Source organism: Streptomyces caelestis, assembly GCF_001279005.1.
GTDB lineage: Bacteria > Actinomycetota > Actinomycetes > Streptomycetales > Streptomycetaceae > Streptomyces > Streptomyces heliomycini.
Genome location: NZ_LGCN01000199.1, coordinates 1 through 111,234, shown reverse-complemented (window position 1 = coordinate 111,234; position 111,234 = coordinate 1). Strand labels below are relative to the sequence as shown.

General features: G+C 74.8%; 105 protein-coding genes and 3 pseudogenes (1 of these 108 only partly in view). 48 read left to right on the top strand and 60 right to left on the bottom strand.

Translation table 11 applies throughout. The features are described 5' to 3' along the window. Positions 1 to 445, top strand: the end of a protein-coding gene (locus ADK41_RS20565; RefSeq protein WP_030833308.1) for a hybrid non-ribosomal peptide synthetase/type I polyketide synthase. 11,378 nt of this gene lie to the left of the window's left edge; the window shows 445 of its 11,823 coding nt (coding positions 11,379-11,823); the start codon falls outside the window, past its left edge; the stop codon is at positions 443 to 445. Here the strand turns inward: ADK41_RS20565 and ADK41_RS20560 are convergent. Beyond that, positions 422 to 973, bottom strand: a complete 552-nt coding sequence (locus ADK41_RS20560; protein ID WP_030833307.1) for a tellurite resistance TerB family protein — start codon at positions 971 to 973, stop codon at positions 422 to 424. The two genes, ADK41_RS20565 and ADK41_RS20560, sit on opposite strands and share 24 nt — an antisense overlap. 178 nt (positions 974 to 1,151) lie before the next feature. Between ADK41_RS20560 and ADK41_RS20555 the strand changes: the two genes are divergently transcribed. Further along, a complete protein-coding gene (locus ADK41_RS20555) occupies positions 1,152 to 2,282 on the top strand; it encodes an acyltransferase family protein (protein WP_078662109.1) in 1,131 nt (376 codons plus the stop codon). Positions 2,283 to 2,362: 80 nt separating this feature from the next. Here the strand turns inward: ADK41_RS20555 and ADK41_RS20550 are convergent, their stop codons facing one another. From ADK41_RS20550 to ADK41_RS20540, 3 genes are all read right to left on the bottom strand, one after another. Beyond that, positions 2,363 to 2,614, bottom strand: a complete 252-nt coding sequence (locus ADK41_RS20550; protein WP_324604912.1) for a hypothetical protein — start codon at positions 2,612 to 2,614, stop codon at positions 2,363 to 2,365. A 135-nt stretch (positions 2,615 to 2,749) separates the two neighbouring features. After that, a complete protein-coding gene (locus ADK41_RS20545) occupies positions 2,750 to 3,982 on the bottom strand; it encodes a glycoside hydrolase family 16 protein (protein WP_030833301.1) in 1,233 nt (410 codons plus the stop codon). Positions 3,983 to 4,151: 169 nt separating this feature from the next. Next, positions 4,152 to 4,508: a hypothetical protein gene (locus ADK41_RS20540; protein WP_030833298.1), complete on the bottom strand. Its 357-nt coding sequence runs from the start codon at positions 4,506 to 4,508 to the stop codon at positions 4,152 to 4,154. Positions 4,509 to 4,965: 457 nt separating this feature from the next. Here ADK41_RS20540 and ADK41_RS20535 point away from each other — a divergent pair, with 457 nt between their 5' ends. Beyond that, positions 4,966 to 5,388, top strand: a complete 423-nt coding sequence (locus tag ADK41_RS20535; protein WP_030833295.1) for a DUF350 domain-containing protein — start codon at positions 4,966 to 4,968, stop codon at positions 5,386 to 5,388. A gap of 24 nt (positions 5,389 to 5,412) precedes the next feature. Here ADK41_RS20535 and ADK41_RS44305 read toward each other — a convergent pair. The 10 genes and pseudogenes from ADK41_RS44305 to ADK41_RS20485 form a co-directional block, all read right to left on the bottom strand. Further along, positions 5,413 to 6,009, bottom strand: a pseudogene (locus tag ADK41_RS44305) (hypothetical protein); the annotation flags it as partial. A gap of 343 nt (positions 6,010 to 6,352) precedes the next feature. Beyond that, the gene (locus ADK41_RS20530) at positions 6,353 to 6,868 is read right to left on the bottom strand and encodes a hypothetical protein (RefSeq protein ID WP_037805012.1); all 516 of its coding nucleotides are present in this window, start codon (positions 6,866 to 6,868) and stop codon (positions 6,353 to 6,355) included. A gap of 148 nt (positions 6,869 to 7,016) precedes the next feature. Then, on the bottom strand, positions 7,017 to 7,979 hold the full coding sequence (locus tag ADK41_RS20525; RefSeq protein ID WP_030833289.1) for a YihY/virulence factor BrkB family protein: 963 nt from the start codon (positions 7,977 to 7,979) through the stop codon (positions 7,017 to 7,019). Positions 7,980 to 8,383: 404 nt separating this feature from the next. Continuing rightward, positions 8,384 to 8,725, bottom strand: coding sequence for a DUF3140 domain-containing protein (locus ADK41_RS40965; RefSeq protein ID WP_030833286.1), 342 nt, complete (start codon positions 8,723 to 8,725; stop codon positions 8,384 to 8,386). A gap of 5 nt (positions 8,726 to 8,730) precedes the next feature. Then, positions 8,731 to 8,961 (bottom strand): DUF2945 domain-containing protein, encoded by a 231-nt coding sequence (locus tag ADK41_RS40960; protein WP_030833282.1) that lies wholly within the window; start codon positions 8,959 to 8,961, stop codon positions 8,731 to 8,733. A 133-nt stretch (positions 8,962 to 9,094) separates the two neighbouring features. Continuing rightward, entirely contained in the window at positions 9,095 to 11,326 is a 2,232-nt protein-coding gene (gene katG / locus ADK41_RS20510; protein ID WP_030833279.1) for a catalase/peroxidase HPI, read from the bottom strand. Positions 11,327 to 11,359: 33 nt separating this feature from the next. Continuing rightward, positions 11,360 to 11,797: a Fur family transcriptional regulator gene (locus ADK41_RS20505; RefSeq protein WP_030833275.1), complete on the bottom strand. Its 438-nt coding sequence runs from the start codon at positions 11,795 to 11,797 to the stop codon at positions 11,360 to 11,362. Positions 11,798 to 11,858: 61 nt separating this feature from the next. Then, complete coding sequence (locus ADK41_RS20500) at positions 11,859 to 12,452, bottom strand: DUF488 domain-containing protein (protein ID WP_051843464.1); 594 nt, start codon at positions 12,450 to 12,452, stop codon at positions 11,859 to 11,861. 486 nt (positions 12,453 to 12,938) lie between these two features. Beyond that, complete coding sequence (locus tag ADK41_RS20490; RefSeq protein WP_030833267.1) at positions 12,939 to 13,820, bottom strand: YegS/Rv2252/BmrU family lipid kinase; 882 nt, start codon at positions 13,818 to 13,820, stop codon at positions 12,939 to 12,941. Between the two features lie 59 nt (positions 13,821 to 13,879). Beyond that, positions 13,880 to 15,472 (bottom strand): FAD-binding oxidoreductase, encoded by a 1,593-nt coding sequence (locus ADK41_RS20485; RefSeq protein WP_030833264.1) that lies wholly within the window; start codon positions 15,470 to 15,472, stop codon positions 13,880 to 13,882. Between the two features lie 82 nt (positions 15,473 to 15,554). On the opposite strand from ADK41_RS20485, the gene ADK41_RS20480 reads away from it, so the two are divergent. Beyond that, positions 15,555 to 16,163: a TetR/AcrR family transcriptional regulator gene (locus ADK41_RS20480; protein WP_078662107.1), complete on the top strand. Its 609-nt coding sequence runs from the start codon at positions 15,555 to 15,557 to the stop codon at positions 16,161 to 16,163. Then, positions 16,160 to 17,785 (top strand): glycerol-3-phosphate dehydrogenase/oxidase, encoded by a 1,626-nt coding sequence (locus tag ADK41_RS20475; protein WP_051843463.1) that lies wholly within the window; start codon positions 16,160 to 16,162, stop codon positions 17,783 to 17,785. Before ADK41_RS20480 ends, ADK41_RS20475 begins: the two co-directional genes overlap by 4 nt. On the opposite strand, the gene ADK41_RS20470 is transcribed toward ADK41_RS20475, so the two are convergent. Both ADK41_RS20470 and ADK41_RS20465 read right to left on the bottom strand, forming a co-directional pair. Further along, a complete protein-coding gene (locus ADK41_RS20470; protein WP_030833255.1) occupies positions 17,749 to 19,800 on the bottom strand; it encodes a discoidin domain-containing protein in 2,052 nt (683 codons plus the stop codon). The two genes, ADK41_RS20475 and ADK41_RS20470, sit on opposite strands and share 37 nt — an antisense overlap. Positions 19,801 to 20,240: 440 nt before the next feature. After that, positions 20,241 to 20,591, bottom strand: a complete 351-nt coding sequence (locus tag ADK41_RS20465; protein ID WP_030833252.1) for a hypothetical protein — start codon at positions 20,589 to 20,591, stop codon at positions 20,241 to 20,243. A 131-nt stretch (positions 20,592 to 20,722) separates the two neighbouring features. Between ADK41_RS20465 and ADK41_RS20460 the strand changes: the two genes are divergently transcribed. The 3 genes from ADK41_RS20460 to ADK41_RS20450 all read left to right on the top strand — a co-directional run bounded on the left by ADK41_RS20460 (position 20,723) and on the right by ADK41_RS20450 (position 24,192). After that, entirely contained in the window at positions 20,723 to 21,556 is an 834-nt protein-coding gene (locus tag ADK41_RS20460) for a PP2C family protein-serine/threonine phosphatase (protein ID WP_030833250.1), read from the top strand. Between the two features lie 61 nt (positions 21,557 to 21,617). Then, positions 21,618 to 22,613 (top strand): MASE1 domain-containing protein, encoded by a 996-nt coding sequence (locus ADK41_RS20455; RefSeq protein WP_030833247.1) that lies wholly within the window; start codon positions 21,618 to 21,620, stop codon positions 22,611 to 22,613. A 160-nt stretch (positions 22,614 to 22,773) separates the two neighbouring features. Continuing rightward, positions 22,774 to 24,192 (top strand): hypothetical protein, encoded by a 1,419-nt coding sequence (locus ADK41_RS20450; protein ID WP_030833244.1) that lies wholly within the window; start codon positions 22,774 to 22,776, stop codon positions 24,190 to 24,192. A gap of 22 nt (positions 24,193 to 24,214) precedes the next feature. Here ADK41_RS20450 and ADK41_RS20445 read toward each other — a convergent pair whose 3' ends face one another. Further along, positions 24,215 to 25,063 (bottom strand): L,D-transpeptidase family protein, encoded by an 849-nt coding sequence (locus tag ADK41_RS20445; protein WP_030833241.1) that lies wholly within the window; start codon positions 25,061 to 25,063, stop codon positions 24,215 to 24,217. 984 nt (positions 25,064 to 26,047) lie between these two features. On the opposite strand from ADK41_RS20445, the gene ADK41_RS20435 reads away from it, so the two are divergent. Next, the gene (locus tag ADK41_RS20435) at positions 26,048 to 26,794 is read left to right on the top strand and encodes a hypothetical protein (protein WP_030833234.1); all 747 of its coding nucleotides are present in this window, start codon (positions 26,048 to 26,050) and stop codon (positions 26,792 to 26,794) included. Positions 26,795 to 27,434: 640 nt separating this feature from the next. Here the strand turns inward: ADK41_RS20435 and ADK41_RS20430 are convergent. The 4 genes from ADK41_RS20430 to ADK41_RS20415 form a co-directional block, all read right to left on the bottom strand. Next, complete coding sequence (locus ADK41_RS20430) at positions 27,435 to 28,232, bottom strand: hypothetical protein (protein WP_030833231.1); 798 nt, start codon at positions 28,230 to 28,232, stop codon at positions 27,435 to 27,437. Next, a complete protein-coding gene (locus ADK41_RS20425; RefSeq protein ID WP_030833227.1) occupies positions 28,229 to 29,494 on the bottom strand; it encodes a glycosyltransferase family 4 protein in 1,266 nt (421 codons plus the stop codon). The genes ADK41_RS20430 and ADK41_RS20425 overlap by 4 nt, the downstream gene beginning before the upstream one ends. A gap of 64 nt (positions 29,495 to 29,558) precedes the next feature. Next, complete coding sequence (locus ADK41_RS20420) at positions 29,559 to 29,969, bottom strand: hypothetical protein (RefSeq protein WP_030833224.1); 411 nt, start codon at positions 29,967 to 29,969, stop codon at positions 29,559 to 29,561. A 91-nt stretch (positions 29,970 to 30,060) separates the two neighbouring features. Beyond that, positions 30,061 to 30,576 (bottom strand): MarR family winged helix-turn-helix transcriptional regulator, encoded by a 516-nt coding sequence (locus tag ADK41_RS20415; protein WP_030833221.1) that lies wholly within the window; start codon positions 30,574 to 30,576, stop codon positions 30,061 to 30,063. Positions 30,577 to 30,809: 233 nt separating this feature from the next. Between ADK41_RS20415 and ADK41_RS20410 the strand changes: the two genes are divergently transcribed. Then, on the top strand, positions 30,810 to 31,307 hold the full coding sequence (locus tag ADK41_RS20410) for a hypothetical protein (RefSeq protein WP_030833218.1): 498 nt from the start codon (positions 30,810 to 30,812) through the stop codon (positions 31,305 to 31,307). Between the two features lie 55 nt (positions 31,308 to 31,362). Here ADK41_RS20410 and pgm read toward each other — a convergent pair whose 3' ends face one another. Together pgm and ADK41_RS20400 are read right to left on the bottom strand one after the other, a co-directional pair. Beyond that, positions 31,363 to 33,003 carry a phosphoglucomutase (alpha-D-glucose-1,6-bisphosphate-dependent) gene (gene pgm / locus ADK41_RS20405; protein WP_030833215.1) on the bottom strand — a complete coding sequence of 547 codons (1,641 nt, stop codon included), beginning with the start codon at positions 33,001 to 33,003 and terminating at the stop codon, positions 31,363 to 31,365. Between the two features lie 114 nt (positions 33,004 to 33,117). Continuing rightward, entirely contained in the window at positions 33,118 to 33,546 is a 429-nt protein-coding gene (locus tag ADK41_RS20400; protein WP_106979556.1) for a hypothetical protein, read from the bottom strand. Between the two features lie 948 nt (positions 33,547 to 34,494). Here ADK41_RS20400 and ADK41_RS42180 point away from each other — a divergent pair. From ADK41_RS42180 to ADK41_RS20370, 6 genes are all read left to right on the top strand, one after another. Then, a complete protein-coding gene (locus ADK41_RS42180) occupies positions 34,495 to 34,644 on the top strand; it encodes a hypothetical protein (RefSeq protein ID WP_167353478.1) in 150 nt (49 codons plus the stop codon). Positions 34,645 to 34,720: 76 nt separating this feature from the next. After that, entirely contained in the window at positions 34,721 to 35,137 is a 417-nt protein-coding gene (locus ADK41_RS20390; RefSeq protein ID WP_030833208.1) for an ATP-binding protein, read from the top strand. Between the two features lie 70 nt (positions 35,138 to 35,207). Continuing rightward, positions 35,208 to 35,888 carry an adenosylcobinamide amidohydrolase gene (locus ADK41_RS20385; RefSeq protein ID WP_030833205.1) on the top strand — a complete coding sequence of 227 codons (681 nt, stop codon included), beginning with the start codon at positions 35,208 to 35,210 and terminating at the stop codon, positions 35,886 to 35,888. A 240-nt stretch (positions 35,889 to 36,128) separates the two neighbouring features. Beyond that, positions 36,129 to 37,784: a PP2C family protein-serine/threonine phosphatase gene (locus ADK41_RS20380; protein ID WP_051843461.1), complete on the top strand. Its 1,656-nt coding sequence runs from the start codon at positions 36,129 to 36,131 to the stop codon at positions 37,782 to 37,784. Beyond that, complete coding sequence (locus tag ADK41_RS20375; protein WP_051843459.1) at positions 37,781 to 38,863, top strand: cobalamin B12-binding domain-containing protein; 1,083 nt, start codon at positions 37,781 to 37,783, stop codon at positions 38,861 to 38,863. Before ADK41_RS20380 ends, ADK41_RS20375 begins: the two co-directional genes overlap by 4 nt. Further along, positions 38,860 to 39,219: a hypothetical protein gene (locus ADK41_RS20370; protein WP_051843458.1), complete on the top strand. Its 360-nt coding sequence runs from the start codon at positions 38,860 to 38,862 to the stop codon at positions 39,217 to 39,219. The genes ADK41_RS20375 and ADK41_RS20370 overlap by 4 nt, the downstream gene beginning before the upstream one ends. Positions 39,220 to 39,258: 39 nt before the next feature. Here the strand turns inward: ADK41_RS20370 and ADK41_RS20365 are convergent, their stop codons facing one another. The 3 genes from ADK41_RS20365 to ADK41_RS20355 are packed head-to-tail and all read right to left on the bottom strand — an operon-like array spanning position 39,259 to position 42,793. After that, positions 39,259 to 40,824 carry an FAD-dependent oxidoreductase gene (locus ADK41_RS20365; protein ID WP_030833192.1) on the bottom strand — a complete coding sequence of 522 codons (1,566 nt, stop codon included), beginning with the start codon at positions 40,822 to 40,824 and terminating at the stop codon, positions 39,259 to 39,261. Then, entirely contained in the window at positions 40,821 to 41,552 is a 732-nt protein-coding gene (locus tag ADK41_RS20360; RefSeq protein WP_030833190.1) for a methyltransferase domain-containing protein, read from the bottom strand. The genes ADK41_RS20365 and ADK41_RS20360 overlap by 4 nt, the downstream gene beginning before the upstream one ends. Before the next feature lie 47 nt (positions 41,553 to 41,599). Next, the gene (locus ADK41_RS20355; RefSeq protein WP_030833187.1) at positions 41,600 to 42,793 is read right to left on the bottom strand and encodes a lycopene cyclase family protein; all 1,194 of its coding nucleotides are present in this window, start codon (positions 42,791 to 42,793) and stop codon (positions 41,600 to 41,602) included. A 243-nt stretch (positions 42,794 to 43,036) separates the two neighbouring features. On the opposite strand from ADK41_RS20355, the gene ADK41_RS20350 reads away from it, so the two are divergent. Genes ADK41_RS20350 through ADK41_RS20335 form a run of 4 tightly spaced genes read left to right on the top strand, consistent with a single transcriptional unit; the run spans position 43,037 to position 47,860 of the window. Next, positions 43,037 to 44,332 (top strand): polyprenyl synthetase family protein, encoded by a 1,296-nt coding sequence (locus tag ADK41_RS20350; protein ID WP_078662105.1) that lies wholly within the window; start codon positions 43,037 to 43,039, stop codon positions 44,330 to 44,332. Next, positions 44,329 to 45,858, top strand: coding sequence for a phytoene desaturase (locus tag ADK41_RS20345; RefSeq protein ID WP_030833181.1), 1,530 nt, complete (start codon positions 44,329 to 44,331; stop codon positions 45,856 to 45,858). The genes ADK41_RS20350 and ADK41_RS20345 overlap by 4 nt, the downstream gene beginning before the upstream one ends. Beyond that, the gene (locus ADK41_RS20340; protein ID WP_030833178.1) at positions 45,855 to 46,856 is read left to right on the top strand and encodes a phytoene/squalene synthase family protein; all 1,002 of its coding nucleotides are present in this window, start codon (positions 45,855 to 45,857) and stop codon (positions 46,854 to 46,856) included. The genes ADK41_RS20345 and ADK41_RS20340 overlap by 4 nt, the downstream gene beginning before the upstream one ends. Beyond that, complete coding sequence (locus ADK41_RS20335; RefSeq protein WP_030833175.1) at positions 46,853 to 47,860, top strand: DUF5914 domain-containing protein; 1,008 nt, start codon at positions 46,853 to 46,855, stop codon at positions 47,858 to 47,860. Before ADK41_RS20340 ends, ADK41_RS20335 begins: the two co-directional genes overlap by 4 nt. Before the next feature lie 19 nt (positions 47,861 to 47,879). Here ADK41_RS20335 and ADK41_RS20330 read toward each other — a convergent pair whose 3' ends face one another. The 7 genes from ADK41_RS20330 to ADK41_RS20300 form a co-directional block, all read right to left on the bottom strand. Then, positions 47,880 to 48,761, bottom strand: coding sequence for an SDR family oxidoreductase (locus ADK41_RS20330; protein WP_030833172.1), 882 nt, complete (start codon positions 48,759 to 48,761; stop codon positions 47,880 to 47,882). Further along, a complete protein-coding gene (locus tag ADK41_RS20325) occupies positions 48,758 to 49,231 on the bottom strand; it encodes a hypothetical protein (RefSeq protein WP_030833169.1) in 474 nt (157 codons plus the stop codon). The genes ADK41_RS20330 and ADK41_RS20325 overlap by 4 nt, the downstream gene beginning before the upstream one ends. Positions 49,232 to 49,276: 45 nt before the next feature. After that, positions 49,277 to 50,923: a phytoene desaturase family protein gene (locus tag ADK41_RS20320; protein WP_030833166.1), complete on the bottom strand. Its 1,647-nt coding sequence runs from the start codon at positions 50,921 to 50,923 to the stop codon at positions 49,277 to 49,279. Continuing rightward, positions 50,916 to 51,422: an SRPBCC family protein gene (locus ADK41_RS20315; protein WP_030833163.1), complete on the bottom strand. Its 507-nt coding sequence runs from the start codon at positions 51,420 to 51,422 to the stop codon at positions 50,916 to 50,918. The genes ADK41_RS20320 and ADK41_RS20315 overlap by 8 nt, the downstream gene beginning before the upstream one ends. A gap of 293 nt (positions 51,423 to 51,715) precedes the next feature. Beyond that, positions 51,716 to 52,591, bottom strand: coding sequence for an oxygenase MpaB family protein (locus tag ADK41_RS20310; RefSeq protein WP_030833161.1), 876 nt, complete (start codon positions 52,589 to 52,591; stop codon positions 51,716 to 51,718). 78 nt (positions 52,592 to 52,669) lie between these two features. Continuing rightward, entirely contained in the window at positions 52,670 to 52,936 is a 267-nt protein-coding gene (locus tag ADK41_RS20305) for a hypothetical protein (RefSeq protein WP_030833159.1), read from the bottom strand. A gap of 35 nt (positions 52,937 to 52,971) precedes the next feature. Further along, complete coding sequence (locus ADK41_RS20300) at positions 52,972 to 53,772, bottom strand: restriction endonuclease (protein ID WP_037805002.1); 801 nt, start codon at positions 53,770 to 53,772, stop codon at positions 52,972 to 52,974. 194 nt (positions 53,773 to 53,966) lie between these two features. On the opposite strand from ADK41_RS20300, the gene ADK41_RS20295 reads away from it, so the two are divergent. Beyond that, positions 53,967 to 54,632: a GAF and ANTAR domain-containing protein gene (locus ADK41_RS20295; RefSeq protein WP_051843472.1), complete on the top strand. Its 666-nt coding sequence runs from the start codon at positions 53,967 to 53,969 to the stop codon at positions 54,630 to 54,632. 15 nt (positions 54,633 to 54,647) lie between these two features. Here ADK41_RS20295 and ADK41_RS20290 read toward each other — a convergent pair whose 3' ends face one another. Then, positions 54,648 to 55,229 (bottom strand): AMIN-like domain-containing (lipo)protein, encoded by a 582-nt coding sequence (locus ADK41_RS20290; RefSeq protein WP_030833153.1) that lies wholly within the window; start codon positions 55,227 to 55,229, stop codon positions 54,648 to 54,650. Between the two features lie 153 nt (positions 55,230 to 55,382). Between ADK41_RS20290 and ADK41_RS20285 the strand changes: the two genes are divergently transcribed. Both ADK41_RS20285 and ADK41_RS20280 read left to right on the top strand, forming a co-directional pair. Further along, positions 55,383 to 57,974: a SpoIIE family protein phosphatase gene (locus ADK41_RS20285; RefSeq protein ID WP_030833150.1), complete on the top strand. Its 2,592-nt coding sequence runs from the start codon at positions 55,383 to 55,385 to the stop codon at positions 57,972 to 57,974. A gap of 202 nt (positions 57,975 to 58,176) precedes the next feature. Continuing rightward, a complete protein-coding gene (locus ADK41_RS20280; RefSeq protein WP_037804999.1) occupies positions 58,177 to 59,106 on the top strand; it encodes a DMT family transporter in 930 nt (309 codons plus the stop codon). A gap of 151 nt (positions 59,107 to 59,257) precedes the next feature. On the opposite strand, the gene ADK41_RS20275 is transcribed toward ADK41_RS20280, so the two are convergent. From ADK41_RS20275 to ADK41_RS20265, 3 genes are all read right to left on the bottom strand, one after another. Next, entirely contained in the window at positions 59,258 to 61,240 is a 1,983-nt protein-coding gene (locus ADK41_RS20275) for a DUF1996 domain-containing protein (protein WP_106979555.1), read from the bottom strand. Positions 61,241 to 61,519: 279 nt separating this feature from the next. Then, a complete protein-coding gene (locus ADK41_RS20270) occupies positions 61,520 to 62,194 on the bottom strand; it encodes a lytic polysaccharide monooxygenase auxiliary activity family 9 protein (RefSeq protein WP_030833141.1) in 675 nt (224 codons plus the stop codon). A gap of 191 nt (positions 62,195 to 62,385) precedes the next feature. Continuing rightward, positions 62,386 to 63,018, bottom strand: coding sequence for a GNAT family N-acetyltransferase (locus ADK41_RS20265; RefSeq protein WP_030833139.1), 633 nt, complete (start codon positions 63,016 to 63,018; stop codon positions 62,386 to 62,388). Positions 63,019 to 63,122: 104 nt separating this feature from the next. Here ADK41_RS20265 and ADK41_RS20260 point away from each other — a divergent pair, with 104 nt between their 5' ends. Further along, entirely contained in the window at positions 63,123 to 64,205 is a 1,083-nt protein-coding gene (locus ADK41_RS20260) for a YihY/virulence factor BrkB family protein (protein WP_030833137.1), read from the top strand. 24 nt (positions 64,206 to 64,229) lie between these two features. On the opposite strand, the pseudogene ADK41_RS43320 reads toward ADK41_RS20260, so the two are convergent. Next, positions 64,230 to 64,625 (bottom strand): annotated as a pseudogene (locus tag ADK41_RS43320) (flavodoxin family protein); the annotation flags it as partial. A gap of 170 nt (positions 64,626 to 64,795) precedes the next feature. On the opposite strand from ADK41_RS43320, the gene ADK41_RS20255 reads away from it, so the two are divergent. Both ADK41_RS20255 and ADK41_RS20250 read left to right on the top strand, forming a co-directional pair. Further along, the gene (locus ADK41_RS20255; RefSeq protein WP_030833135.1) at positions 64,796 to 65,437 is read left to right on the top strand and encodes a class I SAM-dependent methyltransferase; all 642 of its coding nucleotides are present in this window, start codon (positions 64,796 to 64,798) and stop codon (positions 65,435 to 65,437) included. Positions 65,438 to 65,534: 97 nt separating this feature from the next. Then, positions 65,535 to 65,984: an SRPBCC family protein gene (locus ADK41_RS20250; RefSeq protein ID WP_030833133.1), complete on the top strand. Its 450-nt coding sequence runs from the start codon at positions 65,535 to 65,537 to the stop codon at positions 65,982 to 65,984. Positions 65,985 to 66,084: 100 nt separating this feature from the next. On the opposite strand, the gene ADK41_RS20245 is transcribed toward ADK41_RS20250, so the two are convergent. From ADK41_RS20245 to ADK41_RS20225, 5 genes are all read right to left on the bottom strand, one after another. After that, positions 66,085 to 66,435, bottom strand: coding sequence for an ArsR/SmtB family transcription factor (locus tag ADK41_RS20245; RefSeq protein WP_030833130.1), 351 nt, complete (start codon positions 66,433 to 66,435; stop codon positions 66,085 to 66,087). Between the two features lie 148 nt (positions 66,436 to 66,583). Continuing rightward, positions 66,584 to 67,006, bottom strand: coding sequence for an ATP-binding protein (locus ADK41_RS20240; RefSeq protein WP_030833127.1), 423 nt, complete (start codon positions 67,004 to 67,006; stop codon positions 66,584 to 66,586). Positions 67,007 to 67,073: 67 nt separating this feature from the next. Further along, positions 67,074 to 68,810, bottom strand: coding sequence for a SulP family inorganic anion transporter (locus tag ADK41_RS20235; protein ID WP_030833125.1), 1,737 nt, complete (start codon positions 68,808 to 68,810; stop codon positions 67,074 to 67,076). A 108-nt stretch (positions 68,811 to 68,918) separates the two neighbouring features. After that, positions 68,919 to 69,515: an Rv1733c family protein gene (locus tag ADK41_RS20230; RefSeq protein WP_030833122.1), complete on the bottom strand. Its 597-nt coding sequence runs from the start codon at positions 69,513 to 69,515 to the stop codon at positions 68,919 to 68,921. A gap of 106 nt (positions 69,516 to 69,621) precedes the next feature. Next, positions 69,622 to 70,695 (bottom strand): zinc-binding dehydrogenase, encoded by a 1,074-nt coding sequence (locus tag ADK41_RS20225; RefSeq protein WP_030833119.1) that lies wholly within the window; start codon positions 70,693 to 70,695, stop codon positions 69,622 to 69,624. Positions 70,696 to 71,006: 311 nt separating this feature from the next. On the opposite strand from ADK41_RS20225, the gene ADK41_RS20220 reads away from it, so the two are divergent. The 4 genes from ADK41_RS20220 (at position 71,007) to ADK41_RS20200 (ending at position 75,072) form a co-directional block, all read left to right on the top strand. Further along, the gene (locus ADK41_RS20220) at positions 71,007 to 71,696 is read left to right on the top strand and encodes a nucleotidyltransferase family protein (RefSeq protein ID WP_030833116.1); all 690 of its coding nucleotides are present in this window, start codon (positions 71,007 to 71,009) and stop codon (positions 71,694 to 71,696) included. A gap of 21 nt (positions 71,697 to 71,717) precedes the next feature. Next, a complete protein-coding gene (locus ADK41_RS20215) occupies positions 71,718 to 72,005 on the top strand; it encodes a BON domain-containing protein (protein ID WP_030833113.1) in 288 nt (95 codons plus the stop codon). Continuing rightward, the gene (locus tag ADK41_RS20210) at positions 72,002 to 72,763 is read left to right on the top strand and encodes a metallophosphoesterase family protein (RefSeq protein ID WP_030833111.1); all 762 of its coding nucleotides are present in this window, start codon (positions 72,002 to 72,004) and stop codon (positions 72,761 to 72,763) included. The genes ADK41_RS20215 and ADK41_RS20210 overlap by 4 nt, the downstream gene beginning before the upstream one ends. A gap of 935 nt (positions 72,764 to 73,698) precedes the next feature. After that, entirely contained in the window at positions 73,699 to 75,072 is a 1,374-nt protein-coding gene (locus ADK41_RS20200; protein WP_030833106.1) for a trypsin-like serine protease, read from the top strand. Positions 75,073 to 75,258: 186 nt separating this feature from the next. Here the strand turns inward: ADK41_RS20200 and ADK41_RS20195 are convergent, their stop codons facing one another. Continuing rightward, the gene (locus ADK41_RS20195) at positions 75,259 to 76,512 is read right to left on the bottom strand and encodes a cytochrome P450 (protein ID WP_030833103.1); all 1,254 of its coding nucleotides are present in this window, start codon (positions 76,510 to 76,512) and stop codon (positions 75,259 to 75,261) included. Positions 76,513 to 76,684: 172 nt separating this feature from the next. Between ADK41_RS20195 and ADK41_RS20190 the strand changes: the two genes are divergently transcribed. From ADK41_RS20190 to rfaE2, 7 genes are all read left to right on the top strand, one after another. Further along, complete coding sequence (locus ADK41_RS20190; protein WP_030833100.1) at positions 76,685 to 77,185, top strand: hypothetical protein; 501 nt, start codon at positions 76,685 to 76,687, stop codon at positions 77,183 to 77,185. A gap of 308 nt (positions 77,186 to 77,493) precedes the next feature. After that, positions 77,494 to 78,456, top strand: coding sequence for an NAD-dependent epimerase/dehydratase family protein (locus ADK41_RS20185; RefSeq protein WP_030833097.1), 963 nt, complete (start codon positions 77,494 to 77,496; stop codon positions 78,454 to 78,456). A 77-nt stretch (positions 78,457 to 78,533) separates the two neighbouring features. After that, positions 78,534 to 80,201: a carbamoyltransferase family protein gene (locus tag ADK41_RS20180; RefSeq protein ID WP_030833094.1), complete on the top strand. Its 1,668-nt coding sequence runs from the start codon at positions 78,534 to 78,536 to the stop codon at positions 80,199 to 80,201. Then, positions 80,198 to 81,262, top strand: a complete 1,065-nt coding sequence (locus ADK41_RS20175) for a glycosyltransferase family 2 protein (protein ID WP_030833090.1) — start codon at positions 80,198 to 80,200, stop codon at positions 81,260 to 81,262. Before ADK41_RS20180 ends, ADK41_RS20175 begins: the two co-directional genes overlap by 4 nt. A 142-nt stretch (positions 81,263 to 81,404) precedes the next feature. Then, the gene (locus ADK41_RS20170) at positions 81,405 to 82,652 is read left to right on the top strand and encodes a glycosyltransferase (protein ID WP_030833088.1); all 1,248 of its coding nucleotides are present in this window, start codon (positions 81,405 to 81,407) and stop codon (positions 82,650 to 82,652) included. A 69-nt stretch (positions 82,653 to 82,721) separates the two neighbouring features. Beyond that, a complete protein-coding gene (locus ADK41_RS20165) occupies positions 82,722 to 83,348 on the top strand; it encodes a D-sedoheptulose-7-phosphate isomerase (protein ID WP_030833085.1) in 627 nt (208 codons plus the stop codon). Further along, a complete protein-coding gene (gene rfaE2, locus ADK41_RS20160; RefSeq protein ID WP_030833082.1) occupies positions 83,345 to 84,757 on the top strand; it encodes a D-glycero-beta-D-manno-heptose 1-phosphate adenylyltransferase in 1,413 nt (470 codons plus the stop codon). Before ADK41_RS20165 ends, rfaE2 begins: the two co-directional genes overlap by 4 nt. Positions 84,758 to 84,881: 124 nt before the next feature. Here rfaE2 and ADK41_RS20155 read toward each other — a convergent pair whose 3' ends face one another. The 4 genes and pseudogenes from ADK41_RS20155 to ADK41_RS20140 all read right to left on the bottom strand — a co-directional run bounded on the left by ADK41_RS20155 (position 84,882) and on the right by ADK41_RS20140 (position 88,005). Further along, positions 84,882 to 86,099 carry an MFS transporter gene (locus ADK41_RS20155; RefSeq protein ID WP_030833079.1) on the bottom strand — a complete coding sequence of 406 codons (1,218 nt, stop codon included), beginning with the start codon at positions 86,097 to 86,099 and terminating at the stop codon, positions 84,882 to 84,884. A gap of 371 nt (positions 86,100 to 86,470) precedes the next feature. Beyond that, positions 86,471 to 87,011: pseudogene (locus ADK41_RS39550) on the bottom strand (hemerythrin domain-containing protein); the annotation flags it as partial. 64 nt (positions 87,012 to 87,075) lie between these two features. Continuing rightward, entirely contained in the window at positions 87,076 to 87,609 is a 534-nt protein-coding gene (locus ADK41_RS20145) for a DoxX family protein (RefSeq protein WP_030833075.1), read from the bottom strand. A 72-nt stretch (positions 87,610 to 87,681) separates the two neighbouring features. Continuing rightward, positions 87,682 to 88,005, bottom strand: coding sequence for a hypothetical protein (locus tag ADK41_RS20140; protein WP_030833073.1), 324 nt, complete (start codon positions 88,003 to 88,005; stop codon positions 87,682 to 87,684). Positions 88,006 to 88,171: 166 nt separating this feature from the next. On the opposite strand from ADK41_RS20140, the gene ADK41_RS20135 reads away from it, so the two are divergent. Next, positions 88,172 to 89,059 carry a fructosamine kinase family protein gene (locus ADK41_RS20135; RefSeq protein ID WP_030833070.1) on the top strand — a complete coding sequence of 296 codons (888 nt, stop codon included), beginning with the start codon at positions 88,172 to 88,174 and terminating at the stop codon, positions 89,057 to 89,059. Here the strand turns inward: ADK41_RS20135 and ADK41_RS20130 are convergent. From ADK41_RS20130 to ADK41_RS20120, 3 genes are all read right to left on the bottom strand, one after another. Next, positions 89,056 to 90,714: a catalase gene (locus tag ADK41_RS20130; RefSeq protein WP_030833067.1), complete on the bottom strand. Its 1,659-nt coding sequence runs from the start codon at positions 90,712 to 90,714 to the stop codon at positions 89,056 to 89,058. The two genes, ADK41_RS20135 and ADK41_RS20130, sit on opposite strands and share 4 nt — an antisense overlap. Before the next feature lie 191 nt (positions 90,715 to 90,905). Then, positions 90,906 to 91,142: a hypothetical protein gene (locus ADK41_RS20125; protein ID WP_030833059.1), complete on the bottom strand. Its 237-nt coding sequence runs from the start codon at positions 91,140 to 91,142 to the stop codon at positions 90,906 to 90,908. A gap of 265 nt (positions 91,143 to 91,407) precedes the next feature. Continuing rightward, positions 91,408 to 92,898 carry a helix-turn-helix domain-containing protein gene (locus ADK41_RS20120; protein WP_030833058.1) on the bottom strand — a complete coding sequence of 497 codons (1,491 nt, stop codon included), beginning with the start codon at positions 92,896 to 92,898 and terminating at the stop codon, positions 91,408 to 91,410. Positions 92,899 to 93,044: 146 nt separating this feature from the next. On the opposite strand from ADK41_RS20120, the gene ADK41_RS20115 reads away from it, so the two are divergent. From ADK41_RS20115 to ADK41_RS20105, 3 genes are all read left to right on the top strand, one after another. Continuing rightward, entirely contained in the window at positions 93,045 to 93,665 is a 621-nt protein-coding gene (locus ADK41_RS20115) for an L-threonylcarbamoyladenylate synthase (RefSeq protein ID WP_030833055.1), read from the top strand. A gap of 26 nt (positions 93,666 to 93,691) precedes the next feature. Next, entirely contained in the window at positions 93,692 to 94,447 is a 756-nt protein-coding gene (locus ADK41_RS20110) for a dienelactone hydrolase family protein (RefSeq protein WP_030833051.1), read from the top strand. A gap of 88 nt (positions 94,448 to 94,535) precedes the next feature. Beyond that, complete coding sequence (locus ADK41_RS20105) at positions 94,536 to 96,041, top strand: metallophosphoesterase family protein (RefSeq protein ID WP_030833047.1); 1,506 nt, start codon at positions 94,536 to 94,538, stop codon at positions 96,039 to 96,041. Position 96,042: 1 nt separating this feature from the next. Here ADK41_RS20105 and ADK41_RS20100 read toward each other — a convergent pair whose 3' ends face one another. Further along, positions 96,043 to 97,008, bottom strand: a complete 966-nt coding sequence (locus ADK41_RS20100) for a TauD/TfdA dioxygenase family protein (RefSeq protein WP_030833044.1) — start codon at positions 97,006 to 97,008, stop codon at positions 96,043 to 96,045. A 112-nt stretch (positions 97,009 to 97,120) separates the two neighbouring features. Between ADK41_RS20100 and ADK41_RS20095 the strand changes: the two genes are divergently transcribed. Then, positions 97,121 to 97,951 (top strand): aldo/keto reductase, encoded by an 831-nt coding sequence (locus ADK41_RS20095; RefSeq protein ID WP_030833041.1) that lies wholly within the window; start codon positions 97,121 to 97,123, stop codon positions 97,949 to 97,951. Positions 97,952 to 98,190: 239 nt separating this feature from the next. Here the strand turns inward: ADK41_RS20095 and ADK41_RS20090 are convergent, their stop codons facing one another. From ADK41_RS20090 to ADK41_RS20075, 4 genes are all read right to left on the bottom strand, one after another. Further along, positions 98,191 to 100,512 (bottom strand): SpoIIE family protein phosphatase, encoded by a 2,322-nt coding sequence (locus ADK41_RS20090; protein WP_030833038.1) that lies wholly within the window; start codon positions 100,510 to 100,512, stop codon positions 98,191 to 98,193. Between the two features lie 60 nt (positions 100,513 to 100,572). Continuing rightward, positions 100,573 to 101,031, bottom strand: coding sequence for a peroxiredoxin (locus tag ADK41_RS20085; protein ID WP_030833035.1), 459 nt, complete (start codon positions 101,029 to 101,031; stop codon positions 100,573 to 100,575). Further along, positions 101,028 to 101,408, bottom strand: coding sequence for a DoxX family protein (locus ADK41_RS20080; protein WP_030833032.1), 381 nt, complete (start codon positions 101,406 to 101,408; stop codon positions 101,028 to 101,030). Before ADK41_RS20080 ends, ADK41_RS20085 begins: the two co-directional genes overlap by 4 nt. Before the next feature lie 80 nt (positions 101,409 to 101,488). Next, positions 101,489 to 101,983 carry a MarR family winged helix-turn-helix transcriptional regulator gene (locus ADK41_RS20075; protein ID WP_030833029.1) on the bottom strand — a complete coding sequence of 165 codons (495 nt, stop codon included), beginning with the start codon at positions 101,981 to 101,983 and terminating at the stop codon, positions 101,489 to 101,491. Between the two features lie 263 nt (positions 101,984 to 102,246). Here ADK41_RS20075 and ADK41_RS20070 point away from each other — a divergent pair, with 263 nt between their 5' ends. Next, positions 102,247 to 103,023, top strand: a complete 777-nt coding sequence (locus tag ADK41_RS20070) for an NPP1 family protein (protein ID WP_030833026.1) — start codon at positions 102,247 to 102,249, stop codon at positions 103,021 to 103,023. A 78-nt stretch (positions 103,024 to 103,101) separates the two neighbouring features. Further along, entirely contained in the window at positions 103,102 to 104,037 is a 936-nt protein-coding gene (gene hemC, locus ADK41_RS20065; RefSeq protein WP_030833022.1) for a hydroxymethylbilane synthase, read from the top strand. Positions 104,038 to 104,046: 9 nt separating this feature from the next. Here the strand turns inward: hemC and ADK41_RS20060 are convergent, their stop codons facing one another. Further along, positions 104,047 to 104,568 (bottom strand): hypothetical protein, encoded by a 522-nt coding sequence (locus ADK41_RS20060; protein WP_030833018.1) that lies wholly within the window; start codon positions 104,566 to 104,568, stop codon positions 104,047 to 104,049. 496 nt (positions 104,569 to 105,064) lie between these two features. On the opposite strand from ADK41_RS20060, the gene ADK41_RS20055 reads away from it, so the two are divergent. Beyond that, positions 105,065 to 105,856: an RNA polymerase sigma factor SigF gene (locus ADK41_RS20055; RefSeq protein ID WP_030833013.1), complete on the top strand. Its 792-nt coding sequence runs from the start codon at positions 105,065 to 105,067 to the stop codon at positions 105,854 to 105,856. 24 nt (positions 105,857 to 105,880) lie between these two features. Here ADK41_RS20055 and ADK41_RS20050 read toward each other — a convergent pair whose 3' ends face one another. Further along, a complete protein-coding gene (locus ADK41_RS20050) occupies positions 105,881 to 106,201 on the bottom strand; it encodes an ANTAR domain-containing protein (RefSeq protein ID WP_199821961.1) in 321 nt (106 codons plus the stop codon). A gap of 250 nt (positions 106,202 to 106,451) precedes the next feature. Between ADK41_RS20050 and ADK41_RS20045 the strand changes: the two genes are divergently transcribed. After that, complete coding sequence (locus ADK41_RS20045; protein WP_030833008.1) at positions 106,452 to 107,255, top strand: VOC family protein; 804 nt, start codon at positions 106,452 to 106,454, stop codon at positions 107,253 to 107,255. 20 nt (positions 107,256 to 107,275) lie between these two features. On the opposite strand, the gene glgX is transcribed toward ADK41_RS20045, so the two are convergent. Both glgX and ADK41_RS20035 read right to left on the bottom strand, forming a co-directional pair. Beyond that, positions 107,276 to 109,420, bottom strand: coding sequence for a glycogen debranching protein GlgX (glgX, locus tag ADK41_RS20040; protein WP_030833005.1), 2,145 nt, complete (start codon positions 109,418 to 109,420; stop codon positions 107,276 to 107,278). Beyond that, positions 109,417 to 109,929 carry a hypothetical protein gene (locus tag ADK41_RS20035; protein WP_030833002.1) on the bottom strand — a complete coding sequence of 171 codons (513 nt, stop codon included), beginning with the start codon at positions 109,927 to 109,929 and terminating at the stop codon, positions 109,417 to 109,419. The genes glgX and ADK41_RS20035 overlap by 4 nt, the downstream gene beginning before the upstream one ends. Positions 109,930 to 110,281: 352 nt before the next feature. Between ADK41_RS20035 and ADK41_RS20030 the strand changes: the two genes are divergently transcribed. Then, complete coding sequence (locus ADK41_RS20030; RefSeq protein ID WP_030832998.1) at positions 110,282 to 110,584, top strand: DUF5133 domain-containing protein; 303 nt, start codon at positions 110,282 to 110,284, stop codon at positions 110,582 to 110,584. Positions 110,585 to 110,657: 73 nt separating this feature from the next. Beyond that, on the top strand, positions 110,658 to 111,234 hold a 577-nt coding region (locus tag ADK41_RS20025), incomplete at its 3' end, for a maltotransferase domain-containing protein (protein ID WP_030832996.1).

Below are 111,234 nucleotides of genomic sequence, written 5' to 3'. Positions count from 1 at the left end.
GGTGCTCGACGTCGACCGGCTCCGGCCCGGCGCCGTCGTGGTCGACGACTCCTTCCCGCACTGCTTCGACACCGGACGGGCCCTCGCCCGTATGCGGGAACGGAGCGACGTCCTGATCCTGGGCGGCGGGCTGCTGCACGTCGGCCGCACCGACCGGGAGGTCGCCGCCGACCTCCCGGCCGCGGTGGCGGCCGGCCATCTCGCCCAGCCCTGGATCGAGGGAACCCTGGCCTCCTGCCGCACCGAGTCCCTGCTGCGCGCCTCGGACGACCGGCTGCCGCTGGTGCACGGCCTGGTGGACGCGGCGGTGGCGCGGGCCCACTGGGACGCCGTGGAGGAAGCCGGGGTCACGGCGGCGCCGCTGCACCTGCTCGGTCACCTCGTCGCCCCCGCACCGGGCGCGGGTCCCTGCGAGCCGACGTCAGACGCCGAACTCCGTCGGTGACAGGCCGAGGGCCGAGCAGGCGTCGCGCACGGCGTACTGCTCGGCCGGTTCGAAGCTGCCGTCGGCCCCGGCGACGACGAGGCCGGTCTGGACGACGGCCCGGGCCTCGACCGGCTTCTTCGCCGCCTTGGCGATGTCCTCCAGCGCCTTGGCCCTGCCCAGCTCGAAGTCGGCCGTGAGCCGGTCCACGTGCTCGTTGAACCGCTTGCGGAGCTGGTCCGCCGGGAAGTTCTGCAACACCTCGTTGGAGGCGATCAGTTCCTCCACGCGCTGCCGCTCGGCCGGGTCGACCCGGCCGTCGGCCGCGGCGACCAGCGCGCACATCGCCATGCTGGCGTCCCGGTAGGCGCCGCTCTTGAGCTCCGCCTTGGCCGACGCGAGCTGGGACTTGAACAGCCCCATCAGCTGGGCCTTGGAGCCGCCGCCCGAGGAGGAGCCGTGCCCGTGCCCCTGTCCGCCCCCCGTCCGTGCGCCCTGGGACTGCTGGAGAGCCCTGGCCTGTTCCTTGAGCCGGTCGAACATCGCCACTTGGTGCCACCTCTTCTGTCGCTGTCACGGTCCGTCCGGTCAAACGGACGCGGCCGCGACCATGTTCCCGGACGGTAAAAGAAAAGCAAAGCCGACGGTGCCGGGCGTGCGCGTCCGGGCCGGCGCGGCCGGACACCTCACAGGTTTGACCACCCTCGGAACGGGTGAGGCGGCTGGGATGTCCTCGCCCCACACCCCTGCCGCCACGTCCCGCCCCGGAGACACCGCCGCGTCCCGGCCGGGCCCCACGGCCGACGCGAGCGGCACCCGAGCGCCGCGGGCGCCCGCCGGACAGGACGTCACGCCGCGGCGGGCACCGCGGCGTGACGCGTTCTTCGACAACGCCAAGTACCTGGCGATCGTCCTGGTCGCGGTGGGGCACGCCTGGGAACCGCTGCGCGACGGCAGCCGGGCCGTCAGCGCGCTGTACATGCTCGTCTACGCGTTCCACATGCCCGCGTTCATCGTCGTCGCGGGCTACCATTCGCGCGGCTTCGACGGCAGTCCGGAGCGTGTCGGACGACTGATCACCGGCGTCGTCCTGCCGTACGTCGTGTTCGAGACGGCGTACACCTTCTTCACCCGGTGGACGGACGGCGTCCCCGACCGGCCGGTCACCCTTCTGGAGCCGTTGTACCTGACCTGGTTCCTGGCCGCGTTGTTCGTGTGGCGGCTCACCACGCCGCTCTGGAAGCTCGTACGGTGGCCGGTTCCCCTCGCGCTCGTCGTCGCCATGCTGGCGACGGTGTCCCCGTCGCTCGGCGAAGACCTCGACGTGCAGCGCGTGCTGCAGTTCCTGCCGTACTTCGTGCTCGGTCTCGTCCTGCGGCCCGAGCACTTCCACCTGGTGCGCCGCCGCCGGGTGCGGATCCTGGCCGTACCGGTGTTCGCGGGGGCGCTGGCCGTGGCGTACTGGGCGGTTCCGCGGGTCACGCCCGGCTGGCTCTACCACCGGGACAGCGCGCAGGAACTGTCCGCCCCGGCCTGGTACGGCCCCGTCGTGACCCTGGTCCTGTTCGGCTGCTCGCTGCTCCTCGTCGCCTGTTTCCTCGCCTGGGTGCCGGGGCGGCGGACCTGGTTCACGACGCTGGGCGCGGCCACGCTGTACGGCTACCTCCTGCACGGTTTCGTCGCACAGGTCAGCAAGTACTGGGGCTGGTACGACCCGGACTGGCTGTACCGCCCGCTCGGCGAGGTCACGGTCACCCTGGTGGCCGCCGCGGTGGTGACGGCGCTGTGCACCCCGCCGGTGCGACGGGTCTTCCGCTGGGCGGTGGAACCGAGGCTCCCCTGGGCGTTCAAGCGCTGACCCGGCCGGGCGGCGACCGGCCGCACCACACCCGCCGCCCCGGACCGGACCGGTCCGGGGCGGTCCGGGGCGGCGGGTGTTCACCTCGCGTCCGTGCCGGCCCGCCGTTCGCACCGGAGCGCGGCGCCCGTCGCGAGGGAGCCGCGGCCCTCCCGCACCGCCACGCCGACGAACGCCGCCGGCGCCCTGCCGCCGATCACGGCAGCCGCGAACACCGTGCAGGTCGGCAGCCTGAAGGGCGCCGTCCAGCGGAAGAAGGCCCGCCGGTCGGCGAGCGCGGCCGGCACGCAGTACACGCCCATGTCGAGCGCCGCCGTCGACGACGCCGTCACGAACGCCGGTGTGCGCTCGCCGCTCCCCCGCTCGCCGGGCGTGGCGAGGCCGGGCCCACCGCGCCGAGAACGGCGGCGAGCAGGCCGGGCGCCGCCACGGTCCGGCCCGGGGCCGAGCGGGGACGTCTCACGGGCTCAGCCCACCGTCCACTTCTGGTTGGCGGCGCCCGTGCAGGTCCAGATCTGCAGGCGGGTGGCGTTGGCGGAGTTGTTGCCGGTCACGTCCAGGCACTTGTCGGCCTGCGGGTTGACGATGTCACGCGCCCCGGTGACGACCCACTTCTGGGCGGCGGTTCCGTTGCAGTCCCACAGTTGCACGGGGGTGCCGTCGGCCGTGCCGCCCGAGGCGACGTCCAGGCACTTGCCGAGGGCGCGGATCGTGCCGTCGGAGCCCACGGTCCAGTTCTGCGCGGAGGTGCCGTTGCAGTCGTAGAGCTGTACGGCCGTGCCGTTGGCGGTGCCGGCCCCGGCGACGTCGACGCACTTGCCGGCCAGGCCCCGGATCGCGCCGCCGGCCGGGGAGTCACCGGTCGTCACCGACACGTGGTCCACGACGAGTTGCTGCGGGAAGGCGGTGGAGCCGTCCGGGTCGCCGGGCCAGTAGCCGCCCACCGCGAGGTTGAGGATCAGGAAGTACGGCTTGTTGAACACCCATTGCTTCCCGCCGAGGTCGGCGGGGGTGCGCCGCTGGTAGACGTTGCCGTCCACGGACCAGGTGATCGAGTCCGGCGCCCAGTCGACGGCGAAGGTGTGGAAGGCGTCCGCGAAGGCCTGGCCGCCCGGCAGGGTGTAGCCGGCGCCGATGCCGCCGGAGCCGGAGTAGCCGGGACCGTGGATCGTGCCGTGCACCGTGGAGGGCTCGAAGCCGACGTTCTCCATGATGTCGATCTCGCCCGAGTCCGGCCAGTCGACCGGCGTGCCCAGCATCCAGAACGCCGGCCACATGCCCTGTCCGCGCGGGACCTTCATCCGCGCCTCGACGTGCCCGTACTGCGCGGTGAACCTGCCGGAGGTGTTGAGCCGGGCCGAGGTGTACTGGCAGGCGCCGTACCAGCACTGGTAGTTGGCCGGGTTCTCCTTGCGGGCCGTGATCACCAGATGTCCCTGGCCGTCCAGGGCGGCGTTCCTGTTGCCGGACGTGTAGTACTGCCGCTCGTGGTTGTTGACGTTGTCGCCGGTCTCGGTCTGCCACTTCGAGGAGTCGACCGCCGCGCCGGCGGGCCCGTCGAAGGTGTCCGAGAACGTCACGGCCGCCGCGGCGGCGGCATCGGCCGGTTCCGCCGTCGCGGTCCCTGCCGCACCGGACGCGACCAGCGCGGCGGACACGGCGGCGATCAGCCGTCTGCGGAGTCTGCGCGGAGAGGACATGGCTCTCCCTTTCCGTACGGCGACCCGGATGCACGGGTGCGCCGACCGAGGTTGTGGGGGGGGTGAAGGTGCACCTACTTGATTCAAGGAGTGAGATAAGAGGGCGTCAAGCCCCTGGTACGGACCAGGATGCGGTGGTGCGGCACCCGGGCCGGTCCCGGGGACCCGTTCACGCCGTCGTGCCCCACGAGGTCCGGTGCGCGCAACCGGGGTCGTGCTCGGTCGCGCACGACGTCCACCAGCGTTCGCAGCACGCGGCCTCCACCTCGGCCTGCGCGAGCGCGGCGGCCGCCGCGTCGCGCCACGCCGCCCGGCGCCCCTCCCGTTCCCGCAGGACGGCGACGGCACGCCGTTCGTCGGCGATGACGGTCTCCCGCACGACACCGGTCACGGGAGCGAGCGAGGCGACCGTCATCGCGAGGGTGGTCCAGAGGGGGACGGCGCCCCAGGTGCGTACGGTGCAGAAGGAGAGCCAGAGGCCGACGACGACGTACAGGGCGATGAGAGTGCGGCTGCCCCTGCTCATGGCGGGTCCTCCTGCTCGATCCGTCCGACTGGCTTCTGATGCCCCGGATGCGCGCGGACATGACTCCTCGCCGGCGAACCGGGCACGTCCCTTCGCAAGCAGTCGAGTCGCCGCCCGATCGCGCCCTCATGCGCCACGCCGGCCGTGCGCAGGACGACCGTCGGGGAGCCGGGGGCGGCCGACTTCGTCCGCGGACCCACCGTGCGGCCCTGCCACTTCGACGCCGGGTTCCGCGGGAGCGAGCCGGCCGAGTGGGCGGTGCCGGGCGGGGACCGCCCGTGACGCCGCGAGCCGCCGGGCCGGGGCGACGGGGCCGCCCGCTTCGCCGTCCGCGCGGACGGCGTCGGCCGGAGGGCACGACAAGGCACCCCGCCGGGTGGCGGACGGGTGCGCTACATTTTGCTCGCCCTTGACCGCGATCATTCACGATCCCTCACGCTACGGAGCCGGCACCCCCATGAGCGACATCGTCAACGGACTCGGCCGGGCCACCGCCTACGGCGCACTCGGTCTGGGCCTGCTGGTCCTCGGCATCGTCCTGGTCGACGTGTTGACGCCCGGAAAGCTCGGCCGGCAGATCTGGCAGGAGCGCAACCGCAACGCCGCGGTGGTGCTGAGTTCCGCGCTGCTCGGCATCGGCGGGATCGTGTTCACGTCGATCTGGACCACGTACGAGGACTTCGGCAAGGGACTGGTGTCGACCGCGGCGTTCGGCGTGCTGGGTCTGGTGATGATGGCCGTGGCGTTCCTGGTGGTGGATCTCATCACTCCGGGACGGCTCGGTGCCACGCTGGTCGAGCCCGAACCCCACCCCGCGGTCTGGGTGACGGCGTCCTGCAACCTCGCGGTGTCCGCCGTCGTCTCGGCGTCCATAGCCTGACGCGGGCGCCTCCGCGCCGCCCGAGGCGATCGGCACGGTGAGCGCGACGCGCCGGCCGAAGGCGCCGGCCGCGAAGGCGTCCTCGCCGAAGCATGAGCGGCCGGCGCCCCCGGTGGCGTCCGCGCGGAGCACGCTGCCGTCGGACTGCCCGACGACGTCGATGACCCGGCTCACCTCCAGGCCCAGGGCCAGGCCATGAGCAGGCCGGTGCTGCCGGAGGAGCCGTAGAGGCCAAAGAGCGCGCTCTGTTCGTCGCCACGGGGTGTGCCTTCCCTGCCGAGCGCGTACGGGTCGAGGGAGATGACGGCCGCGCCCGAGCCCTTGAGGGGGCGGTCTGCGCGCCCGGCCCTTCGAGCACCACGACGGCGCGGGCCTCTGCCCGTGGACGTGCCGTTCCGCCGGCTTCCGGATCTCCGCACGCCGGCGACACCGTTCGGACCGCGTGGAGATGCGCGTGCCGTCCGGCTTCCGGAGAGGGGCGGGGAGCTCGGGGCCGGACGTGAAGGGCTCTGCGCCGGGTGCGACGCCGTCGTCCTCCGCACCGGGCTCCGCCGCGACCGGAACGAGGGTGCCGGCGGTGTCCGGCCGGGGGGGGAAGAGGGCGGCGACGGCCGAACTCACCGCCACCGTCCAGGCCCGGGAGCGGTGTCGGGGGAAGCGCGGCAGTGCCTCCGGGAGGACGGGAGCGCTCCGAGGCCGGAAATGTTTTCAGGTACATGACAACAACGCCGACGGGTCCGTGAGGGATCGGCTCTTTCGGGATCCTGCCGGAAGCCAAAAGCCGCGCACGATCCGTCATGACGCCGAAGTCATCGCCTCACCACACCACGTCCGGCCGGGACGTGGTGAGCGAAACGCTCGCGCGACGTGCGACCGCACTGCCGCCGCGCTCGGCAGCGGGGCACGCATCCGGTCACGGACGGCATCCCGGTGGCACGGCCGAACCGCGGCGCCGCCGCCCCGGTCAGGCCACGCGGGCGCGCTCCCGTACCGGGCGTACCGGCTCCGGCCGGGCGCGGACGGCCGGCTCGGGGCGTGCGGCGGACTGGGCGCGGGGGGCGGGGCGGACGCGGGAGGCGGGACGGACGCGGTACGTCGTGCGGTTGGGGTCCACCACCGGCTCGCCCAGGGTGATCCGCCCGGCCTCGTGCAACGCGTCGCACTCGGCGGTGGGCAGGGCGGCGTAACAGCCCCCCGTGCCGGTGGCCGAGTCGAGCGGGCGCCAGTAGCTGTACCTACGGCGGCCGTTGGCGTACTCAGTGACGTACGTGGGAGTGCGGGGGTCGGAGATGATGCGCAGCACGTCGGTGCGGGTGGTGTCGGCCGGGGTCCGCGGCCGGGAAGGGGCGGCCGGGGTGCGCGGCCGGGAGGGGACGGTCGGGAACTCGGTCGTTATCGGTCCACCACGACGGTGATCCGGTCGGCGGCGCGCGGTCGGCAGGGCGACGAGGGTGTTCGGGCGGTCGACGGTGGCGAGCATCAGCAGGACCTTTCCGGAGCCGGGATACGAGACCGTCTACCCAGCGCGGCGCCGGAGTTGATCTCCTTTTCCGATCATTGTGCAACCTCACACCGACAACGCGCAGGCGCCACGCCCATTTCCGGACAGACGTCTTCGCCCCGGCCGGTCAGGAGCCCGGTCCCGGATCCGGGAGGACCGCCGCGTCGACACCGGCGCGCGCCGCCTCGAGCTGGGCCGCGAAGGCGATGCCGAGGAAGAGGGCGACGGCGGTGAGGTAGGCCCACAGCAGCAGCGCGATGAAGGCGGTGAGCGGCCCGTACAGGGTGCCGAACGCCCCGCTGCCCTCGACGTACAGGGCGAGCAGCCACGTGGCCGCGACCCACAGCAGCAGATGCACGGCCGAGCCGAAGGCCAGCCAGGTGTAACCGGGCTGGGTGCGCCGGGGCGACCAGCGGAAGATCACCGCCGAGGCGACCCACGCCAGGGCCAGCCCCACCGGCAGCTCCAGCACGGTCCACCACCCCGCGCCGCCGGATCCCCCGGTCACCCGGACCACCGCGTCGCCCACCGCGTCGCCGGCGACGAGCACGACGAACCCGAGGACCAGCGGCAGGCCCGCGGTGAGCGCGAGGAGGACGGCCCTGCCGTACTTGCGGGGGAAGGGGCGGTCGCGTTCGATCCCGTAGATGCGGTTGGCGCCCCGCTCTATCTGGCCCATGGCGGAGGCGAGGTTCAGCAGGGCGAAGCCCAGGCCGAGCCAGAGCGCCAGCTCGCTCCCGAAGTCGTCCCGGGCGCTGCGCCGGGTCCCCCCGAAGGCGTCCTCGACGATGTCGGCGCTGGCGCCGGGCACGATCCGGCCGAGGGTGAGTTCGATGACCCGGCCCACGCTCTCGGTGTGCACGGAGGTCGCCAGACCGACCAGCGCCACGGTGAACGGCACCATGCCGAGGACGAACTGGAAGGCGAGCGCCCGCGCGTTGGAGAAGCCGTCCGCGTAGCGGAAGCGGGCGAAGGAGTCGGTCAGCAGCCGCAGGCCCCCGTAGTGCCGCAGGGCGGCGAACGCCTCGTCCCCGGAGAGTTCCTCTCCGATCATGTCCCGGGTCTGCGGGACGTGGACCACGGTTCCCATACGCGGACGCTCCTCGCATCGAGTGGCTCTGCTCCACTCTTTGATGGCCCGTTTCCCCCCGGCCACACCTCTTGCCCCCATGCGGTCGGCGGTGTGGTGCGGGCAGCGGGTGGGCCGGCTTCCGCGAGGACGGCGTCGTTCCACGATCCCACCCGGCCCCCGGGGTCCGCGAAGTGCCGGGCACGCCCGTCCGCCGGCGAGGAGACCGCGGCCGACGGGCTCGGCGCACAGGGCGTGCGTTCGCCGGGCCTCGTACGGGGCGCCCGCCGCTTCACACAGCCGGTGCGGTGCGGACGGCGCCGCGACGGCGCAGGGTGGTCGTGCTCACCGGCCGCCCCCGCCGGGGCGGATCCCGCGCGGTCGTACGGCCTCGGGGCGTGTCGGGCGAGCCGGGGGCGGTGGTCTCAGGACGCGTCGCCGAGCGGGTCGTGGCCCCAGTTCATGAGCGAGTGGCGCCAGCGCGTGTCGCGTACGTCGCCGGACGGACGCTGGGCGAGATGGCGGCGGATGTAGCCGACGACCTTGCGCATGTGCGCGTAGTCGTCGTCGGAGAGTCCCTTCCTGCCGGTGCGGAGGATGTCGACGATACGGCGGCCGGACGCGTGGCCGGTCGACTCGCCGCCCTCCCCGTGCTGCCCCGCGCTGCGGGACTCGTCGGTGGCCAGCCACTTCTCGAGGTCGGCCGGCTTCATGTTGACCAGCTCACGGAACTCGTCCCACGTCTCGTCCGCGCGTTCCGGTTCCACCGCGCTCACTTCTTCTTCCTGAGCGCGGAGGGCTTGTGGACCGCCGGCTTGCCCGACTTCTCGCTGCGCACCTCGTACTGCGGTTCCTCCTCGGAGGCGGCGACCGTGCGCCCGGCCGCCTCGGTGCGCTCGGTGATCTTCTTCTCGACCTCGCCCGTCGTCTCGCTGCCGTGGCTGCTCCAGGCGACCTCGTCGCCCTGGTGGAGATCTTCCCCGCGGTCGTTGCCCTTGCCCATCCCAGGCGCCTCCTTCACGCGGCGGTCGGCTTGGTTCCACCCTGGTGGCACGGCGGCCCGAGCGCATCTCGGGGACGGCGCACCTCCGGGCCGGCCCCGGAGGGGCCGGCCCGGAGCAGCGGGACGGCGGGGATCAGACGAGGTCGAACCGGTCGAGGTTCATGACCTTGTCCCACGCCTTGACGAAGTCCTTCACGAACTTCTCCTTGGCGTCGTCGCTCGCGTAGACCTCGGCGAGCGCGCGCAGCTCGGAGTTCGATCCGAACACGAGGTCGGCACGGGTGCCGGTCCACTTGACCTCGCCGGTGGCCGCGTCGCGGCCCTCGAACACGCTCTGGTCCTCGGACGTCGACTTCCACGTCGTGCCCAGGTCGAGCAGGTTGACGAAGAAGTCGTTGGTCAGGGTGCCGGGGGCCGTGGTGAACACGCCGTGCGCCGTCTGCTGGTGGTTCGCGCCCAGGACCCGCAGGCCGCCGACGAGGACGGTCATCTCGGGGGCGCTCAGGGTCAGCAGGTTGGCCTTGTCCAGGAGCAGGAACTCGGCCGGCAGGCGGTTGCCCTTGCCCAGGTAGTTGCGGAAGCCGTCGGCGGTCGGTTCGAGCGCGGAGAAGGACTCCGTGTCCGTCTGCTCCTGCGACGCGTCCACGCGGCCCGGAGTGAACGGGACCTCGATGTCGAAGCCGCCGTCCGCGGCGGCCTTCTCGACGCCCGCGGCGCCGGCCAGCACGATCAGGTCGGCGAGCGAGACCCGCTTGCCGCCGGTCTGCGCGGAGTTGAAGGACTCCTGGACGCCCTCCAGCGTGCGCAGCACCGTCGACAGCCGGTCGGGGTCGTTGGCCTCCCAGTTGCGCTGCGGCTCCAGGCGGACGCGCGCGCCGTCGGCGCCGCCGCGCTTGTCGCTGCCGCGGAAGGACGAGGCCGACGCCCACGCCGTCGACACCAGCTCGGACACCGACAGCCCCGAGGCGAGGACCTGCTCCTTGAGGGCGGCGACGTCCGCGGCGTCGATCAGGTCGTACGTGCGCTCCGGCAGCGGGTCCTGCCACAGCAGGGTCTCGGAGGGCACCTCCGGGCCGAGGTACAGCGACTTGGGGCCCATGTCGCGGTGGGTGAGCTTGAACCAGGCGCGGGCGAAGGCGTCCGCGAACTCGTCCGGGTTCTCCAGGAAGCGCCGCGAGATCGGACCGTAGACCGGGTCGAAGCGGAGCGCGAGGTCCGTGGTCAGCATCGTCGGCTGGTGGCTCTTCGACGGGTCGTGGGCGTCGGGCACGGTGCCGGCCCCGGCGCCGTCCTTCGGCCGCCACTGGTGGGCGCCTGCGGGGCTCTCGAACAGCTCCCACTCGTAGCCGAAGAGGATCTCGAAGAAGCTGTTGTCCCAGGTGGTCGGCGTGTTGGTCCAGGTCACCTCGAGGCCGCTGGTGATCGTGTCGGCGCCCTTGCCGGTGCCGAAGCTGTTCTTCCAGCCGAGGCCCTGCTCCTCGAAGCCGGCGGCCTCCGGGTCGGGGCCGACGTGGTCGGCCGGGCCCGCGCCGTGGGTCTTGCCGAAGGTGTGGCCGCCGGCGATCAGGGCGACGGTCTCCTCGTCGTTCATCGCCATCCGGCGGAACGTCTCGCGGATGTCGCGGGCGGAGGCGATCGGGTCCGGGTTGCCGCCCGGGCCTTCGGGGTTGACGTAGATGAGGCCCATCTGGACGGCGCCGAGCGGGTTCTCCAGCTCCCGGTCGCCGCTGTAGCGCTCGTCGCCGAGCCAGGTGGACTCGGGGCCCCAGTAGACGTCCTCCTCCGGCTCCCAGACGTCGGCGCGGCCGCCGGCGAAGCCGAAGGTCGTGAAGCCCATCGACTCCAGGGCGACGTTGCCGGAGAGGATCAGCAGGTCGGCCCAGGACAGGCTCTTGCCGTACTTCTTCTTGACCGGCCACAGCAGGCGGCGGGCCTTGTCGAGGTTGGCGTTGTCCGGCCAGCTGTTGAGCGGGGCGAAGCGCTGCTGGCCGGCCCCGGCTCCGCCGCGGCCGTCGCTGATGCGGTAGGTGCCCGCGCTGTGCCAGGCCATCCGGACGATGAGCGGGCCGTAGTGGCCGAAGTCGGCCGGCCACCAGTCCTGCGAGGTGGTCAGCACCTCGGCGATGTCCCGCTTCACCGCCGGGAGGTCGAGGGCGGAGAACGCCTCGGCGTAGTCGAAGTCCTCGCCGAGCGGGTTCGCCACGGCCGGGTTCTTGGCGAGGATCTTCAGGTTGAGGCGCTCGGGCCACCACCGGTGGTTCCCACCGCCCTGGGTGGGGTGCGGGGCGCGCCCGTGCGCGACCGGGCAGCCCCCCGTCTCCTCCGTCTTGGGTTCGGTGACGATGGCGTCGTGGTTCTCGGTCATGGAAGTCCTTCCGGGCGAAAAGGTTCGCGCAGTTCAGCTACTGCGGGAGGCGGAACAGCCGGGGCACAGGCCCCAGTAGACGACTTCGGCCCCGTCGATCGTGAAACCGCGGGCGTCGGACGCGGTCGGACAGGGAGCGTCACCGACCGCGCAGTCGGCGTCGGCGACGACACCGCAGGAACGGCACACCACGCGGTGGTGGTTGTCCCCGACCCTGCCCTCGTAACGGGCGGGGCCGCCGGCCGGCTCGATGCGGCGCACGAGCCCCGCCCCGGTGAGCGCGTTCAGCGTCTCGTACACCGCCTGCAGGGACACATGTCCCGTGCGCCGGCGCACTTCGGAGGCGAGCGCCCCGGCTCCGAGGTGGCCGCCCTGACGGACGGTGTCGAGGAGGGCGACGCGGGCGGCCGTCGCGCGCAGGCCCGCTCCGCGGAGCTCCTCGGCGGTGGTCGGCGGCCGGGATGCGGTCATGCGTCGAACCTATAGCCCGAGACACGAGTAATTCCAGGGAACGAACAGGTCCAGTCTTGGGTCACGTCCGGTAACGGCGGGTGGCTCCCGGGTTGCGTGCCGCCGTCCTCCCGCGCGACGCGGCTTCGGTGTCGTCGTAGACCAACAGCCCGTCGTCGCGCAGGCGTACGCCCGGTGTGGGGTGGTGCGGTGTGTGGCGTCCGTCGTGCATCAGGTGACGTACGGGGACGTCACGGGCCAGGACGGCGAAGTCGGCGATGAGCCTCCGGTGGCACCGCCACCACACGGATTCGGCGCACATCACCGCGGTGGGCTCACGGGCGGCCTGGTCCAGCAGGGTGTCCATCGCGGTGACGAACTCAGGGGTTCGGGTGTGGGCCGCGTAGCCGCGGAAGGAGGCGTTGCGCCAGACGGTGTCGGGCGAGTCGGGCGGCGGCTTGCGGAAGCCGCCCAGGTCCCGTTCCCAGCGGTAGGCGATGCCGGCCTCGGGGAGCCATGCGGCCAGCCGGGTCCGCGCCAGGTCGGGATCGCGGCGGCTGCCGGGGCCGGTCCGCACGTCCACGACGGCAAGGATCCCCGCGTCGTGCAGCAGCCGGGTCAGGGCGTCCCGGCCGACGGTGCCGTGGCCGAAGGTCGACAACGTGCGCGGGGTCATGGGGCGCCTCCTGGCGGCCGGGGCGGGCGGTGGGCTCCGGGCGGACGCGGCGCCGGCCCGGTTCCGGTGCCGGGCAGGCCTCGAACCCCGTCTCGCCGGACCTTTCGAGGACTCCGCGCACCGGGTGCGGGTTCATGCCGCGCACGGTCCGCGTGTGCGCGGGCCGGCGCGTGGAGGGGGCAGTCGCCCGGGACGACGGACGCGTCCTCGTGGCGCGGCTCGAAGCCGTACCGCTCCCGCACGCGGACCACCTCCTGCCCACCGCCGTCCGTCCTGAGCCGGACGCCCGCCTCGTGCGCCCCGCGGTGCGGCGCCTCGCGCACGGGTTCCCCGCCGGCGGCGCATTCCTCCACGGCCCGGGCGAGCAGCCGGCCGGCGGGTTCGCGGCGCCGGTCCGGGAGGCTGACGGCGGTCTGCGCGGCCGAGCGGCGATGGAGCCCGGCCGGACGGCCCGGCGCTACCGCGGCGCCGGGTTCCGAGCGGCGGTCAGTACAGGACGCACAGGGCTCCGGGCAGGACCCTGACCGTGACCGGCAGGACGGCGTCGACCTCCCCGTCGGCGCCGTAGGGGAGGTCCCGGTCGGCCTCGATGCGGATCTCCCCGCCCCGCAGGATCCGCACCTGGGGCCGGCGGACGTGGGTGCCGGCCCTGAGCTCGTTCATCAGGGCGAAGAACAGCCGCCGGGGCGCGTGACGGATCATGACGACGTCCAGCAGGCCGTCGTCCACGCGGGCGTCGGGGGCGATGACGCGGCCGGAGCCGTAGTGGCCGGAGTTGGCGGCCACCACCGTGTACCCGGTGTGCGGGTGCTCCTCGCCGTCGACGGTGACCCGGTAGCGTGCCGGCCGCCAGGCGGTGACGGCCCGCAGGCCGCCCGCGTAGTAGGAGGCGGAGCCCCTGAGCAGCCTGGACCGGTTGGCGTGGCGGTTGGCGAGCGCGTCCACCCCGGCGTACACGCTGCCGAGGACGACGGTGCGGTCGTGGACGGCCGAGGTGACCTCGATCGTGTCGACCCGCCGTGGCTCGGCGTGGAGCAGGATGCGGACCAGGGCCGCCGGGTCCCGGGGCAGTCCCAGCGCGCGGGCGAAGTCGTTGCCCCGGCCGGCCGGGACGAGGCCGAGGGTCGCGCCGGTTCCGCTGAGGGCGCCGCCGACACCGCCCGCGATGCCGTCCCCGCCGACGGCGAGGACGATCCGCCCCCGCCGTCCGGCCTCGCGGGCCAGTTCCCGCGCGTGGGCCAGGCTGCGGCTGTACTCGGTCCGCAGGTCGGCGCCCTCCTCGCGCAGGCGCCGGGCCAGGGCGAGCAGGGCCGCCGCTGCGGTGGCCGCGCCCGCGGTGGGGTTGACGACGGCGGTGAACTGTCGCATCGGGATTGCCTTTCGGGGCGGGCCGGCGAGGAGGGGGACGAACGGTCGGGGGTCACGGGTCAGTCGGCGGGCAGCAGGACGCCGGGGTTGAGCAGCCCCGCCGGATCCAGTCGGCGCTTCACGGCGCGCAGGGCGTCGACGCCGAGCGGACCCGCCTCCCGGACGTACCAGTCCCGGTGGTCGGCGCCCACCCCGTGGTGGTGGCTGATGGTGCCGCCGGCGGCGAGGATCGCCTCGCCGGCGGCGTGCTTGGCGCGCGTCCAGTGCGCCACGGGGTCCTCGCCCTGGGCGCAGACCACGGTGAAGTAGAGCGAGGCGCCGTTCTCGTAGACGTGCGAGATGTGGCACATGACCAGGGGCGGGGTGCCGGCTCCGGTGAGGTCGGCGGTGAGCGCGTCGCGCACGGAGGCGTACAGCCCGGGGACGCGGGACCAGAACGTCGCGGTCTCCAGCGTCTCCGCGAAGGCCCCGGCGTCGAGGAGCGCGTCGCGCAGATACGGGGCCGAGTAGCGTCCGCGCGCCCAGCGCCGGCCCGGCTCCTCGCCCAGGGGGGTGCCGCCGCACGCGCGCAGGACGGCCGCCGCGCGTTCCCTGCGGTACCCGGTGTCCTCCTCGGCGCCTTCATACCCAGCGATCGCCGTGCAGCCGGTGGTCCGTCGCGCGCCGGAGCCGATCGCGTCGGGGTTCGCCAGGCCGATGAGCGTCTCGGTCTCGTCGGACAGCCGCAGCACGGTGGGCCGCGGCCCGTCCTGGGCGAGCCGGCGCAGGGCGGTGGTCCCTTCCTCGAATGCGGGGAAGTGCCAGCCCTCGTAGAGACGGGTCCGCGGGACGGGCCGGACGCGTACGGTCACGGAGGTGATGACGCCGAACGCGCCCTCCGATCCGAGGACCAGCTGGCGCAGGTCGGGTCCGGCGGCCGAACGCGGGGCGCGGCCGGTGTCGAGGGTGCCCTCGGGGGTGGCGAGGGTGAGGGAGAGCACCATCTCGTCGAAGCGGCCGTATCCGGCGGACGCCTGGCCGCTGGAGCGGGTGGCGGCGAAGCCGCCGATGGTGGCCCACCCGTAGGACTGGGGGAAGTGGCCGAGGGTGAAGCCGTGTTCGGCGAGGAGCTCCTCGGCCCGCGGAGCGCGCAGGCCGGGTTGCAGGGTGGCGGTGCGGGAGACCGGGTCGAGGCCGAGCAGGCCGTCCATGCGTCGCAGGTCGAGGGCGACGAAGGGGCCGTGCCGTTCGGGGGCCAGGCCGCCGACGACGGAGGTGCCGCCGCCGAACGGCACCAGTGGCAGGCCGTGTTCGGCGCACACCCGCAGGACGGCGAGCACCTCGTCGTGACCGCCGGGCAGGAGTACGGCGGCCGGGACGGCGGCGAGGTCGCCCTCGCGGATGCGCAGCAGGTCGGGGGTGGACTTGCCGCGCGTGTGCCGGATACGGGTCTCGGCGTCGGTGCGCACGTGGGCCTCGCCGCCCAGGGCCGCGATCAGGGCGCGGCGTGCGGCCGGCGGCAGCGGGCTCTCCGGGACGGTCAGGTCCTCGATGGCCACGGGTCCGGCCTCGCGCGGCTTCACGCCGAGCAGATCGCGCAACAGCCCGATCACCGTGTCGGGCAGCGGCGTCGCCTCGGCCGGGTCCCCCCAGCCGCTCCACAGCATGTCCATGGCTGTCGTCCTCACCGGTCGGTCGGAATGAACGGGGCCGGGGTCGTCGCCTGACGGCCACCATGGCGTTACACTGTGACACATGACGCCTATTCGTCACAACGGTTCCGGCGGTTCGGACAACGACGCGGTGCTCGACGCGGTGCGGGACTGCGTCCTGGCCGTCGGGGTCCGCCGTACCACGCTCACCGACGTGGCCCGCCGCGCCGGGGTCTCCCGGATGACCCTGTACCGGCGGTGGCCCGACGTGCGGTCGCTGGTCGGCGACCTGATGACCCGGGAGTGGATCGCCGTGGCCACCAGAGCGCTCCCCGAGCACCGGCCGGGCGTGCCCGCGCGTGAGGTGATCACCGAAGGGCTGGTGGCGGCGGTCCGCGCCTTCGGCGCCCATCCGCTCTTCCGGAAGATCCTCGACGTGGACCCCGAACTGCTCCTCCCCTACGTGCTGGACCGCCGCGGGGCGAGCCAGGAGGCCCTGCTGGAACTGCTGGCCGGCTCCCTGCGCGAGGGGCAGGCCGACGGCTCGGTGCGCGCCGCCCATCCCGAACGGCAGGCGCGGTCGGTGCTGCTGATCGTGCAGTCCTTCACCCTGTCCCTGCGGACCATGACCGACGAGGACGACCCCGAGCTCGCCTCCGAGGCGTTCCTCGGCGAGCTGCGCGTCATCCTGGAGAGGACCCTCACGCCGTGAACTCCCCCGGTGGCCCCGCCTCCCCCTCGTCCCTGTCCGCCGGCCGGCGCGCGCGTGAACTGGCCGACTCCGTCGGCGGACCGGTCGTCGACGTGCTGGTCGTCGGTCTCGGCGCCACGGGCGCCGGGGCGGCCCTGGACGCCGCCGCCCGCGGGCTGGACGTGGTCGCCGTCGACGCCCACGACCTGGCCTTCGGCACGTCCCGGTTCAGCAGCAAGCTCATCCACGGCGGGCTGCGCTACCTCGCCTCCGGACGGCTCGACGTCGCCCACGAGAGCGCGGTCGAACGCGGGGTGCTGATGGAGCGCACCGCACCCCACCTCGTACGGGCCCAGCCGTTCGTGCTGCCCCTCACCCCGCTGGTCTCACGCGGTCGGGCCGCCCTGGCGCGTGCCGGGTTGCGGGCCGGCGACACGCTGCGCCTGGCCGCCCGCACGGCCCGGGCCACCCTGCCCCCGCCACGCCGGACCGGAGCGGTGGAGACCCTTCACCTCGCCCCGGCGCTGCGGCGCGACGGGCTGCGCGGCGGCCTGCTCTCCTGGGACGGCCGGCTCACCGACGACGCCCGTCTGGTGACCGCCCTCGCCCGTACGGCCGCGGGGCGCGGCGCACGGATCCTGACCCGGGTCCGGGCCCTGGAGCTGACCTCGACGGGCGCCCGTGTCCGTGACGAACTCACCGGCGAGGAGGGCGGGATCCGCGCCCGCGCGGTGATCAACGCGTCCGGGGTCTGGGCGGGCGGCCTCGTCGACGGCGTCCGGATACGGCCCTCCCGGGGCACCCACCTCGTCCTGCGTCCCGAGAGCCTCGGCCCGCTGACCGCGGGCCTGCACATCCCGATCCCCGGGGAGAACAACCGCTTCGTCCTCGTCCTGCCCCAGGACGACGGCCGGGTCTACGTCGGCCTCACCGACGAACCCGTGGACGGCGACGTCCCCGACGTCCCCCGGGCGCCCGAGACGGACATCGGCTTCCTCCTCGACGTCCTGTGCTCCGTCCTGCACACGCCGGTCCGCCGCGCCGACGTGGCCGGCGCCTTCGCCGGGCTGCGGCCGCTGCTGGACACCACGGGGGCGCACTCCGGTACGGCGCCGAGGACAGCCGACCTCTCCCGGCGGCACGCGGTGCTCACCTCCTCCGAGGGCGTCGTCACCGTCGTCGGCGGCAAGCTCACCACCTACCGGCGGATGGCCGAGGACGCCGTCGACACCGCCGTCCGCGTCCGGGGGCTGCCGGCCGGCCCGTCGCCCACCGCGTCCCTGCCCCTGGTGGGCGCGGCGCCGCCGCACGTCCTCGCCGAACTGCCCGCGCCCCGCCGTCTCGTCCGGCGGTACGGCACCGAGGCGCCGGCCGTGCACGCGCTCGGCGTGCGGGACCCCCGGCTGGGCGAGCCCGTGCTGCCCGGGTATCCGGTCACCGGCGCCGAGCTGCTCTGGGCCCTGCGCCACGAGGGAGCGCTCGACGACGAGGACGTGCTCGACCGCCGTACCCGCATCGGACTCGTCCCCGCCGACCGGGCCGCGGCGCTCGACGCGGTGCGCGGACTCGTCGACGGGGCCCTGTCACAGGGCGGTCGAGCCGTGCGTCAGCGGCCGTGGACGCCGACCTCGCGGAGCGAGTAGCCCCACTCGGTCCCCCGGTCCAGGAGCCGCACGCGGAGGTGGCGGGCCGGTGCGGGGGTGAACACGGCCGTGTCCAGGCCGCCGTCGCCGGAGGTGGTGGACCAGACGGTGCGCCAGTTCACGCCGTCGGTGGAGAGGTCGACGCGGTACGACGTCCCGTACGCGCGCTCCCAGTCCAGGATGACGCGCCCGACCTGGTGGGTGGCGCCGAGGTCGACGCGGAGCCACTGGTCGTCGCTCCAGTCGCTGGCCCAGCGGGTGCCCCGGTCGCCGTCCACGGCCCGGCCGGGCGCGTAGCTGGTGAACGGGTTCCACTCCGCCGAACTGGCCGTGGCCGGCGCGCCCTCGGCGAGGTTCGCCCCGGCCCGGTGCCGTTCGGAGGCGCCCCAGGTGTCGAGGTAGGACTCGGCGCCCCGGAAGAGGTCGTCCACCACGTGCCGCCCGCCGACGCGCCGGATGTCCTCGATCCAGTCGGGGACCAGGCCGTAGTGCGCGGCTCCGTCGGTGTTCAGGTCCCAGGTGCGTTCGCCGGTGGTCTGCCGGTCGAGCACGGAACCGCCGTCGACGCTGCGGAAGGGATAGGCGACGGCGTCGGGCGCGTCCGCGCCGCGCGGGGCCGGCCAGCCGCCGACGCCGTTCATGTCCGTGCCGTAGCCGTAGCCCACGCCGTGCTTCTCGCGCAGCGCCCCGGTGCGGTCCGCCTCGGCGACGAAGTCCCGCGAGCCGTGCATGTACTGGGCGACGAACCCGCCGAGACCGTAGACCCGCTCGGTCCAGTCCAGGTCCATCCAGCTGTGCGACGAGAGCACGCCGGGGTAGGACGCGGACTCGAAGATGTCGAGCACCCGGCCGGTGGCCTTGACGCTCATGTGGTCGATCTCGAGCATCATGTTGCGTTCCATCATGCCGCGCACGGCGTACTCGCCGAGCTCGGTGAGCCCGCGGACGTTGCACCGCGCGTCCTGGTCGTACGACGGGACCTCGACGCCCGCGGGGAGCTCCTTCTCGGCGCCGGGCGCGGAGGCGAGCCCGATCGGGTTGTCGGCCTGCGGACCGGTGCACTTCCCGGTCTGCCAGAAGGTGCCGGTGGACAGGAACTGCCCGACGTTGATCGCGGTGCCGAGCGCGCCCTCGTCGAAGCGCACCCCGCACAACGCGTTGTCGAACTTGTGGCACAGGAACATGCTGCGCACGCCGAGTGCGTACAGCTCGTCCAGTCCGGCGTCGATGTCGGCCCTGTCGCACTGCGCGACGTCCAGGACCTGCTTGCACCCGAACGGTTCGGAGGTCTCGACGCCGAGGACGACCGCGAGCTTGCCCTGCGCGACGACGTCGCGGGCCTGCGCGCTGTCGGTGACGATCCGGAACCAGCCCTTGCCCGGCCCGCCGTACATCCCGTCGACGTAGGCCTGCAGGTCGTACGTCAGCTTCGCCTGCAGCCGGATGGACGTCATCTCGTCGCAGCCGCGGTCCTTGAAGAAGTACACGGAGCAGATCACGCCGTTGGTGACGAGGTCGTTGACCAGCACCCGCTGTCCGCCGCGCCAGGCGCGTTCGATCCAGGCGTAGTAGTTCTGCTGGTGGGTCAGGGAGTCGTGCGCGGGCCAGTCCTCGAACGTGGGCCAGCCGACCGGATCGTGCCTGCCGTCACCGCCGCCCGTGATGAAGTCGAAGATCGCCAGCGAGCCGTCGGGGTAGTGCTCGGGGCAGTCCTTGAGCGCGTCGGCGATCCCCTTCGCGGAGAAGGCCTTGCCGCAGATGAGCCGGCCGCCGAACGCCTCGTTGGCCATGACGTGGTTGTGCGCGTCGACGAACCCGCGTACCTCGCCCGCGGCGTTCGTGCCCTTGAACGGCTCCCCGGTGACGCCGATCCCGGAGTCGGGCGCGGGCCGGGCGACCGGATCCCACCAGTCTCCGCCGGCGGCGGAACTGGGCGTGGGCACGAGGGCCGCGGCCAGCATGAGGAGGAGAAGCGTGACGACCCCGAGGTGCCGTCGTGTGCGGTACGTGGTCATTACGCACGTCCCTCCGTCGCGGAGTTGTCATGACCGGCGCAAAGGTATGGGGTGAGGATCGCTACTGGCGCGTAGGGCGTCAAGGGTGCGCGCGCCATCCGTTCGCGCCCGCGCCCCGCACGAGACCGCGCGGGCCGCGGCATCACCCGTGCCCCCGGATCTCTTCGCCGGCATCCCGGTCGGCGGCCGCCCCGGCCCCGGCCCGGCACGGACGACCGCCGGCCCCTCCCCCGACGCGTGCGGCGCGTGACACCGAGGCCGTGCGGGAGCTCGCGGAACACCGGCCGGTCGCCGGGGAGCACCGTGCCGGGCACACGGGTCACGCCCGGCACACCGTCTTCGCCGACGACTTCGACGACCGGGACCCCGGCGGGAACGAGTCCGGCTTCGGCGGGGCGCCCGCCCGGGCGCCGTCCCCGGCGCGGGACAGCCGGCCGGGACTACTCCCCGCCGCCCTTCTCGCAGTGCAGGGAGATGGAGCGCAGCACGTCGGCGGAGGAGACGTCGGTGCGGCCCTCGTCGTGGATCTCGGCGAGCTGGACGAAGGCGAAGGCGAGCGTGGAGGTGATCTGCACGATGGCGGGGCCCAGCTTCTCGGTGACGAGGACCGCCACCTCGCGCGCGCTCGCGTCGGCCGGCACCTGGATCCGCGGCAGCATCTCCTCCAGGAGCTGGGCGATGGCTCCGCTCCCCGTCACGTCGGCGTCCGGGTCCGCGCGGAGCCGCCGCCGCATCTCGAGGGCCTCGGTCAGGATCCCCACGCCCCGCTGCATGATCTCCCGCTGTTCCATGGGCACAGCCTAGACATGGACTGGCCCGGCCGAACCGCTTCCGATTATCATTCTTTACATATATGAATGAGAGTTTTGTCCATCGAGGGCGGCCGCCACGCGCGCAGGTGTCCTCGCCGAATGAGTGATCCATGCCCCGCACCGGCCCCACGGACGACGGCGACGAGCTTCTGGTCAGGCTCAGGACGCTGACGGCACAGGCGCGTGCACAGGCGGAGGTGCAGCGCTCCCGGGTCGAACTGGCCGTCGCCCTGCAGCGCGGCATGCTGCCGAGAGGGCTGCCCGTCGCCGACGGCGTGCGGCTGGCCGTGCGGTACGCGCCCGCGTACCAGGGGCTCAATGTCGGCGGTGACTGGTACGACGCCTTCACCATGCCCGACGGCCGGATCGGCCTGTCGATCGGCGACGTCCAGGGGCACAACATCGAGGCGGCCGCCTTCATGGGGCAGGTCCGGGCCGGGCTGCGGGCGCTCGCCTCCGTCGACAGCGACCCGGGCAAGCTCCTCGCCCGGACCAATGAACTGCTGTTGTCCCTCGGCCCGGACCTCTTCGCCACCTGCACCTTCATGCGGCTCGATCCGGTCACCCGGCTGCTGGAGAGCGCCCGGGCGGGACACCTGCCGTGCGTGTGGGCCACCGCGGACGGCAGGTCCGGGGTGACCGAGGACGAGGGAGGCCCCCCGCTGGGCGTCCAGTCCGGGGTGGTCTATCCCGTCACCCGCTACCGGCTCGACACGGGCGGTGTCTTCGTGATGCTCACCGACGGGGTCGTGGAGGGCCCGTCCCTGCACCTCGACGAGGGGCTGGACCAGGTGGTGCGGCTCGCGGGCGTCGCGGCGGTCGCGCGCATGGACGCGGACGCGCTCGCCGCCGCCGTGATCAAGCAGGCCGAGCGGGTGGGGCACGACGACGACGCGGCGGTCCTGGTGATCGGCCACGCCGGACGACCGGGCGGCCGGCCATAGGGCCGGCCGAGCCGCACCTCTCGCCTCGCCGACGCGGCGGCCCCGGTGTGTGATGGCATGTGTGGTGGCTCGCCAGGATCTTCGCGCACCGGCCGTCCTCGCGCTCGAGACGCTGGTCGTCGCCGCCTGCTCCTACGCGGGAGGACGACTGGGGCTGTTGCGCGGGCTGACCGTCGAGGGCGCGGTGGTCTCCCCCGTCTGGCCGCCGACGGGAGTGGCCGTCGCCTTCCTGCTGCTGCTCGGGCCGCGCTGCTGGGCGGGGATCGCCCTGGGCGCCCTGTTCGTGCTCATGCACCTCACCTCGCTCCGGCTCGCGTCGGTGGGCGTGCTGGCGGGCAACACCGCCGCGCCCCTGTGCGGGTACTTCCTGTTGCGCACAGCGGGTTTCCGCACCGATCTCAGCCGGTTGCGGGACTGTCTCAGCCTCGTGTTCCTCGGCGCCTTCGCGGCCATGCTGATCAGCTCGACCACCGGCGCCGCCCTCCTCGTCGGCACGGGCGACCTCCAGGCCGGGAAGGTGTGGAGCGTGTGGCTGGCCTGGTGGGTGGGTGACGCGATGGGCGTCCTGCTCATCACTCCGGTGCTGCTGCTGCTTCCCCGGGTGCGCGCCCCGGCGCACCCGGGAAGGTGGAAGGAGGTGGTGGGCCTGGTGGTGCTGGCGGGCTGTCTGGTGCCCCTCGCCACCTTCAGCCCGGCCAGCACGCTGTTCGTCATCTACCCGCTGCTGATCCTGGCCGCGCTGCGGTTCGAGCTCCCCGGCAGCATGCTGTGCGCCCTCTTCGCCTCCGTTCTGGCCACCATTGCGGCGACCGACCGCACCGGGCCGTTCCAGCACCTGTCCGACGTGGAGATCATGGTCAACCTCCAGGCCTTCAACGGGGCGATGGCCCTGACCGCCCTGCTGCTGTCCGCGGTGATCACCGAGCAGCACAACACCAGGCGCTCGGTGGAGCGTGCGTGCCAGGAACTGGTCGAGGTGCTGGAGCATCTGACGGCGGGGGAGGCGGCGGCCCGGCCCCCGCGGGACGAGGACGACCGGCCACGGAACACGGGCTGATCCCCCTCGCCCCGGCCCCCGCTCCTCGAACTCCCCCGAGGGGCGCCCTCGGAAGGGCCGCTCTCCGGTCCCCCGGTGAACGGGCGGCCGGAGCGAACAGTATGAACGCAAACGCCGAGGCCATGGTCCTGACGGGCCGGGGTTCCTAGCATCCCGGCCCATGAACGGATCACGTCACACGAGGGGCCTGGCTCTCGCCGCCGCCGTCATCGGCGCCCTCCTCCAGGCACCGGCCGCACGGGCCGTCGACACCACCGGCCCGGCCCCCGTCACCTGCCCCGCCGACCTGGCGGAGAAGGCCGCCTGCTACACCGGCCAGGACCCGAACGGCGCGTACTACGCGATCGCGATCCCCGAGGACTGGAACGAGTCGCTCGTCGTCCACGCCCACGGCGGCCCCGACCTCGGCGACGGGTCCGACCCCGAGCGCGGCGTCGAGGACCTCGGGCGCTGGCAGGTCGTGGTGGACCAGGGCTACGCCTGGGCCGGTTCGTCGTACCGCCGGGGCGGCTACGGCACACGGATGGCCGCGACCGACACCGAGAACCTCCGCCGCCTGTTCACCGAGGAGTTCGGCCGGCCGAAGCGGACGTACCTCCACGGCCAGTCCTGGGGCGGCGACGTGGCCGCCAAGACCGTCGAGATGTACGGCGGGGCGGGCGGTCCCTACGACGGCGCGCTGCTCACCAACGGCGTCCTCGGCGGCGGCTCGCGCGGCTACGACCACCGGGTCGACCTGCGCGTCGTCTACCAGTACTACTGCCAGAACCTGCCGCGCCCCGACGAGCCGCGGTACCCGCTGTGGCAGGGGCTGCGCCCCACGTCGACGCTGACGACGGCCGGGATGCGCGCCCGGCTGCAGGAGTGCACCGGATACGCGTCCCCGCCCGAGGAGCGCACCGCGCTCCAGCAGCGCAACCTGGACGACATCCTCGCCGTGACGAAGGTGCCCGAGCGCACGCTGGAGTCACACCTGCGCTTCTCGGTCTTCACGTTCCGGGACATCGTGCACAAGCGGCTGGGCGACCGCAACCCGTTCACCAACGAGGGCGTGCGGTACTCCGGTTCGCACGACGACGAGGCGCTCAACGCGGGCGTGGAGAGGTTCACCGCCGATCCTGCGGCCGAGCGCGACCTGTCCTACGACAGCGACCTCACCGGCAAGGTGAAGATCCCGGTGCTCACGCTGCACGCCATCGACGACCCCACCGCGTTCGTCGAGCACGAGGCGGCCTACCGCGACACGCTCGCCGGCGCCCACCGGGGCCGGCACCTGGTGCAGACGTTCACCGACGAGCACGAGCACAGCGCGCTGAGCACGTCCGAGTACGCCAACTCCCTCGCGGCCCTGGACCGTTGGGTGCGCACCGGTGACCGGCCGACCCCCCGGTCGGTCGCCGCGTCCTGTGCCGCGTTCGACCGGACGTACGGCACCGGATGCTTCTACGAGCCGGAGTACCGGCCGTCGGCGTACGCCTCGCGGGTGAACCCGCGCCCGGGTGGTACGGCGTGGCCGGCCATGACGGCCGCGCAGGAGAAGGCGTGGAGCCGTGTCGAGGGGGTCGGCATCGCGCCCTGACCCGCACGTCCGGGCCGGCCGCTCACTCCCGCAGGGAGCCGGCGTCGCCCATGACGATCACCGGGTGCCGGTCCGGGTCGAGGGCGCGCAGGAGCTCCTCCATGTGGCGCTCCGAGAGGCTGACACAGCCCTGGGTCGGCCCCTCGTGGTCGACGTGCAGCCAGATGCCGCCGCCCCGGTCGGCGCCGAGCGGACGGGTCCGGTCCAGTGGGGACGTGCCCGGCACGCGGTTGTAGTCGATGGCGACGACGTAGTCGAAGGAGCCTTCCAGCGGCTCGCCCTCGAAGCCGGTGCCGCCGACCGCGAACCCCTGCGACCGGTCGTACGGCAGCTGGGTGCCGGGGTCGGGCAGCAGCCCCCCGGCGTCGGTGAGGGTGAACACGCCGATGGGTGAGCGGAGGTCGCCCGCCCAGTGGTCGTCGGTCCAGCCCTTGAGGGCGTTGTGCGCGGGCCACGCCGGGCCGCCCTCCCATCCGGACCCGGTGTGCTCGTACAACACGACCCGGGAGCGGTTGGCGTCCTTGCCGCGGCCGGTGACGACGACCACCTGGCGGGCGTTCGCGGGGATCCACGCCCGGGTCCGGGGCCCGAGGCCGGGGATCCGGGCGGGCGCTCGCGTCCTCGCTCCGGTGCCGGCCCGGCCCTGGGCGGTGCCGGTGGCGCCGGGCGCGACGCCGGCCGTGTCCGGCGCCCCGCTCACCGGGACGTCCCGCTGAGCGGTTCCGGCGCCCGCCCCGCACCCGCTCAGCGCCGCCAGCACGGCGAGGACGACGGCCGCCGACGCCACCCGGCCGCGCACACGGGCGGGGGCGCCGGCCTGCCGGCCGGCACGGTGACACGGACGGGGCGGGCAGTCGATCGATGAGGCCATGCACCCAGCCTGACCTCGACTTCCCGGAAACGCCTCAGCTCCTCGCGCGAGTCCGCCGAAGTCCCCCATCTGCCCTGCCCCCTGAAAGAGCGTGACGAAAGGTCCGTCCGGGTGACGGAACCACACCCGGGGCGGGGTGCGGTTCCGCCGGACGGAGCACCGCGCGGGGGTGACGCCACCGGTCGGCCACGAACCGCGAGCCGGGCCCGATCAGCACGCCCCCTTCGGTCGAACGGGTGAGGGTGACGGTGTCGTCGCCCGCGCCGGGACCGAAGGCGCGGCCGGCGCGGGCCTCGAGCGGGGGAAGCCGGCCGGTACCTGCCCGCGGCCGAGGACCTCGACGCTCCGCGCCCGTTTCGCCCGGGCCGGGCCGTGGCCGGGTTCGACCACGGTCGTGCCGGGTTCCGCGTCGGCGCCCGGTTCGACCGCGCGGACGGCGGGGTGGCCGGCGGACTCCCCGCAGGTGCCCGACCGCCCGTCGTCGGCGCGGGTCGCCACGAACGGGTGAATTGCGGAGGAGGCTTCGATCGGGTTGCCGAGCGACGGGCCGGCGGTTCCTCCGGACTGCCGCCGTCGTCGGCGCCGTGGGCCCCGGTCTTTGACGACCGGGCCGCGTTCCAGCCCGTGTCGGCGCTCACCGGGACGCGGACGTGGCGCACGTCGCGGGCGGGGAAGCCGGCGGCGACCGTGTCCGCGCCGCCGGGGCCGAAGCGGTGGGCGGCTCGAGGACGACCTGCTCGGCCTCGACGGTGCCGCCGGGGCCGACGCGGATCCGCTGCCGGAACGCCCCTGCCGGGCCTCCCCCCTGGCTGGACCGGCTGCCCTCGGTCACGCGGACGGCGGGACGGCCGGGGCGGGGGCCGTACCGTCCCTCGTGCCGCGTGAGAACGTCAACCGGTGACCGCTCAGAAGAAACGGTCAACCGCGCCCGGCCGTACCATGGCTGGCCACCGGGGGAACCAACAGGCAGAAAGGGGCACCGCCATGTCCGAGAATTCGACGGCAGCGACCGACCTCACGTCGCAGTACTCCGCTCAGGTCGCGGGCGACCTGGAACGCAACCTCAAGGAGCAGGAGCGGGTCACCGCGGAGATCGCCGCGCTGCAGGAGCGGTTGACCGTGCTTCAGCACGACCACACCCTACTGGTGAACATGCGGCAGGCGCTGGGGCTCGTCCCGGCGCCCGCCGGGGCGGCGGTCACCCCCGAGCCCGTGGTCACGCCCGGGGACGGAAGCACCCCGGAGGCCGGGACGGCGTCGGGCGACGCGACCGTGCCGGCGCCGCGCAAGAAGGGCGGCGCCGCCTCGAAGGCCACGCCGGGGGCCGGGGCGGGCGCGGTGAAGCCGAAGCGGGCCGGAAAGACGGCCGCGCGCGCCACGTCCGGGAAGTCGGTCCCGTCCGGGAAGTCGGTCCCGTCGGGGAAGACCGCCGCCCCGGGAAGGTCCACGCGCAAGCCGGCCGCCGCGAAGGCGGACGGCCCCAAGCTGGTCGAGCTCGTCCGCCGGCACCTGGGCGAGCAGCGGGAGCCCCGCTCGGCGGCGGAGGTCGCGGGCGCGCTCGAGCAGGCCCACCCCGGGCGCGCCGTCAAGACCACGGTCGTGCGCAGCACCCTGGAGGGCCTGGTCGCGCGCAACCAGGCCCAGCGCACCAAGCAGGGTTCGTCGGTCTTCTACACCACGGTCGACAGCGCCGGGCCGGCCCCGAAGACCGAGGCCGACGCGCGGTCCTGACGTCGTCCCCACCGCTCACCGCCGCGTGCGACTCACATCCACCGGCTCGAAGGCGTTCCGGGCACGGCCCCCGCCGGTTCGGGCGACCTCGACCGTCCCGTCGTCCACCCGGACCTCTTCGAGCACCTCCGGCAGGGGCGCGGCGTCCGGGTCCGCGGTGCGGGACGCCAGGGCGACGTGCCCGGTGGCGCCTTTGCACGCGCCGGTGAGGCGCGGAACGTGGGCCCAGCGGGTCCAGGCCGTGCCCTGCGGGGCCCGGGCACAGCAGGCCGTCGGCGGCCGGCGCGCCCCGGTCCGGGAAGTGGCGCGGGCTGCCGCCGGCGATGCGGCGGGAGGCGCCCGGCGGGCCGACGACGCACGTCATCGACCCGAGCGGCGACATCCTGCGATGCGCGGTCTCCCTCCCCACGGCAGGCGGATTCCCGGCGCGCTCCCTCCCACGGAGCGACCGGGAGCGTCGCCCGTCCTCATCGACGTTTCCGAGTGGTCCGATCGCCGAGTACCGCCCAAAACCGTCGGCAGGACTCGCCGGCTCCTGCCTGCGGAACCACGGTGATCGGGGCGGTGAGAGCCGGACTCCCTCCCCGCCCGAGGACGGGGTGTCCGCGGAGGGGCTCGGACGGTGAGGGGATCCGGCCGTTCAGCCGAGGGCGGTCACCTCGACGGCGAGGTCGTTGTCCACGGTGTAGTAGGGGCGCACCGCGGACCCGCCCACGGTGACCCGCGGGTAGACGAACACCGCCTTGCGGTCCGCCACGTCGTCGAGGAGCCGGCCGACCCGGGTCAGCGGCGCGTCGGCGGCGGGGCGGAGGAACACGTCCCAGACCCGGCTGCCGGTGGCCGTGAGGTCCTCGTAGGCGACGGTGAAGGCGAAGCCGCCGTCCCGGGCGGGCCGTACCGGGACGGCGTGCAGCGTGTCCCCGGCGCCCCGCAGCCGCAGCACCGCCTCCGCCGACGGGGAGAGTACGGCGCCGTGCAGGCGGGCGCGGACCGTCATCGTCCCGTCGGCGATGTCGACGGGCCCCGCCTCCGCGTGGGCGGTGCGCAGCCAGGCGCGTATCGCGAGGAAGCCGTCCTTGGTGGCGTACGGCACCCGGACGGCGACCGGTGACGGCCGGTCGGGCGGGCCTCCGTCGACGAGCGCCCGCAGGTCCCGCAGCCCGGGGCGCAGCCGCTCCCGTCCGGTGGCCGGGCCGGGCAGCAGATACGTGTCCCAGCGGCCCTCCGCGAGCCGGGGCAGCGGTTCGAGCACGGCGCGGAACTCGCCGTCGTCGCCGTGGGGTTCGAGGTCGAGGGTGTGGGTCGTCTCCTCGGGCCCGCCCTTCTTGGGGCGCAGCACCAGCAGCAGCCGGGGCCGCGCGGCCGTCGGCGGGCGGAGCCGGAAGGTGATCCGGCCGTCGGCGTCGAGGCGGCAGTGGGTGCGCGGGGTCGTGCTCATCGGCGTCCCTTCCGTACGGTGCGCAGCGCGGTCGACGCGGCGGCGTGGGCGAGGTCGCGGGCGGCGTGGCCCCGGCCGGCGAGGGTGTGGTGCATCCCGCGGCGTCCCGGGGCGCCCCGCCGTCCGCCGTTCCTGGCCTCGATCGCCTCCTGGAGCAGGCGTTCTGCGTGGGCCACGACCGGTCCGGGGGCGAACCGGCGCGCGTTGGCCACGGCCGCCTCGCCCATGCGGCGGCGGCGCTCGTCGTCGCGCACCAGGTCGAGGAGGGCCGCGCCGAAGGCGGCGCCGTCCCCGACCGGCACCAGCCGGCCGTCCTCGCCGTCCTCGATGATCTCGCCGGGCCCGTAGGGGCAGTCGGTGCTCACCACCGGCAGTCCGCAGCGCATCGCTTCGACGAGGGTCATGCCGAACGGCTCGAAGTTCGACGCCGCCGCACCGATCGAGCCCTTGACCCACTCGGCCTCCATGGGGGTCGCCGCGCCCATGAGGAAGACGTTGTTCCACAGGCCGAGCGACTCGATCAGGGCGCGCAGCCGGTCGTGCTCCTCGCCCTTGCCGTAGATGCGCAGCCGCCAGTCGGGATACTCGGCGACCACGCGGGCGAACGCCTCGATGATCAGGTCGAACCGCTTGACGGGGACCAGCCGGCCGGCCGCCACCACGACCTTGGCGGTGCCGTCGGCGGTGGGGAGCTCGGGGTCGGGGACGCTGTTCGGGAGGGCCTCCACCCGCACTCCGGGCAGCAGCATCTTGCGCCGGTAGGAGTCGGCGTCCGCCTCGGTGACGGTGGTGAGCACGTCGAGCCGGCGGTAGGCGCGGCGCAGCGCGGTGCGCAGCGCGGGCGGATGGTTGTCGAGGGTGAGGTGCTCCTGGCCGACGCGGGCGACGTGTTCCGGGGCCTGGAGGGCGAGGTGCACGTTGAGCCCCGGCCGGGTGCCGACGACGACGTCGGCGTCGGTGTCCGCCAGGCACTCGGCGATCCGCTCGTCCGTCAGCTCGCTGTACTGGTGGTGGCGGTACTCGGCGGCGGGGAACACCTGGGCGGGTCTGCGGTGCAGCGGGTGGTCCTTCTCCCGCCGCAGATCCACCAGCGCCCGCAGCCGCACTCCGGGGTGCGGAGTGAGGTTGGGGTGCTCCCGGTGCCGTAACACCGAGACGATCTCCACGTCGTGCCGTTCGGTCAGCGCGGCCGCCAGGTTGAACGTGGTGGTGATCGTGCCTCCGATCCCATAGGCGTTGTGGATCAGGAAAGAGATCTTCATAGCGGTCCAGACCGCACAGGACGTTCAGGAGTTGTCCGCTGTTACCAGTTCGTGGCCTCGGTGATCACTGTGGTCGGGCTGCCGGGTTCCCGCGCTGGATCCGCATGCCGGGGCGGCGGCGGTGGACGGTCAGGTACGTCAGGCCCTCGGGGCCGGCGGTGAGGCTCCGGGTGGAGCCGTGCGGGAGCCAGGTCAGGGCGCCCGCGGGGAGGGGGTGGGGGCCGTCGGGGGCGGTGAGCGTGCCGTGGCCGGCGAGGACCAGCAGGAGGACGTCGAGGTCGGGCTCGCGGTGGGTGTCGACCCCGCGCCCGGGCGGGATGCGCACGACGTTGGCGTCGAGTTGGCGCCCCGGCTCGGCGAGCCGCCACAGGGCGCCGGCGGACGCGCCGTCGAGGGCGGCCAGGGCGGCCGTGTCGCACAGGACCCGCGGGAGCGGAACGTCCTCGCCGGGGGTGTCGCTGCTTCCTGACGTCATGAGGTGTCACCGTCCCGGTGCGTGGACGCGTCGGCCGTCCGCGGTTCGCCTTTCAAATGCGAATCTAGCATGCAGATTTGGGCGGCGCCGGTCACGGTCCGCCGTCCACCGCCCAGCCGAGCGGGTACGGCTGCGGCCCGGCGGCGGGGGGCTCGCCGCCGGCCTCGTTGAACGCGGTGAGGGCGCCGACCAGCGCCGCCCGCTGCCGCGGGGCCAGCCGCTCGACGATCGCGGCGATCTCGGCACGGCGCCGCGCGGTGACGTCCTCGACCGTGCGCCGGCCCTCGTCGGTGAGCCGCAGCAGGGTCTCCCGTCGGTTGGCGGGATTGGTCTGCCGGTCGGCGAGGCCGGCCGCGATCAGCCGGTCGACCATGCGCATCGCGGTGGACGGGGCGACGTGGAGCAGGTCGGCGAGCGTGACCAGCTTGGTGGCGCCGCGGGTGGAGAGCACCACCAGCATCCGGAACTGCGGCAGCGTCACCCGGTCCTCGACCGCGGTGAGGGACCGCGCGGACACCGCCACCAGCAGCCGCGAGGCGGTCAGCACCGCACGGGTGACCGCCTCGACGTCGTCTCCGGCCCCGCCGGAGGTCTCGTCCCGATGCATGGGTCCTTTGTACCTCGTGGTGATCGCCGCCCGCTCGGCCGGCGGGGCGGAAGGAGGGGCGCGGCGCCGTCCTTCGGGCCGCGCGAAGGCCGGCCGCCCCGGGCTCCCCGGGCGGGCCCGGGTCCGGCCGGGTCGCACCGTCCCAGCCGTATGTCCGGTCCCGTGGGCCGCTGTTCCCCCGTTCTCGCGCTGTGCCATCATCCTGGCGGGATTCTCGAAAGGAATGAACGGACGTGACCGCGCAGAGGCCGGACGACGGCGGAACGCCAAAGGAGCGGGACGGTGCGCCGTCGCTGCCCGAGGAGGTCTGGCAGCGGTTCCTCACCGACAACGAGCGGGCCATCCGGGCCACCGCCCCCAAGGAGCCCTCCGCGCTGCAGCGGACCCGGCCGCGCGCCGGCGGCGGTGCACCGCGGGAGGGCGCCGGCGTCGAGGCGGTCGGTGATCTGTGGCATCCGGACGATCCGTGGGAGGGCCCGTCCTGGCGGGAGTTGGACGGGCGCGCCAGGCTGCGCCGCGTCGGGCGCGTGGTGGGCACGGCCGCCGCGCTCGCCTTCGCGCTGGTCGCCTGGTCGCAGCTGTCCACCGGTGCGGGCGCGCCGGACGAGGGGCCCGGCGACACCGTCCTGCAGCAGTCGGAGGACGTGCCGGCGGAGCTGCCCACGGCGGCCTCCCCGTCGCCGGCAGCCGTCCCCCCTCCCCCGTCCGGCCCCGGCGTCCGGGCCGGCTGACGCGCGCCCCGGCCGGCGTGGCCGGCGACCGGGGCGTGCCCCTGCGGGGCCCGGCTCAGCCGCCCAGGGCCGTGAGGACCACGGACTTGGCCTCCTCCTGCACCCGGCGGAGGTGCTCGGGGCCCTGGAAGGACTCGGCGTAGATCTTGTAGACGTCCTCGGTGCCGGAGGGGCGGGCGGCGAACCAGGCGCTGTCGGTGGTCACCTTGATGCCGCCGATGGGCGCGCCGTTGCCCGGCGCCTCGGTGAGCACGGCGGTGACCGTCTCCCCGGCCAGGGTGTCCGCGGTGACCTGGGCGGGGGACAGCTTCGCGAGGCGGGCCTTCTCCTCACGGGTCGCCGGGGCGTCGATCCGCTCGTAGGCGGGCTCGCCGAAGCGGGAGGTGAGCGCGGCGTAGTGCGCCGAGGGCGTCTTGCCGGTGACGGCCGTGATCTCGGACGCGAGCAGCGCCAGGATGATGCCGTCCTTGTCGGTGGTCCACACCGAGCCGTCCCGGCGCAGGAAGGAGGCGCCGGCCGACTCCTCGCCGCCGAAGCCGAGGGCGCCGCCGGCCAGTCCGTCCACGAACCACTTGAAACCGACGGGCACCTCGACGAGTTCGCGCTTCAGGTCGGCGGCGACGCGGTCGATCATCGCGGAGGACACCAGGGTCTTGCCGACGCCGGCGTCGGACGGCCACCGCTCGCGGTGCGCGTAGAGGTAGCCGATCGCCGTGGCGAGGTAGTGGTTGGGGTTCATCAGCCCGGCGTCCGGGGTGACGATGCCGTGCCGGTCGGCGTCCGCGTCGTTGCCGGTGGCGATGTCGAAACGGTCGCGCTGCCCGATGAGGGACGCCATGGCGTGCGGCGACGAGCAGTCCATACGGATCTTGCCGTCCCAGTCCAGGGTCATGAACCGCCAGGTGGGGTCGGTGAGCGGGTTGACCACGGTGAGGTCGAGGCGGTGCTGTTCGGCGATCCGGCCCCAGTAGGCGACGGACGCCCCGCCCAGCGGATCGGCGCCGATCCGGACGCCGGCCGAGCGGATCGCGTCCAGGTCGAGCACGTTCGGCAGGTCCGCGACGTAGGCGCCCAGGAAGTCGTGGCGTCCCGTTCCCGGCGCGGCGAGGGCGCGGGCGTACGGGATGCGGCGGACGTCCTTGAGACCGCCCCGGATGATGTCGTTGGCCCGGTCCTGGATCCAGCCGGTGGCGTCCGAACCCGCGGGGCCGCCGCTCGGCGGGTTGTACTTGAACCCGCCGTCGGCGGGCGGGTTGTGGGACGGGGTGACCACGACGCCGTCCGCGAGGCCCGTGCCGCGGCCCCGGTTGTGGGTGAGGATCGCGTGCGAGACCGCCGGGGTCGGGGTGTAGCCGTCGGCGCTGTCGATGAGCACGGTGACCCCGTTGGCCGCGAACACCTCCAGGGCGGTGACCCGGGCGGGTTCGGACAGCGCGTGGGTGTCGGCGCCGAGGAAGAGCGGGCCGTCGGTCCCCTGTCCGGCGCGGTACTCGCAGATGGCCTGGCTGGTCGCGGCGATGTGGTCCTCGTTGAACGCGGCCGTCAGGGACGAGCCGCGGTGCCCCGACGTCCCGAACGTGACGCGCTGTCCCGGATCGTCGGGGTCGGGGTGCAGTGCGTAGTACGCCGTGACCAGCCGAGCGACGTCGACGAGATCCTCGGGGCCGGCCGGGCCGCCCGCTCGCTCGTGCTGCATGTGCCCACTCCTCCGCATGGGTTGATTCTTCGCTTGCGGAGACATCTTTCCTCTTCGGGGCCGCACCGCGCGAGTGGGGCCCGGCTCCGCACCGTCCCGCCCCGGCGCCCGGTGTCAGATCCGGCCGCCGGTCATCCGGGTGAGGGGGCCGTGGGTGTGGCGTTCGGCGCGCCGGCCCACCGCGTAGGAGGCGGCGGTCAGCGCGGTCAGGCCGGCCGCGGCGCCGGCGGCGACGAGCCTGCGGTTGGCGATGACGGTCCAGGCGGTCTTGGCGCCGGCGGCGACCTGCCCCGAGGTGGCGACGACCGCGCGGCGGCCCGCCTCGACCCCCTTGGCCGCGGTCTGCGCGGCGCCGCTCGCCGCCTGGGCCGCGCGCCCGGCGCCCGACGCGGCCCCTGACGCGGCCTCACCCGCCTTGCCGGCGGCCTTGCCGGCCGCCCGCTCGGCGGGGGCGGTCGCCTTGTCCGCGGTCTCCCGCGCCTTGGTCGCGGCGGACCGGGTGGACGTGGTCTTCTGCTGCGAGTTCTTGTTCTGTTCACTCATGGACACCGACTTGCCGCTGACTCCCGCGGCAAACACCTCCCGCGCGCGGGCCGCCGCCCGGCCGGGGCGGTGTCCGTTCCGGGACACCGCCCGCGAACACGTCGTACGGCGGCGGCGTTTGGAGGTGGGCGCGGCCGATGCGGCGGCCTCGGACGGCCGGGGGCGGCGGCGGACCGTGCCCTCGCCATCGACCGGGATCACGGACTCCGCCGTACGGCAGGGCGGGCCCGCGCCGAGGTGTTCGGGCGGTCCGGTTCGCGGCGCTCGGCCGGGAACCGGGAGCGGTCGTGGGGTCCGGCCCGAGTGGTACACGCGCCACGGGGCGAGGGCGTTCGGGTCCGCGCCGACGAGCCGGCCGGTGGTCCGCGCGTCGGCCCGGTCCGCGAACCCTTCCCTTCCGCGCAGGCGCAGGCGCGCGGCGCCGGGACCGGCGTCCTCCTCCAACCGGCCGCGGTCGGCGAAGCGGGCGCGGTGCTCGGCGAGGTCGAGACCTTCCACCTGGCGCAGGGACCGCGGCAGGCGCGCGGCGCCGCTCCTCCAGCCGGCCGCGGTCGGCGAAGCGGGCGCGGTGCTCGGCGAGGTCGAGACCTTCCACCTGGCGCAGGGACCGCGGCAGGCGCGCGGCGCCGGGCCTCGTCGGTGTCGATGCGGCGGCCGTACGGCGTGGGCGAGCTCGTCCGGGAGCCGGGCTCCTTCGGGCCGTTCCCGCCGCACCTGCCCGAGGGCCGGCTCCGGGTGGGCCGGCAGCGGGGCGGCACGGGCGGGCTCCGGCGTGTCGAACCGGTCGGCGACGGGCCGGGCGGCGTGGACGTCCGGTCCGGGAGCCGAGGCCGACGGGTCGCCGAAGGGGACGCGGACCCTCGCCCGGCCGCCCGCAGGGCTGACTCCGCCGGCAGGGGGTATGCGGGGGACAGCAAGGACGAACGGGACCCACGGAAGGGAGCAGCCATGCCGAGCATGGTCGAGCGCATCAAGCAGTTCGCCAGGAGCCCGCAGGGGCGGCGTACGGCCGAGCAGGTGCGGCGGGCGGCGGCCGACCCCCGGCGCCGGGCCCAGGCCCAGCGTCTGCTGGGCCGGTTCCGCGGCGGCCACCGTTGACCCTCTCCGCCCCTGTTCCCACGCGGTCCGGCGCCCACCCGCCCGGGCCGCGCGGCGACGACCGGGAAGGACCACCATGAAGGAATCGTCGGTCCGGACGGTGGGCTGGGCACGCTCACTGCCGGTGGACCGCGGGGTGAAGACGGCCCGTGACTGGGCCCACGAGCACCTCGTCGCGCTGGGCTGGGACACGGCCGCCCCCGAGACGGCGGACGCCGTGCTGCTGGCCGTCTCGGAACTGGTCACCAACGCGCACGTCCACGCCCACAGCACCGCGCAGCTGGTCATGGCGTGGGACAGCCGTTGTCTGCACGTCTCGGTGCACGACAGGTCCACCACCCTGCCGGCGCCCCGGGAGCCGAGCACCGAACGCGTCGGCGGGCGCGGCATGCTCCTGGTCGACGCCCTGGCCGACACCTGGGAGGCCCGTCCCTGCCCCCACGGCAAGACCGTCACGGCCTGCTTCCGGTTGCCACAGGACACGGAGCACTGACCCGCCCCCGTGCGCGGCGGGCGGCAGGCCCTAGGATCGGTCGGTCCGCCCCCGCAAGGAGCCCCGCCCGGTGACCGCCGTCCTCCCCCAGCCCCGCACCACCCCCGCCCTGCCGTCCCCGCGGCGCCTGACCCGCGCCGAGAACGGCGAACGGCTGCACGCGCTGCTGTGGACCGCCGGACCCGGCCGGCGGATGATCAGCAGCGCGGTGCTGGGCGGGGGCCTCGGCGAGCGGGCCTGGATCCTCAACGCCCAGGTCTCCCACGGCTACCGGCGCACCGACCCCGACCGGCACCTCGCCGGTCTCGCCGCCGCCGCGGGCGCGCGGGGTCCGGGGGTGGGGCTGATGACGGCGGCGGACGTCTCGGCGTACGCGCACGCGCGGGACGCCGGTGCGGAGGCCTACGTCACGGCGGGCGTCGACGTGCGCGGCTGGGCCGCTCGGCCCGGAGAGGGCGCGGGCGGGCCCCAGGATCCCGGCACGATCAACATCGTCGTCGCCGTGCCCGTGCCGCTGAGCGACGCCGCTCTGGTCAACGCGGTGGCCACGGCTACGGAGGCGAAGGTGCAGGCCCTCCTGGAGGCGGGCCTCGACTGTTCGGGCACGCCCACCGACGCGGTGTGCGTCGCCGCCCGCACACCGGTCCCGGACGAACGGGAATACACCTTCGCCGGTCCCCGTTCCCTGTGGGGAGCACGGCTGGCGCGCGCCGTCCACCGTGCCGTGCGCGAGGCCGTGGTCCCGGTCTGAGCGGCTCCGCCACCTGTGCGGCCCGCCCCGGCCCCGGTGGGCGGCGCGCGCGGTCGCGAGAGTCCGCGGGGAACGGGGCGGGCGAGGCGTAGGAGCCCCGCCTCGGGGTACGCGGCCGCCCGGCGCACCCGTCGTCGCCCGGTCGGGTTGATTTCGCGGACGCGGATGGGAGACCGTGGCAACGAATCCGGTTCTCCCGGCAGAGAGGTGGTGGGGTGCGCACGACGCGTGCCTGTGCTTGTGACTCCTTCCCCCGGTTCCCCCCCACACCCGCGCAACACGGACGTCCGTACCGGTCCGACGTGGAAGGACGCCCCCTACCCGGTCGTGGTCCTCGACGCGAAGGGCACGGTCGCGGACCTGAACCCGCCCGCCCGGCTGATGCTGGCGGACCACCACGACGGAGGCGGTCCGCGGGGCGCGGTGCCGGCCTGGCTGGCGGCCGCGCACCGTAGCCTCACCGACGAGGCGAACGTCACACCGGCGGTCCCGCCGGCCGCCGGAGCGATCGGCGACCGCTTCTTCGAGGCGCACCCCGGCCCGCTCACGGACGAGGGCGTCGTGTGGTGGCTGGTGGAGGAGACCGGCCGCCGCCGGGCGGAAGCGTCCCTGCACCGCGCCCGGGAGCAGGCGGAGACCCGCGCCATGGTCTCCAGCACCCTGCTGGCGTCGTTGAACGTGCCGCGCTGCACGGAGGTCGCGACGCAGCTGGCGGCCGAGCACCTCGCCGACGCCGCGCTGCTCGTCCTGCCGCCCGTCGGACGCCGCCACACCGTGACCCACGCCCTGCGCGGCGGGCCCGCGAAGCACACCACGCGCCAGTTCGACGCCCGTGACGTCCCCGGACTGGCCGAGGCCCTCCAGGGCTTCCCGCCGGTGCCCGCGCGCTGGATCGACCCCGGCGCCCTCCCCGAGTGGGTCGTCCCGGAGGGCTTCGGCGGGCCCGTCGGCTCCGTCATCGTCGCACCGCTCCCCGGCCACGGGGTGTCCGCCGGCGCGCTGATCCTGCTCCGCGCCGCCGCGGAGCAGGCCTTCACCCCGGACGAGGAGGCGTTCGCCCGGCTCTTCGCCGCACGCGCGGGCACCGCGCTGTCGGCAGCCCGCCTGTACAGCGAGCAGAGCGCGATCACCACCACGCTCATGAGGGAACTGCTGCCGCCGACCCTGGAGAGCCTGCACGGGGTGGACTACGCGGGGCGCTACCGCGCCGCCAGCGACCACGAGCGGATCGGGGGCGACTTCTACGACGTCCACCCCGGGGCCGACGCCTCGCAGGAGACGTTCGTCGTCCTGGGCGACGTGGCCGGCAAGGGCCTGGAGGCGGCGGTCCTGACCGGGAAGATCCGCAACACGCTGCACGCGCTGCTGTCCCTGGCCTCCGACCACCAGCAGGTCCTCACCCTGCTCAACGGAGCCCTGCTCAGCTCGCACCACACCCGCTTCGCCACCCTGGTACTGGCTTCCGTCGGGCGCGAGGGCCGCCGGGTGCGTCTGAGGCTGACCAGCGCCGGGCACATGCCCCCGCTCATCGTCCGCGCCGACGGCCGGGTCGAGGAGGCCGCCACCCACGGCACCCTCGTCGGAGCGCTTCCCTCCGTCACCGTGCGGACGGCCGAGGAGGTGCTCGAGCCCGGGGAGACGTGCCTGCTCTACACCGACGGCATCACCGAGGCCCGCGGCGGACCGCTGGGTGACGAACTGTTCGGGGAACGCCGTCTGCGGCAGGCGCTGGTGGAGTGCGCCGGCATGCCGGGGGAGGCGATCGTGGAACGGGTGCAGATGCTGGCCGCCCAGTGGCTGGGCGGCGGCGGCCACGACGACATGGCCGTCCTCGCCATCAGCGCACCGCGCACGGCGCCCGCCGGCGCCGGTGAAGACCCGAGGAGGGACACGTGAGCACGACCCGCCCACCGGCCGCCGTGCTGTGCGACGAGCTCTGGCGGGCGGTGCTCGAGGGCAGCGAGTACGACGCCGTCGACGTGGTGCGCGCCGGCCTCGACGCGGGGTGGCAGGAGGAGGACCTGCTGCTCGACGTCGTCGCGGCGGTGCAGAAGAGGATCGGCGCCGAATGGGCCGCCGACCGCATCACCGTCGCCCAGGAACACGCCGCCACGGCCATCAACGAGCGGGTGATCGCCGCCCTCGCCCACCGTCCGGCGGCGGGCCGGCCCGTCCCCCCGCACCGCGGGCGGGTGACGGTCACCTGCGTCGACGGCGAGTGGCACGCCTTCCCCGCCCGGCTCGTCGCCGAGGTCCTGCGGTTGCGGGGCTGGCAGGTGGACTACCTGGGCGCGCAGACGCCCACGCCCCACCTCGTCGCCCACCAGCACCACACCGACTCCGACGCCGTCCTGCTCTCCGGGTCGATCCCCACCCACCTGCCGGCCGCGCACGCGGCCATCACCGCCTGCCAGGCCGTCGGGGTGCCCGTCCTCGCCGGCGGCCGGGCCTTCGGCGAGGACGGCAGGTTCGCACGGGCCCTGGGCGCCGACGGGTGGGCCCCGGACGCCCGCGGCGCGGCCGCCGCGCTGGAGGCCGGTCTGCCGCGTCCCACGGCGGTCCGGCAGGCGGTCGACGACCTGCCGCACCTGGTGGACCAGGAGTACACGATGGTGGTCCGGGCCCGCAGCCGCCTGGTCAGACAGGTGCTGACGGACCTGGAGGCCCGGTTCCCGGCCATGCGCGGATACGACGACGCGCAACGGGAGCGGACCGCGGAGGACCTGGTCCACATCGTCGACTTCCTGGCCACCGCCCTGTACATGGACGACGCGGGGGTGTTCACCGCATTCCTGGGGTGGACCTCCGAGGTGCTCACGGCACGGGGCGTTCCGGTGCACTCCCTGGCCACGGGGCTGGACATCCTCGCGGAGCAGTTGCGCGACTTCCCCCGCGGCCTGCGCATCGTCCGCGCGGGCGCGGCCGCCCTGAGCGGCGGCGCCGCCGACGTCGCCGTCCGCGGCACCGCCGTGTGAGCGCGCCGCGGCGCACCGGCGTCCGCCCCGGAACGGACCCGGAGACCGCCACGCCGACCGTGCGCGTCGGCGGCGGGCCCGACGGCGCCGGCGGTGCGGAGCCGGTCGCCGTCGTGGCGGCGCACCTGACCGGGCCGGCCCCGCCGCATGCCGTGCGGCTGGACTTCCGCGGCCCGGCGGGCATCGATCCGCCGGGCCCGGCCGCGCTGCTCATGGTCCGCCGGCACAGCGGTGCCGCCCGCGCCGGCCTGTACCCGGGCGACCGGTCCCGCGTCCTCGAACGCCTGCCGCGGCGGACCGACGTCCTCGGCCGCCTCACCGCGGCGGGAGGCCGGCGGTCCGGGCCCGCCCGCTGATCCCGGCGGCCGGGCCCGGTGCCGGCCGCCGCCTCCCCGTCAGTCCGCCGGCCGCCGCCCCAGGCCCGTCAGGGACCGCAGCGGGGCGCCGCGTCCCCGGTCGGGCACCGTCCACAGGGTCTGTCCGCGCACTCCCCAGCGCTCCAGCAGGGCGTTGGCGGCGAGGAAGCCGGTCGTCGCGGCGCGTTCCATGAGCGCCACCGGCAGGTCGGTGCGCACCAGGTCGCCGGCCACCACGAGGCCGGGGTCCGGTGTGCGCACCGTGGGCCGGTCCGGGTACCCCCCGACGGGGAACAGCGGGCAGTCGGACCGCCACAGGTGGCGGACGTCGACGATCCCGGCGCCGCCGGTCTCCGGGTAGACGCGGCGCAACTGGTCGATCAGCGTCTTCTGCACGGTCTCGCGGGAGTCCTGGGGGTGCACCGCGTACGCGTGGAGCTCGACCACGGAGCCCCCGGTGCGGGCGGCCCAGCGGGCCGCCTCGTCCTCGTAGCGGTCCAGCACGCTGATGTTGTCGAGGCCGGCGTATCCGCTCGTGCCCAGGAAGGCGGGCCGCTCGGGTGCGACGGGCCGGTCCAGCCACAGGCGGGTGACCAGGAACGGCGGGGCGTTGCGCAGGCGTGCGACGCGTTCCCGCCACGGGCCGTCGCCCAGCCGGTCGGAGCGGGCGACCAGGGAACGCAGTCCCGCGGCGTCGAGGGCGAGGACGACGGTCTCGTGACGGCCCTCCTGCGCGGTGGTGGCGACCGTGTAGCCGCCGTCCCCGGCGGGGGCGACGTGCTCGACGGCCGTGGCGGTGCGGATGCGGGCGCCGTGCCGGCGCAGGTAGCCGGTCAGGGGTTCCCACAGGGCGGCGGGGAAGGGCGCGTCGGGCACGTCGAACAGCAGCCCTTCGGCGGAACCGAGGAAGTAGATGTGGAACATCAGGACCATCTCGGCGGCCGACAGCCGCCGGGGGTCGGCGAAGAAGCTGCGGGAGAACACCTCGAAGGCCAGGTGGCGGGCGCTGGGCGGGAAGCGTACGGCGTCGAGGAAGTCGTGGGCGCTGATGCCGTCCAGGCGCTCGTACACCTCGGGCACGCGCACGTCGAACAGTTCGAGGGCCGCGAGCGGTCTCATGCGGCGCAGGTCGCGCGCGCGGAAGGAGGGGCTGAGGGCGACGAAGCCGAGCGCGCTCCACGGCGGGGTGCGCGGGACGTGGCGGAAGCCGTCCCGCAGTCCGTCGCTGTGCCGCAGCGGGTAGTCCGGCAGGCCGGTGAGCCGCTCCAGGCCGGGGTCGGTGCGGCGCAGCAGACCGCGCAGGTTGTAGTACTGGCGGAAGAAGGCGTGGAAGCCCCGGCTCATGGTCGCCGGGGTGCCGTCGGCCAGGCCGGCCGGCCAGCCGCCGACCCGTCCGCCCAGGAAGGGTTCGCGTTCGTAGAGGGTCACGGCCACGCCGCGCTCGGCCAGCGCGGTCGCCGCGGCCAGGCCGGCGATGCCGCCGCCGACGACGGCGGTCGTCGGGCGGGCGCCCTCGATCCTGCGGGCCCCGGGCGGGGGCGCGAGGACGCGGGCGCGGCGGTCCCGGCCGTGCCGGGTGGGGTCCGGGTGGCGGAAGGGGGTCATCCCTGGTCCTCGCTCTCCGTACGGGGCCGTCGGCCGACGAAGGTGTGGGTGATGCCCGTCTGCCACCCCGGCAGGGGCAGGGCGCGCACCGCTTCGAAGCCGGCCGCGCGCAGCCGGCCGGCGAAACGGCCCGCGGTGTCGAACTCCACGACGCTGCGCCACAGATGGCGGTAGAGCCCGGCGTCCCCGAACGCGGTGGCCGTCGGCTGGACGATGCCGCGGCACACCAGGGTCCACACCGCGCGGTCCGCGCGCCGTCCGCCGAGCGTGTACTCGTGCACGCCCAGCCTCCCGCCGGGGGCCAGCAGTTCGCGCACGGCGGCGAGCACGGCGTCGGGGTCGGAGACGTTGCGGAAGAGGTAGGCCGCGAACACCGCGTCGAACGGTCCCTCCACCCCGGCCTCCGCCAGCCCTTCCGCCGGCGCCCGTACGAACGTCACCCCGTCCGGCCAGGCCTTGGCGGCGGCCCGTTCGAGCATGCCGGCGGAGGCGTCCACACCGGTGATCCGCGCGCCCGGCAGCACGGCGGCGAGTGCGGCGGTCGACGCGCCGGTGCCGCAGCCGAGGTCCAGGACGCGCAGTCCCCCGCCCCGCCGCGGCAGTCCCAGGCGGCGTGCCGAGCGGCGGAGGTGGGCGTGGTAGCCGGGGTTGGCGGCCACCAGGGCGTCGTAGCCGCGGGCGGCGTGGTCGAACGCGGCGGCGAGGTCCTCGTCGCGCAGCAGGGTCATGCGGTCTCCCGGGACAGAAGGGTCGGGGCGGGTGCGGGCGGTGGGGGTCAGGGGCCGTCGAACGGGCGGCGGGGCAGTGTGGGCAGGTCCAGCGCCGAGCGGAGCATGGGGCCGATCGGGGCGTGCAGACCGATGGCGAGATCCTCGTGGAGCCGGGTGCGGCCGTCCAGGAAGCGCAGCAGCCGCCGCATGGGCACGTGGGCGAAGAGGTGGGAGAACAGCGCGGGTCCGTCGGCCCGGCCGCTGTCCAGGGCACGCAGCAGGACGGCGTCCATGGCCCGGGAGCGGGCGGAGTGGGCGGGGGGCGGCACGGGGGTGCGGCCCCGGCGCAGGGCGGCGGCGACGGCGCCGGTCTGGCGCTGGATCCCGGCGAAGGTGTAACCCGTCGAGGGGCGGGTGGCGCCGCCCGCCGCGCCGATGCGGAAGACGGAGGCGCCGACCTGACGGGGGATCGCGGCGTCGGTCATCGGGATGACGCCCGTCTCGGTGGACAGGATCCGCAGTTCCCCCAGCCGGAGCACCTCCTCGGTGTACTGCCTCATCGCCGACTCGTAGCCGTCGGCGGTGAGGGGGCGCCGGGAGAACTCGGTGTACTCCACCAGCGCGTCGCGGCGGCCGACGGGCAGGACGTAGCCGAAGGACAGTCCGTCGGCGGGCTGGGGGGTGCGGAAGTCCATCAGCTCCGCGGTCCGGCCGTCGAAGACCGGGCGGGCGGTGCGCACGAACCAGCCGTGGAAGTGCTGCAGCAGCGTGGTGCGGGCGGCCGGCAGGCTGCCCGGGGGGCGTGAGTCGAACACCCAGCGGGCCCGCAGGGCGCGTGTCCGGCCGTCACCGTCCCCCAAGTGGACGAGTGCTCCCCCGGACACGTCCTCCACGGCCTCGACGGTCGCCTCCAGACGGCGTACGGCCGGGGCGGCGGCCAGGTCGTGGTCGACCAGCCGCTCGAAGTCGTCGGACCGGATCATCTTGTAGCGCAGCGGGGCGATGTCCCCGTCGAGCGCGGGGCCGGCGGGGGGACGCACCCGCAGGTGCCGCCAGGTCGCCGTGACGGCGGCGTCGAAGCGGCCCGCGCCCGCTTCCCAGTAGCACCACGTGCGGCGCGGGGGCCGCAGCGGGCCGGGCGGGGCGTCCACCAGGACGACCGCCGGAGCCCGCGAATCCGGCGCGGTCCGCGACAGACGGTGGGCCAGGGAGAGTCCGGCGGCGCCCGCCCCGACGATCGCCACCTCGGCGTCCAGCACGACGGCACTCTCCTTCCGCTCCTCGGCACACGCGCCTCGTCAGCATTCCTGCTTGTGTGCCCGATCGGATTCAGGTCACTCGAACGTGTGACGAACCGCCACCGGTGAGACCGGGCGCGCAGGGGGAAGGCATGCGGCGGCAGTTCGTCGGACCGTTCCGGCTCGTACCGCATCCGCGCGTGGCCCGCGAGCGGAAGGACCTCGGGCACGCGACGATCGGCGTTCAGGACGAGAGGAACCGGGATGGGCCCTACGCAGGCGGAGGATCACGACACGGCGAGGCCTCGGCTCGTCGGAGGCCCGGCGTCGCCACGCGCCCGGCCCGACGACGTCGACGTGGACGGCGGGCCGCGCACGGCGCGCCCGCCGTGGCACGAGGACGCGTCCGCCGTGGACCGGGACGTGGCCGGTGCGGTCGGACGCGTGCTCGACCACGTGCTGGCCGACCGGGTGGACCGCGCGCGCGACCTGGACCCCCTGTTCGGCGACGACGTGGCCGGACGCGTCGCGCACTTCACCCGGGCGGGCGGCAAGCGCACCCGCTCGCGTTTCCTGTGGTGGACGCTGCGCGCCTGTGGCGGGGAGAGCGCCGCCCCGGTCGCGGCGGCCCTGCGGATCGGCGCGGCGCTCGAACTGCTGCAGACCTGTGCGCTCGTCCACGACGACGTGATGGACGGCTCCGTGCTGCGCCGTGCGCGGCCCGCCGTCCACGTCGACGTCGCCGCCCAGTACGCGGACGCGGCGCCGGCCGGGCGCGCCGAGCGCCTGGGCGGCGGGACCGCCGTCCTCACCGGCGACCTGGCGCTCGCCTGGGCGGACGACCTCCTGGCCGAGGTCCCGCTGGAGGGCGGCGCCGCGCGGACGGTGCGGCGGCTCTGGAGCGACATGCGCACGGAGATGGTGGCCGGCCAGTACCTGGACCTGCACGGGCAGGCGACCGGGTCGCGGTCCCTGCCGCGCGCGCTGCGCACCGCACGCCTCAAGAGCGCCCTGTACTCGGTCGAACGGCCGATCGCCCTCGGGGCGGCGCTCGCGGGTGCGGACGACGGCACCACGGCGGCCCTCTGCGCGGCCGGGCGCTGTGTGGGCACGGCGTTCCAGCTCCGCGACGACCTCAGCGACGTGTTCGGCGATCCCCGGTACACCGGCAAACCGGCGGGCGGGGACATCCGCGAGGGGAAGCCGACCTGTCTGGTCGCGCTCGCCCACGCGCGTGCTGCGGCCGCCGGCGACCACCGCGCCCTGGACGTGCTCGAGCGCTCGCTCGGCCACGAGGCGCTCACCGGGGAGGGACTGGAGGAGGTGCGGGAGGTTCTGGCCGGTACCGGGGCGCGGGCCGCGGTCGAGGCGATGATCGACCGTCTGGTGGCCCAGGGGCTGCGGCACGTCGACGGCGCCCTCCTCGATCCGCACGGCGGGGAGCGGCTGCGGCTGCTGCTGGCCTCCGCGGCGGGTGAGGGCCCCGTACGGGACGCGCACGCCCGCGGCGCCCGGCCGGAACCCGCACGGGCGGCCGGCGGCCGGGAGGCCGGCCGGTGATCCGCACCGTGACGGGCCGTACGGACCACGTCGTCGTCGTGGGGGCCGGGCTGGCCGGGCTGTCGGCTGCGCTGCACCTGCTGGGCGCGGGCCGGCGGGTCACCGTCGTCGAACGGGACGCGCTGCCGGGCGGGCGGGCCGGGCGCCTGGACCTCGACGGCTACCGGATCGACACCGGGCCCACCGTGCTGACCATGCCCGACCTGGCCGACGAGCCGTTCGCCGCCGTCGGCGACAGTCTGCGCGAGCGTGTGGAGCTGGTCCCGCTGCACCCGGCGTACCGGGCCCGCTTCGCCGACGGCAGCGGCCTCGACGTGCACACGGAGGCCGACGCGATGGCCGCGGAGGTCCAGCGGTTCGCCGGCGCCCGGGAGGCCGCGGGGTACCTGCGGCTGCGCGACTGGCTGGAGCGGCTGTACCGGGCGCAGATGCGCCGTTTCATCGACGCCAACTTCGACTCCCCGTTGGGCCTGCTCAACGCCGACCTGGCCCGGCTGGCGGCGCTGGGCGGTTTCGGGCGGCTGGACGCGCGCATCGGGCGGTTCCTGCGGGACGAGCGGCTGCGCCGTGTCTTCTCCTTCCAGGCCCTGTACGCGGGCGTCCCGCCGGCCAGGGCCCTGGCCGCCTACGCCGTCATCGCCTACATGGACACCGTCGCCGGGGTGTACTTCCCGCGCGGCGGGATGCACGCGCTGCCGCGTGCCATGGCGGACGCCGCCGCCGACGCGGGCGCCGACCTGCGGTTCGGCCACGAGGTGAGCCGGCTGGAGCGCTCCGGCGACCGGGTCACCGCCGTCATCACCGACCAGGGCCGGATCCCCTGCGACGCGGTCGTCCTGACCCCCGACCTTCCCGTCGCCTACCGGCTCCTGGGCCGCTCGCCGCGTCGCCCCGTACGGCTGCGGCACTCCCCGTCCGCGGTCGTGCTGCACCTCGGCACCGACCGGACCTGGCCGCAGCTCGCCCACCACACCATCTCCTTCGGCGCCGCCTGGCGCGACACGTTCGGCGAACTCACCCGCGACGGCCGGCTGATGAGCGATCCCTCGCTGCTCATCACGCGGCCCACCGCCACCGACCCGTCCCTCGCCCCGCCGGGACGCCATCTGCACTACGTCCTCGCCCCGTGCCCCAACACCGACATCGGCCCGGACACCGCCGCCTGGACGGACCTGACCCCCCGCTACCGGGACGACCTGCTGCGGGAACTCGAACGGCGCGGCCTGGCCGGCCTGGGGGCCGCCGTCGAGGCGGAGTGCGTGGTCACGCCCGCGAGCTGGCACGCGCAGGGCCACGCGGCCGGTACTCCGTTCTCCGCGGCCCACACCTTCGCCCAGACGGGGCCGTTCCGCCCCCGCAACCTGGTGCGCGGCACCGGGAACGCCGTGCTGGCCGGCTGCGGCACCACCCCCGGCGTCGGCGTTCCGACCGTGCTGCTGTCCGGGAAGCTGGCCGCGGCACGGATCACCGGCGGTCCGAGGCGACCGCGTGTCCCCCTCACCGCGACGCAGGAGGCTTCCGCATGACCGACCGTGAACTGGACGCGGCGGGCGTCGGCGACCCGGCGCTGCGCGAGGCCTACCGCCGCTGCCGGTCGCTCAACGCCCGGCACGGCAGGACGTACTTCCTCGCCACCCGGTTGCTGCCCGTCGAGCGGCGCCCCGCCGTGCACGCCCTGTACGGCTTCGCCCGCTGGGCCGACGACATCGTCGACGCGCTGGGCACCGGCGCGGACACCGCGCGCCGGGACGCCGAACTGTCCGCGCTCGCACGCGAACTGGACCAGGGCCTGCGGGACGGCGACAGCGCCGAACCGGTGGTGCGGGCCCTCGCCGACACGGCACGCCGCTACGGCATCGACCACGCCCATTTCGCCGACTTCATGGCCGCCATGCGTGCCGACCTGGTGGTGACCGACTACGCCGACTACGCGGAGCTGCGCCGGTACATGCACGGCTCCGCCGCGGTCATCGGGCTGCAGATGCTGCCGGTCCTCGGCACGGTCGTCCCGCGCGCGGCGGCCGAGCCGCACGCGGCCGCGCTCGGGGTGGCCTTCCAGCTGACCAACTTCCTGCGCGACGTGGGCGAGGACCTCGACCGGGGACGCGTCTACCTGCCCGCGGACCTGCTCGCCGCGCACGGCGCCGACCGGGCGCTGCTGCGCTGGAGCCGGGACACGGGCCGCCGCGACCCGCGCGTCACCTCGGCGCTGAGGGAGTTCGAGGCGCTGACCCGGGGCGTGTACCGGGAGGCCGCACCGGGGCTCGCGATGCTGGAACCGGTGTCCCGGCCGTGCATCCGTACCGCGTTCGTGCTGTACGGCGGCATCCTGGACGCCGTGGCCCAAGGCGACTGGTCGGTACTGCACCGCCGGGCGGTGGTCCCCCGCCGGCGGCGCGCCGCGGTCGCCGCCGACGGGCTCGCCCGGGTGGTCGCGGCCCGGCTGCGCGCCCGTGGCGGCGACGGGCCCCCGGACACCCGTCCGCTCGATCCGTACCCGGCCGTCTCCGAGGAGGTCGCATGAGCACCGGACCCGCGGGCGGGCGCCGGCGTCTGCCGCTGTCCCTGCGCAGGCGTGCGGTGCCGTGGGACCGGCAGCGTCCCACCTGGCGCGAGGCGCGGCCGGCCGTCATCTCCGGGGCGCTGAAACGGGCCCAGGCGCGTCCGTCCGGCAACTGGTACGTGGTGGGCGCCTCCCGTGACCTGCGCGCCGGCCGTCCGCTGGCGCGGACCGTGGCGGGACAGGAGGTGGTGCTCTGGCGGGACGCCCGGGGCCGCCCGGTGGCCGGGCCCGGGATCTGCCCGCACCTGGGCGCGCCGCTGCGGGACAGTCCCGTCCGCTGCGGGACGCTGGTGTGCCACTGGCACGGACTGGCCCTGGACGGCGGTCCCTTCGCGGGGTGGGAGCCGTTCCCGGTGCACGACGACGGCGTACTGCTGTGGATCCGCCTGGACGCGGTGGGCGGCGAGGCGCCGCTGGACGCGCCGGTGGTGCCGGTGCGGCCGGACCGGGCCCTGACGGCCGTGTACACCGGGGTGGGCACCTGTGAACCCGAGGACGTCGTGGCCAACCGGCTCGATCCCTGGCACGGGGCCTGGTTCCACCCCTACTCGTTCGTCGACCTCACCGTGGCCGGCGCGCCGGACGGCTCGGACGGGAGCGGGGACGCCTTCACCGTGGACGTGTCCTTCAAGGTGGCGGGACGCCTGGTGGTGCCGGTGCGGGCCGAGTTCACCGCGCCCGAGCCGCGCACGGTCGTCATGCGCATCACGGAGGGCGAGGGGGCCGGCTCCGTGGTCGAGTCCCACGCCACTCCCCTGGGCACGGACGACCGGGGGCGGCCCCGCACGGCGGTCGTCGAGGCGGTGGTGGCCGGGTCCGACCGTCCGGGTTTCGCGCTGGCGCGCGGCGCCGCGCCCCTGCTGCGCCCGCTGGTGCGGGCCGCCGCCGGGCGGCTGTGGCGCGACGACCTGGCCTACGCGGAACGTCGCTGGGCGCTGCGCTCCACGGGGCGCTTCCCGGGCTGACCCGGCCGGCCCGACCGGGTCACGGGCGCGTTCGGCCCGCGGCCCGGTCGGCCTCGCCGCCGGCCCCGAGGAGCCCGGTGTGCCGCAGCGGTTCCTCGGCCTCCAGCCGGGCCAGTTCCCGGCGGGCCACCCGCAGCACGACCGGGGGCAGCGCGGCCCGCGCCGCCTGCGCCAGACGCAGCCAACGGGGCACGTAGACGGCCCTGCTGCGGTGTTCCACCGCGGCTCCGAGCCGGGCGGCGACCTGGTCCGCCGGGTACAGGCGCCGGGCCGGCGGCGGCATGTGGCCGCGCAGCTCCCGCAGCACGGGATGACGGTCCGCGTCGCGGATCATGTCGGTGTCGGTCCAGTTGAGGTAACCGATGCCGACGGCGACGCCGTGGTGCGCCACCTCGGCGCGCAGGGAGTGGGCGAAGGCCTCCACACCCGCCTTGGAGGCGCAGTAGGCGCTCATCATCGGGGCGGCGCCGATCGAGGCCAGCGAGGCGACCTGGAGGTAGTAGCCCTTCGTCGCCAGCAGATCCGGCAGGAAGGCGCGGGCCGTGGCCGCGCTGCCCGTCAGGTTGACGTCGATCACGCGGCGCCACAGGGCCGGGTCCGAGGTGACGAACGGGCCGCCCTCCGCGACACCGGCGCAGGCCACCACGGCGGAGGGGACGCCGAGGCGTTCCCCGACCCGTCCGGCGGCCCGTTCCAGCGCGGCCTCGTCGGTGATGTCGAGCTCGCACACCCAGGCCCGGGTGGGCAGGCTCTCCGCCACCGCTTCCAGTCCGGACCTCTCGTGACCGAGCAGCGCGATCCGGGCGCCGCGCCCGGCGAGGTCGCGGGCCAGGGCGGCGCCGACCCCGCGCGCGGCGCCCGTGACCACGACGGTGCGGTCGCGCAGCGGGCCGCCGCTCATCGGCCGCCCCCCGCGCCGGACGGCGGGCCGCTGTCGGGGCGGGCCGTGTGGTCGGGGTGGCCGGCGGTCCGGCGGGCCTCCTTCATCTCCGCCTCGTAGAGGTGGTCCCGGCCCTCGGCCAGTTCCTCGACGGCGGCCTGTTCGATCTCCTTGAACGGGCGGTGGTACGTGGCGTCGTAGGCCTCCACGATCTGGAACGTCCAGTGCCCGGGGATCACGTTGCGGCCCAGCACCTGGGTCCGCACCGTCTCCGCCCAGTCCGGGTGCCCCGCCTTGCGCAGCAGTTCGACCGCCCGGTCGAGTTCGAGATCGGCGGTGCCGGTGAGCTGGTGGAAGCTGTAGAGGTGGCCGCGGGCCCGCTCGGTCGTCTCCAGCGCCTTCGACAGCGAGCCGAGCGCCTCCACCATCTCGTCGCTCACGCCCTCGGGGCGCCGATGGGCGAGGTCGGGTCCGTCGTCGTGTCGGATCATCGTCCCGTCTCCGTGGTTCGTGGTCGATGGGGTCGTGCGCACCGGTCATCCACCGCCGTTCCCGCCCTTGCCGGGTTGTCGGCGGCCGGTGCGGTCGCGGCGGGCCAGCAGCCGCTGCGCCCCGGCCAGGCCCGGTGCGAGGGAGCGGCGCAGCGCGGCGCGTGCGGCGTTGGCGCCCGGCGCGCCGTGCACGCCGCCGCCCGGGTGGGCGCCGGCGGACGCCAGGTACAGGCCCTTGACGGACGTCTCGGGACGCCCGGTGCCGGGGACGGGGCGGAAGAACAGCTGCTGGTGCATGGCGGCGGTACCGCCGTTGATGGCGCCGCCGTGCAGGTTCCGGTCGAGGGACTGCAGGGTGGGCGGGGCGAGGATCCGCCGGGCCCTGATCCGGGACCGGAAGCCGGGCGCGAAGCGTTCCACCTGGCGCTCCACGCGGTCGGCCATGCGTTCCTGCTCCTCGGCGCCCCAGGCGCCGGTGAGCGCGTCCTCGCCCGCGTCGCCGGTGACGTCGTGGGGCACGTGGGTGTACGCCCACGCCGACTCGGTGCCCCGCGGGGAGCGGGACGGGTCCGACGTCGTCATCTGGCCGAACAGGCAGAAGGGGCGGTCGGGGACGCTGCCGGTGGCGAGCTGGGCGGCGAAACGGGTGAGTTCGTCGACGCCGTCCGCGAGATGGACGGTGCCGGCGCCCGCGGCCTGCTCGCACCGCCAGGGAACCGGCCCGTCCAGCGCCCAGTCGACCTTGAAGGTGGCGAAGTCCCACTGGAAGCGCCGCAGGTCGGACTGGAGCTGGGCGGGAACGTCCTCGGGGCCGAGGAGTTCGCGGTACAGGGCGGGCACCGCCACGTCCGCGAGGACGGCGCGGCCGGCCGCGAACGTCTCGCCGTCGGCCGTGCGCACCCCCGCCGCCCGGCCGTCGCGCACGAGGATCCGGTCGACGCGCCTGCCGCAGCGCAGCACCCCGCCGCGCGTCTCGAGGCGGCGTGCCAGGGCCTCGGTGAGGGCCCCGGAGCCGCCGGCCGGCACGGGGAAGCCGTACGTCTGTCCGAGCATCGACATCAGCCAGCCGAAGCCGCCGCTGCCCGCGGCCTCCGGGGCCAGGTCGGCGTGGAGCGCGTTCCCGGCCAGCAGCAGCCCTCCGCCCTCGCCCCGGAACTCCTCCTCCGCCATCCGGCGCACCGGCAGGACCAGGGTGCGCGCCATGCGCAGCCCGCCCGTGCCGCGCAGCTTGACGGCCAGCCGGATCCCGGAGCGGACGGGCGGGAAGGGGGTGAACAAGGCGTCCAGGAGATCCGGCCGGAGGTCCTCCCACATGGCGTGCAGGCGGCGCCAGGCGTCCCCGTCGCCCGGCGCGAAGGCCTCCAGCGAGTCGGCGGTGACGTCGACGCGGCGGTCGAGGACCGCGCACCGGCCGTCGCTCAGGGGATGCGCGACCACGTGCGGGGCGTGGCTCCAGCGCAGCCCGTGACGCTCCAGGTGCAGCCCGGAGACGACCGGGGAGGCGGCGGCGAGCGGATAGAAGGAGCTGCAGAGGTCGCTGACGAACCCGGGGTCGACGCCCCGGTCGTGGCGCACGGCCCCGCCGGGCTCCGGCTGCTCCTCCAGCACCTCGACGCTCCAGCCGGCGTCGGCGAGCAGGTTGGCCGCGACCAGCCCGTTGGGACCGGCCCCGATCACCACGGCGTCAGGCACGGGCGCCTCCCTCGCCGGGGACCGGCGACACCACCTGGCCGAGGGACCGGTTCCGCTCCGTCTCGGCCGCATCGGCCTCGCAGATCTTCGCCAGCCTGGCGAGCATGGTGCGGTGGCGGATCTGAATCAGGGCCTCCACGGCCACGTTGTGCACCGCGCCGCCGGCGCCCTTCAGCGGGTGCTCGTCCACGATGACCAGGCAGTGGTCGCCCCAGGGCCGCACCTCGATGGCGATGCGGGCCGTGCCGAGGGGGCCGGCCTTGGCCTCCAGCTCCAGCATCTCGCCCGGCAGGCAGCGCCGGACGACGGTCTCGTTGGACAGGCTCAAGGGCCCGAACCGCACCTCGTAGGCGATCGCCGAACCGAGCTGCGGCCAGTGGCCGCGCACCGGTTTCGACGAGGAGGTGCCCACCACCCAGTCCGCGTACCGGGTGCCGTCCTCCAGGACGGCCCAGACGGACTGCGGGCTCGTCCTGATCAGATGATGGCGAACCGCCACTTCGTCCTCCCGTGTCCGTGCGTGACGTCAGTCGGCGTCAGCACTGAGTGCCCCTTCTGACCGGGATCAACCGGCGCCTGTGTGTCGGGGCGGGAGGATTGTGCTGTGCGGGGCGCCCCGCGTCGGGGCAGGGGATCCGCGCAGCCCGACGCCCTGCGAGGCGCCCCGCGTCGGTACGGGCCGGGGCGGGGTCACGCGGCCCGGCGCTTGCGGGGTGCCGTCGCGCCCACCCGTGCCGCCCCAGCGGCACGACTGCCCGCGGGAACGGGGGAGCGCGGTGAGTGCGCTCGGTGTCAGGCCGGCGTGTCGCGGGTGGGGGCGAGGGCCCAGCGGATGGCCGAGGTGACCGCGGTGCCCAGGGGGCGTACGCAGACGTCCTCGGCCGGGGGCACACGGGGCAGCCACAGCGCGCGGGAGGCCCAGCCGGGCAGCAGGGACACCGCGTTGGCGGCGAGGACGCCGTACGGCACCCGGGCGAGCAGCGGGACGGGCGGGTTGAGCAGCAGGAAGCGGGCGGTGGAGCGCGCCTCGGGGGTGGCGCGCAGCTCGGCGCGGTAGGCGGCCAGCCGCTCGGCGAGTCCGGCGCGGTCGACCGGCGGGTCGGGCACGCCGAGCGCGGTGGCGACGCGCGCCATGTCGGCGACGTACGCGTCGCAGCCCTCGTCGTCCAGGGGACGGGCGCCGTAGCGCTGGTGGGCGCGCAGGAACATGTCGACCTCGGCGATGTGCACCCAGCACAGCAGACGGGGGTCGGACGCCCGGTACTCCTCGCCGTCGGCGGTAATGCCGCGCACCGTCTCGTGGACGGCCCGCACCCGGTCGACGGCCTGCTGGGCGCTGTCGGCGGTGCCGTACGTGGTGGTGGCGAGGAAGGTGCTGGTGCGCTGGAGGCGTCCCCAGGGGTCGCCGCGGAACCCGGAGTGCCCGGCGACGGCGGCCATGGCCAGCGGGTGCAGCGACTGCAGCAGCAGGGCCGACAGTCCGCCGATGAACATCGACGCGTCCCCGTGCACCCTCCTGACCGGCCGGTCGGGGCCGAACCAGCGCGGGCCGGGCGTGTCGTGGATGCGCGCGCGGTTGTCCGGGCCGTCCGGGCCGGCGACCCGGGAGAAGATCGCCCGGCCGATCCGGTCGCGCAGCGCCGAGCCGCCTTCCGTCAGCAGTCCCATGGCTCGCCCCACTTCCTGCCGCGCCCCGACGACCCGTCGGCGTCCACGGTCACACCTGCCCCGTACCCGGCCGGACGGCTAGGGAACGTCGCCCCGCCAGTCGTACACCCGGGCGTCGGTGCCGCGGGGCACGTACACCGCGCGGCCGCCCGTGCCGTAACGGCCTATCTCGGTGGGCAGGCCGACGCCGTGCCTCAGCTCCGTCTCGCCGCGGTCGGTGACGTCCAGCAGCAGACCGTCCAGCGGGCCCCCGGCCAGCTCCACGTACGACCGCCCGTCGCGCGGGCCCGGGTCGTCGTGGTCCGCCCCGTAGACCCGGCCGCGCATGAACTCCAGTTCGTCCATACCGGCAGGATGGCATCCGGCACTGACAACGGGGCCTACGCCTGCGCCCCGTCCACGCCGACCGCCCAGGGTTCCGGCGCCCTCCCCTCGCTCCAGGCGAGCAGGGCGTCGCGGTTCACGCACACGATGCCGCACTGCTCGGCGTACTCGACGGCCGGCGCGGTGAAGTCGCTGGTGGTGACGACGAGGGCGACGTCCGCCTCGTGGACGGTGAAGCAGGTGCCGCCGAAGCGCTGCAGGTCCTGCGAGCCCACCTTGTTGTCCTCGCCGTAGCGCTTGCACTGGACGACGAGACGGCGGCCGTCGGGGGTCAGGGCCGTCACGTCGGCGCCCAGGTCCCCCGCTCCCCCGACCACCTCCACCCGCGCGCAGCCGTCCCGTACGCACAGGTCGGCTATCGCCGCCTCGAACTCGTCGGGGCTCAGGGCGTCGTGGGCGACGCCCGGGGCGACGGGCGCGACGACCGTGGGGAGGACGTCGTCGTACGCTCCGGCCGGTGCGGGGATCACGGGCCGGAGGGGGGAGGGGGCGGGGTCGTCCAGGGCGTCGAGCGCCGTCGAGGTGCCCCGTTCCAGGGCCTCGCCCGCCCGGCGGGCGATCCTCGCCGCGGACAGCCGCCGCCGTCGGCGTCCGTGGGCCAGCAGGACGGCGACGACCACGCACAGCAGGACGACGGCCCACACCGGGCGCCGCTGCACGACTCCGGCCAGCGCGCGCACCGCGAAGCCGGCGACGATCAGGGCCGTGGCGAGCAGGCCGAAGAACATGGCCGTCGCCCGCAGGTCGAAGCGGCGCCCGCGGCGCCTCGGACGCGTACGGCGCCGGTGCATGGTCACCCTGGTGTTCCTCTCTCGCGGCCGGCAGGACGTGCGCCCCGGGGTCCACGGGGCTCCCGAAGATCGCCTACGCCGTCTGCCCCGGATCCGGCCGTTCACCGGCGTGCCGCGCATCGGTGCGGGGTAGGGGCGGTGTGTGCTGACTAAGGCATCCTGGGAGGCGGACGGTGGACTGGCGGAACTTCGCGCGGCAGATGGCTTCCATGGCGCGTGACCTCCTGGCCGAGCACACCCTCGACTCGACCCTGGAGCAGATCACGCGCAAAGCGGTGGAGCTCGTCGACGGCTGCGACGCCTCCGGGATCCTCGTCCTGCGGGGGGACCGGGTGAGTTCGCTGGCGCCGACCGCGCAGTTCGTGGTCGACAGCGACCGTCTCCAGGGGCGCCTGCGCGAAGGGCCCTGCTTCGACGCGGCCCGGCCCGACCGGGCCGAACGCCTCTTCCGCATCCCCGACTTCACCGCGGACCCCGAACGCTGGACGTCCTTCGTGCCGCGCTGCCGGGAACTCGGGGTGGGCAGCATGATGGGCTTCCTGCTGTACACCCGGGAGGAGGAGCTGGGCGCCCTCAACATGTACTCCCACAAGCCGGGCATGTTCACCGAGGACAGCGAGACGGCCGGCTGGCTGCTGGCCTCCCACGCGGCGGTCGCCTTCTCCACCGCCAAGACCGACGCCCAGTTGCAGGACGCCATCGCCACGCGGCATCTGATCGGCGAGGCGATGGGCATCCTGATGGGCCGCCACCAGGTGACGGAGGACCGGGCCTTCGACCTCCTGCGCACCCGCTCCCAGCGCACCAACACCAAACTGCGCGAGGTGGCGCGCCGGGTCTGCGAGACGGGCGTCCTGGAGCGGTGACCGCCCGGCGGTCGCTCAGCGGTCGCCGGTCCAGCCGTGGGCGACGTCGATCACGAGGTGGCCGTCGAGCCGCAGCACCCGGAACGGCAGCCGCGCCCGCGTGCCGAGCCCGATCTGGGTCTCGCCCTCGAAGCTGCCGGCGAACCGGGCGTCCCTGAACGTGCGGTACCCGGTGAGGTCGACGCCCGGCAGCGGGCCTCCGGCGCGTGCGGGGTAGGCGGGCTCGCCGCTCTCGGGGTCGTACGCGGGCGCGGCCACCCGCACCTCCAGGACGGCGCCGCCGGAGACGGGGACGGGCCGGCCCGATCCGTCCTGGCGGATGCGGTCGACGTACCGGACGGAGTAGCCGAGGCCGCCGCTCGTGGCGCCGGGCAGATCGACGACCATGCGGTCGTAGCAGTCGTGCCGTCCGGTCCTGACGTCCCGTACCGGCGTGGCCGTGCTGCCGGGGCCGGACTCGGGCAGGCTGCCCCAGCCGGTCGGACACGCCGTGGCCGTCGCCGCCGTCGCCGGGGCGGCGACGGCCGGGGCGGCCGCCGTGGTCAGCGTGGCGCCCACGAGCACGAGAGTCGCACAGACCATTCTCTTTTGTAGCATTTTCAGCCCCCTGGGCTCGCATCCTTCTGGTATCGGGTGAGACGACCGGGATACCCCGAAGGTTGCGGCTCCGCCGCGCCGGACCGTCCGGCATGGCACATCCTGAGGGGGAACGAACGGATGTCCCGTGCGTCCGCACCGGGAGGACGCGACATGGATGACGCAGCCGCCGCACCGCGCCGGGAGCGGCCGGCGGACGTGCCCGGCCGCGGCGCCGGGGAGGGCGCGGGCGCGGACGGGCTCCGGACGCCGCATCCGGCGGCCCGGATCGAGGACGCGCTCGCGGAGCCCGTGGTGGCGGCGGTCCAGGACATCGGCGGATACGGCGGACTGGTGTACCTGCGCTCGCGGGACCGGCGCTCGCTGGTGCTGTGCGTGGTGGCCGGCGTCCCGCGGTCGCTGCTGAAGACCTGGTGGCGGGTGCCCGTGGGCGGCGCGCTGCCCATGTCCGAGTCGTACCGCAGGAGCGAGAGCATGTGGCTGCCGGACGAGCGGGCCATGATGCTGCGCTTCCCGCAGTTCACCGCCGCGCTGCCGTACTCGTTCGGTTCCGCCTTCCACCCGGTGCACGTCGACGGCGAACCCGTGGGCGTCCTGTCCGTCCTGCGGTCGGCCGCCCGGGAGCCGATGGACGAGCGGGCGGTGCGGGCGGCGCTGCGCGCCGCGGGGCGGGACATGGAGGAGCGCCTCACCGGGTTCGCCCGCCGGATGCCCGGCCGGGAGGGCGCGGACGCCGTGGCGTACGGCATCGACTACGACGACCAGCCGGTCGGTGTGAAGCTGCCCGCCCCCTCGCTCGGGGCCGTGTCGGTCGGCATGGTCGAGTGGGACCTGGACGGCGACCGGTGGTCCGGGGACGACGACGCGCTGTCCCTGCTGGGCGTCGCCCGGGAGGAGTTCGGCGGCACCATGGCGGAGGTCGAGGACCGGGTGTCCCCCGACGACCTGTACGAACTGCGGGCGGGCCGGCGGGAGGCGGCGGACACCGGGCAGATCAGGGGCCGGCACTTCAGGGTGCTGGAGGAGGCCGGGGACGACGGGCGGATCCGCTACCGGCCGGTCGAACTGTGGGGCCACGTCGTACGGGTGGAGGGGATCGCCCGGCTGCTGGTGGGCGCCCTCGTCGACGCGGCCGGCGGGGTCACCGCGGCGGAGGCCGCCGAGCGGCTGCCCGACGGGGTGTTCTCCCTGGACCAGGACGGCCGGATCATCTACGCCAACCGCCGCTGCCAGGAACTGCTGGGCTGCGACCTGGACCACATGCTCGGCCACTACCCGTGGGACGTGCTCCCCTGGCTGCGCGATCCGGCCTACGAGGACCGCTACCGGGCCGCGATGCTGTCGCAGGAGCCGGTGTCGTACCTGGTGCACGCCCCGGACGGCGTCTGGCTGGGGTTCGTGCTCTATCCCGGGGTGCACGGGCTGACCGGCCGCGTCTTCCTCACCAGCGCTCCCGCCGGGGCCGAGCCGGGCCGGTCCCTGGCGCCGCCCGGCCCGGACACCGCGGCGACGCCGGAGCTGGTCGGGACGGCCCGCGCGGGAGCGCTCTACCACGTGGTGCAGATGGCCAGTGTGCTGACCGAGGCCGTCACCGTCAGGGACGTCTGCCTGGCCGTCGCCGAGCAGCTGCTGCCCGCGTTCGGCGCGCAGGAGATCGCCCTGTACACGATCCGCGACAGCCGGATGCACCTGCTGTGGGAGTCCGGTTATCCGGAGCACTTCCTCGACGGGTTCGAGGGCGTGCCGCTCACCGCGAACCTGCCCGGCGTGCACGCCCTGACCACCCGGCTCCCGCTCTTCTTCGAGTCGCCGGAGGCACTGGTCAACGCCTACCCCCAGCTCCTGTTGGACACGATGAGCGCCTGGGCGTTCCTGCCGCTGATCGCCTCCGGCCATCCGGTCGGCTCCTGCATCCTCGGCTGGAACGCGCCGCACCGGTTCACTCCCGAGGAACGCACCGCGCTGACCGCGCTGGGCGGTCTGACCGCGCAGGCGATGGAGCGGGCCCGGCTGTACGACGCCGAGTCCGCCGTGGCGCGGGGGCTGCAGGAGGGGCTGCTGCCGCACCGGCTGCCCGCCATCGACGGGCTGCTCAGCACCGGCCGCTACCTGCCGGGCACCCAGGGCATGGCCATCGGGGGCGACTGGTACGACGTGATCAGGACGGGACGGGGGGTGGCGCTGGTCATCGGCGACGTCGAGGGGCACAGCGTCGGCGCCGCCGCCGTCATGGGGCAGCTGCGCAGCGCGGTGCACGCCTTCGCCGCCAGCGGCCGGCCGCCGCAGGAGGTCATCACCCACACCAACCGGCTGCTGGCGGAGCTGGAGACGGACCTCTTCGCCACCTGCTGCTACGTCGAGCTCGACCCGGCCACCGGCCGTGCCCTGGCCGTCCGGGCGGGCCACCCCCCGCCCCTGCTGCGCCACCCCGACGGGCACACGGAGAGCCTGGACCTGCCCGGTGGCGTACTGCTCGGGGTGCAGCCGGAGGCCGTCTACCCGGTCACGGCGCTCACCCTGGCTCCCGGCAGCGTCCTCGCGCTGTACACGGACGGGCTCGTCGAGACGCCCGGCGGTGACATCGAGACGGGCATCGAGGTGGTCCGGCGCCGTCTGGCGCGCAGCCGCACCGACTCGGTGGAGGAGCTCGCCGACCGGCTGGTCGGAACGGCCCGCCGGACCGAGGAACGCCCGGACGACGTGGCGTTGCTGCTGACGGCGTACGACCGGCGGCCCGACCGCTGACCGCCGGTCCTCGGCCGGGCGGTGCGCGGGTGGCGCGGAGCAGGAGGACGGTGCTGCCGCCGGCCCGCCGCGGGCGCGCCTTCGCGGCGGGCCCGGAGGCGGTGGTTTCCGCGCAGGAGTGGCCTCCCGGCCGGATTGGTCCCCGATGACGGGGCGGAAGTGGACCTCTCGGCGGGCCGCCGTCCCTCCTAGCGTCGGTGCCATGAACACCGTCACCACGCGCGGGTCCCTGCTCGCCGCGCTCGCCTGTGTCCTCGTCGGAGGCTCCTTCACCGCCAACAGCGTCCTCGGCGACTACCCGTACGCGGGCGGTCAGTTCCTGCGGTACGCGCTGGCCTGTCTGCTGCTGGTCCCCCTGGCCGGCCGGGGCGCCGCCGCGAGGCTGCGGTCGCTCCCGCCCCGCGGGTGGGCCCGGCTGGCGCTGCTCGCCGCGGTCGGCATGGTCGGGTTCAACCTGGCCGTCCTGGCCGCGGAGCGGACCGCGGAGCCGGCGGTGCCCGGCGTCCTCGTGGGCTGCGCGCCCGTGGTGGTCGCCGTCCTCGTCCCCCTGATGGACGGCCGACGGCCGAGGCGCGCGGTGCTGTACGGGGCGTCGGCGGTGGCCGTCGGCGCCTTCAGTGTGCAGGGCTGGGGGCGTACGGACGGGGCGGGCCTCGCCTTCTCGCTGTGCGCGCTGGTCGGGGAGGTCGGGTTCGCCGTCCTGGCCGTGCCCGTGCTGCGGCCCCTGGGCCCCCGTCTGCTGTCCGCCGCGGTGTGCGGCGTCGCCGCGGTCGAGTCGGCGGCGGCCGGGCTGCTGCTCGACGGGTCCGCGTGGCTGCGCCGCCCGGGCGGGGTCGAGGCGACGGCACTGCTGTGGCAGGCGGTGGTGGTCACCGTCATCGGCTTCGTGTGCTGGTACATGGGCATGCAGCGGATCGGCGCCGAGCGGGCCACCCTGTTCTCCGGTCTGATCCCGGTGGCGGCGGCGTGCACCGCGCCACTCGTCGGCACCGGGTCCTACGGCGCCGCGCAGGCCGTGGGCAGCGCCCTGGTCGGCGCCGGGGTCGTCCTGGGGTCCGGCGCGCTGCGCGTGCCCGTACGACTGCGCCGGCCCCGTGTTCTGCCCGAGCGGGCCGACGTCTCCTCGTGGTGAGCGTGTGCGCGGCGTTCGCCGTCAGCGACGACGTCGTGGTCGAGATGCCCGGGCCCGGGTCGTGCCGCGCGTCGACGCGGAGGGGGAGGGGAACGCGGGACGGCAGGACCCTTGAGGGGTCCTGCCGTCGTCGATGTGCCGCGGAGGAGGGTCAGGCCCCGCGCCGCACGCTCCGCAGGACGAAGAATCCGAAGATCACCAGTACTCCGCCCAGCGCGGCCGGCCAGAGCTGGGCCCCGGTCTCGGCGAGGCTTCCGGTCCCGCCCTGCGCCTGGGACCGGTCCTCGGCGCCGAGTTCGGGGAGGCTGCCGGGCACTTCGGCGGCCTGGGCCGCCCGGCCGCCGTCGTCCCGGCCGCCCTTGTCGCCGTCCTGGTCACCGGCGCCGGCGCCGTCGCCGTTCCCGGCCGGGGTCGAGGCCTTGACATCGGGCTGCTCGGTGGCCGGGGCCTCCGACGGCTGCTCCTGCGCGCCGTCGTTCCGGTCGCCGCCGTCGCCCTTGCCGCCACCGTCGTTCCGGCCCGGGTCGTCGCCCTTGCCGCCGCCGTCGTTCCGGTCGCCGCCGTCGCCCTTGTCGCCGCCGTCGTTCCGGCCCGGGTCGTCGGGTGTGGCCGTGGGCTCCTCCGGCTGCTGCGGCTCCTCGCCCGGCTCACCGCCGCCGCCGTCGCCGTCGCCGTTACCGCCGTCACCGCCGTTGCCGCCGTCCGCACCGCAGGTGCGGCCCTCGTTGATGCAGTCGACGACCTCGTTCATCAGGTCCTCGTCGAAGACGTTGATGAAGTCGCCGTGGTCCGTGATCGGCTTGTGCAGCTGCTCCGGGAAGGAGTCCACCGCGAACAGCGGGGTCGTCCTGCCCCCGTCGTCGAGGCTCGGCGCGTCGACGTCGTAGACGATGCGCTGCACCAGCTGCGGCACCGGCTTGAAGCCGGAGGGACAGTTGCCGGCCTCGTCCGCGAACGCCATGTGCGTACGGTGGTTGGCGCTGTCGGTGTTGCGGCCGTCCCAGCAGCTCTGGAAGTCGAAGCTGCGCACCACGTCGCTGCCCTGCGGGCACAGCGGGTACTTGTCCGTCAGCTGCCGGTCCTCGAACCCGGTGCAGCTCCAGGAGGCGTTGGCGTTGGCGGGGCCGTTGACGAACGACTTGGCGTCGCCGGTGATGATGCGCAGCAGCCGCGGCATGGCCGTGACCTCGCCCCGCGGGTTGCCCACGAAGGTCAGCGTGACCTCCTTGGGCGTGACGATCTCCCCGACGTTGCCCTCGATGCCGCCGCCCGGCGCGTCGGCGTCCCGCTCCCGGGCGCCGTTCTGCAGGCGCAGCACGGGCCAGTAGTACGACGACTTGTCGCCCTGGTCCACGCAGCTGGTGTCCGCCGCCGCCAGTTCCTCGTCGCTGGAGAAGGCGTTGGTGGCCTGGTTGCCGATGTAGTCGTGGAAGTGGTGCGCGCCGTTGCCGACTCCCGGTGCGGCGATCACGTTGTCCGAGTTGAACAGGCCGTTCTCGTTGACGCCGCACTCGCTGACGAAGGTGCCGCGGGAGGCGTTCCCCGTCCGCTCCGGCTCGGAGACATCGGGCTGGACGCTCTCGATGTCGACGTAGTCGCCGGCGACGGGCCCGTTGCCTGCCTGACCGCCGTTTCCGCCCTGGTCCTGGCCCTGCTGACCTTCCTGACCCTGCTGGTCCCGGCCGTCGCCTCCGTCACCCGCCTGCTCGCCCTCCCCGCCGCCGTCCTGCCCGGCGTCCGGCTGCGCGGGGGCGTTGCCGGACTCGCGCACGGCGCAGTCGGCGAGTTCCTCGAGGCCCTCGGGCCGCTCGCCGACCCGCTCGATGGCGGTCGCGATGCGGGCGAGGGCCGCGGAACGCTTCTCCTCGAGCGGCCCGGCTATCGCGTTCTCCGCGAAGCCGGGGTCCTGGCGGAGGGCCTCGGCCGACTCCCCGAGCCGCTTGTAGGCTTCCGCGATCTGCGCGTCCAGGCCGGCGAGTTCCTTGTCCACCTCCGTCCGCGCCTGCTCCGGCACCGACGTCAGCGCGGTGGCCACGTCCGGGCAGTCGATCGTGGCGCCCGAGAGGACCTGCACCCGGCCGTCGCCCTGCCCGCCCTCCTCCGTCGCGGAAGCGTAGACGTTGGCCGCCATCATCCCGCCGCCGCCCAGGATCAAGGCGAATGCGGCGAGGGTCGCGCGCTGTTTGGGACGTCTGCGTGTGTTGCGTGCCAAAGCAGTACTCCTACGCTTCTGTTGCGGGGGGTGGGCAGAGGATTCCCACGCCCCATACGCAGGCGGACCACAGGATGTTCAAAGGAGTCACGGTTTCCTCGCGGAGCCCCGGAGGACCCCGGTCCCGCGCACACCGGCTCCCCGCCGAACTCGCTCGGTCCGGCCGGGAGTCGGGGATAAGAGCGGTGAAGGGCCGGTGGATCAGACGAAGTTCACGTCACTGCACAGGAAGTACGTCTGGTCCATGTGCGAGGCCTGCCAGATCGTGTAGACGACGTGGCGGCCGCTGAGGCCGGACGTGCTCACCGGGATCGAGTAGTTCTGGCCGGGCGCGTACGAGCCGGTGCGGGCCACCAGCCGGAGGTCGTCCCAGCGCAGCTGCTGGGTGGCGGGGTCGAAGCCCTGCCGGGTGACGTACACGAGGATGTAGTCCGCGCCGTGGCCGGCCTGGTCGTGCAGCTTGACGGTGAAGTCGGCGTTCACGTTCGTCGTCTTCCAGGCGCCCGCCGTGTCCAGGGAGTTGTAGCGCCCGCCCTCGGTGCGCCCGCCACTGCACAACTGGCCGTCGGGGACCACGGCCTGGAAGTTGCCGGCGGAGCCGTTACGGTAGAGACCGTTCCAGTTCCACATGGCGTTGGGGTCGTACTGCCACGCCTTCCAGCACATCGGGTCCTGCTGGGCCATCGCCGGGTTCTGGAAGTCGCTTCCCCAGCGCAGCCAGCAGCCGTAGTTGCGGGAGGCGGGATCGACCACCGAGCCGTGGGCGACGGCGGTACCGCTCCAGGGAATCAGACAGAGCAGCGCGGCGACGACGACGCTCAGCGCGAGCGGCAGACGGGAGCGGAACGGTAATTTTTCATGGCCATGACAAGTCATGGGCTCCTTCTCTCCACTGTGGGGGTCGTGGGGGTGCGGGAGTGCCCCCACGGCCGCCGTGGGAGCGCTCCCAGTGCACAGGCTGCGCCCCCCGGAGCGGAGCCGCAACGCGCATTCACGCCACTTCCGTTCCGGCCATGGCGCGTTCGACGCGTTCGACGGGAGCGGGCGCGGGCGCGGGCGCGGGACCGTCAGAGCCCGTCGAGATCGTGCGTCGTACGGCCGAGGCAGACGACCGAGTCGTCCATCGGGACGTCGATCTCCTCGAAGCCCATACGGTCGTAGAAGGCCCGGGCGGGCTTGTTGGCCGTCGCCATGACGAGGTGGACGGACGGCACTCCCCCGTCCCGCAGGGCCCCGAGGAAGGTCCGCATCAGCTGCCGGCCGTAGCCGCGCCCCTGCCACTCGGGCAGCAGGTCGATGTGCAGGTGGGCCGGCCAGGCGGCCAGCTCCGGGACGATCATCCGCTCGGGGTGGTGCAGGAGCCGGGCGATCGCCTCGTCCGGGGTGGCCGGCGGGCCGGACGGCTCGGGGTGGCGGTCGGCGACCAGGGGCAGCCACGCGGCCCGAAAGGTCCCGGCGAAGCGGACGGTGTCGGCGGTGCCGACGATGTAGCCGACCGCCCGGCCCCGGCCGTCGTCCAGGACGAAGGCCAGCTCCGGCTCCAGATGGACGTAGGGCGCCGCGAAGGTGTCGGGGAAGACCCCGGGGTCGGCGTAGTGGGGGCGGCTGTCCTGGCCGTTGTGCGCGGTGCGGATGCAGATGTCGTCGAGGGCCGGCCGGTCCTCACGGCGGTACGGGCGGATCCTGGGGGACTCGGTCATGCCTGGCATCCTGCCCATCTGGGAGCGCTCCCACAACCCCTTTCCGGCCAGGCCGGGGCCCTGGCTCCGGGCTTAGCCGGCCGGTCCCTGGATACCCGGGACGCATGAAGCTGCATATCCCGGGACGGAACGCCCCACAGGCCGACGAGAGCGCGACGGACGAGTCCCGTCCGGGTCACGGGAGCGACGCGACGGCGGACGACCCCGGACCCAGCGACGCGGTGGAGCGGGCGGCGCCGGACACGCCGACCAAGCTGCCGAAAGGGGCCTGGGGCGCGGCGCTGAAGGGCAGTCTGCGCGAGTTCAAGGACGACGAACTCACCGACCGGGCCGCGGCGCTGACGTACTACGGTGTGCTGTCGCTCTTCCCGGCGCTGCTGGCCCTGGTGTCGATCCTGGGCCTCACCGGCAGGTCGACCACGGACAAGGTGGTGGAGAACCTCCAGGAGCTCACCGCCCCGGGCGCGGCCCGCGACATCATGACCCAGGCGGTGGAGCAGCTGCAGGGCCGGGCGGGCATCGGCTCGGTCGTGGCGATCGTCAGTCTGCTGCTGGCCATCTGGTCGGCGTCGGGTTACGTGGCGGCCTTCATGCGCTCCTCGAACGCGGTCTACGACATTCCCGAGGGGCGGCCGGTCTGGAAGGTGCTGCCGGTACGGGTCGGGGTGACGGTCGCGCTGATGGTGATGGCCGTGGTCAGTGCGCTGATCGTGGTGTTCACCGGCGGCCTCGCCCGTCAGGCGGGCGACCTGCTCGGGCTGGGCGACACCGCGCTGACCGCGTGGTCGATCGCCAAGTGGCCGGTGCTGGTCCTGCTGGTCACGATGATGATCGCACTGCTGTACTGGGCGGCTCCGAACGCCAAGGTCAGGGGCTTCAGGTGGATCACCCCGGGCAGTTTCCTGGCGCTGGTGATCTGGCTGGCCGCATCCGCCGGGTTCGCCCTCTACGTCGCGAACTTCGGCTCGTACAACAAGACCTACGGCACGATGGCCGGTGTCATCGTGTTCCTGATCTGGCTGTGGATCTCCAACCTGGCCATTCTGCTGGGTCTGGAGTTCGACGCGGAGATCGCCCGGCAGCGGGCCATCGCCGGGGGCCATCCGCCCGAGGCGGAGCCGTACACGCAGCCGCGCGACACCCGGGCCTGGGACGAGCAGGACCGGCGGCGCATGAACGAGACCTGACGGCGCCCGCGGCGCGGCTCGGTCCATCGGGCCCGCGGCGACCGTGGCGCCCGGCTCCCGGCACCGCTCGACGGCGGCCCGGTCCGGCTCGCCGGTGACGGTCACGCCGTCGGCGGCGCGACGCCGGCCGGGTCCCGTCGTGATCGACTCGATGCCCCGCACCGCGCCCGTGACGTCGTTCCCGCCGTGCACGTGGTACCCGAAGGGCCGGCCCCGGGTGGTGTCCGGGCACGGGTGGTACACCTGGTCGAGGAAGTACATGAGCGCCCCCGACACGCAGCCGAGGTTCGCCGGGGTGCCGAGGAGGCAGCCGTCGGCGTCCAGGACGTCGGCGGCGGTGGCGGACAGCGCCGCCCGCCGCACCACCCGGGCGCCCTCGATCCCGGGGGCGCCCGCGCCGGAGAGGACGGCCTCGAACATCGCCCGGCAGTTCGGCGAGGGCGTGCGGTGGACGATCGGCAGGGTCGGCGCACCCCGACCCTGCCGTGCCGGTCCGCGTGTCCGCGAGCCGCCACGGGCGGTGCCCCGTTGTGACGGCGGGACGGGGATGGCACGATGCCCGGCATCGGTACGCGGAGACGGGGTGTGTCTTGGTCGGCGAGGATCACGGGTCACCGGCGGCGGCGGTGTTCGACGCGCTGGGCGGCGAGTACGAGAAGGCGTTCGCCTCCTCCCCGGCGCACCGGGCGTCGCTGGAGCGGCTGCTCGAAGGACTGGCGCCCGGCAGCAGGGTGCTGGACGTGGGCAGCGGGACGGGCCGGCCCACGGCCGCCGCGCTCGCCGGGGCGGGTCACCGGGTGCTGGGCGTCGACGTGTCCCCGGTGATGGTGGAGATCGCCTCCCGGCAGGTCCCGAAGGCCGAGTTCCGGTGTGCCGACATCCGCCGGACGCCGCTCGAGGAGGCTTCGCTCGACGCGGTCTGCGTGTACTTCGCGCTGCTGCAGATGTCCCGTGCGGAGCAGTCGGAGCTGGTGCGCCGGCTGGCGCGGGCGCTGCGGCCGGGCGGGCTGCTGGCGCTGGCCACCGTGCCGCTGGACGTCGAGGAGTTCGACGGCGTCTTCATGGGGCAGGACGTGCGCGTCACCAGCTTCGCGGCCGAGGACGTCGTCGCCCTCGTGCGCGCGGCGGGCCTGACGGTGGAGTCGCGGGAGAGCGTCCTGTTCACCCCGGCCCACCCCGACGCCCGGCCGGAGCCGCAGCTCTTCCTGCACTGCCGCCGCGAGGAGGCGTGACCCCTCGGCGGCCGGTGTGACGGGTCGTCAGGATTGCCCGACGGGGAAACAGGTACCCGTACCTCCGTTCCCCATCGGAAAGCGAGGTAGCCGGCGCATGTCGCAGGTAGAGGAATCCATCGAGGTCGACGTCCCCGTCCGCACCGCCTACAACCAGTGGACCCAGTTCGAGAGCTTCCCGGAGTTCATGGGCGGCGTGGAGCGCGTCGAGCAGCGCGACGGCACGCTGACCCACTGGGTGACCAGGGTCGGTGGCGTGGAGCGGGAGTTCGACGCCGAGATCACCGAGCAGATCCCGGACGAGCGCGTCGCCTGGACCACGGTCGGCGGCGAGGCGAGGCAGGCCGGCGTGGTCACGTTCCACCGCGTGCGGGACACCACCACCAAGGTGATGCTGCAGATGGACTTCGACCCGCAGGGCGTGGCCGAGAACGCGGGCGACAAGCTCGGCTTCGTCAAGCGGCAGGTCGGCGGTGACCTGAAGCGGTTCAAGGAGTTCATCGAGCGGCGAGGCCTGGAGACGGGCGCCTGGCGCGGCGAGGTCTGACCGCCGCGGGGCGACGCCCCGCCCCTCCCGTCGTCCCGGCGCCGTCCGGCGCACGACGGCCCTCGTGGTCCCGGCCCTCGGGCCGGGACCACTGCCGTGTCTACGGCAGCGGTTTCGGCTCGCCCTGTGCGGCCTGGAGGTCGGCGAGCAGCTCGGCCTGCCCGGCGAGCACGCCGGACAGGATGGTGCGCGCCACCCGCAGCAGCTCCGCCACGTGCGGACTGGTCAGCGAGTAGTACACGGTCGAGCCCTCCTTGCGGCCGACCACCAGGTTCGCCCGCCGCAGCACCGCCAGCTGCTGCGAGAGGTGAGCCGGCTCGATGCCCACCTCGGGCAGCATCTCCCCCACCGCGTGCTCGCGCTCGCTGAGCAGTTCCAGCACGCGGATGCGGGCGGGGTGGCCCAGGGTCTTGAAGAACTCGGCTTTCAGCTGGTACAGCGGCGTGGTCATCGTGCCGTCCCCTTTCCGGCGCGGCAGCACGGCCCGCACGGCCGGTCCTCGGTCCATCGCCTCGTCTGTTCGTCGGCGTCGGCATCGACGCTTTCCGACATTAGCAACTCGGTACATCCCCGCCGTCCGGCGGCCGGGCCCCGTGGGCTCACAGGGGGAGCGTGATCCAGACGCTCTTCCCGCGGCCGTCGGCGTCGCCCCGGACCACGGCGGTGCCGCCCAGCCCGTGGGTCAGTTCGACGACCGTGGCCAGGCCGCCCGGTCCGGCGCCGTCCGGCCCGGACAGCCGCGGCCGGTGAGGGTGGCGGTCGTGCACGGCGAACACCAGGCAGTCGGGGCTCGCCGCGTAGACCACCGTCGTGCGCGGGGAGACCTCGGCCGCGTGCCGGACGCTGTTGGCCACCAGTTCGCTCAGGATCAGCAGCGCCGGGCCCACCGCGGGGTGGCGCTCGCCGATGCCCCACTCCGCCAGGGCCCGTTCGGCCGTTTCGCGGGCCAGGCGCACGGCGCCGGGCCCGGTGGGCAGGGTGAGCACGTGGCGGTGGGGCAGTGCGCTCAGTGCGGATGTCATCGGCGCTCCGAAAGGCACGGTCCGCTCCGCGTGGTGCGCGGAGCCCGGGAGAGGGGGTGGGTGCGGGTCACGGCGCCTCCCGGGTGGGTGCGGGCACCGCGACCGGGGGCTTCGCCGCCCGCAGGACGCCGTCGCGTTCCAGGTGGTCGCGGGCGGCGCGGATCGCCTCGGGGGTCGTGGCGTACTCCCGGCCCTCGTGCCGCAGCAGCTCCAGGGCGCCCACGGCGTCGAGGGCCCGGCGGTGTGCCGGGCGGACCCCGGACGCCATGACGACGATGCCGCGCCGTCCCAGTTTCGTCACCGCGTCCTTGAGGACCAGGGCCCCGGTGGCGTCGACGACGCTCACGTGGGACATCCGCAGGATGACCACGCGTACGTCGGCGAGTTCGGTCAGCTCCAGCAGGAAGCGGTGGGCGGCGGCGAAGAACAGGGGGCCGTCGAGGCGGTAGGCGACGATGTGCTCGGCCGTCAGTTCGTGCTCCTCGTCCGTGTGGTCGCCCCGGTCGAGCGGCAGCGGGGCGAGCCGGGCCTGCCGGGCGACGGCGCGCAGCGCGAGGACGCCGGCGACGACCAGACCGATGATCACCGCCTGGACGAGGTCGAGCACGAGCGTGGCGACGGCGGTCAGGACGAGGATCAGCGCGTCGGAGCGGGTGGCGCGGGCCATCGCGCGCAGTGAGCCGACCTCGACCATGCGGACCGCGGTCGCCAGCAGCACGCCGGCGAGGGCGGCGAGCGGGATCCGCGACACCAGCGGGGCGGCCGCGAAGACGATCACGGCGAGGACGACGGCGTGCGTGAGCGAGGCCAGCCGGGAGGCGGCGCCGGTACGGACGTTGACGGCGGTGCGGGCGATGGCGCCGGTCGCGGGGACGCCGCCGAACAGCGGGGCGGCGATGTTGGCGAGGCCCTGGCCGAACAGTTCCCGGTCGGGGTCGTGCCGCTGCCCGACGGTCATGCCGTCGGCGACGGAGGCGGACAGCAGCGACTCCAGGGCGGCCAGTGCCGCCACCGCCAGGGCGGGCGCGAGCAGGCCGCCCAGGGCGCCGGTGTCGACGAAGGAGAGGGAGGGGGCGGGCAGGCCCGAGGGCAGGTCGCCGATCGGACGCGCCGCGTCCAGGCCGGCCGTCCGGGCCACGACGGTGGCCGCGACCACCGCCAGGACGGAGAAGGGGACGGCCGGTTTCCAGCGCGCTCCGAGCAGCATCGTGCCCGCCACCGCGAGCGCCAGCGCCAAGGCCGTCCAGTTGGGGGCGCGGACGAACTCCTGGTACGCCCGCCAGGCCACCACCAGGACCCGCTCCCCCTCGGGCACGGGCACGCCGAGGGCGTTCGGGATCTGCTGGAGTCCGATCACGCACGCGATGCCGAGCGTGAAGCCCTCCACCACCGGCGCGGGCACGTACCGCATGCTTCCCCCGGCCCGCAGCAGCGCCAGCGCGACCAGGATCGCGCCCGCCATCAGACCCACGGTGAGCACGCCCGCCGGTCCGTGGTCGGCGACGATGGGCACCAGGACCACGGTCATCGCCCCGGTCGGCCCGGAGACCTGGAGGTCGGAGCCGCCGAACACGGCGGCCAGGGCCCCGGCGACCACGGCGGTGGCCAGCCCCGCCTCGGCGCCGAGCCCGGAGGAGACGCCGAAACCGAGCGCGAGCGGCAGCGCGACGACCGCGACGGTCAGGCCGGCGAGCAGGTCCCGGCGGGGGCTGCGCCGTGCCCGGTCCAGATCGGCACGGGTGGGCAGCAGCGAGGCGAGCCGGGACCGGACTCGGACTCGGGCCTGCGGCAGCGGTACGGACACGGGCCCTCGACTTCGGCGACGACTGTATGGCGAGAACAGCATGTAGCCAATTGCTAAATTTTGCAATTGAGCAGGTCGCTGGAGGCCCGGTCGCCACGGCGCCCCGCCTCAGCCCGTCATGCGCCTGCGCCACGACGGCTCGACCCGGCGCCACTCCTCCTCCCACTCGGCCAGGCGCCGCAGGTGCAGCCGGGCGCGGACCAGCCGGCCGCCGAGCAGGACCAGTCCTCCGGAGGCGACGGCGACCGTGGTGCCGGCCATGACGCTCTGGAACCGCGCTTCCGCGCCCTCGGGCGGTGCGGAGACCAGCCGGCCCGCGGGATCCGTCCACACGGTGACCTTTGTGCCCGCCCGGCTCCCCGGGTCGACCTCCGCCCGGCCCGTGCGGTCGGTGCCGTCGGAAGCGGTCCACCGCACCCTGGCCCATACGCCGCCGTCCCCGTTCTCCGTCACCGGCGCGGACAGCCCGGCCGCGTCCTCGGCCAGTACGGCGGTGACGGGGGTGGTCCGCTCCCGGCGCTCGGCGAGCGACCCGTCCACGGCCGCGGCCGCCGTCAGGCCGGAGAACACCCCGAGCAGCAGGGCGAGGACGAGTGCGGCGAGCACCAGCCAGGCCTCGACCAGATCGCTGCGGCGGCGCAGCGGGTTCCTCCGCCACCGCCACAGCCGCACCCTCCGGGGCCTCGTACCCTGCGTCCTCGCCATCGGAGGTCACCTCCTCGCACAGGTGACGAACGGCGCCTCACTCCAGGGTGGACCCGGCCGCCCCGCTCCCGCATGGGCCGAACGGCCCGATCCGCCGGCGCGCCCGTCAGACCGTCGGGTGCACGGGCACCACCTCGTGCTGCGGAACACCGAGGACGACCTTGAGCGCCCCGGTCTCGGCGGCGTTGCCGAAGACGTCGTAGGCCTCCTGCATGTGGTCGAGCGGGAACGTGTGGGTGACCAGCCGGCGGGTGGGCAGCCGGCCGGCGGCCGCCATCCGCAGCAGGGTGGGGGTGGAGCGGGTGTCGACCAGTCCGGTGGTGATGGTGACGTTCTTGATCCACAGGTCCTCGAGGTGCAGCGTGGCGGGGGCGCCGTGCACGCCGACGTTGGCCAGGTGCCCTCCGGGCCGCACCACGCGGGCGCACAGCTCGAAGGTCTCCGGGACGCCCACCGCCTCGATGACCACGTCCGCGCCGAGCCCGCCGGTGAGGTCCGCGATCAGCTGCTCGGGGCCCTCACCGGCGTCGGCGACGGCCTCGGCCCCGAACTCCTTCGCGGCCTGCAGCCGGGAGGCCGCCACGTCCACGGCGACGACGCGTTCGGGGCCGAACAGCCGGGCGGTGGCGATCGCGGCGAGCCCGACGGGCCCGGCGCCGACCACGACGACCGTGTCGCCGGGACGCACCCGCCCGTTGAGCACGCCCACCTCGTAGGCGGTGGGGAAGATGTCGGCCAGCAGCACGGCGTCCTCGTTCGCGACCGCGCCGGGCAGCGGGTACACCGACAGGTCGGCGTACGGGACGCGCACGTATTCGGCCTGGGTGCCGTCGACGAGGTGGCCGAGGATCCAGCCCCCGCCGCCCCGGCACTGGCCGTACACGCCCTCGCGGCAGTAACCGCAGCGCCCGCAGGCGGAGATGCAGGAGACCAGGACGCGGTCCCCGGGGCGCACGGTGCGGACGTCGCCGCCGGTCTCGACGACCTCGCCGACCGCCTCGTGGCCCAGGACGGTGCCCGGGCGGACCTCGGGCACGTCGCCCTTGAGGATGTGCAGGTCCGTGCCGCAGATGGTGACGGCGTCGACGCGCACGATGGCGTCGCCGGGTTCCTCGACGGCCGGGTCGGGGACCTCCTCCCAGGCGGACTGCCCAGGACCGTGGAAGACGTAGCCCTTCATGCCGATCCTCACCCTTCTCGCTCGGCGGCGGGCTCGGCGCCGGGCGCGCCCGCGCCCGCCTGCGTCGGCGGGGCCCGGTCGGTTTCCGGGACCGCCCTGCACTTCCAGTCTGGCGGCACCGAGGCGAATCCGCCGGGGCGGGACGGACCACCGGGCGGGCGGGGCCCGCGCACGGGAGGCGGCCGCCCGGGCGGTCGCCGCCTCCCGGGGGCCCGCCTTTCGCCCGCGCCCGTGTCGGAACGGGCACACCGGGTACTAGATGCGGGCACACGACGGCCGTGCGGACCGTCCGGTCCGCGAAGGGAGTGGTCATGACGGAGAACGGCGAGGACGCCACACTCGCCCGGCCCTCGGGGCCCCGGGAGCTCCGTCTGGCCACGGACCTCCCGGGACCGGTGCCGGCGCACACCGTGCGAAGCGGCGCACGCGGCCAGGAGGACGACCCGGAGCTGCCCCGCGACCGCAATCAGGCGATCCTGGAGGCGGCCAAGCAGGTCGGCGCGGTGCTCAAGCGGGGCGGGCACCCGTTCGCGCTGGCCGGCAGCGTCGCCGTCCACGCCCACGGCGGCAGCGGGAACCTCCAGCACGACGTCGACTTCTGCGTCCGGCCCGAGGACGCCGAGCCGGTGGCCGCCACGCTCCGCGAGGCCGGGCTGACGGTGTACACCCCGCCCGAGGACTGGCTGATCAAGGCCACCTGCTTCGGCCAGGACGTCGACCTCATCTTCGAACTGGCGCACCGGCCCGTCTCCACCGAGATGCTCCGGCGGGCGCCGGAACTGCCGGTGGAGTCGGTGCGCATGCCGGTCCTGGCTCCCACCGACCTGCTGACCGGCCTGCTGGCCGCCTTCTCGGAGCACCACTGCGACTTCGGGGCCGTCCTGCCCATCGCCCGCGCCCTGCGCGAGAAGGTCGACTGGGAGCGGGTGCGGCGCGACTGCGGGGACGAGCCCATGCCGGCCGCCTTCTTCTTCCTCCTGGAACGCCTGAACGTCATCTGAACGTCCGCGGAAGGAACGCCCATGAACACCCACGACGCCGGACCGGCGGGCGGCGCACCGGCGGCGGCGAGCCCGGAGTACCGCATCGCCCACCTCCAGGACCGTCTCGCCTCCGGCGAACTCGGCGAACTCGGCGTGCGGGTCGAGGTCCGCGGCGGGGCCGTACTGGTCACCGGGACCGTCCCCTCGGCCCACTGCCGCGAGGAGGTCCTCGGCACGGTGCGCGAGGAGCTCACCGGACTCGAGGTGCACTGCGACATCGTGGTCAGCGAGACCGCGTCGCCCGACCACGCGGAGGAACTGTCATGATCCGGATCGCCGCCGTCGGCGACATCCACATGGGGCCCGACACCCGGGGCACCCTGCGCCCCGCGTTCGACACCCTGCCCGACTGCGCCGACCTGCTGCTGCTGGCCGGGGACCTCACCCGGCACGGCACCGTCGAGGAGGCCCGCGTGGTGGCCGACGAGATCCGGGGCCTGGGCGTCCCCGTGGTCGCCGTGCTCGGCAACCACGACCACCACGACGACCGGCAGGACGAGGTCACGGCCGTCCTGCGGGACGCCGGCGCCCATGTCCTGGAAGGTGAGTCGGCGGTGGTACGGGCCGGCGGCGCGCGCGTCGGGGTGGCCGGCACCAAGGGGTTCGGCGGCGGGTTCGTCGGGGCGAGCGCCGGGGAGTTCGGCGAGCCGGTGATGAAGGAGTTCGTCCGGGTCTCCCGCCGGTGCGCCGACGGCCTGCGGGCCTCGCTGGAGAAGCTGGACCGGGAGGGCTGCGACGCCCGGATCGCCCTCACCCACTACTCCCCCGTGCCGGAGACCCTGGCCGGGGAGCCGCTGGAGATCTATCCGTTCCTGGGCAGCTACCTGCTGGCCGAGGCGATCGACACGGCCGGCGCCGATCTCGCCGTGCACGGGCACGCGCACGCCGGCAGCGAGCACGGCATGACGACGGGCGGCGTGAAGGTGCGCAACGTGGCCCAGCCGGTCATCGGCCGCGCCTTCCACGTCTACCACCTGCCGGTCCGCGACCGCGCGGGCGCTGGCACGGGAGCGGCGACCGCCTGACCCACCGCTCCACCGTTCCAGCGCCGTCGGCCGTACCGGCGGCGCTTCTCTCCGCTCCGGGCCGGGTCCGTGTACCGCCTCCCGGGTGAACGCCCCGCACGGCCCGTGCCCTTCGCGCATTTCGTCTGCTTGGCGTGCAGGCTCCGTGTCCCGTGGCCCGGGTCGCCGCGCACGCGCCCGGGGCGCGGCCGCGCTCGCCCGGCCGCGCCGCCGCCGGCCGGGCCTACGGCGCCACCCCGCACGTTCCCGGTCCCGAACCGGACGGCCCGGCGCGCACCCTCACCGGGGACGCCCAGGAGCGCCGGCCGCTCGACGGGGGGCACGTCGACGGCGCTGTGGAACGTGATGCGCCGGCAGATGTGCTTCTCGCCGCGCGGGCCGGCCCCGAACGCCGAGGCGAAGGGCTCCATGGACGCCCGGGACGGCTACCGCGCCGCTCGCGGCCGTCCGGCCGCGGGCGCGAAGGCGGCCGGCGTCGCCGACTGGGCTGGTCCTCACCTGCGACGTCCGCGTCGCGTACGCCTTCGGCATCAAGGACGACTTCGACGACCCCGGCTCCGCCGTCCTGGGCACGGAGCCGACCTGCACCTCCGTCGCCGGCGGTCGCGACGGCGCGGAGCACCCGGCCCCCTGGGACACCTGCCTGCGGGCCGATCCCCACCTGAGGTTCCACGACGGCCGGCGCGGCCATGCGCGCATCGAGCCGGGCGTCGTCGCGCCCACGGCCGCCTCCTTCGTCACCGAGGTGGGTCCACCCGGTCCGACACCGGTCCGACCCGTCCGGGTGCCCGGAGTCGTCCGCGTGTACTGCACTTGGCGTCCACAGGTGTCCCGAACGCGGTAATCCCGGCGTGTCCTGACATCGTGTCGGATGCCACGGGCAAGGACTGAGTCTCCTCCGCAGCTTCGCACCCCGCCCGAAGGAGACGTACCGCATGGTCCTCAGACACGCCCGGGCCGCACGCCGGTCGGCGTTCACGGCGCTCGGCGCCCTCGTCCTCGCCGGACTCCCCTGTGCCGCGGCGGCCGACCCCGCGCCCGGGGCGGGGCCGGCGCCCGGCGCCGCCCAGACCCTCGGCGCCGACCGGCCGTCGCCCCACCTGCTCGCCGCCCTCCAGCGCGATCTGCGGCTGGACGAGGCCCAGGCCTCCGAGCGGCTGGTCAACGAGGCCGAGGCGGGCACCCGCGCGGGCCGGCTGCGCAACGCGCTCGGCGACCGGTTCGCCGGCGCCTGGGTGCAGGGCGCCACGTCCGAGGAGCTCACGGTCGCGACCACCGCCGCCGAGGACGTGCCGGCCATCGAGGCCCAGGGCGCCACGGCCGAGGTGGTGCGGCGGACGCTGGCCGGCCTGGAGGCGGACAAGGCGAAACTGGACGCGGCGGCCGAGCGCACCCGGTCCCTCGAGACGCCCGTCTGGTACGTCGACGTGCCGAAGAACCGGATCGTGGTGCAGGCGACCAGCCAGGAGGCCGGCGCCGCCTTCGTCAGGGCCGCGGGACTGGAGGGCGAGGACGTCGCCATCCGGATGACGACGGCCCGGCCGCGCCTGCTGCAGGACATCACCGGCGGCGACGCCTTCTACATCGACAACACCGCGCGCTGCTCCGTCGGTTTCTCCGTCACCGAGGGCGGGCGGGGCGGGTTCGTCACCGCCGGTCACTGCGGCGGGGCCGGCGCGACCACCACCGGGTACGACCGCACCGCGCAGGGCGTCTTCCAGGCCTCCACGTTCCCCGGCGAGGACATGGCGTGGGTGGCCACCGACGACCGGTGGACGCCCACGCCGGACGTCAAGGCGCAGGAGGGCCAGGAGGTGCAGGTCACCGGTTCGGCGCAGGCGCTCGTCGGGGCGTCGGTGTGCCGTTCCGGCTCGACCACCGGCTGGCACTGCGGAGTCATCGAGCAGCACGACACCAGCGTCCGGTACGCGCAGGGCACGGTGGACGGGCTGACCAGGACGACGGTGTGCGCGGAACCGGGCGACTCCGGCGGGCCGTTCGTGGCGGGCGCCCAGGCCCAGGGCGTCACCTCCGGCGGGTCCGGCGACTGCACCGCCGGAGGTACGACGTTCTACCAGCCGGTCAACCCGATCCTCGGCGACTTCGGTCTCACCCTGACCACCGCCGCCGCGGCGCGGACCGCGCCGGGTGGCCGGGACGACGGCGCGCAGGCGTGGGCCGAGGGCCGGGTCTACGAGGTGGGCGCCACGGTGACCCGTGACGGCGTGCGCTACCAGTGCCTGCAGACCCACCAGGCGCAGGGCGCGTGGGCGCCCGCCGGCACCCCGGCGCTGTGGCAGCGGCTGTGACGGTGTGACCGGTGCGGCGCCGGCGGCGGCCTCGACCGGGTCGGGAGCCGCCGCGGCGCCGACGACGCGGATTCCGGTGGGTTCCCGGGTGTTCCTCCGCTCCGGATCCGCCGGCGCCGGACGAGGCACGCCGCCTTTCCCGGACTCGCTCTCGCCGCCCCTTCGACGTGCCGGAGGGGCACGGCGTCACGAGGGGACGGCGGGCAGGCGTACGCCGGACAGGAGCACGCCGCTGTGCGGGCGGGTCGGGACCCGGTGCAGCGGTATCGTGAGGTTCTGCTCCGGCACCGTGTACTCCGTCCGGGCGAGCCGCACCGCGAGCGCCTCCAGCACGCCGACGGTGATGCCCTCGCCGGGGCAGCGGTGGCCGGCGGCCGGGTCCCCGCCGCCCTGCGGGATCAGTTCGTCGCGCTCCACGGGCCGTTCGAGGAAGCGCCGCGGGCGGAAGGCGTACGGATCGCCCCACAGCGACTCGTCGTGGTTCTGCCCGTACACGTCGAGCACCACCAGCCCGCCGGCCGGGACCCACTCGCCCCGCCAGTACAGGTCCCGGGCGGCCAGACCGCCGAGGAACGGCACGAACGGGTAGAAGCGGCGCACCTCGTGGGCGAACGCGGCGGTGAACGGGAGGTCGCCGTCCGCCAGGGGCGCGCGGTGCTCGGGCCACTTGTGCAGGGCGTGCGCGGTGAAGGCGACGAACCAGGCGACGGCGGTCGTCGGGCGGACGACGTTGAGCAGTTCCACCCCGGCGGTCTTCTCGTCGAGCGGTTCGCCGCCCGCGTCGCGGTGCCGGCACACCAGGTCGAGGACCGAGTCCGCGGGGGCGGTGACCGTGCCGGACCGTACGTCCCGCACCAGCCGGCCCAGCCGTTCCTCCTGCCGGGAGCGGGCGCGCCGGGCCCGCAGGTGGCGCGGTCCGGCGGTGGCGAAGCCGTCGACCATGGCGATCATGTCGCGGGCCGTCGCCTCGGCGTCGGCGTCGTCCAGGGGTATGCCGGCCCACCGGTGGACCCCGGTGGCGAGCACCGTGCTCGCCTCGTCGAAGAGCACGACCGAGCCGCGCCGGCTCCAGGCGGGTACGGCCTCGTCCCAGGCGGCGGTGGTGTGGTCGACGAGGCCGGCGATCCGGCCGGGTTCGAGCAGCGGCAGGAACAGGGACTTGCGGGTGCGGTGGGCGACGCCGTCCAGGGTGTGCACCGCCTCGTGGCCGAACAGGGTGGCGAGTACGGGTTCGGGGATGGCGCGGTGCCGGTGCACGTTCCGTTCGTCGTAGAAGAACCGCACCGCTTCGGGGCCGCGCAGGGCGAGTGCGGGCCGGCCCAGGATCCTGGTGCGGACCACGGGGCCGGGGGTGTCGCGCATCCGGTTGGGCAGCCAGGCGTAGCCCTCGGCCAGCAGCGGCAGGGTGCGGTCGATCAAGGGGCGGCTGAGTACGTCCATGGCCGCCGGGTGCCCCAGGGGGGTGCCGGAACACTCCGGGGGCGGGCGGGGCACCCGTTCGGATGTGGCCGGGGCCACGTGCCGAAGGAGGTCGGGGTCATATCGGGGCGGGTGGGGTGGAGGCTAGCGTTCCGTGCGGTCCCCTCCCCCCGGCAGCTCGGACGGCCCGACAGTGCAAGCAGATCTCTCCCCGGTCATCGCGGCGACCGCGCAGTGGCTGACCCGTTCCTTTCCCGCGCCCGGCGGGGCGCTGGCGGCCGCGCTGTGCGAGGTGCAGGCGCGGCAGGCGGTGACCGTCGCCGCGCGGCTGCGGTATCCGACGGAGATGGACGCCGCCCTGGTCGGGCTGGCGGGGCCGGGGGGTTCCGGGCGGCTCGACCGGGTCACCGGGGCGGATACGGGGGGCGGGGGCGAGGGCTGGCGTACGTGGGTCGACGAGGTCGTGGCGAGCTGGGCGGTGTGTCTGCTGGCCGACGCCCGGCTGGCGGTGACCGCGGTGACCGCGCTGGGTGGGGACGGGTGCGGCGAGTTCCGACGGCTGGTCGCGCCCGGTGAGGCGGACCGGGGTGCGGCGGCGTTGTTGCGGCATCCGGACCTGGTCGATCCGGTGGCGGGGCTTCACCGGTCGGCGCTTCTCGGGCGGCTCGATCCGGATGCCACGCTCGTGGGGTGAGCCCGCGGGTTCCCGCCGGGCCGGCGCCTTGCCGGGTGCCCGGCGTCGTGGTGGGCCGGGGGTGTTCGCGCGGCCCGGCGCCTGCGGGGTGCCCCGCGTCGGTGCGGGCCGGAGGGGGCGGCGCAACCCGGCGCCTGCGGGGTGCCGTCGCGCCCACCCGTGCCGCCCCAGCGACACGACTGCCCGCGGGAACGGTGGCACGGATGCCCGCGGTGAGCGGCGGACGGCCGGGCGGTCACGCTGGGTGGTTCACCGGAATGCAGTAGGCGGTCGTGCCGGGGGCGGGGGCGGGGGGCAGGGTGGGCGGCATGAGCACCGTCATATCCCGGAAGTGGGAGCACGCCGTCGTCACCGGTGGCGCGGGATTCGTCGGCTCCCATCTGTGTGCCGCCCTGCTCGACGCGGGCGCCGCCGTCACCTGCGTGGACGACCTCAGCACCGGCCGGCCGGAGAACATCGCCCCGCTGCTCGAACGGCCCGGGTTCACGCTGGTGCGCGCCAACGTGGCGCAGGAGCTGCCGGTCGGCCGACCGCCCGACCTGGTGCTGCACTTCGCCTCCCCCGCCTCCCCCGCGGACTACCTGCGACTGCCGCTGCACACCATGGAGACGGGCAGTCTCGGCACCCGCAACGCCCTGAAGCTCGCCCACGACGCCGAGGCCCGCTTCGTCCTCGCCTCCACCTCGGAGGTCTACGGCGACCCACAGCAGAATCCGCAGGACGAACGGTACTGGGGCCACGTCAACCCGGTCGGCCCGCGCAGTGTCTACGACGAGGCCAAGCGCTTCGGCGAGGCGCTGACCACCGCCCACGCGGAGACCGGCGGCACGGACACCTGCATCGTGCGGCTGTTCAACACCTACGGCCCGCGGATGCGCGGCCACGACGGCCGCGCCGTGCCCACCTTCGTCCGGCAGGCCCTGGCCGGCGAACCCCTCACCGTGACCGGTGACGGTCTGCAGACCCGCTCGCTGTGCTACGTCGACGACACGGTGGCCGGCGTCCTCGCGGCGGCCGGCCACGGCATGCGCGGCCCCGTCAACATCGGCAACCCCGGCGAGATCACCATGCTCGCCCTGGCCCGTCTCGTCATCGCGCTCACCGGTTCCCGTTCGGAGATCCGCTACATCGAACGCCCGGTGGACGACCCGGCCGTGCGCTGCCCGGACATCACGCTGGCCCGCGACAAGCTGGGCTGGGAGCCCCTGGTCGGCGCCGAGGAAGGGCTGCGCCGCACGATCGACTGGTTCCGCGCCGAAGTACGCCGCTGAGCGCGGCCGTCCCCGCCGGCCCAGGGCGCCGCGGTCCCAGCACCCGGTCGCCCGATCCGCGAAAGGCCCGTCCGCCCATGCGCATCCTCGGTATCAACGCCCTCTTCCACGACCCCGCGGCCGCCCTGGTGATCGACGGGCGGACCGTCGCCGCCGCGGAGGAGGAGAGGTTCTCCCGGCGCAAGCACGGCAAGCGTCCGCTGCCGTTCTCCGCCTGGGAGCTGCCCGAGCAGGCCGCCGCCTGGTGTCTGAAGCGGGCCGGGCTGCGGCCCGAGGACCTCGACGCGGTCGCCTACTCCTTCGACCCCGCGCTGGCCCGCCCCGCCGACGCGATGGGCCTGGACGACCCGTGGGACCACCTGCGGCTCACCTACGCGCGGGAGGCCCCCGGCTTCCTGCGGACCGCGCTGCCGGGTCTGGACCCCGAGACCGTGCGCTTCGTGCCGCATCACATGGCGCACGCCGCCTCCGGCGCCTTCGCCGCGCCGGACGCCGGGGACTGCTGCGTCCTCGTGCTGGACGGCCGCGGCGAACGCGCCTCCCACCTCGCCGCCCGCCGTGTGGGCGACCGGCTCGAGCCCCTGCGCGCGCAGGACCTCCCCCACTCGCTCGGCCTGGTCTACGAGGAACTCACCGAGCACCTCGGCTTCCTGCGCTCCTGTGACGAGTTCAAGGTGATGGCCCTCGCCTCCCACGGCACCCCGCGCATGCTGCCCGAACTGCGCCGGTACGTGTACCCGACCGGTGACGGCGGCTTCCACGCCACCGGCGTGCCCTGGGACGAACTGTGCGCGCCGCGCGGCCCGGACGAACCGTGGACCCGGGACCACGCCGACGTCGCCGCGAGCGCGCAGGCGGTGCTGGAGGAGACCCTGCTGGACCTGGTGCGCTGGCTGCACGGCCGTACCCACGGCTCGGTGCTCACCCTCGCCGGAGGCGTCGCCCTGAACTGCGTCGCCAACTCCCGCGTCGCCCGCGAGGGCCCGTTCTCCCGGGTGTGGGTGCAGCCCGCGGCCGGGGACGCGGGGACCGCGCTGGGCGGCGCCCTGCTGCTGTCGGCCGGCGCCGGCGACGGGCCGGAGCCCATGACCGGCGCCGACCTCGGCCGGGACTGGTCCGACGCGGAGCTGGGAGCCTGGCTGAAGACGGCCGCCGTGCCCTTCGAGCGGCCGGCCGACATCGCCGCCACCGTGGCCCGGACGCTGGCCGGCAACGGCATCGTCGCCTGGTTCCAGGGGCGCGGCGAGTACGGCCCCCGGGCGCTCGGCCACCGCTCCCTGCTGGCCCATCCCGGGCACGCGGGCAACCTGGAGCGGCTCAACGACGTCAAGGGACGCGAGCAGTTCCGCCCGGTCGCGCCGATGGTGCTCGCCGACCGGGCCGCCGCGCTCTTCGACGGGCCGCTGCCCAGCCCGTACATGCTGTTCGTGCACGACGTGGCGCCCGCCTGGCGGGAGCGCATCCCGGCCGTGGTGCACGTCGACGGCACCGCCCGCATCCAGACGGTCGACCCGGGGCGCGAGCCCCTGGTGGCGCGCGTGCTGAGCGAGTTCGAACGGCTGACCGGGCTGCCCGTGGTCGTCAACACCAGCCTCAACACGGCGGGCCGGCCGATGGTGGACGACCCGCGCGACGCCCTGGAGTGCTTCGGCTCCTCCCCCGTCGACCTGCTGGCCATCGGCCCCTACGCGATCCGGCGCGGCGATCTGTTCCGCTCCGGCGACGACGGCGAGGGCGTGCGGTGACCGGGCCGGTCGCCCCGGACGGGGAGTACGCGGTGGTGGTGCCGACGCTCGGCCGGCCCTGCCTCGGGCGGTGTCTGCGGGCGCTGGCCGAGGCGGACGGGCCCGGCCCGGCACGGGTCGTGGTGGTCGACGACCGTCCGGACCCGGCCGGTGCGCCGCTGACCGCCGCCGTTCCGCCGTCGCTGCGCTCGCGCACCCTCGTCGTGCCCGGCGGGGCGCGGGGCCCGGCCGCCGCCCGCAACACCGGGTGGCGGGCCGCCGGGGACGCGCCGTGGATCGTCTTCCTCGACGACGACGTGGTGCCCGGCCCCACCTGGGCCGACGACCTCGCGCTCGACCTCGCCGGGGCGAGCGTCGCGACCGCCGGGATCAGCGCCCTGATCGAGGTGCCGCTGCCGCCGGACCGGCCGCCCACCGACTGGGAGCGGGTCACCGCCGGGCTCGCCCGGGCCCGCTGGATCACCGCCGACATGGCGTACCGCCGCCGGGCGCTGGAGGCCGTCGGCGGTTTCGACGAACGGTTCCGCAGGGCCTTCCGGGAGGACGCGGACCTGGCGCTGCGGGTGTTCGACGCCGGCTGGACGCTGTCCGAGGGCCGCCGCACCACCGCCCATCCGGTACGGCCCGCCGGGCGCTGGGTCTCCGTACGGACCCAGGCGGGCAACGCCGACGACGTGCTGATGACCAGGCTGCACGGGCGCGGCTGGTGGCGGCGGGCACAGGCTCCCCGGGGCCGTCTGCCGCTGCACCTGGCGGTGACCGCGGCGGGTCTGACGGCGACGGGCTGCGCGCTGTCCGGCCGGCCGCTCGCGGCGGTGGCGTGTGCCACCGGGTGGCTGGCGGGGACCGCCGAGTTCGCCCTCGCCCGGATCCTGCCGGGTCCGCGCACCCGGGACGAGGTCATCACCATGGTCCTGACCAGCGCGCTCATCCCGCCCGCCGCGACCTGGCACTGGTCGCGCGGCCTTGTCGTCCACCGCCCGGCCCGGTCCCGTACGCACCGGGCCGGGCCGCCCGCACCGGCGCCCCGCCCGGGGGCCGGCGAACGGCAGCCCTCGTGATCCGCCCGGCCGGGGCCGCCGCCCGCCGGCCCGGCGGACCCGTGGCGTCCGGGGCGGGGGCGCGGGGAGCGGACGGGCCGAGGAGCGGCCGTACGAACATTCCGTCGCGGCCCGTGCCGCGACCGCTCACGGAGGTGCGCCCATGAACCCCGCTTCCGCCCCCCTCCCCCCGGGCGTGCTGTCCATCGCCCTGGTCTCGGAGCACGCGAGTCCGCTCGCCGCCCTCGGCGGGGTGGACGCCGGCGGGCAGAACGTCCACGTCGCCGCCCTGGCCGGGGCGCTCGCCGACCGCGGCCACCGCGTCACCGTGCACACCCGCCGTGACGCGCCCGACCTGCCCGACCGGGTGACGCTGCGCGAGGGGGTCGAGGTGCACCACGTACCGGCGGGCCCCGCGCGGCCGGTCCCCAAGGACCGGCTGCTGCCGTACATGGACGAGTTCGGGCGCTGTCTGGCCCGGGTGTGGCGGGCGCGCACCCCGGACGTGGCGCACTCGCACTACTGGATGTCGGGGCTGGCCTCGCTGGGGGCGGCCCGGGAACTGGGGCTGCCGCTGCTGCACACGTACCACGCGCTGGGCACGGTGAAGCGCCGGCACCAGCGGCTCGCCGACACCAGTCCGCCGGAGCGGATCGGCTGCGAGATCGAGGTGGGGCTGGGCTGCGACCGTGTCGTCGCCACCTGCCGGGACGAGGTCGCCGAGCTGATCCGGATGGGCGTCCCGGCACACCGGATCGGCGTCGTGCCCTGCGGCGTCGACACGGAACGGTTCTCGCCGGTGGGCCCGGTCGCACCGCGCGGCCCGCTGCGGTACCGGCTGGTGCAGCTCGGGCGGCTGGTGCCGCGCAAGGGCGCCGCGGTGTCGGTGGCCGCGCTGGCCCGGCTGCCCGACACCGAGCTGCTGGTGGTCGGCGGTCCCCCTGCGGACCGCCTCGACGCCGACCCGGAGGTGCGCCGGCTGCGCGACGTCGCGCGGGACGCCGGGGTCGCCGGCCGGGTCCGGTTCACCGGCGGGGTGGACGCCGGGCGGGTGCCGGCGCTGCTGCGCTCCGCCGACGTGGTGCTGTGCCCCGCCGACTACGAGCCCTTCGGGATCGTCCCGCTGGAGGCCATGGCCTGCGGCCGTCCGGTGGTGGCCAGCGCGGTCGGCGGGCAGCTCGACACGGTCGCCGATCCCGGCACCGGCCGGCTGGTGCCGCCCGGCGACCCCGAGGCGCTGGCCCGGACCGTGGCCGGTCTGCTCGCCGACCCGGCGGCCCGTCGGGCGTGCGGGGCGGCCGGCCGCCGCCGGGTGCTCAGCCGCTACGGCTGGGCGCGGATCGCCGCGGCCACCGAGACGGCGTACTGCGAGGTCCTCGACGCCGAGCCCGCCACGACCGGGACCGGCTGACCCGCCGGCGTCCGATGCTGGAAGGAGGTGCGGGCCCCGCCGCCGTCGAGGCGGTGCGCCCGGAACACCATGACCGAACACCCCGCGCTCGACGCCGCCCGGCTGCACTGCCGGTCGCTCCAGGAGTCCCTCGACGGCTTCTGCCGGAGCGGCCTGCCCCGGATCGCGGACTGGGGCGGACGCCTCGCCGCCGTCCTCACCGACGGCGGACGGCTGCTGGCCGCCGGCAACGGCGGCAGCGCCGCCCAGGCCCAGCACCTGACCGCCGAACTGGTCGGCCGCTACCGCAGGGAGCGGCGCGCCTACTCGGCGCTCGCCCTGCACGCGGAGACCTCCAGTGTCACCGCCATCGGCAACGACTACGGCTTCGACCACGTCTACGCCCGCCAGGTGACCGCCCATGGGCGTCCCGGCGACGTGCTGATGCTGCTGTCCACCTCGGGCCGCAGCGCCAATCTGATCGCGGCGGCGGTGACCGCCCGGCAGGCCGGGCTGCGGGTCTGGGCGCTCACCGGGCCCGGCCCGAACCCGCTGGCGGAGGCCGTGGACGAGGCGCTGTGCGTGGCGGCGGGCAGCACCGCGACCGTCCAGGAGACGCATCTGGTCGCCGTGCACCTGCTCTGCGAGTGTTTCGACGCCGCCGTGGCCGCGCCTTTGGCGCGCAGTGCGGCGGCCGTTCCCGGGAGGATGTCATGACCGGTCCGAAGCCGCTGGTGGTGGTGGGGGACGTCCTGCTCGACGAGGACATCGAGGGGGTCGCGACCCGGCTGGCCCCGGACGCGCCCGCCCCGGTCGTCGACGTCACCGGTGACCGCCGGCATCCGGGCGGGGCCGGGCTGGCCGCCGCGCTCGCGGCCCGCGGCGGCCGGGACGTGGTGCTGGTGACCGCGCTCGGCGACGACCCGGCCAGCGAGGCCGTGCGCCGGGAGCTCGGCGGCCGGGTCCGGCTCCTCGAGCTGCCGCTGCACGGCACGCTGCCGGTGAAGACGCGGGTGCTGGCGGGCGGGCGGCCCGTGGTGCGCATCGACCGGGGCGGCGGGACGCCCGGCGAGCCGGACGACGCGGTGCGCGAGGCGCTCGCGGGCGCGCACGCCGTCCTCGTCGCGGACTACGGGCGGCACACCGCGGGGGCCGTGCGTCCGCACCTGGTGGACGCGGCCCGGCGCACGCCCCTGGTGTGGGACCCGCATCCCCAGGGGGACCCCCCGGTGCCGGGGGCGCGCCTCGTCACGCCCAACGCGGCGGAGGCGGTCGCCCTGTGCGTGGACGCGCCGGGGGTGTCCGGGGCGTCGCTGGGCGCCTTCGCCGAGCGCGGGGCGGTACTGGCGGAGCGCTGGCGGGCGGCGGGGGTCGCGGTGACGCTCGGGGACCGCGGGGTGCTGCTGACCCGGCCCGGCGGGGGTACGCCGATGCTGATCCCGGCGCCGTTCCGGGCGGACGGCGACCCGTGCGGCGCGGGCGATCGCTTCGCGGCGACGACGGTCGCGGCGCTGGCCGACGGACTGCTGCCGGAGGAGGCGCTGCAGCGGGCGGTCGCCGACGCGGCGGCGTTCGTCGCGGCGGGCGGGGCGGGGAACCCGGACCTGTGGCACGCGCCGGCCGTACCGGGCCCCGCGCACGATCCGGCCGCCGACGCGTTCGAGCTGGCGGAGGGGGTGCGGGCGCGCGGGGGGACGGTGGTCGCCACGGGGGGCTGCTTCGATCTGGTGCACGCGGGGCACGTCGGGCTGCTGGAGAGCGCGCGGCGGGTCGGCGACTGTCTGATCGTGTGCCTGAACTCCGATGCGTCGGTCACGCGCCGGAAGGGGGCGGGGCGGCCGCTGACGCCGGTGGCGGACCGGGTGAGGGTGCTGGCGGCGCTGGGGAGCGTGGACGCGGTGGTGGTCTTCGAGGAGGACACGCCCGAGGCGGTGCTGGGGCGGTTGCGGCCCGATGTGTGGGTGAAGGGCGGGGACTACTCCGTGCAGGAGCTGCCGGAGGCGGAGGTGTTGCGGTCCTGGGGCGGGCAGGCGGTGGTGCTGCCGTATCTGGACGGGCGGTCCACGACGCTGCTGGCCCGGCGAGCGGCGCGGGCGGCGGTTTCCCTTCGGGCGCCGCAGGGGTGAGCGGAGGGCGAGGGCGGGGAGGTTTTCGCCCCCCTCCGCCCCTACCCTTCCCGTCCCTGGGGCTGCGCCCCCGACCCCCTTCCGGCCCTTCGGGCCTCGTCCTCGAACGCCGGACAGGCCGTGGTCACGCCGCTGTCTCCAAGGTCTGGGGCCGGAGAGCGGCCGGGGCCTGGGTGCGGCGGGTGTGGAGGAGGTGGCCGGCCGCGATCGAGGCGGCGATGACCAGGCCGCCGGTGATCAGGGCGCCGCGGGGTCCGGCGAGTTCCATGAGGAGGCCCAGGGCGGGCGGGCCGCCCAGGCCCCACACGGTGCCGACGCTGCCCCAGACGCCGAGCACGCGTCCGCGCAGGTGGGCGGGCGGGTCGGTCTGCAGGACGGCCGTTCCGGCGGTGTCGGAGACGGACTCGACGACGGCCATGGGCAGCACCAGCACGAGCAGCACGGCCAGCGAGGGTGACATCCCCGCCACCACCTGCAGCAGCGCGCCCGTCGCCGCGAGGGCGCCGACCAGCCGCACGGACGGCCGGCGCAGCCGCGCCCCGAGCACCGCGCCGAGGATGCCGCCGACCGCGAGGACGGTGGACACCGTGCCGAACGCCCCGGCGCCGCCCGCGAGCGGCCCGGTGACCAGGACGGCGAGCGTGAGCCCGTAGTTGCGGCCGAAGACCGCGCTGACGCCGGTCACCCCGGCGAGCGCGAGCAGCCGGGGCCGGCGGACGAAGAAGGCGAGCCCCTCGCGGACGGTCATGGCGCTCCCCCGGCGCGCGCCCTTCCCGACGACCTGCCGGACCGCGCCCGCGGCCGGGCGCAGGAACGGGATGACCGCGGTCACGAACAGGAAGGAGAGACCGTTGGCGAAGTAGGCGGCGGCCGTGCCGAGGAACCCGACGGTCACGCCGGCGAGCGCGGCGCCCGCGAGCCGGCCCGCGTTGAACACCAGCGCGCCCACCCCGATGGCGGAGGGCACGTCCTCGGCGGGGACGAGGTCGTTGCCCAGCAGGGCGCACGCCGGGTTGTCGACGGTGGCGACCACGCCGGTGACGGCGGCCAGCGCCATCAGGGACGTCATGTCGAGCCGGTCGAGCGCCACCAGGGCGGCCGTGGTGAACGCGATCAGGGCCAGCAGCGCCTGGCTCACGGCGGCCGTCAGCCTCCGCGGCCAGCGGTCGACCGCCGCGCCGCCGAGGACGCTCATGAGCAGCGCCGGGGCGGCCTGCACGGACATGGACAGGCCGGTGGCCGCGGCGGACCCGGTGATCTGCAGGACCAGCAGGTTCTGCACCGTGAGCTGCATCCACGTACCGGCGTTGGACACGAAGTTCGCGACGGACCACCAGCGCATGCTGCGGTGCCGCAGGGAGCGCCAGGGCGAGCGGGACCCGGGGTGGGCGGGGGTGGGCGGGGAAGACACAGTGGCGCCACTCGGAGGGACGAGTCGGAGGACTCAGCGGAGGGGGTGCGGGAGGCGGAACGCCGGCTGCGCTGCGCGGCGGCTCCCCTCACCCGGACAGGGCGCGGCCCATCGTGGCAGAAGGGGCGGCCGAGTCGTTTCCGCGCGGCCGGGGAGTACGGGGGCGCGGGCGTCAAGGGGGCGGTGCGGGCGGTGACTTGGGGGGTGAGTGCGGTTGCTCACAACGACCGGGGCAGGCAGGGGCCCGGTGTCCCGGCGCCGGGTCCCCGCTCCACATGCCCCTGTGTGCCCCCGCGCCGGCCGGGCTTCCGGCGTCCGCTCAGCGCGCCCCGGACCCGGTCCGCCGTTCCGGCGCCCGGCGCCGGCGGCTTGTCCGGGGCGGCCGAGTCGGGGCCGTCCTCTTCGCCTGCCGGACCTGGTCACCGAGCCGGTCGAGCTGCTCCGGGGCGCGGGAGGCGCGCGGCATCGGGAACGGGTTCCGCTCCTCGTCGGCGACGGGCTCGCGGATCTCGCTCATCAGCGTGCCGGTGAGCCGGTCGAACTCGGGATCGCCCGCGTCGCGGCCCCCGGGTCCTTCATCGTCCGCTCAACCGTGGTGTGGTCCCCGAGTTCACGGTCGGCCGGCGCCTCCCCGTTCTCCATGTGCTCCCGCACGGCCGGGTGGGGGCACGCCTCCTCGGGCGCCGAGTGCCGGATCGGCTCGATGGCGGCCTGGCCGGCGTGCACCTCGCGGTCCCCGGGGCCGGGCGGCGGCTCCCCGGTCCTGCCGAGGAGTTCCTCGACCTCCCGGTGATCGGTCACCGGTTCGTCGATGACGTCGCCTCCGTGTCCCCTGTCCCTCACCTCCGGTTCGTGGTGGCGCCGGCCGGGTCCCCCCGCCCCCGGGGAGCCGACGCGGCCCGGCGGATCAGCGGGACAGCTTGGCCCGGACCCGGCCGGCCGCCGCGGCGGGGGCGGCCCCGGCCCGGACGGACCGGCGTACGAGGTGGGCGTCGCGGCGCAGATCATGAGCGGCGTGCCGGCTCCGCCAGAGCAGCGAGGGGGCGGCGCCGGTGTCGTCGGCGGCGATCAGCAGACCGCCGAGCATGGACAGGTTCTTCAGGAAGTGGATGCGCTGCTGCATGCGCTGACCGGGGTCCTCCTCCTCCCAGAAGCGGTGGGCGGCCAGCGTCGTGGGCACGAGCGTGACGGCGAGGGCGAGCGCCGCCGGACGGGACAGGCGCCCCGTGGCCAGCAGCAGCCCGCCCACGACCTGGACGGCGCCGCTCAGGCGCACGGCGTCCTCGGTGCGGTCCGGCAGCACCGCGACGCGATCGGTGACGGGCTTGACGACGGACTCGGCGGCCGGGGCGACGTTCTGGGGGTTGCGGACGGAATCCAGTCCGCCCGCGACGAACATCGACGCCAGCATCGGCCGGCCGAGGACGCGCAACAGACTCATGCCTTCTCCTGGAGGTGTGAACGATGGAGGTGCGCCGGGTTCCCCGCCGGGCGGGGGCCATGCGGCGCGCCCTCACCAGAAGCGGGTGGTGAGGGCGGGCCGGTGGACGGCCTGCACGGCGTCGCGCAGGCGCAGGGCGACGCCGATGGTGGTGCGCAGGACCGAGGGCCGTACGGTCTGGGCGGTCTCCGTGGCCAGGACCAGCAGGCAGCCGGCCGCCTGTTCCACCACGGACACCGGGAAGGTGTAGTCGCTGTCGGCGGCCGCGCGGAACGCCTTCAGCGGGATCCCGGCGCCGTCGACGGTCCGCCGGGCGGCCTGCTCCAGATGCTGTGCGGCCTGTTCGCACAGTGCGGCGGGCAGGGTGAGGGTGCGCTGGAACGATGAACTCGTCATGCTCCGAGTGCTCCCCCGGCGCGGTTTCCTTCGATCGGCGGCGGCCGGGATTTCACCGTCCCGCGTGACCGGCCGACGGCGAACGCGGGCGTGCGCAGGGCTCGTACCCTGGGCACGAACGCCCGTCCGCGCGGCTGTGCGTCGTCCGTACGTGAGGAGTCCGCCCATGAGCCTCCCTCCCGGTCCGTCCGCCCGGGACGGTGACGGTCCGGGGGCCGTGGCGGCCCGGCTCACCGGGCGGGCGGTGACCGGTGTGCGTCCGCTGTCCGCCTCGCTCGCCGAGGTCGCCCTCGACGACGGCCGGGCGGTGGTCGTCAAGAACGCCGCGGGAGCGGAGGCCGCGCGCGCCGAGGCGGCGGGGCTGCGCTGGCTGGCCGCGGCCGGGGCGGTGCGGGTGCCGGCGGTGCACGGTCACGACGCGCACCGGCTGGTCGTCGACCGGGTGGCGCAGGGCCCGCCCGGGCGGGGGGCGGCGCTGCGGTTCGGCCGGGAGCTGGCCGCGCTGCACGCCGCCGGCGCGCCGGCCTTCGGGGCGCCGCCGCCGGGCGGCCCGGTGGAAGCGTTCATCGGGCTCGCCCCGATGCGCAACGTCACCGGCGACGACTGGCCCGGCTGGTACGCCGGGCACCGGGTCCTGCCGTATCTGCGCCGGGCGGTCGACGACGGCACCGTCACCGCCGGTGAGGCGGACGTCGTCGAGCGGGTCTGTGAGCGGCTGCCGGAGCTCGCCGGGCCCGCCGAGCCGCCCGCGCGGCTGCACGGCGACCTGTGGAACGGCAACGTGCTCTGGGGCGCCGACGGGCACGTCCGGCTGATCGACCCGGCCGCCCACGGCGGGCACCGGGAGACCGATCTGGCGATGCTCGCCCTCTTCGGCTGTCCCCGGCTGGACGCGGTGCTGGACGGCTACCGGGAGGCGGCGCCGCTCGCCGAGGGGTGGCGGACACGCGTCGGCGTGCACCAGCTGTTCCCGCTGCTGGTGCACGCCGTGCTGTTCGGACGCGGCTACGCCGAGCAGGCGCTCGCGGTGGCGCGGTCGGCGGACCGTCTCTAGCGGGTCACCACGTGCCGTTCGTCGGGGACGCAGTGGGTCATGGTGAGTCCCTCCACGTCGCGCGGCGGGTTGTCGCCGAGGCCGGCCAGCCGCTTGCGGTCCTCGTCGGTGAGGTTCTGGCTGTCCAGGGGCTCCAGGTGGGCGACGTCCTCCGGCATGATCCCGAGGCCCTCGCCGACCCTGCGGCCGAGGTCGTTCTCGACCAGCAGGAAGTGCCACACCATGCGCTCCTGCACCTCCCGGTCGCACTGGGAGATCAGGGTGACGAAGTTCTTCACCAGGTCGTCGCGCTCCCAGTCCTCCATCAGGCAGTAGCGCTGGCCCGCCTGGAGGTAGTCGTTGGTGCGCTCGATGCGCTTGCGGGTGAGCCGGCCCACGATCTCGGGGCCCTGGTCGTCGTGCGTCGGGTACTGGGCCTCCCGCAGACCGCCGGTGATCGACGGCTCGTAGTTGACGTGCGGGTTCTCCCCGCCGTTGTCCTGGACGTACGCCATCTGCCCGTCGCGCTGGTTGGTGCGCACGTCGGCGTGCTTGGCCTGGTTGACGGGCAGCTGCAGGTAGTTCGGGCCGACGCGATGGCGCTGGGTGTCGCTGTAGGAGAAGGTCCTGCCGACGAGCATCTTGTCGTCGGAGAAGTCCAGACCGTCGACGAGGACGCCGGTGCCGAAGGAGATCTGCTCGTTCTCGGCGAAGAAGTTGCCCGGCATCCGGTTCAGCACCATCCGGCCCACCGGCTTCGGCGGGAAGTCCTGCTCCGGCCAGGTCTTGGTGTCGTCCAGCGGGTCGAAGTCCAGCTCCGGGTGGTCGTGGTCGTCCATCATCTGGACCAGCAGTTCCCACTCCGGGTGCTCGCCGCGCTCCACCGCCTCGTACAGGTCCTTGGTGGCGTGGCCGAGCGACTCGGCCTGGACGTTCGCCGCGTCCTCCTCGGTCATGCTGCGCACGCCCTGCTTGGGCATCCAGTGGTACTTGACCAGCTTGGTGTTGCCCTCGGCGTCGACCCACTTGTAGGTGTTCACGCCGAAGCCCTGCATGTGGCGGTAGTCCGCCGGGATGCCGCGCGGGCTGAACAGGTTGACCAGCATGTGCATGCACTCCGGCGTCTGCGACATGAAGTCGAAGATGCGGCGCGGCTGCTGCTCGAAGGTGACCGGGTCGGGCTTGAGGGCGTGGATGACGTCCGGGAACTTGATCGCGTCCCGGATGAAGAAGACGCCCAGGTTGTTGCCGACGAGGTCCCAGTTGCCGTCCTCGGTGTAGAACTTCACCGCGAAGCCGCGGGGGTCGCGGGCGGCCTCGGAGGAGTCGCGTCCGCCGATGACGGTGGAGAAGCGGACGGCCACGTCCGTGCGCTTGCCCTCCTCCTGGAAGAGCCTGGCGCGGGTGTAGCGGGAGACCGGCTCGTCGCCCCACTTCCCGTACGCCTCGAAGTAGCCGTACGCGGTGACGCCGCGGGCGTGCACCACGCGTTCGGGGATGCGTTCCCGGTCGAAGTGGCTGATCTTCTCCAGGAACTGGTAGTTCTCCAGCGTGGCCGGGCCGCGGGAGCCGACGGTCCGCTGGTTCTGGTTGTCGTAGACCGGGTGGCCCTGCCGGTTGGTGAGTACCTTTCGGTCGTCGCCCGGAGCGGGGCCCCGGCTCGAAACGTCCGTCATGATCGTGGGCTCCTTGAACTGCTCGACCCCCCGCGGTGGCGCGTACGAGGGTCATGCTGCCGCGCATCACCGCGGTCGGCGACTCGGGGAACCGCCGGTTGCGCCGGGCCGTGCGCGGGAGGCGGCCCGCGCCGGCACGGGTCCGGCCGCCGCGGTCGTGCGCGGCGGCCGGGTCCGGCACAGCGGTGTGTTCAGCCGCCGTTCAGGCGTGCGCGCAGCAGCCCCTTGCCGAGTTCCGCGCCCTTGCGGCTGTCCGCCTGGGCCTTGCGGAACAGGTCGGCGACCTCGGTGTCCTTTGCGCGTTCGGCGTCCTGGATGTAGCCCTCCAGGCGCAGTGCGTTGCTCAGGCACGCCTCGACGTACCAGATCAGGTCGTAGTCCTTGTCCTGCGTGCCGGTGGCGCCGCCGGTCTCCGTCTCGCTGGTCATCCGGGCCTCCTCGTCGCGGTGCTCGTCACGGGCCCGCCCACCCCGGCGCACCGGGGCGGGGGCCTCCACAGCGGCGGACGGGTACCCGTCCCCGCCGGAGGCACACGGCGGCGAAAGGGCGGGGGCGCGACCGGTCCCCCGTTCCGGTCGTGCCCCCGCGATGCGCCGAAACTATGCGCGGCGGGGCGGGGCTGTGTACCGCACCGGTGCCCGCCGCGGCCGCCGAAGGGCTCAGCCGTGCACAACCGAGTCCGAAAGGACCGGTTCATCCACCCGCGAGGACCGGCTGTTCCAGGTCACCCGCCGCCAGATGGGCCAGCACCACCTCGTACAGGTCGGTCCCGGCGGCCAGCAACTGGCGTTCCAGGACCGGTTCGGCGCTGCGCACGTGCTCGCGCACGGTCTGGGCGTGCACGCCCAGGCGCCGCGCGGCCCGCTCGGCGTTGCCGCCGGCGGCGATCCAGGCGCACAGGGTGCGGCGCACGTTCCGGGCGTCCCCCTCCAGCCGCCCCAGCAGCTCCCGCGCCCAGCCGCCGACGGCGGGGCCGGCCAGCAGGCCGGCGAGGCCCGGGGAGGGCGCCGCGCCGGCGCCGTCCGCCTGCCCGTCCAGGAGGTTGATCTGGGTGTGGAGCGCCAGGTGCACCACGGCGCGGACGGTGACGTCGTCGAAGTCGACGCCCAGCATGGCCTCGACGCGTTCCATGCGGGCCCGCACGGTGTTGCGGCTGACGCCGAGGACCTTGGCCGCGCTGACGGCGGTGAACTCCAGGCCGAGGCGGGTGGTGGCGAGGAGTTCGGCGCGGGTGTGGTGCGGCAGCGCGTCGAGCGGGCGCAGCACCCGGGCCGCCCAGCCGCGCAGTGCGGCGGGGTCCATCAGCCGCTCCGGGTGGGTGCGTTCGGCGTACACGGCCGTCTTGTCGGCGCGGAAGCGCGCCACCGCCAGGGCGCTGACGGCCTGCCCGTACGCGGTGGCGGTACGGGCGAGGCTCTGCCGCACGCTGCCGCCGAGGAAGGTGTCCGGGTGCCGTCCGACCAGCGACCGCAGCTCGCCGGCGGTGGCCTCGCGGGGACCGACGACGATCACGTGCCCGTCCATCGCCGGGCAGCGCACGACCAGCGCCTCCTCCCGCGTGGTGTCCAGGCACTCCGCGGCGAGCCGGTCGCGCAGGGCGGGCGCGGACTCGACGACGTAGACGCAGGCCGTGTCGGCGTCGAGCAGGCCGGGCCAGAACCCGGCGGCGACCCGGCGGGCGGCGACGGTGTCCTCGACCATCAGCAGCTGCAGGATCGCCAGCCGGAGATCGGCGGTGGCCCGCCGCAGCCGGTGTCCGGCGGCGTCGGTCTCGTGGGCGGTCAGCAGGAGTTCGATCACCTGGGCGGTGTGCGTGACGACGTCGGAGGCGTGCCGGTCGAAGGGGGCCTCGCGGGAGACGGCCAGCACCCGGGTCCTCGAGGGGTGCCCGATCCTCACCAGGCGCACGTGGCGCCCCTCCCCCTCCCAGGCGGCGGAGGCGATCCGGCCGGAGCCGAGGTCGGCGACGAGGGCCTCGTCCAGCGGCAGCCGGGTACCGGCGAGCGGCGTGCCGGCGGCGTCCTGGAGGGACACCTCCGCGTGCGCGGTGGCGGCCAGCCAGTCGACGATCCTGCCGACGTCCCGCCCGCCCGGGCGCAGGTGTGCGAGCAGTTCCCGCGCCCACGCCGGATGCTCCCCGGCCGTCACCGGCGTCCGCCGGATTCCGTCCCCACGGCCTGCCACCCCGGCCTTCCCCTCGTCCGCTCGTCGTTCCCGGCCCAGGCCGGGGACGTTACCCCACCCGTGCGCGCGGCTCACCCCGCGTCCGCGCGCCCCGCCCCGAAACGGCGTGTGCGGCCCTCGGCCCCCGGGCGGCATAAGCTCGGTGAATGGCGAAGTACTTCGACGTGCACCCCGACAACCCCCAGCCGCGCACCATCGCGCAGGTCGCCGAGAGCATCCGCTCCGACGCCCTCGTCGCGTATCCCACGGACTCCTGCTACGCACTCGGCTGCCGTCTGGGCAGTCGTTCCGGCATCGACCGGATCCGCACGATCCGCAAGCTGGACGACCGGCACCACTTCACCCTGATGTGCCGGGACTTCGCGCAGCTCGGCCAGTTCGTGCGGATCGACAACGACGTGTTCCGCGCGGTGAAGGCGTCGACCCCGGGCAGCTACACGTTCATCCTGCCCGCGACGAAGGAGGTGCCGCGCATGCTGATGCACCCCAAGAAGAAGACGGTCGGCGTGCGCATCCCGGACCACGTCGTCACCCAGGCCCTGTTGGCCGAACTCGGTGAGCCGCTCCTGTCCAGCACCCTGCTGCTGCCCGGCGAGGACGAGCCGATGACCCAGGGCTGGGAGATCAAGGACCTGCTCGACCACCAGGTGGACGCGGTGCTCGACTCCGGCGACTGCGGCACCGAGCCGACCACCGTGATCGACTTCTCGGGCGGCGAGGCGGAGATCGTGCGCAGGGGCGCCGGCGACGTCTCGCGGTTCGAGTGAGTCCGGGTGAGGGCGACGGTCCGGTGGTGACCGCCGTACGGGGAACCGACGTCGACATCCGCACCGAGGACGGGACCGTCGACGCGTATCTGACGCGTCCCGTGGAGGGGGGCGCCCGCCCCGCGGTCCTGTGGTACATGGACGCCTACGGCCTGCGTCCGCGGCTGCGGGAGATGGCCGACCGGCTGGCGCGGGCCGGCTACACCGTCCTGGTGCCGAACGTCTTCCACCGGCGCGGGCGCGCCCCGGTGGTCGAGCTGCCGGAGTTCATCGACGCGGGGGCGCGGCCGGAGATCTTCCGGCGGCTCCGTCCGACCATGCGGGCGCTGACGCCCGAGCGGGCGATGCGGGACGCCGGGGCGTATCTGCGATGGCTCGCCGAGTGCCCGGCGGCGGCCGGCGGCCCGGTGGCGGTGACCGGCTACTGCATGGGCGCGGCCCTGGCCCTGCGCACCGCCGGCGCCTACCCGGACCGGGTGGCCGCCGCGGCCGGGTTCCACGGGGGCCGGCTGGCGACGGACGCGCCGGACAGTCCGCACCTGGTGGCCGGCCGGATCACCGCCGAGGTGTACTTCGGCCACGCCGACCGGGACCGCTCGCTGCCCCCGGAGCAGATCGAACGCCTGGAGCGGGCCCTGACGGACGCCGGTGTCCGGCACCGTTGCGAGGTGTACGCCGGGGCCGGACACGGTTACACCCAGTCCGACACGGCCGCGTACGACAAGGAGGCGGACGAGCGTCACTGGGCGGCGCTGCTCGGCCTGTTGGCACGCACCTTCTGACCGTCGTCCCCAACTCGTGTCCGTAGGGCGGGGATTCACCGGCACCCCGCTCTGCGGCCGGCCCTCGCACCGTTGTTACGGTGCACCGGTGTCCGAATCCTCACGCGATACCGCCGAGGGCGCCGGCTGGGGCGCCGCCGAACGCGGTACGTACCGGCGGCTGATGCCGCACAAGGTCGAGAAGATCTCCTGGTTCGACCCGAGAACGCTGTGGGCCGCCCGCAACGGGGTGCTGGCCTCCTGGCTCGGCGACCCCACGGGAGACACCCGCGCCCGCTGGGTGGCCCAGCGGGCGGCGGCCGGCGCGCCCGCCGACAAGGTGATCCGGCGCGACGATCCGGACCGGTTCTCGTTCCTGGTGATCGGCGACACCGGCGAGGGCGGCGAGCCCCAGTACGCGATGGTGCCCGGGCTGCTGGAGGAGGGCCGGGACACCGCCTTCGCCGTGCTCGCCAGCGATGTGATCTACCCGGTGGGCAGCGCCGACGACTACGCCGACAAGTTCTTCCGCCCGTACCGGGACTACCCGGCGCCGGTCTACGCGATACCGGGCAACCACGACTGGTACGAGGACCTCGGCGGCTTCATGCGCGTCTTCTGCGGCGACGCCCCGCCGCTGCCGCCCGCTCCGGCGCCACGCCCGCTCAGCCGCGCCCGGCTGCGCTCCCTGTTGTGGCACCGGCCGCGCGCCGGGGACGGCGGGCGCCTGGACGAGGCGCGCGCGATGCGGTCCGCGCCCGCCCAGCGGGCGGTGCAGCCGGGGCCGTACTGGGCGATCGACGCCGGGCCTGTGCGGATCGTCGGCATCGACACGGGACTGCTGGGCACCGTCGACGCCGAACAGGGCGCGTGGCTGCGGGAGGTCTCCCGCGGCCCGCGTCCGAAGATCCTCGTCACGGGCTCGCCCCTGTACGTGGACGGCGAGCACCACCCGTGCCCGATCGAGGGCGGCGGCACCGTCGACGACGTCGTCCGCGACCCCGCCCACCACTACGTGGCCGCGATAGGCGGCGACATCCACAACTACCAGCGCTACCCGGTACGCCTGGACGACGGGCGCACCCTGCAGTACGTGGTGGCGGGCGGCGGCGGCGCCTTCACCCACGCCACCCACACCATCCCCCGGGTGGACGTCGCCGGTGTCACCGAGCGGGACTTCCGCTGCTATCCGCTGCGCGGCGACTCCCTGGCCTTCTACAGCGCCCTGTACGGGCGCCGGCTGCGGCTGCGCCGCTTCTTCGCCCTCACCGACGCCGAGGCGATGGCCGTGATCGCCGAACGCCTCGGCATCGGCCCCACCCGGGCCCCGGGCGCGCCGACGCGGGTCACCCGCCGGATGCGGCTGGTCGCCGGGCTGCTCGGCACCGGACGCCGGCCCGACCGGGGCAAGCGGCTGCGGCTGCCCGTGCGCAAGGCCTACACGTCGCTGTTCTCACCGGGTTCGGCCACCCACAGCCCGCCGTTCTTCAAGTGCTTCCTGCGGCTGGACGTGAGCCCGGAGGCGGTCCGGCTGCGCTGTCACGCGGCCACCGGCCACCGCGCGCAGGAGGTCGCCCCGCCGGTCGAGGACGAGGTGACCATCCCCCTCGGGTGAGCTACCAGCGGCCGGGGGCGGTACCGGTGACCGGTCGCGAGGGCCTGCCGTCCACGCCGACCGGGACGTCGCCGGCGAGCATCACCCGGTGCATGATCCGCGGGTGGTCGAGGTGGGCGGTGTCGCCGGGGGCCAGGTGGATGGTGGCCCGGTTGTCCCAGAACGCCACGCTGCCCGGCTCCCAGCGCAGCCGCACGGTGTACTCGGGCCGGGTGGCCTGCTCCAGGAGCATCTGGAGGACGGCCGCGCTCTCGGGGCGGGACAGGCCGGTGATCTGCTCGACGTAGTAGCCGTTGACGAACAGCACCCGCTCCCCGGTCTCCGGGTGGACGCGCACCAAGGGGTGCTCCGAGGCGGTCTGGCGGTCCAGCAGGTGGCGCAGATAGGCGTCGTCGCCGGGGCGGGGCTGGTAGCCGACCCCCAGCCGGTGCTCGGCGCGCAGCCGGTCGGCGAACTCCCGCACCGGCGCGGACAGTCCGGCGTACGCCGCGGCCAGGTTCGACCAGGTGGTGTCGCCGCCGTACGGCGGAACGGTCTCGGCGCGCAGGATCGTCGCGGCCGGCGGGTCGACCCGGGCGCCGTGGTCGCAGTGCCAGCCGCGCAGCAGGGTGTGGCGGCGCCGCCGCAGCCACTCGTCGTGCTCCATGCCGAAGCGGCCGCCGAGCTCCAGCCGGTCGGCGGTGGTCTCGATCTCGGGGAAGTCCGGCGGGGACGCCCTGCCGCGCCGGGGCAGCACGACCGGTTCGCCGAACCGGCGGGCCAGCGCCACGTGCGCGGCGTGGTCGAGGCGCTGTCCGCGGAAGAACACCACCTTCCAGCGCAGCACCGCCGCCCTGACGGCGGCGATCACGGCGGCGTCGAGGTCACCGGCGAGGTCGACACCGGTGATCTCGGCCCCGATGTGCCCGGTGACCGGGCGCACCTCCACCGCCGTGTCCTCCCCCGCGCCGTCCCCGTGCGTCGTCATGCGTTCCCCACTCCGTCGGTCGTCCCCACCGGTCTCCCTACCCGTCCGGTTGATCATCGACCCCTCCTCCCCGACGCTGGGGGGACGACACTGTCAACGGGAAGGCACCCCGATGAGCGGCATCCCGAGCCACACCCTCAACGACGGCACGACGATCCCCGCCCTGGGCCTGGGCACCTGGCCGATGGACGACGCCGAGGCGGAGCGGGCGGTGGCCGAGGCCCTCCGGGCGGGCTACCGCCTCGTCGACACGGCGGCCAACTACCGCAACGAGACCGGCGTCGGCCGTGCCGTGGCCCGGGCCGGCGTCCCGCGCGAGGAGGTCGTCGTGACGACGAAGCTCCCGGGCCGGCACCACGGCCACGAGGAGACCCTCGCCTCCTTCGAGGAGTCCCGCGCCCGGCTCGGCCTGGAGTACGTCGACCTCTACCTGATCCACTGGCCGCTCCCCCGCGTCGACCGGTACGTCGACTCCTGGAGGGCCATGATCAAGCTGCGTGAGGACGGGCTCGTCCGGTCGATCGGCGTCTCCAACTTCACGCCCGCCCACATCGAGCGGCTGGAGAAGGAGACCGGGGTGCTTCCCTCGGTCAACCAGATCGAGCTGCACCCCTTCTTCCCGCAGGAGGAACTGCGCGCGTACCACGCCGGCAAGGGCGTGCTGATCGAGAGCTGGAGCCCGCTCGGCCGCGGCTCGACGCTCCTGGACGACCGGGCCGTGGGCGCCGTCGCCGAGGCGCACGGGGTCACCCCGGCCCAGGCGGTGCTGCGCTGGCACGTCCAGCTGGGCGTGCTCCCCGTCCCCAAGTCGTCCGATCCGGGGCGGCAGCGCGCGAACCTCGACGTCTTCGGCTTCGCGCTGGACGCCGCCCAGATGCGGACGATCGCCGACCGCGCCCACCGGCGGATCGGCGGGGATCCGGAGGTCCACGAGGAGTTCTGACCGGGCGTCCGGGGCCGCTGCGTGCGGCGGTGGCGTGCGGGAGGGAGCGGGCCGGTGAGCCCGCTCCGTGGTGCGGGGCCACAGCGCGCGGCGCGACACGGCTTCTCGTCCGGGCGGCCGGAGGGTGGCCGGAGGCGCGGCGCACCCGGTTCGCGGCGGGCGGCCGGGGCGATCAGGCCGGGGCCTCGTCCGGGCCGCCGCGGAGCCGGACGGGAGTCGGGCGGGAGCCGGGCGGCGGATCACCGCTGCGGCAGCGGCTGCTCCGCCCAGATCGTCTTGCCGCGGTCCGTCTGGCGGCTGCCCCAGCGCTGGGTGAGCTGGGCCACCAGCAGCAGTCCGCGGCCGCCCTCGTCGTAGGCGTGGGCGCGGCGCAGATGCGGTGAGGTGGAGCTGGCGTCGGCGACCTCGCAGATGAGGGTGCGGTCGCGGATCAGCCGCAGCTGGACGGGCGGCACGCCGTACCGGATGGCGTTGGTGACCAGTTCGCTGACGACGAGCTCGGTGATGAAGGCGATCTCCTCCAGCCCCCACGCGGCCAGCCGTTCGCCGGCCCACTCCCGGGCGGCGGCCACCTCCTCGGGGTCCGGCAGCACGTCCCTCGTGGCGACCTGATCGGCGCCCAGGGCCCGGGTGCGGGCCAGGAGCAGCGCCACGTCGTCGCCGGGCTCCTCGGGCAGTACGTCCTTCAGCACGCCGTCGCACAGGGACTCCAGCGAGTCGGCGGGCACCTCCAGGGCGCGGCACAGCGCCTCGGTGGCGCGGTCGATGTCACGGTCGCGGCCCTCGATCAGACCGTCGGTGTAGAGGGCGACGACGGCGCCCTCGGGCAGCTGGAGCTCCGTCGCCTCGAACGGCAGCCCTCCGACGCCCAGCGGGGGCCCCGCGTTCACGTGGATGAGCCGGCACGTCCCGTCGGGCAGCAGGAGGGCGGGCGCGGGGTGCCCGGCGGCCGCCACGGTCAGGCGCCGGGAGACGGGGTCGTAGACGGCGTACAGGCAGGTGGAGCCCAGCTCGCCGACGTCCTCGCGGTCGTCGGCGGCGAGGTGGATGACCAGGTCGTCGAGGTGGGTGAGGAGTTCGTCGGGCGGGAGGTCCACGTCGGCGAGGGTGCGCACGGCCGTGCACAGCCGGCCCATGGTGGCCGTGGAGGGGATGCCGTGGCCGACGACGTCGCCCACGACCAGGGCGACCCGGCTGCCGGCCAGCGGGATCACGTCGAACCAGTCGCCGCCGATGCCGGCCGCCGACGAGGTGGGCAGATAGCGGTGGGCGACCTCGACGGCGGCCTGCCCGGGCAGCCCTTTCGGCAGCAGGCTGTGCTGGAGGGCCAGCGCGGTGGCGCGTTCGCGGGCGAAGCGGCGGGCGTTGTCGACGCAGACGGCGGCGCGGCTGGCGAGTTCCTCGGCGAGCGCGGCGTCGTCGTCGGCGTACCCCTCGGGGTGGAGGTTGCGGACGGCCACCGCGACGCCGAGGACGACGCCCCGGGCGCGCAGCGGCACGGCCAGCAGCGAGTGGACGTCGGCGACGCACGCGGGGACGCCGCGCACCGTCATCCACCGGTCGAAGTCCGGCTCGCCGGCACGGGCGAGCACCGCCCTGCACTCGCGCAGCGCCCGCGCGGGCGGGGAGAAGGGCGGGTAGACGTCCGTCTGACCGAGGCGCACGACCGCCTCGGGGGAGCCCTCGGCGGCGGAGCCGTGCGCCACCCGGCGCAGCACGACCCCGGTGTCCGGCCGGGCCGGGGGCTCGTCGGCGCCGAGGACCCAGTCGTGCAGGTCGACGGCGGCGAAGTCGGCGACCGCCGGGACCATGAGCGCCACGAGTTCCTCGGCGGTGCGTACGACGTCCAGGGTGGTGCCGATGGCGGTCGCGGCCTCGTTCAGCAGGGCCAGCCGCTGCCGGGCCCGGTGCTGCTCGGTGGTGTCGAACGCCGCGAGGGCGGCGCCCAGCGGCTCGCCGGAGGGCCCGGCGACCGGCCACATCTCCATGTTCCAGGTGCGCGGGCGGGGCTGGGAGGGCGCCTGGGCGTAGACCTCGTACTGCAGCGGCTCGCCCGTCCCGGTGACCCGGCGCAGATGCCGGTCCAGGCCGCGGGTGTACTCGTCGTCCTCCATGGTGTCCAGGCAGGACCGTCCGACGAGGTTCTCCTGCGACTCGCCCAGCAGCCGGCAGGCGGTGTCGTTGACCAGGAGGTAGCGCAGGTCGGGGCCGACGACCGAGATCGCCAGGGACGCCTGCTGGAACGCCCACGCGGCCAGCGGGGTCCGCGCCGCGTCGGGCGGCTCGGCGGTGATCAGGTGCCCGGTCGGGGCGCCCCGGGCGTCCAGCAGGGGCCGGACCGTGAGCCGGGCCGGTACGGGGTGACCGTCGCGGTGACGCAGCGTGACCGGGCCCGAGGGGAGGGGCGTGGCGCCGGACGGCGCGTCCTCGGCGAGCAGCGCCCGTACGTCCCGCCCCACGGCCTCCTCGGCCGGGTGGCCGGTCAGCAGCCGGGCGCCCTCGCTCCACCCCGTCACGACGCCGCGGGCATCGACGACCATCGCGGCGGAGGCGTCATCCATTCGTCCAGGATCATCCCATTGCGCCCCCGCATCAACCGCGACGGCCCGCCCGGGGCCGCGCTACGCGCGGAGCGCGGCGAGCGCCCGGTCCGCGTGGGCGTTCATCCGCAGTTCGCTGCGCACGACCTCCAGGACGGTGCGGTCCCGGCCGATGACGAAGGTGGCCCGTTTCGTCGGCGCCAGAGCGATCCCCCGCTTCACCCCGAACCGCTCACGGACCGTGCCGTCGACGTCGGACAGCAGGGGCATGCCGAGGGAGTGCCGGCCGGCGAACTCCGCCTGCCATTCGACGGCGTCCGCGCTGATGCCCACCGGCCGCGCGCCCACCGCGGCGAACTCGGCGGCGAGGTCGCGGAAGCGACAGGCCTGCGCGGTGCAGCCGGGGCTCAGCGCGGCCGGGTAGAAGAACAGCACCACCGGCCCTTCGGCGAGCAGTTCCGAGAGCCGGCGGACGCTGCCTGCCTCGTCCGGGAGCGCGAAGTCCGGGGCCGTGTCGCCCTTCTCCACCCGCCCGCTCACGACCGGCCCTCCGCGCCCTTGGCGACGCCGCGCGCCCACAGCACCAGCGGCACCTGCAGGGGCAGCCGGCCGAGGGCCGCGGCCCGCTGCGGGGCGGGGCGGTGCCGCCAGTCGACGGCCATCTTCACGTTGGCGGGGAACACGCCGACGAAGAAGGCCGCCGAGGCCAGTGCGGCGGCCCTGCGGGTGCGGGGCAGCGCCAGCCCGGCGGCCAGCGCGAGTTCGACGGCGCCGCTGGCATGGGTCCAGGTCCGGGGCGAGCCGGGCAGGGAGCGCGGCACGATGTGGTCGAACTGACGGGGGGCGGCGAAGTGGGCGGCGCCCGCGACGGCCAGCAGGCCGGCGAGCAGCAGGGGCGAGCGTTCGGACCGTGACACGGTTCCTCCTCCGATGGCCTGCCGCGTGATATTACCCGACGGTAAGTACCGTGCGGCACCGGTCCCCGAGGGACCTGCCGTCAGGCGCCGTGGGCGGGTTCCGGCTCCTCGGCGGCGTGGGCGAGGAAGTCGTCGACCATGCGGTGGAAGAGGGTGGCGAGCCGCCGCAGGTCGTCGGGCGACCAGTCGGCCAGGGCCACCTGCATGCCGCGGACTCCCGTCTCCCGGATCCGGGCGATGGCCTCCCGGCCGGATCCGGTGAGCTCGATGCGCTGGGCGCGGCGGTCGTCGGGGTCCGGGACCCGGGTGACATGACCGGACTTCTGCAGCTGCTGCACCGTGCGGGTGACGTGCGAGGCCTCCACGCCCAGCCGGGCGGCCAGCTCTCCCGGCCGCATCGGCTCGGTGTCCGCCATCTGCCGCAGCAGTGCGACGGCGGCCCGGTCCAGCGGCACACCCGCCAGCGCCATCAGCCGCTCGTGCTGACGCGCGCGCGTGCTCAGGTAGGTGAGGCGGTGGAGCGCGCGCTCGATCTCGGCCACTTCCGCGGGGGCGGGGACGTCGGGTGTGGACATGCACCGCACTTTACCATCTCATTGCGTAACTCAATCAATCGCCCGCGCCCACCGCAGCCGCCCCGCACCCGGGGGGACGACGGCCGGCACGCCGGACGAACCGGGGCGATCCGGGACGGTCCGTAACCCGCCACCACGCATGTTGGGCCGCGCTTCACCGGGGGTGCACCTGCACCCTCTTGGCATGTATACGTCCAGACGGGATGCTGAACTCCCCATTCCCCCACAGCCGTTGGCTGCGCCCGGACCACGAGGAGGACGCAGTGCCGTCGAGCACGTCCCGAACGCACCGCAGGAGATGGCTGACCGGCCTGGCCGGCGCGGCCGCGCTCGTCATCGCCTTCCCCGCCACCGCCTTCGCCGCGCCCCCTCCCGCCCTGCCGGCCGACGCGGACGCCCTGGAGCGGACGTACCAGCCCGCGTACGACTACGACACCGACGGCTGCTACCCCACGGCGGCGATCGGCCCGGACGGCTCCGTCAACACCGGCCTCAAACCGACCGGCGCCCTCAACGGCAACTGCCGTGACGCCTCGGACCTGGAGAACACCAACGGTTACTCACGCGCCACGTGCAACAACGGCTGGTGCGCCGTCGTCTACGGGCTGTACTTCGAGAAGGACCAGGCCCTGCCGGGCACGAGCCTCGGGGGGCACCGCCACGACTGGGAGCACGTCGTGGTCTGGGTGCACGACGACACCGTGCAGTACGTCTCGACCTCCAACCACGGGTCGTTCACGGTCCACGCCCGCTCGGCGGTCCGCTTCGAGGGCACGCATCCGAAGGTCGTGTACCACAAGGACGGCATCGGCACCCACTGCTTCCGCCTCGCGGGTTCGGGCGACGAGCCGCCGGAGAACCACAAGGGCAGCTGGCAGTACCCGGCGCTGGTCGGCTGGAACGGCTACCCGGCGGGTCTGCGGGACAAGCTCAGCTCGTACGACTTCGGCAGCGCCCACTTCGGCCTGAAGGACGGCAGCTTCGCCTCCCACCTCGCCGCGGCCAAGCCCTCCGGCATCCCCTTCGACCCGAACGCCTGACCGTACAGGGCCCGTTGACGCCGGGGCGTCGTTCGGCGCCCCGGTACGGGCAAGGTCCCGAGGGGCTATCGTGGCGGCATGTCGCTGCCCGGACCGGTCCGTATCGTCTCCCGTGACTCGCCCATGGCGCTCGCCCAGGTGGAGCGGGTCCGGGCCGAGTTGGCCGCCGCTCACCCCGGGGTCCGCACCGAGGTCGTGCCCGTGCGGACGACCGGGGACAAGTGGCTCGGCGATCTGTCGAAGGTGGAGGGCAAGGGCGCGTTCACCAAGGAGGTGGACGCCGCGCTGCTCGCCGGCGAGGCGGACGTCGCCGTGCACTGCGTCAAGGACGTGCCCGCCGACCGGCCGCTCCCGGCGGGCACGGTGTTCGCCGCGTTCCTGGAGCGGGACGACATCCGCGACGCCCTCGTCCACCCGGGCGGCCTCACCCTGGACGAGCTCCCGCCCGGCACCCGGATCGGCACCTCCTCGGTGCGCCGGGTCGCCCAACTGGCCGCCACCCACCCGCATCTGACGTGCGTGCCACTGCGCGGCAACGCCAACCGGCGGCTGGAGAAGCTCGCGGCCGGGGAGGCGGACGCCCTGCTGCTGGCGGTCTCCGGCCTGGAACGGATCGGCCGCACCGACGTGATCAGCGAGGTGCTCTCCCCCGAGGCCATGATGCCGCCCATCGGCGCGGGCATCCTCGCGCTGCAGTGCCGTGAGGGCGACACCGGCCTGATCGACGCCGTCGGCGCCCTCGGCCACCCGGACACCCATCGCGAGGCCGCCGCCGAACGCATGTTCCTGCATGTGCTGCAGGGACACTGCAACAGCCCGATCGCCGGCTGCGCACGGGTGGACCGCGGCGGCGAACTGTCCCTGCGGGCGTGCGTCTTCACCCCGGACGGCAAGACCCGACTGAACGCGCACGAGTGGGCGGGGCGGCTGGACCCGGCCACGCTCGGCACCTCGGTCGCCGTGGCGCTGCTGCGCCAGGGCGCCCGCGAGATCATCGACGGCATCCCGCACTGACGCGAACGCTCAGGCGGTGCCTTCCTCCGCCTGTTCCTGCAGGAAGACGCTCACCTGCTGGGCGAGGCTGTCCCGGCCCGCGCCCGCCGGCGCCCCCGTGGCTCCCTCGTGCACGCCGACGCCGCCCGCCCACAGCCGGCGCCCGGCCCACTCCTCGTCGACGCGCAGCTGGACCTGGACGTCGACCTGGCTCAGGGCCGCCTCGGGGCCGGCCGCGTAGAGGACGGCGGTGGCACGGCGCAGCGGGTAGACGTCGAAGCCCTCGATGAACTGCGAATTGCGCCAGTCGATGAGCGCGCTCTCGCCGTCGGGGCCGGTCCGTACGTCGATCTGGCCGTCCTCGACGTGAATGCAGAAAGGCCGGTCACCGCGATTCTCGACGGTCACGCGGACACTGAAGTACGTCAGCCCTTCGGCGGCGTCGTCCCGTCCCCTCGGCGGTTCGCCGGATTCCAGACGGTGGACGCGGACCCGCAGACCGGCATGCTCGTCGTACTCCTGCCAGTCCCCGACCACGTTCGGCTCGTACACGGTGCACCTCTCGACTTCTGTCCGATGCTTCCTATCCGCGGCCTCGGCGCACTGTCAAATGAGCGGAATGCGCCGTGGTCAGGCGGTTCGCCCCGGCTGATCGGCGATCAAGCGCTGCGCTGGAGGAATCCCCCGGCCGGCCGGCCGGGGGCCGGGAAGGGCGTGCCGTACGTCACGTCCGGCGCCGTGCTCACCGGCGCACCGTCCGAGCGGCCCGCGACGGCGGGGACGGGCCGGCCCGCGGCCGCCGTTCCGCCGCGGGGAATTTCACGCCGTGAATTCACTTGATTTCCCACCGTGCGCCCTCCGGCGATTTCCCTCGCCGAATTCCAGGAAAGGTTTTGGAATGTCGGACCGCGGGGAAGGGGATTCTCAGTGCTTCGGACAGGAGGCACGTCCGTGGGGACCGCTTCGCGGCCGCGGGCCTGTCGTGGTCCGAGCCGCCGTCTCCCACGGGTTCTGTCCATCCGGCACCCCGCTCAGGGAGGTGCGCGCGATGCGTACCGTCAGTCCCAGGAAGCAGCACTCCCACGACGACGCCCCCGACACGGCCGGGGACTTCGAACGCCTGGCCCGGCTGCCCGACGGGCCCGAGCGCAGGATGCTGCGCGACGCGCTGGTCACGGCCTGGCTGCCGATGGCCGAGCGCATCGCCGTCCGTTTCCGGGGCCGCGGTGAGGCCCTGGAGGATCTGTACCAGGTGGCGGCCCTCGGTCTGGTCAAGGCCGTGGACCACTACGACCCGGCACGCGGCAACGCCTTCGAGGCGTACGCCGTGCCGACCGTCACCGGCGAGATCAAGCGCCACTTCCGCGACCACATGTGGACGCTGCACGTGCCGCGCCGGGTCCAGGACCTGCGCAACCGTGTGCGGCACACGGCCAAGGAGCTGGCGCAGACCACTTCGGGCCGCTCTCCCACGGTCGCCGAGATCGCCGCGCACGCCCGGCTGACCGAGAGCGAGGTGCGCACCGGGATGGAGGCCCTGGAGTGCTTCTCCGCGCTGTCGCTGGAGGCGGAGATGCCGGGCACCGACGGTTACGCCCTGGGCGACGCGATCGGCGGCCCGGACCCGGCCTACGACACCGTCGTCGACCGGGTGGCGGTACGGCCCTGTCTGGAGGCGCTGCCGGAGCGCGAGCGGCTCATCCTCTACCTGCGGTTCTTCCGGGGGATGACGCAGAGCGGCATCGCCGAGCAGCTCGGTATCTCGCAGATGCACGTCTCCCGGCTGCTGAGCGGCTGCTTCGCCCAGCTGCGCGAGGAACTGCTCGCCGAGACCGGCTGAGCGGGGCGTGCTCCGCCGGGCGCGTCAGCCCTCCGGCGGCACGCCCGGGATCTGGGTGGGGCCGAGCCGGTCCAGGACCTCCTCCAGCACGGTGCGCACCTCCACGGGCAGGAGCCCGGTGCGCCCCCAGACGAGGATCAGGTCGGCCACGGTGCGCAGCTTGATGTTCGTGCGCTGGGAGACCTCCTTCAGCACGGTCCAGCCCTGGTCGGGCGAGACCCGCCCGAGCGCGACGACCATGCCGATCGCCTGGTCCACCACCGCGTGCGAGACGACCGCGTCCTTCAGCTGCTGCACCTCTTCCTCCAGCTGGAGGATGCGGTCCGCGCCCCCGTCCGTGGGCATGGTCACCTCCGGGTCCGGTGTGCCGTTCTCCTGATGCCTTCGCATAGTGCTTGAGTGCCTTCACCCAGTGTCCGGTCCATCCATCGTCGCCACTGGGGCCGCCCTGCGCCACCGGGGTGGCCCCAGGGCGGCGGGGCCTCTCGTTTCGGCGCCGCCGCCGGGGTACTCGGCAGGCGCCCGGAGGGGTACCCGGCGGACACTGGTGCCATCCGGGTGGCTGCCAGGCCGACGAGATCAGGACGCGACTGCCATGAACCACGACATGCCCTCCCCCGCCGGCGCGACGGACGTCGTCTCGACGCACTCCGTGTTCGGGACGCCCTGCTGGGTGAGCCTGACCAGCCGCGACATGAAGACGACCGAGGAGTTCTACGGAGCCGTGCTGGGCTGGGACTGGCGTCCGGTGCGCCTCGGCGACCGGTTCCGCATCGCCCTGTCCGAGGGCCGGCCGGTGGCCGGGATCGCCGCGGTCGCCGGGATGTGGCGGATGGCGGTGGCGTGGACGCCGTACTTCGCGGTGCGCAGCGCCGACGAGGCCGCGGGGCGGGTGCAGGAGCGCGGCGGCACCACGGCGGTCGGCCCGATCTCCCTGCCGCCCGGGCGCGCGGCGCTGCTGGCCGACCGGGACGGGGCGACGTTCGGGGTCTGGGAGGGTGAGCTGTTCACCGACTGGCCCACCTGGCGCCGCGCACAGCTCGCGTTCGTCCGGCTGCACACCCGTGACGCCTTCGACGCCGCGATCTTCTACGGCGGGGTCTTCGACTGGGCGTCCGACAAGCCGGGCGGCGTCGAGGTGCGGTACGAGGGCGAGGAAGTGGTGCTGCGCAGCGAGGGGGACGTGGTGGCGCGGATCGAGTCGGGGGCGGCGGAGTCGGCTCCCGACCCGTCGGTCCGGCCGCACTGGCAGGTGCACTTCGCGGTGAAGGACGTGGCCGCCTGCGCCCACGCCGCCGAGCGGCACGGCGGCAGCGTCCTGTCCCTGGGCGCCGACGAGGCCGTGCTCCGCGACAACGAGGGCGCCCAGTTCACGGTGGTGTCACGCCGCGCGCGCTGACAGCGGGCACGCCCCGCCGCTCATCGGGCCGTACGGGACGGGCGGGACAGCAGGACCAGGCTGCGGGGGCCCGCGGTGAGGGTGGTGGCCGCCTTGCGCTCCGCCTCGTCGGGGACGCCCTCCGGGTCGGCGGTGTCGATCAGGGCCGTCCAGCGCTCCCCGTAGGAGGCGTCCGGCAGCCGGAAGCGGACGGGCTCCCAGTGGCCGTTGAGCAGCAGCAGGAAGGAGTCGTCGACCAGGCGCCGGCCGCGCGGGCCTGGTTCGGCGATGGCGTCGCCGTTGAGGAACACCCCGACCGAGTGGGCGTCGGAGCGCCGCCAGTCGTCGTCGGTCATCTCCCGTCCGTCCGGCAGCAGCCACACCAGGTCGGGCAGCGGCTGGCCGGCGCGGCGCACGGTCTCGCCCCGGAAGAAGCGGCGGCGGCGCAGCACGGGGTGGGCGAGGCGCAGGGAGATCAGCCTGCGGGTGAAGTCCAGCAGCTCGCGCTGTTCGCCGGTGAGCCGCCAGTCGATCCAGCTGATCTCGTTGTCCTGGCAGTAGGCGTTGTTGTTGCCGCGCTGGGTGCGGCCCAGTTCGTCGCCGTGGGAGAGCATCGGGATGCCCTGGGAGAGCAGCAGGGTGGCGAGGAAGTTGCGCTGCTGGCGGGCGCGCAGCTCCAGTACGGCCGGGTCGCGGGTGGGGCCCTCCGCGCCGCAGTTCCAGGAGCGGTTGGTGCTCTCGCCGTCCCGGTTGCCCTCGCCGTTGGCCTCGTTGTGCTTGTCGTTGTACGAGACGAGATCGCGCAGGGTGAAACCGTCGTGCGCGGTGACGAAGTTGACGCTGGCGCGCGGGCGGCGTCCGTTGTGCGCGTACAGGTCGGAGGAGCCGGTCAGCCGGGAGGCGAACTCGCCGAGGGTGTGTTCCTCGCCGCGCCAGAAGTCCCGTACGGCGTCGCGGTACAGGCCGTTCCACTCCGACCACAGCGGGGGGAAGTTGCCCACCTGGTAGCCGCCCTCGCCCACGTCCCAGGGTTCGGCGATCAGCTTGACGCGGCTGATCACGGGGTCCTGCTGGATGAGGTCGAAGAACGCCGACAGCCGGTCGACCTCGTGGAACTGCCGGGCCAGGGTGGCCGCGAGGTCGAAGCGGAAGCCGTCGACGTGCATCTCGGTGACCCAGTACCTGAGCGAGTCCATGATCAGCTGGAGGACGTAGGGGTGGCGCATCAGCAGGCTGTTGCCGGTGCCGGTGGTGTCGTAGTAGTGCGCCCAGTCGCCGTCCACCAGGCGGTAGTACGCGGAGTTGTCGATGCCCCGGAAGGAGAGGGTGGGGCCCAGGTGGTTGCCCTCGGCGGTGTGGTTGTAGACGACGTCGAGGATCACCTCGAGTCCGGCCGCGTGCAGGGTCTTCACCATCTCCTTGAACTCGGTGACCTGCTGCCCGCGGGTGCCGCGGGCGGCGTAGGCGTTGTGCGGGGCGAAGAAGCCGATGGTGTTGTAGCCCCAGTAGTTGGCCAGGTCGCGGCTCTGCAGCACGCCGTCCTGGACGAACTGGTGGACCGGCATCAGTTCCACGGCGGTGACGCCCAGCGAGGTGAGGTGCTCGACCACGGCGGGGTGCGCCAGTCCGGCGTAGGTGCCGCGGAGTTCGGCGGGGACGTCGGGGTGGGTGCGGGTGAGGCCCTTGACGTGGGCCTCGTAGATCACGGTGTCGGAGTAGGGGCGGCCGGGCCGGGTGTCGTCGCCCCAGTCGAAGGCCGGGTCGGTGACCACGCCGAGCACGGTGTGGCCGGCGCTGTCGGCCCGGTCGGGTCCGTGCGGGTCGCGCTCGTACAGCGAGGGGTGGTTGTCGATCCGGCCGTCCACCGCCGTGGCGTAGGGGTCGAGGAGGAGTTTCGCCGGGTTGCAGCGGTCGCCGGCCGTCGGGGCCCAGGGGCCGTGCACCCGGTAGCCGTAGCGCCGGCCGGGGCCGACGCCGGGGAGGTAACCGTGCCAGACGGAGCCGTCGACCTCGGTGAGCCGCACCGTGGTGTGCCGGCCGTCGTCGTCGACCAGGACCAGGTCGACGCCTTCGGCCACCTCGCTGAAGAGCGCGAAGTTGGTGCCCTCGCCGTCGCAGGACGCACCCAGCGGGTAGGGGCGCCCGCTCCAGGCGGGCGCCCCTTTCCGGTTCTGTCGCCGGGTCACCGGGCCTCCTCCAGGATGCCGCCCGGCGTTCGTACCCGGCCGGTGAGCGTGGCGACGCTCACCTCGCGGGGCAGGTCCAGTCCCTCGCTCTCGCGCGGGTCGGGCGCGGTCGGCACGAGCGGGACGCGTTCGCCGGCGCGGGCGCGCTGCGAGAACCAGATGACCTTGCTGCCGTTCTCGGTGGCGCAGCAGCCCCAGCCGTCGCTGCTCGCCGCGATGTGCTCGAGGCAGCCGCGCAGCTCCTGGTCGGGGCGCAGGGCTCGGTTGTTCTCCCCGATGGCGGTGATGAGGTGCTGGCCGTTCCACCACATCTCGATCGACGTGTTCTTGTCGGTGGCGTGCTCGTCGATGGCCCGCAGCAGCATCTCGGCGCCGCCGCAGACGGGCTCCATCAGGTTCTCCAGGTCCCAGAACCGGAGGTGGGCGGCCAGTATGCGGCCGACCTGTCCCACCTTCTCGGAGCTGACCTCCACGTCGAGGTGGTAGTAGCAGGGCACTGCGGTCTTCATGGTGGTTGGCTCCTCACGCGAAGCTCTCGTCCCTCCTCGCCCCCACGGGGCGAGCCCCCGAACACGGAACGTGAGCGGGTATCGCTTCTGAGTCACCTTCAGGGTGAGGCGGTTGGGCCGTTCGTGCAACACGAGCGCACCTGCGTGACTCCTGGGGCGACATCCGGGCGGGTGCGGCCCCGACGCACCGCCCCAAGTGATTGAAATTCCAACAAGACGTCGCGTCATCACCCGTGCACCATGTGTGAAGACCTCGATCGCCGTTACGGATCCGTGCGGCTACGCGCACGGCCGCCGCCCGACCGTCGGGACGACGCGCCTCGAATCGAGCCCCGGAAAGGTGAACGGCGCCATGCTGCTACCCGCCAAAGCCGAAGTCGCCCGGCAGTTGCGTCGATACCGGGCCTGGGAACGCGTGATGCTGGCGGCCCCGACCGATCACACGGTGCGGGCCACCTTCGAGGACGCCGGCTACACCCTCTGCGTGCTGATGGGCAGGCGCTGCGCCCGGGAGGCGGCGGACGCCGCCGAACGGTACCTGCGCACCACCCTCGTCACCTATCTGCAGGAACAGAACGACACGCCCCGTCCGGCGGCCACGGTCCGACGGGGCCCTCCGGCCGTCGAGCGGCGGTCCCCGGCGGGAAGGCGATGACCTTCCCGCCCTTGTCCGGTCCCACGCCCGGGCGTCCGCCCGGGCGTCGAGCACGGCGGAGGTGCACAGCCCCATGAAGACGAGTCGGACCATCGGCCGCGTCCCGGTACGGGACGTCCGGCCGTCCGTCGACTGCGGCAGGCGGCCGGCCAAGGCCGTCGTGGGCGAGACGTTCGAGGTCACGGCCACGCTCTTCCGCGAGGGCCACGAAGCGGTGGCCGCCGACGTGGTGCTGAGGGATCCCGAGGGACGGCCGGGGCCGTTCACGCCGATGCGGGAGCTCGCACCGGGCAGTGACCGGTGGGGCGCGGAGGTCGTCGCGGACGGCCCGGGCCGGTGGACCTACCACGTCGAGGCCTGGGGCGACCCCGTGGCCACCTGGCGCAGGACCGCCTGCGTCAAGGTTCCGGCGGGCATCGACACCGGACTGGTGCTGGAGGAGGGCGCCGACCTGTACGAGCGGGCGGCGGCCGGGGTTCCGCGGGCGGACGGACAGGCCGTGGTCCTCGCCGCGGCCGAGACCCTGCGGGACGACTCCCTGCCCTGCGCCACCCGGCTGGCGGCGGCGTTGACGCCGGAGGTGGACGCGGTGCTGGCCGCGCATCCGCTGCGGGAGCCGGTCAGCGGCAGCGACCCGCTGCCGCTGCTGG

Excerpts from the sequence above, each read along its gene's own strand:
- ADK41_RS20555 (WP_078662109.1), top strand. The coding sequence starts at position 1,152 with ATGTCCTCGCCCCACACCCCTGCCGCCACGTCCCGCCCCGGAGACACC.
- ADK41_RS20545 (WP_030833301.1), bottom strand. The coding sequence starts at position 3,982 with ATGTCCTCTCCGCGCAGACTCCGCAGACGGCTGATCGCCGCCGTGTCC.
- ADK41_RS20540 (WP_030833298.1), bottom strand. The coding sequence starts at position 4,508 with ATGAGCAGGGGCAGCCGCACTCTCATCGCCCTGTACGTCGTCGTCGGC.
- ADK41_RS20535 (WP_030833295.1), top strand. The coding sequence starts at position 4,966 with ATGAGCGACATCGTCAACGGACTCGGCCGGGCCACCGCCTACGGCGCA.
- ADK41_RS20530 (WP_037805012.1), bottom strand. The coding sequence starts at position 6,868 with ATGCTCGCCACCGTCGACCGCCCGAACACCCTCGTCGCCCTGCCGACC.
- ADK41_RS20525 (WP_030833289.1), bottom strand. The coding sequence starts at position 7,979 with ATGGGAACCGTGGTCCACGTCCCGCAGACCCGGGACATGATCGGAGAG.
- ADK41_RS40960 (WP_030833282.1), bottom strand. The coding sequence starts at position 8,961 with ATGGGCAAGGGCAACGACCGCGGGGAAGATCTCCACCAGGGCGACGAG.
- katG (WP_030833279.1), bottom strand. The coding sequence starts at position 11,326 with ATGACCGAGAACCACGACGCCATCGTCACCGAACCCAAGACGGAGGAG.
- ADK41_RS20505 (WP_030833275.1), bottom strand. The coding sequence starts at position 11,797 with ATGACCGCATCCCGGCCGCCGACCACCGCCGAGGAGCTCCGCGGAGCG.
- ADK41_RS20500 (WP_051843464.1), bottom strand. The coding sequence starts at position 12,452 with ATGACCCCGCGCACGTTGTCGACCTTCGGCCACGGCACCGTCGGCCGG.
- ADK41_RS20490 (WP_030833267.1), bottom strand. The coding sequence starts at position 13,820 with ATGCGACAGTTCACCGCCGTCGTCAACCCCACCGCGGGCGCGGCCACC.
- ADK41_RS20485 (WP_030833264.1), bottom strand. The coding sequence starts at position 15,472 with ATGGACATGCTGTGGAGCGGCTGGGGGGACCCGGCCGAGGCGACGCCG.
- ADK41_RS20480 (WP_078662107.1), top strand. The coding sequence starts at position 15,555 with ATGACGCCTATTCGTCACAACGGTTCCGGCGGTTCGGACAACGACGCG.
- ADK41_RS20470 (WP_030833255.1), bottom strand. The coding sequence starts at position 19,800 with ATGACCACGTACCGCACACGACGGCACCTCGGGGTCGTCACGCTTCTC.
- ADK41_RS20465 (WP_030833252.1), bottom strand. The coding sequence starts at position 20,591 with ATGGAACAGCGGGAGATCATGCAGCGGGGCGTGGGGATCCTGACCGAG.
- ADK41_RS20460 (WP_030833250.1), top strand. The coding sequence starts at position 20,723 with ATGCCCCGCACCGGCCCCACGGACGACGGCGACGAGCTTCTGGTCAGG.
- ADK41_RS20450 (WP_030833244.1), top strand. The coding sequence starts at position 22,774 with ATGAACGGATCACGTCACACGAGGGGCCTGGCTCTCGCCGCCGCCGTC.
- ADK41_RS20445 (WP_030833241.1), bottom strand. The coding sequence starts at position 25,063 with ATGGCCTCATCGATCGACTGCCCGCCCCGTCCGTGTCACCGTGCCGGC.
- ADK41_RS20435 (WP_030833234.1), top strand. The coding sequence starts at position 26,048 with ATGTCCGAGAATTCGACGGCAGCGACCGACCTCACGTCGCAGTACTCC.
- ADK41_RS20430 (WP_030833231.1), bottom strand. The coding sequence starts at position 28,232 with ATGAGCACGACCCCGCGCACCCACTGCCGCCTCGACGCCGACGGCCGG.
- ADK41_RS20425 (WP_030833227.1), bottom strand. The coding sequence starts at position 29,494 with ATGAAGATCTCTTTCCTGATCCACAACGCCTATGGGATCGGAGGCACG.
- ADK41_RS20420 (WP_030833224.1), bottom strand. The coding sequence starts at position 29,969 with ATGACGTCAGGAAGCAGCGACACCCCCGGCGAGGACGTTCCGCTCCCG.
- ADK41_RS20415 (WP_030833221.1), bottom strand. The coding sequence starts at position 30,576 with ATGCATCGGGACGAGACCTCCGGCGGGGCCGGAGACGACGTCGAGGCG.
- pgm (WP_030833215.1), bottom strand. The coding sequence starts at position 33,003 with ATGCAGCACGAGCGAGCGGGCGGCCCGGCCGGCCCCGAGGATCTCGTC.
- ADK41_RS20400 (WP_106979556.1), bottom strand. The coding sequence starts at position 33,546 with ATGAGTGAACAGAACAAGAACTCGCAGCAGAAGACCACGTCCACCCGG.
- ADK41_RS42180 (WP_167353478.1), top strand. The coding sequence starts at position 34,495 with ATGCCGAGCATGGTCGAGCGCATCAAGCAGTTCGCCAGGAGCCCGCAG.
- ADK41_RS20390 (WP_030833208.1), top strand. The coding sequence starts at position 34,721 with ATGAAGGAATCGTCGGTCCGGACGGTGGGCTGGGCACGCTCACTGCCG.
- ADK41_RS20365 (WP_030833192.1), bottom strand. The coding sequence starts at position 40,824 with ATGACCCCCTTCCGCCACCCGGACCCCACCCGGCACGGCCGGGACCGC.
- ADK41_RS20360 (WP_030833190.1), bottom strand. The coding sequence starts at position 41,552 with ATGACCCTGCTGCGCGACGAGGACCTCGCCGCCGCGTTCGACCACGCC.
- ADK41_RS20350 (WP_078662105.1), top strand. The coding sequence starts at position 43,037 with ATGGGCCCTACGCAGGCGGAGGATCACGACACGGCGAGGCCTCGGCTC.
- ADK41_RS20340 (WP_030833178.1), top strand. The coding sequence starts at position 45,855 with ATGACCGACCGTGAACTGGACGCGGCGGGCGTCGGCGACCCGGCGCTG.
- ADK41_RS20335 (WP_030833175.1), top strand. The coding sequence starts at position 46,853 with ATGAGCACCGGACCCGCGGGCGGGCGCCGGCGTCTGCCGCTGTCCCTG.
- ADK41_RS20330 (WP_030833172.1), bottom strand. The coding sequence starts at position 48,761 with ATGAGCGGCGGCCCGCTGCGCGACCGCACCGTCGTGGTCACGGGCGCC.
- ADK41_RS20325 (WP_030833169.1), bottom strand. The coding sequence starts at position 49,231 with ATGATCCGACACGACGACGGACCCGACCTCGCCCATCGGCGCCCCGAG.
- ADK41_RS20310 (WP_030833161.1), bottom strand. The coding sequence starts at position 52,591 with ATGGGACTGCTGACGGAAGGCGGCTCGGCGCTGCGCGACCGGATCGGC.
- ADK41_RS20305 (WP_030833159.1), bottom strand. The coding sequence starts at position 52,936 with ATGGACGAACTGGAGTTCATGCGCGGCCGGGTCTACGGGGCGGACCAC.
- ADK41_RS20295 (WP_051843472.1), top strand. The coding sequence starts at position 53,967 with ATGGCTTCCATGGCGCGTGACCTCCTGGCCGAGCACACCCTCGACTCG.
- ADK41_RS20290 (WP_030833153.1), bottom strand. The coding sequence starts at position 55,229 with ATGCTACAAAAGAGAATGGTCTGTGCGACTCTCGTGCTCGTGGGCGCC.
- ADK41_RS20285 (WP_030833150.1), top strand. The coding sequence starts at position 55,383 with ATGGATGACGCAGCCGCCGCACCGCGCCGGGAGCGGCCGGCGGACGTG.
- ADK41_RS20280 (WP_037804999.1), top strand. The coding sequence starts at position 58,177 with ATGAACACCGTCACCACGCGCGGGTCCCTGCTCGCCGCGCTCGCCTGT.
- ADK41_RS20275 (WP_106979555.1), bottom strand. The coding sequence starts at position 61,240 with ATGATGGCGGCCAACGTCTACGCTTCCGCGACGGAGGAGGGCGGGCAG.
- ADK41_RS20270 (WP_030833141.1), bottom strand. The coding sequence starts at position 62,194 with ATGACTTGTCATGGCCATGAAAAATTACCGTTCCGCTCCCGTCTGCCG.
- ADK41_RS20265 (WP_030833139.1), bottom strand. The coding sequence starts at position 63,018 with ATGACCGAGTCCCCCAGGATCCGCCCGTACCGCCGTGAGGACCGGCCG.
- ADK41_RS20260 (WP_030833137.1), top strand. The coding sequence starts at position 63,123 with ATGAAGCTGCATATCCCGGGACGGAACGCCCCACAGGCCGACGAGAGC.
- ADK41_RS20250 (WP_030833133.1), top strand. The coding sequence starts at position 65,535 with ATGTCGCAGGTAGAGGAATCCATCGAGGTCGACGTCCCCGTCCGCACC.
- ADK41_RS20245 (WP_030833130.1), bottom strand. The coding sequence starts at position 66,435 with ATGACCACGCCGCTGTACCAGCTGAAAGCCGAGTTCTTCAAGACCCTG.
- ADK41_RS20240 (WP_030833127.1), bottom strand. The coding sequence starts at position 67,006 with ATGACATCCGCACTGAGCGCACTGCCCCACCGCCACGTGCTCACCCTG.
- ADK41_RS20230 (WP_030833122.1), bottom strand. The coding sequence starts at position 69,515 with ATGGCGAGGACGCAGGGTACGAGGCCCCGGAGGGTGCGGCTGTGGCGG.
- ADK41_RS20225 (WP_030833119.1), bottom strand. The coding sequence starts at position 70,695 with ATGAAGGGCTACGTCTTCCACGGTCCTGGGCAGTCCGCCTGGGAGGAG.
- ADK41_RS20220 (WP_030833116.1), top strand. The coding sequence starts at position 71,007 with ATGACGGAGAACGGCGAGGACGCCACACTCGCCCGGCCCTCGGGGCCC.
- ADK41_RS20215 (WP_030833113.1), top strand. The coding sequence starts at position 71,718 with ATGAACACCCACGACGCCGGACCGGCGGGCGGCGCACCGGCGGCGGCG.
- ADK41_RS20210 (WP_030833111.1), top strand. The coding sequence starts at position 72,002 with ATGATCCGGATCGCCGCCGTCGGCGACATCCACATGGGGCCCGACACC.
- ADK41_RS20200 (WP_030833106.1), top strand. The coding sequence starts at position 73,699 with ATGGTCCTCAGACACGCCCGGGCCGCACGCCGGTCGGCGTTCACGGCG.
- ADK41_RS20195 (WP_030833103.1), bottom strand. The coding sequence starts at position 76,512 with ATGGACGTACTCAGCCGCCCCTTGATCGACCGCACCCTGCCGCTGCTG.
- ADK41_RS20185 (WP_030833097.1), top strand. The coding sequence starts at position 77,494 with ATGAGCACCGTCATATCCCGGAAGTGGGAGCACGCCGTCGTCACCGGT.
- ADK41_RS20180 (WP_030833094.1), top strand. The coding sequence starts at position 78,534 with ATGCGCATCCTCGGTATCAACGCCCTCTTCCACGACCCCGCGGCCGCC.
- ADK41_RS20170 (WP_030833088.1), top strand. The coding sequence starts at position 81,405 with ATGAACCCCGCTTCCGCCCCCCTCCCCCCGGGCGTGCTGTCCATCGCC.
- ADK41_RS20165 (WP_030833085.1), top strand. The coding sequence starts at position 82,722 with ATGACCGAACACCCCGCGCTCGACGCCGCCCGGCTGCACTGCCGGTCG.
- rfaE2 (WP_030833082.1), top strand. The coding sequence starts at position 83,345 with ATGACCGGTCCGAAGCCGCTGGTGGTGGTGGGGGACGTCCTGCTCGAC.
- ADK41_RS20155 (WP_030833079.1), bottom strand. The coding sequence starts at position 86,099 with ATGCGCTGGTGGTCCGTCGCGAACTTCGTGTCCAACGCCGGTACGTGG.
- ADK41_RS20145 (WP_030833075.1), bottom strand. The coding sequence starts at position 87,609 with ATGAGTCTGTTGCGCGTCCTCGGCCGGCCGATGCTGGCGTCGATGTTC.
- ADK41_RS20140 (WP_030833073.1), bottom strand. The coding sequence starts at position 88,005 with ATGACGAGTTCATCGTTCCAGCGCACCCTCACCCTGCCCGCCGCACTG.
- ADK41_RS20135 (WP_030833070.1), top strand. The coding sequence starts at position 88,172 with ATGAGCCTCCCTCCCGGTCCGTCCGCCCGGGACGGTGACGGTCCGGGG.
- ADK41_RS20130 (WP_030833067.1), bottom strand. The coding sequence starts at position 90,714 with ATGACGGACGTTTCGAGCCGGGGCCCCGCTCCGGGCGACGACCGAAAG.
- ADK41_RS20125 (WP_030833059.1), bottom strand. The coding sequence starts at position 91,142 with ATGACCAGCGAGACGGAGACCGGCGGCGCCACCGGCACGCAGGACAAG.
- ADK41_RS20115 (WP_030833055.1), top strand. The coding sequence starts at position 93,045 with ATGGCGAAGTACTTCGACGTGCACCCCGACAACCCCCAGCCGCGCACC.
- ADK41_RS20100 (WP_030833044.1), bottom strand. The coding sequence starts at position 97,008 with ATGACGACGCACGGGGACGGCGCGGGGGAGGACACGGCGGTGGAGGTG.
- ADK41_RS20095 (WP_030833041.1), top strand. The coding sequence starts at position 97,121 with ATGAGCGGCATCCCGAGCCACACCCTCAACGACGGCACGACGATCCCC.
- ADK41_RS20090 (WP_030833038.1), bottom strand. The coding sequence starts at position 100,512 with ATGGATGACGCCTCCGCCGCGATGGTCGTCGATGCCCGCGGCGTCGTG.
- ADK41_RS20075 (WP_030833029.1), bottom strand. The coding sequence starts at position 101,983 with ATGTCCACACCCGACGTCCCCGCCCCCGCGGAAGTGGCCGAGATCGAG.
- hemC (WP_030833022.1), top strand. The coding sequence starts at position 103,102 with ATGTCGCTGCCCGGACCGGTCCGTATCGTCTCCCGTGACTCGCCCATG.
- ADK41_RS20055 (WP_030833013.1), top strand. The coding sequence starts at position 105,065 with ATGCGTACCGTCAGTCCCAGGAAGCAGCACTCCCACGACGACGCCCCC.
- ADK41_RS20050 (WP_199821961.1), bottom strand. The coding sequence starts at position 106,201 with ATGCCCACGGACGGGGGCGCGGACCGCATCCTCCAGCTGGAGGAAGAG.
- ADK41_RS20045 (WP_030833008.1), top strand. The coding sequence starts at position 106,452 with ATGAACCACGACATGCCCTCCCCCGCCGGCGCGACGGACGTCGTCTCG.
- ADK41_RS20035 (WP_030833002.1), bottom strand. The coding sequence starts at position 109,929 with ATGAAGACCGCAGTGCCCTGCTACTACCACCTCGACGTGGAGGTCAGC.
- ADK41_RS20030 (WP_030832998.1), top strand. The coding sequence starts at position 110,282 with ATGCTGCTACCCGCCAAAGCCGAAGTCGCCCGGCAGTTGCGTCGATAC.